101 protein-coding genes and 4 tRNA genes (2 of these 105 cut by a window edge) are annotated in these 115,343 nt (G+C 70.2%); 41 read left to right on the top strand and 64 right to left on the bottom strand.

What is annotated here, in order from left to right:
- From P0Y48_13530 to P0Y48_13515, 4 genes are all read right to left on the bottom strand, one after another.
- Positions 1-260, bottom strand: partial view of an SDR family NAD(P)-dependent oxidoreductase gene (locus tag P0Y48_13530; protein WEK13462.1) — the 5' end (the start) only. 484 nt of this gene lie to the left of the window's left edge; only the first 260 of its 744 coding nucleotides appear in the window; it begins with the start codon at positions 258-260; its stop codon lies beyond the left edge, outside the window.
- Positions 257-1,039 (bottom strand): amino acid ABC transporter ATP-binding protein, encoded by a 783-nt coding sequence (locus P0Y48_13525; GenBank protein ID WEK13461.1) that lies wholly within the window; start codon positions 1,037-1,039, stop codon positions 257-259. The genes P0Y48_13530 and P0Y48_13525 overlap by 4 nt, the downstream gene beginning before the upstream one ends.
- Positions 1,040-1,044: 5 nt before the next feature.
- Complete coding sequence (locus tag P0Y48_13520; GenBank protein WEK13460.1) at positions 1,045-1,971, bottom strand: amino acid ABC transporter permease; 927 nt, start codon at positions 1,969-1,971, stop codon at positions 1,045-1,047.
- A gap of 81 nt (positions 1,972-2,052) precedes the next feature.
- On the bottom strand, positions 2,053-2,955 hold the full coding sequence (locus P0Y48_13515) for an ABC transporter substrate-binding protein (protein ID WEK13459.1): 903 nt from the start codon (positions 2,953-2,955) through the stop codon (positions 2,053-2,055).
- Between the two features lie 290 nt (positions 2,956-3,245).
- Between P0Y48_13515 and P0Y48_13510 the strand changes: the two genes are divergently transcribed.
- A complete protein-coding gene (locus tag P0Y48_13510; GenBank protein ID WEK13458.1) occupies positions 3,246-4,013 on the top strand; it encodes an IclR family transcriptional regulator in 768 nt (255 codons plus the stop codon).
- A 6-nt stretch (positions 4,014-4,019) separates the two neighbouring features.
- Here the strand turns inward: P0Y48_13510 and P0Y48_13505 are convergent, their stop codons facing one another.
- From P0Y48_13505 to P0Y48_13460, 10 genes are read right to left on the bottom strand one after another with little or no spacing between them, the layout of a single operon-like run.
- Entirely contained in the window at positions 4,020-5,381 is a 1,362-nt protein-coding gene (locus tag P0Y48_13505) for an MFS transporter (GenBank protein ID WEK13457.1), read from the bottom strand.
- The gene (pdxA, locus tag P0Y48_13500) at positions 5,374-6,426 is read right to left on the bottom strand and encodes a 4-hydroxythreonine-4-phosphate dehydrogenase PdxA (GenBank protein WEK13456.1); all 1,053 of its coding nucleotides are present in this window, start codon (positions 6,424-6,426) and stop codon (positions 5,374-5,376) included. The genes P0Y48_13505 and pdxA overlap by 8 nt, the downstream gene beginning before the upstream one ends.
- Positions 6,423-7,574, bottom strand: coding sequence for a four-carbon acid sugar kinase family protein (locus tag P0Y48_13495; protein ID WEK13455.1), 1,152 nt, complete (start codon positions 7,572-7,574; stop codon positions 6,423-6,425). Before P0Y48_13495 ends, pdxA begins: the two co-directional genes overlap by 4 nt.
- Entirely contained in the window at positions 7,561-8,787 is a 1,227-nt protein-coding gene (locus P0Y48_13490) for an exo-alpha-sialidase (GenBank protein WEK13454.1), read from the bottom strand. The genes P0Y48_13495 and P0Y48_13490 overlap by 14 nt, the downstream gene beginning before the upstream one ends.
- Complete coding sequence (locus P0Y48_13485; GenBank protein ID WEK13453.1) at positions 8,784-9,557, bottom strand: aldolase/citrate lyase family protein; 774 nt, start codon at positions 9,555-9,557, stop codon at positions 8,784-8,786. The genes P0Y48_13490 and P0Y48_13485 overlap by 4 nt, the downstream gene beginning before the upstream one ends.
- 11 nt (positions 9,558-9,568) lie before the next feature.
- Positions 9,569-10,525, bottom strand: coding sequence for an aldo/keto reductase (locus P0Y48_13480; GenBank protein ID WEK13452.1), 957 nt, complete (start codon positions 10,523-10,525; stop codon positions 9,569-9,571).
- Positions 10,522-11,307, bottom strand: a complete 786-nt coding sequence (locus P0Y48_13475) for an alpha/beta hydrolase (protein ID WEK13451.1) — start codon at positions 11,305-11,307, stop codon at positions 10,522-10,524. Before P0Y48_13475 ends, P0Y48_13480 begins: the two co-directional genes overlap by 4 nt.
- Positions 11,307-14,036 (bottom strand): dipeptide ABC transporter ATP-binding protein, encoded by a 2,730-nt coding sequence (locus P0Y48_13470; GenBank protein ID WEK13450.1) that lies wholly within the window; start codon positions 14,034-14,036, stop codon positions 11,307-11,309. Before P0Y48_13470 ends, P0Y48_13475 begins: the two co-directional genes overlap by 1 nt.
- Complete coding sequence (locus P0Y48_13465) at positions 14,033-14,980, bottom strand: ABC transporter permease (GenBank protein ID WEK13449.1); 948 nt, start codon at positions 14,978-14,980, stop codon at positions 14,033-14,035. The genes P0Y48_13470 and P0Y48_13465 overlap by 4 nt, the downstream gene beginning before the upstream one ends.
- A 14-nt stretch (positions 14,981-14,994) precedes the next feature.
- Entirely contained in the window at positions 14,995-16,515 is a 1,521-nt protein-coding gene (locus P0Y48_13460; protein ID WEK13448.1) for an ABC transporter substrate-binding protein, read from the bottom strand.
- A 198-nt stretch (positions 16,516-16,713) separates the two neighbouring features.
- On the opposite strand from P0Y48_13460, the gene P0Y48_13455 reads away from it, so the two are divergent.
- Positions 16,714-17,481, top strand: coding sequence for a DeoR/GlpR family DNA-binding transcription regulator (locus tag P0Y48_13455; protein ID WEK13447.1), 768 nt, complete (start codon positions 16,714-16,716; stop codon positions 17,479-17,481).
- A 123-nt stretch (positions 17,482-17,604) separates the two neighbouring features.
- On the opposite strand, the gene P0Y48_13450 is transcribed toward P0Y48_13455, so the two are convergent.
- Together P0Y48_13450 and P0Y48_13445 are read right to left on the bottom strand one after the other, a co-directional pair.
- On the bottom strand, positions 17,605-18,240 hold the full coding sequence (locus P0Y48_13450) for a response regulator transcription factor (GenBank protein WEK13446.1): 636 nt from the start codon (positions 18,238-18,240) through the stop codon (positions 17,605-17,607).
- 182 nt (positions 18,241-18,422) lie between these two features.
- Positions 18,423-19,853, bottom strand: coding sequence for a hypothetical protein (locus tag P0Y48_13445; protein WEK13445.1), 1,431 nt, complete (start codon positions 19,851-19,853; stop codon positions 18,423-18,425).
- Between the two features lie 431 nt (positions 19,854-20,284).
- On the opposite strand from P0Y48_13445, the gene P0Y48_13440 reads away from it, so the two are divergent.
- The 4 genes from P0Y48_13440 (at position 20,285) to P0Y48_13425 (ending at position 23,457) form a co-directional block, all read left to right on the top strand.
- Positions 20,285-20,722, top strand: a complete 438-nt coding sequence (locus tag P0Y48_13440; GenBank protein ID WEK13444.1) for a DUF6325 family protein — start codon at positions 20,285-20,287, stop codon at positions 20,720-20,722.
- On the top strand, positions 20,719-20,994 hold the full coding sequence (locus P0Y48_13435) for an SHOCT domain-containing protein (protein WEK13443.1): 276 nt from the start codon (positions 20,719-20,721) through the stop codon (positions 20,992-20,994). Before P0Y48_13440 ends, P0Y48_13435 begins: the two co-directional genes overlap by 4 nt.
- A gap of 157 nt (positions 20,995-21,151) precedes the next feature.
- Positions 21,152-22,426 (top strand): ATP-binding protein, encoded by a 1,275-nt coding sequence (locus tag P0Y48_13430; protein ID WEK13442.1) that lies wholly within the window; start codon positions 21,152-21,154, stop codon positions 22,424-22,426.
- Positions 22,423-23,457: a hypothetical protein gene (locus tag P0Y48_13425; GenBank protein WEK13441.1), complete on the top strand. Its 1,035-nt coding sequence runs from the start codon at positions 22,423-22,425 to the stop codon at positions 23,455-23,457. Before P0Y48_13430 ends, P0Y48_13425 begins: the two co-directional genes overlap by 4 nt.
- Positions 23,458-23,479: 22 nt before the next feature.
- Here the strand turns inward: P0Y48_13425 and P0Y48_13420 are convergent, their stop codons facing one another.
- The 3 genes from P0Y48_13420 to P0Y48_13410 all read right to left on the bottom strand — a co-directional run bounded on the left by P0Y48_13420 (position 23,480) and on the right by P0Y48_13410 (position 28,763).
- Positions 23,480-24,433 (bottom strand): class C sortase, encoded by a 954-nt coding sequence (locus tag P0Y48_13420; protein ID WEK13440.1) that lies wholly within the window; start codon positions 24,431-24,433, stop codon positions 23,480-23,482.
- Positions 24,434-24,535: 102 nt separating this feature from the next.
- Positions 24,536-26,023, bottom strand: a complete 1,488-nt coding sequence (locus P0Y48_13415; protein WEK13439.1) for a SpaH/EbpB family LPXTG-anchored major pilin — start codon at positions 26,021-26,023, stop codon at positions 24,536-24,538.
- A gap of 103 nt (positions 26,024-26,126) precedes the next feature.
- Positions 26,127-28,763, bottom strand: a complete 2,637-nt coding sequence (locus tag P0Y48_13410; protein WEK13438.1) for an LPXTG cell wall anchor domain-containing protein — start codon at positions 28,761-28,763, stop codon at positions 26,127-26,129.
- Between the two features lie 343 nt (positions 28,764-29,106).
- Between P0Y48_13410 and P0Y48_13405 the strand changes: the two genes are divergently transcribed.
- The gene (locus P0Y48_13405) at positions 29,107-29,478 is read left to right on the top strand and encodes a hypothetical protein (GenBank protein ID WEK13437.1); all 372 of its coding nucleotides are present in this window, start codon (positions 29,107-29,109) and stop codon (positions 29,476-29,478) included.
- 41 nt (positions 29,479-29,519) lie between these two features.
- On the opposite strand, the gene P0Y48_13400 is transcribed toward P0Y48_13405, so the two are convergent.
- A complete protein-coding gene (locus tag P0Y48_13400; GenBank protein WEK13436.1) occupies positions 29,520-29,885 on the bottom strand; it encodes a bleomycin resistance protein in 366 nt (121 codons plus the stop codon).
- 128 nt (positions 29,886-30,013) lie between these two features.
- Positions 30,014-30,104 (bottom strand) — tRNA-Ser (locus P0Y48_13395).
- Between the two features lie 74 nt (positions 30,105-30,178).
- Between P0Y48_13395 and P0Y48_13390 the strand changes: the two genes are divergently transcribed.
- The 4 genes from P0Y48_13390 (at position 30,179) to radA (ending at position 34,679) form a co-directional block, all read left to right on the top strand.
- Entirely contained in the window at positions 30,179-31,573 is a 1,395-nt protein-coding gene (locus P0Y48_13390; GenBank protein ID WEK13435.1) for an MFS transporter, read from the top strand.
- A gap of 53 nt (positions 31,574-31,626) precedes the next feature.
- Positions 31,627-32,247 (top strand): DUF4352 domain-containing protein, encoded by a 621-nt coding sequence (locus P0Y48_13385; GenBank protein WEK13434.1) that lies wholly within the window; start codon positions 31,627-31,629, stop codon positions 32,245-32,247.
- 58 nt (positions 32,248-32,305) lie between these two features.
- Entirely contained in the window at positions 32,306-33,259 is a 954-nt protein-coding gene (locus tag P0Y48_13380) for an L-lactate dehydrogenase (protein ID WEK13433.1), read from the top strand.
- Between the two features lie 61 nt (positions 33,260-33,320).
- Complete coding sequence (gene radA, locus P0Y48_13375) at positions 33,321-34,679, top strand: DNA repair protein RadA (GenBank protein WEK13432.1); 1,359 nt, start codon at positions 33,321-33,323, stop codon at positions 34,677-34,679.
- 45 nt (positions 34,680-34,724) lie between these two features.
- Here radA and P0Y48_13370 read toward each other — a convergent pair whose 3' ends face one another.
- From P0Y48_13370 to P0Y48_13355, 4 genes are all read right to left on the bottom strand, one after another.
- Complete coding sequence (locus P0Y48_13370) at positions 34,725-35,027, bottom strand: hypothetical protein (GenBank protein WEK13431.1); 303 nt, start codon at positions 35,025-35,027, stop codon at positions 34,725-34,727.
- A gap of 106 nt (positions 35,028-35,133) precedes the next feature.
- Entirely contained in the window at positions 35,134-35,541 is a 408-nt protein-coding gene (locus P0Y48_13365; GenBank protein ID WEK13430.1) for a dehydrogenase, read from the bottom strand.
- A 346-nt stretch (positions 35,542-35,887) separates the two neighbouring features.
- Complete coding sequence (locus tag P0Y48_13360; GenBank protein ID WEK13429.1) at positions 35,888-36,553, bottom strand: hypothetical protein; 666 nt, start codon at positions 36,551-36,553, stop codon at positions 35,888-35,890.
- Between the two features lie 59 nt (positions 36,554-36,612).
- Complete coding sequence (locus tag P0Y48_13355) at positions 36,613-37,152, bottom strand: amino-acid N-acetyltransferase (protein WEK13428.1); 540 nt, start codon at positions 37,150-37,152, stop codon at positions 36,613-36,615.
- A gap of 118 nt (positions 37,153-37,270) precedes the next feature.
- Here P0Y48_13355 and P0Y48_13350 point away from each other — a divergent pair, with 118 nt between their 5' ends.
- Both P0Y48_13350 and P0Y48_13345 read left to right on the top strand, forming a co-directional pair.
- Positions 37,271-39,880 (top strand): circularly permuted type 2 ATP-grasp protein, encoded by a 2,610-nt coding sequence (locus tag P0Y48_13350; GenBank protein ID WEK13427.1) that lies wholly within the window; start codon positions 37,271-37,273, stop codon positions 39,878-39,880.
- On the top strand, positions 39,877-40,761 hold the full coding sequence (locus P0Y48_13345) for a transglutaminase family protein (GenBank protein WEK13426.1): 885 nt from the start codon (positions 39,877-39,879) through the stop codon (positions 40,759-40,761). The genes P0Y48_13350 and P0Y48_13345 overlap by 4 nt, the downstream gene beginning before the upstream one ends.
- Here P0Y48_13345 and yicI read toward each other — a convergent pair.
- The 6 genes from yicI to P0Y48_13315 all read right to left on the bottom strand — a co-directional run bounded on the left by yicI (position 40,751) and on the right by P0Y48_13315 (position 50,133).
- The gene (gene yicI / locus P0Y48_13340) at positions 40,751-42,988 is read right to left on the bottom strand and encodes an alpha-xylosidase (protein ID WEK13425.1); all 2,238 of its coding nucleotides are present in this window, start codon (positions 42,986-42,988) and stop codon (positions 40,751-40,753) included. The two genes, P0Y48_13345 and yicI, sit on opposite strands and share 11 nt — an antisense overlap.
- On the bottom strand, positions 42,988-43,893 hold the full coding sequence (locus tag P0Y48_13335; GenBank protein WEK13424.1) for a carbohydrate ABC transporter permease: 906 nt from the start codon (positions 43,891-43,893) through the stop codon (positions 42,988-42,990). The genes yicI and P0Y48_13335 overlap by 1 nt, the downstream gene beginning before the upstream one ends.
- Positions 43,893-44,855, bottom strand: coding sequence for a sugar ABC transporter permease (locus P0Y48_13330; GenBank protein ID WEK13423.1), 963 nt, complete (start codon positions 44,853-44,855; stop codon positions 43,893-43,895). The genes P0Y48_13335 and P0Y48_13330 overlap by 1 nt, the downstream gene beginning before the upstream one ends.
- Positions 44,856-44,936: 81 nt before the next feature.
- Complete coding sequence (locus P0Y48_13325) at positions 44,937-46,280, bottom strand: extracellular solute-binding protein (GenBank protein ID WEK13422.1); 1,344 nt, start codon at positions 46,278-46,280, stop codon at positions 44,937-44,939.
- A gap of 127 nt (positions 46,281-46,407) precedes the next feature.
- Positions 46,408-47,421, bottom strand: coding sequence for a LacI family DNA-binding transcriptional regulator (locus tag P0Y48_13320; GenBank protein ID WEK13421.1), 1,014 nt, complete (start codon positions 47,419-47,421; stop codon positions 46,408-46,410).
- 186 nt (positions 47,422-47,607) lie between these two features.
- Positions 47,608-50,133, bottom strand: a complete 2,526-nt coding sequence (locus tag P0Y48_13315; protein WEK13420.1) for an ATP-dependent Clp protease ATP-binding subunit — start codon at positions 50,131-50,133, stop codon at positions 47,608-47,610.
- Positions 50,134-50,340: 207 nt separating this feature from the next.
- On the opposite strand from P0Y48_13315, the gene P0Y48_13310 reads away from it, so the two are divergent.
- Together P0Y48_13310 and P0Y48_13305 are read left to right on the top strand one after the other, a co-directional pair.
- A complete protein-coding gene (locus P0Y48_13310) occupies positions 50,341-51,102 on the top strand; it encodes a hypothetical protein (protein ID WEK13419.1) in 762 nt (253 codons plus the stop codon).
- Positions 51,099-51,329, top strand: a complete 231-nt coding sequence (locus tag P0Y48_13305; protein ID WEK13418.1) for a helix-turn-helix domain-containing protein — start codon at positions 51,099-51,101, stop codon at positions 51,327-51,329. Before P0Y48_13310 ends, P0Y48_13305 begins: the two co-directional genes overlap by 4 nt.
- 163 nt (positions 51,330-51,492) lie before the next feature.
- Here P0Y48_13305 and P0Y48_13300 read toward each other — a convergent pair whose 3' ends face one another.
- The 4 genes from P0Y48_13300 to P0Y48_13285 form a co-directional block, all read right to left on the bottom strand.
- Positions 51,493-52,434 carry a hypothetical protein gene (locus P0Y48_13300; protein ID WEK13417.1) on the bottom strand — a complete coding sequence of 314 codons (942 nt, stop codon included), beginning with the start codon at positions 52,432-52,434 and terminating at the stop codon, positions 51,493-51,495.
- 318 nt (positions 52,435-52,752) lie between these two features.
- Positions 52,753-53,454, bottom strand: a complete 702-nt coding sequence (locus P0Y48_13295; GenBank protein WEK13416.1) for a hypothetical protein — start codon at positions 53,452-53,454, stop codon at positions 52,753-52,755.
- Positions 53,455-53,521: 67 nt separating this feature from the next.
- Positions 53,522-54,991 carry a cardiolipin synthase gene (cls, locus tag P0Y48_13290; protein WEK13415.1) on the bottom strand — a complete coding sequence of 490 codons (1,470 nt, stop codon included), beginning with the start codon at positions 54,989-54,991 and terminating at the stop codon, positions 53,522-53,524.
- A gap of 48 nt (positions 54,992-55,039) precedes the next feature.
- On the bottom strand, positions 55,040-55,234 hold the full coding sequence (locus tag P0Y48_13285) for a hypothetical protein (GenBank protein ID WEK13414.1): 195 nt from the start codon (positions 55,232-55,234) through the stop codon (positions 55,040-55,042).
- 108 nt (positions 55,235-55,342) lie between these two features.
- Between P0Y48_13285 and P0Y48_13280 the strand changes: the two genes are divergently transcribed.
- Positions 55,343-56,458 (top strand): DUF4192 family protein, encoded by a 1,116-nt coding sequence (locus tag P0Y48_13280; GenBank protein ID WEK13413.1) that lies wholly within the window; start codon positions 55,343-55,345, stop codon positions 56,456-56,458.
- Between the two features lie 22 nt (positions 56,459-56,480).
- On the opposite strand, the gene lysS is transcribed toward P0Y48_13280, so the two are convergent.
- From lysS to tilS, 13 genes are all read right to left on the bottom strand, one after another.
- Complete coding sequence (lysS, locus tag P0Y48_13275) at positions 56,481-58,001, bottom strand: lysine--tRNA ligase (protein ID WEK13412.1); 1,521 nt, start codon at positions 57,999-58,001, stop codon at positions 56,481-56,483.
- Positions 58,002-58,062: 61 nt separating this feature from the next.
- The gene (locus tag P0Y48_13270) at positions 58,063-58,743 is read right to left on the bottom strand and encodes a DUF2520 domain-containing protein (protein WEK13411.1); all 681 of its coding nucleotides are present in this window, start codon (positions 58,741-58,743) and stop codon (positions 58,063-58,065) included.
- Positions 58,740-60,401 carry a PH domain-containing protein gene (locus P0Y48_13265; protein ID WEK15083.1) on the bottom strand — a complete coding sequence of 554 codons (1,662 nt, stop codon included), beginning with the start codon at positions 60,399-60,401 and terminating at the stop codon, positions 58,740-58,742. The genes P0Y48_13270 and P0Y48_13265 overlap by 4 nt, the downstream gene beginning before the upstream one ends.
- Positions 60,402-60,502: 101 nt before the next feature.
- The gene (locus P0Y48_13260) at positions 60,503-61,129 is read right to left on the bottom strand and encodes a PH domain-containing protein (protein WEK13410.1); all 627 of its coding nucleotides are present in this window, start codon (positions 61,127-61,129) and stop codon (positions 60,503-60,505) included.
- Positions 61,074-61,568, bottom strand: a complete 495-nt coding sequence (locus P0Y48_13255) for a DUF3180 family protein (GenBank protein WEK13409.1) — start codon at positions 61,566-61,568, stop codon at positions 61,074-61,076. The genes P0Y48_13260 and P0Y48_13255 overlap by 56 nt, the downstream gene beginning before the upstream one ends.
- Positions 61,565-62,116, bottom strand: coding sequence for a 2-amino-4-hydroxy-6-hydroxymethyldihydropteridine diphosphokinase (gene folK, locus P0Y48_13250; GenBank protein WEK13408.1), 552 nt, complete (start codon positions 62,114-62,116; stop codon positions 61,565-61,567). Before folK ends, P0Y48_13255 begins: the two co-directional genes overlap by 4 nt.
- A complete protein-coding gene (gene folB / locus P0Y48_13245) occupies positions 62,113-62,484 on the bottom strand; it encodes a dihydroneopterin aldolase (protein ID WEK13407.1) in 372 nt (123 codons plus the stop codon). Before folB ends, folK begins: the two co-directional genes overlap by 4 nt.
- A complete protein-coding gene (folP, locus tag P0Y48_13240; GenBank protein ID WEK13406.1) occupies positions 62,481-63,293 on the bottom strand; it encodes a dihydropteroate synthase in 813 nt (270 codons plus the stop codon). The genes folB and folP overlap by 4 nt, the downstream gene beginning before the upstream one ends.
- Before the next feature lie 10 nt (positions 63,294-63,303).
- Positions 63,304-63,894 carry a GTP cyclohydrolase I gene (locus tag P0Y48_13235; GenBank protein ID WEK13405.1) on the bottom strand — a complete coding sequence of 197 codons (591 nt, stop codon included), beginning with the start codon at positions 63,892-63,894 and terminating at the stop codon, positions 63,304-63,306.
- A 9-nt stretch (positions 63,895-63,903) separates the two neighbouring features.
- Positions 63,904-65,913, bottom strand: coding sequence for an ATP-dependent zinc metalloprotease FtsH (ftsH, locus tag P0Y48_13230; GenBank protein ID WEK13404.1), 2,010 nt, complete (start codon positions 65,911-65,913; stop codon positions 63,904-63,906).
- Positions 65,914-66,024: 111 nt separating this feature from the next.
- On the bottom strand, positions 66,025-66,576 hold the full coding sequence (hpt, locus tag P0Y48_13225; protein WEK13403.1) for a hypoxanthine phosphoribosyltransferase: 552 nt from the start codon (positions 66,574-66,576) through the stop codon (positions 66,025-66,027).
- Between the two features lie 30 nt (positions 66,577-66,606).
- Positions 66,607-67,890: a hypothetical protein gene (locus tag P0Y48_13220; GenBank protein WEK13402.1), complete on the bottom strand. Its 1,284-nt coding sequence runs from the start codon at positions 67,888-67,890 to the stop codon at positions 66,607-66,609.
- Positions 67,891-67,959: 69 nt separating this feature from the next.
- Entirely contained in the window at positions 67,960-68,955 is a 996-nt protein-coding gene (gene tilS, locus P0Y48_13215) for a tRNA lysidine(34) synthetase TilS (protein WEK13401.1), read from the bottom strand.
- A 203-nt stretch (positions 68,956-69,158) separates the two neighbouring features.
- Here tilS and ppa point away from each other — a divergent pair, with 203 nt between their 5' ends.
- Positions 69,159-69,692: an inorganic diphosphatase gene (gene ppa, locus P0Y48_13210; GenBank protein WEK13400.1), complete on the top strand. Its 534-nt coding sequence runs from the start codon at positions 69,159-69,161 to the stop codon at positions 69,690-69,692.
- Between the two features lie 94 nt (positions 69,693-69,786).
- Here ppa and P0Y48_13205 read toward each other — a convergent pair whose 3' ends face one another.
- On the bottom strand, positions 69,787-71,172 hold the full coding sequence (locus tag P0Y48_13205; GenBank protein WEK13399.1) for a M23 family metallopeptidase: 1,386 nt from the start codon (positions 71,170-71,172) through the stop codon (positions 69,787-69,789).
- A 218-nt stretch (positions 71,173-71,390) separates the two neighbouring features.
- Here P0Y48_13205 and P0Y48_13200 point away from each other — a divergent pair.
- The 3 genes from P0Y48_13200 to P0Y48_13190 all read left to right on the top strand — a co-directional run bounded on the left by P0Y48_13200 (position 71,391) and on the right by P0Y48_13190 (position 71,707).
- A tRNA-Glu gene (locus P0Y48_13200) sits at positions 71,391-71,463 on the top strand.
- Positions 71,464-71,492: 29 nt separating this feature from the next.
- Positions 71,493-71,566, top strand: a tRNA-Asp gene (locus P0Y48_13195).
- Positions 71,567-71,634: 68 nt separating this feature from the next.
- Positions 71,635-71,707: transfer RNA gene (locus P0Y48_13190), tRNA-Phe, on the top strand.
- A gap of 381 nt (positions 71,708-72,088) precedes the next feature.
- Here the strand turns inward: P0Y48_13190 and P0Y48_13185 are convergent.
- On the bottom strand, positions 72,089-72,862 hold the full coding sequence (locus tag P0Y48_13185; GenBank protein WEK13398.1) for a hypothetical protein: 774 nt from the start codon (positions 72,860-72,862) through the stop codon (positions 72,089-72,091).
- Complete coding sequence (locus P0Y48_13180; GenBank protein WEK13397.1) at positions 72,859-73,365, bottom strand: RNA polymerase sigma factor; 507 nt, start codon at positions 73,363-73,365, stop codon at positions 72,859-72,861. The genes P0Y48_13185 and P0Y48_13180 overlap by 4 nt, the downstream gene beginning before the upstream one ends.
- A gap of 105 nt (positions 73,366-73,470) precedes the next feature.
- Here P0Y48_13180 and P0Y48_13175 point away from each other — a divergent pair, with 105 nt between their 5' ends.
- The gene (locus tag P0Y48_13175) at positions 73,471-73,944 is read left to right on the top strand and encodes a hypothetical protein (GenBank protein WEK13396.1); all 474 of its coding nucleotides are present in this window, start codon (positions 73,471-73,473) and stop codon (positions 73,942-73,944) included.
- Between the two features lie 13 nt (positions 73,945-73,957).
- Here the strand turns inward: P0Y48_13175 and P0Y48_13170 are convergent, their stop codons facing one another.
- The 4 genes from P0Y48_13170 to P0Y48_13155 form a co-directional block, all read right to left on the bottom strand.
- Positions 73,958-74,578, bottom strand: coding sequence for a helix-turn-helix domain containing protein (locus P0Y48_13170; protein WEK13395.1), 621 nt, complete (start codon positions 74,576-74,578; stop codon positions 73,958-73,960).
- A 19-nt stretch (positions 74,579-74,597) separates the two neighbouring features.
- Entirely contained in the window at positions 74,598-75,899 is a 1,302-nt protein-coding gene (locus tag P0Y48_13165) for an ABC transporter permease (GenBank protein ID WEK13394.1), read from the bottom strand.
- Positions 75,896-76,615 carry an ABC transporter ATP-binding protein gene (locus P0Y48_13160; GenBank protein ID WEK13393.1) on the bottom strand — a complete coding sequence of 240 codons (720 nt, stop codon included), beginning with the start codon at positions 76,613-76,615 and terminating at the stop codon, positions 75,896-75,898. The genes P0Y48_13165 and P0Y48_13160 overlap by 4 nt, the downstream gene beginning before the upstream one ends.
- 166 nt (positions 76,616-76,781) lie before the next feature.
- Positions 76,782-79,718: a glycosyl hydrolase 53 family protein gene (locus tag P0Y48_13155; GenBank protein WEK13392.1), complete on the bottom strand. Its 2,937-nt coding sequence runs from the start codon at positions 79,716-79,718 to the stop codon at positions 76,782-76,784.
- A gap of 396 nt (positions 79,719-80,114) precedes the next feature.
- Between P0Y48_13155 and P0Y48_13150 the strand changes: the two genes are divergently transcribed.
- Positions 80,115-83,870, top strand: a complete 3,756-nt coding sequence (locus P0Y48_13150) for a DNRLRE domain-containing protein (GenBank protein WEK13391.1) — start codon at positions 80,115-80,117, stop codon at positions 83,868-83,870.
- A 154-nt stretch (positions 83,871-84,024) separates the two neighbouring features.
- Here P0Y48_13150 and P0Y48_13145 read toward each other — a convergent pair whose 3' ends face one another.
- Both P0Y48_13145 and P0Y48_13140 read right to left on the bottom strand, forming a co-directional pair.
- Complete coding sequence (locus P0Y48_13145; protein ID WEK13390.1) at positions 84,025-85,152, bottom strand: Gfo/Idh/MocA family oxidoreductase; 1,128 nt, start codon at positions 85,150-85,152, stop codon at positions 84,025-84,027.
- Positions 85,149-85,973, bottom strand: coding sequence for a sugar phosphate isomerase/epimerase (locus P0Y48_13140; GenBank protein ID WEK13389.1), 825 nt, complete (start codon positions 85,971-85,973; stop codon positions 85,149-85,151). The genes P0Y48_13145 and P0Y48_13140 overlap by 4 nt, the downstream gene beginning before the upstream one ends.
- A gap of 109 nt (positions 85,974-86,082) precedes the next feature.
- Here P0Y48_13140 and P0Y48_13135 point away from each other — a divergent pair, with 109 nt between their 5' ends.
- The gene (locus tag P0Y48_13135) at positions 86,083-86,727 is read left to right on the top strand and encodes a helix-turn-helix domain containing protein (protein ID WEK13388.1); all 645 of its coding nucleotides are present in this window, start codon (positions 86,083-86,085) and stop codon (positions 86,725-86,727) included.
- A gap of 57 nt (positions 86,728-86,784) precedes the next feature.
- Positions 86,785-87,222, top strand: coding sequence for a DUF1801 domain-containing protein (locus P0Y48_13130; protein ID WEK13387.1), 438 nt, complete (start codon positions 86,785-86,787; stop codon positions 87,220-87,222).
- A 43-nt stretch (positions 87,223-87,265) separates the two neighbouring features.
- On the opposite strand, the gene P0Y48_13125 is transcribed toward P0Y48_13130, so the two are convergent.
- Together P0Y48_13125 and P0Y48_13120 are read right to left on the bottom strand one after the other, a co-directional pair.
- On the bottom strand, positions 87,266-88,339 hold the full coding sequence (locus P0Y48_13125) for a YbdK family carboxylate-amine ligase (protein ID WEK13386.1): 1,074 nt from the start codon (positions 88,337-88,339) through the stop codon (positions 87,266-87,268).
- Positions 88,340-88,368: 29 nt separating this feature from the next.
- Positions 88,369-88,659, bottom strand: coding sequence for a hypothetical protein (locus P0Y48_13120; GenBank protein ID WEK13385.1), 291 nt, complete (start codon positions 88,657-88,659; stop codon positions 88,369-88,371).
- A 243-nt stretch (positions 88,660-88,902) separates the two neighbouring features.
- Here P0Y48_13120 and P0Y48_13115 point away from each other — a divergent pair, with 243 nt between their 5' ends.
- Entirely contained in the window at positions 88,903-89,151 is a 249-nt protein-coding gene (locus tag P0Y48_13115) for a hypothetical protein (protein WEK13384.1), read from the top strand.
- 3 nt (positions 89,152-89,154) lie between these two features.
- On the opposite strand, the gene P0Y48_13110 is transcribed toward P0Y48_13115, so the two are convergent.
- Positions 89,155-89,454 carry a hypothetical protein gene (locus tag P0Y48_13110; protein WEK13383.1) on the bottom strand — a complete coding sequence of 100 codons (300 nt, stop codon included), beginning with the start codon at positions 89,452-89,454 and terminating at the stop codon, positions 89,155-89,157.
- Positions 89,455-89,823: 369 nt separating this feature from the next.
- Here P0Y48_13110 and P0Y48_13105 point away from each other — a divergent pair, with 369 nt between their 5' ends.
- Genes P0Y48_13105 through P0Y48_13095 form a run of 3 tightly spaced genes read left to right on the top strand, consistent with a single transcriptional unit; the run spans position 89,824 to position 93,558 of the window.
- Positions 89,824-91,353, top strand: coding sequence for a sugar transferase (locus tag P0Y48_13105; GenBank protein WEK13382.1), 1,530 nt, complete (start codon positions 89,824-89,826; stop codon positions 91,351-91,353).
- Between the two features lie 4 nt (positions 91,354-91,357).
- Positions 91,358-92,620, top strand: coding sequence for a glycosyltransferase family 4 protein (locus P0Y48_13100; protein ID WEK13381.1), 1,263 nt, complete (start codon positions 91,358-91,360; stop codon positions 92,618-92,620).
- Between the two features lie 35 nt (positions 92,621-92,655).
- Positions 92,656-93,558, top strand: a complete 903-nt coding sequence (locus P0Y48_13095; GenBank protein ID WEK13380.1) for a PhzF family phenazine biosynthesis protein — start codon at positions 92,656-92,658, stop codon at positions 93,556-93,558.
- A gap of 165 nt (positions 93,559-93,723) precedes the next feature.
- Here the strand turns inward: P0Y48_13095 and P0Y48_13090 are convergent, their stop codons facing one another.
- The gene (locus P0Y48_13090; GenBank protein WEK13379.1) at positions 93,724-99,333 is read right to left on the bottom strand and encodes a DNRLRE domain-containing protein; all 5,610 of its coding nucleotides are present in this window, start codon (positions 99,331-99,333) and stop codon (positions 93,724-93,726) included.
- Between the two features lie 376 nt (positions 99,334-99,709).
- Between P0Y48_13090 and P0Y48_13085 the strand changes: the two genes are divergently transcribed.
- A complete protein-coding gene (locus tag P0Y48_13085) occupies positions 99,710-101,929 on the top strand; it encodes an endo-1,3-alpha-glucanase family glycosylhydrolase (GenBank protein WEK13378.1) in 2,220 nt (739 codons plus the stop codon).
- A 13-nt stretch (positions 101,930-101,942) separates the two neighbouring features.
- Here the strand turns inward: P0Y48_13085 and P0Y48_13080 are convergent, their stop codons facing one another.
- The gene (locus P0Y48_13080; protein ID WEK13377.1) at positions 101,943-102,497 is read right to left on the bottom strand and encodes a low molecular weight phosphatase family protein; all 555 of its coding nucleotides are present in this window, start codon (positions 102,495-102,497) and stop codon (positions 101,943-101,945) included.
- Positions 102,498-102,503: 6 nt separating this feature from the next.
- Positions 102,504-103,844, bottom strand: a complete 1,341-nt coding sequence (locus P0Y48_13075) for a polysaccharide biosynthesis tyrosine autokinase (GenBank protein WEK13376.1) — start codon at positions 103,842-103,844, stop codon at positions 102,504-102,506.
- 111 nt (positions 103,845-103,955) lie between these two features.
- On the opposite strand from P0Y48_13075, the gene P0Y48_13070 reads away from it, so the two are divergent.
- The 10 genes from P0Y48_13070 (at position 103,956) to P0Y48_13025 (ending at position 113,016) form a co-directional block, all read left to right on the top strand.
- Positions 103,956-104,678: a hypothetical protein gene (locus P0Y48_13070; protein ID WEK13375.1), complete on the top strand. Its 723-nt coding sequence runs from the start codon at positions 103,956-103,958 to the stop codon at positions 104,676-104,678.
- Positions 104,679-104,762: 84 nt separating this feature from the next.
- Positions 104,763-105,329, top strand: a complete 567-nt coding sequence (locus P0Y48_13065) for an acetyltransferase (GenBank protein ID WEK13374.1) — start codon at positions 104,763-104,765, stop codon at positions 105,327-105,329.
- The gene (locus P0Y48_13060; GenBank protein ID WEK13373.1) at positions 105,326-106,486 is read left to right on the top strand and encodes a glycosyltransferase; all 1,161 of its coding nucleotides are present in this window, start codon (positions 105,326-105,328) and stop codon (positions 106,484-106,486) included. Before P0Y48_13065 ends, P0Y48_13060 begins: the two co-directional genes overlap by 4 nt.
- 30 nt (positions 106,487-106,516) lie before the next feature.
- The gene (locus P0Y48_13055) at positions 106,517-107,260 is read left to right on the top strand and encodes a CDP-alcohol phosphatidyltransferase family protein (GenBank protein ID WEK13372.1); all 744 of its coding nucleotides are present in this window, start codon (positions 106,517-106,519) and stop codon (positions 107,258-107,260) included.
- 13 nt (positions 107,261-107,273) lie between these two features.
- Positions 107,274-108,527: a hypothetical protein gene (locus P0Y48_13050; GenBank protein ID WEK13371.1), complete on the top strand. Its 1,254-nt coding sequence runs from the start codon at positions 107,274-107,276 to the stop codon at positions 108,525-108,527.
- The gene (locus tag P0Y48_13045; protein WEK13370.1) at positions 108,524-109,942 is read left to right on the top strand and encodes a hypothetical protein; all 1,419 of its coding nucleotides are present in this window, start codon (positions 108,524-108,526) and stop codon (positions 109,940-109,942) included. Before P0Y48_13050 ends, P0Y48_13045 begins: the two co-directional genes overlap by 4 nt.
- 93 nt (positions 109,943-110,035) lie before the next feature.
- Entirely contained in the window at positions 110,036-111,067 is a 1,032-nt protein-coding gene (gene gmd / locus P0Y48_13040) for a GDP-mannose 4,6-dehydratase (protein WEK13369.1), read from the top strand.
- Positions 111,064-112,062: a GDP-L-fucose synthase gene (locus P0Y48_13035; GenBank protein ID WEK13368.1), complete on the top strand. Its 999-nt coding sequence runs from the start codon at positions 111,064-111,066 to the stop codon at positions 112,060-112,062. The genes gmd and P0Y48_13035 overlap by 4 nt, the downstream gene beginning before the upstream one ends.
- A gap of 112 nt (positions 112,063-112,174) precedes the next feature.
- A complete protein-coding gene (locus P0Y48_13030; protein WEK13367.1) occupies positions 112,175-112,636 on the top strand; it encodes an adenylyltransferase/cytidyltransferase family protein in 462 nt (153 codons plus the stop codon).
- 26 nt (positions 112,637-112,662) lie between these two features.
- Entirely contained in the window at positions 112,663-113,016 is a 354-nt protein-coding gene (locus P0Y48_13025; GenBank protein ID WEK13366.1) for a hypothetical protein, read from the top strand.
- Here P0Y48_13025 and P0Y48_13020 read toward each other — a convergent pair whose 3' ends face one another.
- Positions 113,017-114,156, bottom strand: coding sequence for a polyprenol monophosphomannose synthase (locus tag P0Y48_13020; GenBank protein ID WEK15082.1), 1,140 nt, complete (start codon positions 114,154-114,156; stop codon positions 113,017-113,019).
- A gap of 143 nt (positions 114,157-114,299) precedes the next feature.
- Between P0Y48_13020 and P0Y48_13015 the strand changes: the two genes are divergently transcribed.
- On the top strand, positions 114,300-114,560 hold the full coding sequence (locus P0Y48_13015) for a glutaredoxin domain-containing protein (protein WEK13365.1): 261 nt from the start codon (positions 114,300-114,302) through the stop codon (positions 114,558-114,560).
- A 70-nt stretch (positions 114,561-114,630) separates the two neighbouring features.
- Positions 114,631-115,343: the 5' portion of an aminotransferase class V-fold PLP-dependent enzyme gene (locus P0Y48_13010; protein WEK13364.1), read on the top strand. Its footprint extends 574 nt past the window's final position; 713 of the gene's 1,287 nt are visible here — the first part of the coding sequence; it begins with the start codon at positions 114,631-114,633; its stop codon lies beyond the right edge, outside the window.

Below are 115,343 nucleotides of genomic sequence, written 5' to 3'. Positions count from 1 at the left end.
GCGGCGTTGACGACGTGGTCGAGGTCGCCCCACGCCCGGGTGACCGCGCCGATCGCGGCATCCGCCTGACCCGCGTCGGCCAGATCGGCCTGCACGACGAGGTGTCCCGCGCCGGCCAACTCGTTCGCGAGGGCGCGGGCGGCCTCGGCACGACGATGCGCGTGCACGGCCACGCGGTAGCCGGCGCCGGCGAGATCGTGGGCGATCGCGTGACCGAGCGCGCCCGTCGCCCCGGCCAGCAGCACCCCGCGCCCGGTCAATGCAGCCCCCGGGCGAGGAATCCGCGGATGCGCGGGGAGCGCTCCGGGTCGAGCACCTCGGACGGCGTGCCCGCCGCCTCCACGACACCGTCGGCCATGAACACGACCTGATCGGAGACCTCTCGGGCGAACCCGATCTCGTGGGTGACGACGATCATGGTGGTCTCGGCGCCGTCGGCGAGGCGCCGCATGACATCGAGCACCTCGCCCACGAGTTCGGGGTCGAGCGCGCTCGTCGGCTCGTCGAAGAGGATGAGCTCGGGCTTCATGGCGAGCGCCCGGGCGATCGCGACGCGCTGCTGCTGACCGCCCGAGAGCTGGCCCGGGTACTGGTTCGCCTTCTCGGCGAGACCGACGGATGCCAGCAGCTCCCGCGCTTCGGCCTCCGTCTCGCGCTTGGGCCGGCGCAGCACCACCTGCGGCCCTTCGACGAGGTTGGCGAGCACCGTCTTGTGCGGGAAGAGGTTGAAGTTCTGGAAGACCATGCCGATCCGCTGCCGCTGCCGGCACATGTCGCGGTCGGACAGGGCGTGGTACGAGCCGCCCCGCTCCTCGTAGCCGATGACCTGGTTGCCGACGCGGATGATGCCGGAATCGATCGGGATGAGGCGGTTGATCGAGCGCAGGAGCGTCGACTTGCCGGAGCCGCTCGGCCCCAGGATCGAGGTCACCGTGTTGGCGGGGGCGTGCAGGGAGACGCCCTTCAGGACCTCGTGGTGGTGGTAGCTCTTGTGCACGTCGATGACGTCGACGTTCGTGCTGCGAAGAGTCCCGGTCATGACGGTCACGCTCCCTTTCCGGTGCGGCGGAACAAGGGGAAGAGTTCATTGCGGGCGGCGATGTTGCCGACCTCCGATGCGGTCGCGCCCCGGCCGTAGTGCGCCTCGATCTTGCTCTGACCGAAGCTCAGCACCGACGTGAGCACGAGGTACCAGATGGAGACGGTCAGCAGCAACGGGATGACCTCGAAGGTGCGCGAGTAGATGCTCTGCGCGCTGTACATGAGGTCGGACAGGGCGATGACCGAGACGAGCGAAGTGGACTTCAGCATCCCGATGGTCTCGTTGCCCGTCGGCGGGATGATCACCCGCATCGCCTGCGGCAGGATGATCCGGCGGAACGACTGCGCCCGCGTCATCCCGATCGAGGTGGCCGCTTCGCGCTGACCCACGGAGACCGACAGGATGCCGGCGCGGATGATCTCGGCGAGGTAGGCGCCCTCGTTGAGGCCGAGCCCCAGGATCGCGGCCAGCAGCGGCGTGACGACGTCGTTGGTCGTCACCGACACCCACGGCTCGAGGAACGGGATGCCGAGGCTGAGCTCCGGGAACAGGTAGCCGAGGTTGTACCAGAACACGAGCTGGACGAGCACGGGAGTGCCGCGGAAGAACCAGACGTACAGCCCGCTCGACCAGCGGAGGGTGCGGCTCTCCGACACCCGCATCACGGCGATCACGACGCCCAGCAGGAGGCCGATCACCATCGCGATGAACGTGAGGAAGATCGTCATCCACAGACCCGAGAGGACCTTCGGGTCGAACAAATACGACACGACAGTCGGCCAGGCGAACCGCTCGTTGGTGATGACCGTCACCGCGGCGAACAGGGCGACGAGGAGGACGGCAACGATGCCCGCGATCCGCCAGGGGTGGCGTCGTGGCACGAAGTGCGGTGCCGTCGTGGGCGCGCCTTCTGCAGTCGTGAGGGTCATGGTGTCCTCCATCGGGTGGGATCGGGAAAGGGAGGGAAGGGGGTGGCGGACGGCGGACCGGCCGCCACCCCCGGCGCCGACTCAGTCGAGCGGACGCGTGGTGGCGAGGTTGATGCCGGGCTCCTCGAGGGCGAGCGACTCCATGCCCCACTTCTCGAGGATGTCCATGTAGGTGCCGTCGGCGATCACGGCCTCCAGGCCGGCGAGGAGTGCGTCCTGCAGCTCGGTGTTGTCCTTGGCGATGACCATGCCGAGGTACTTCTGCGGGAACGACTCGATCGACGCGTAGTTGATCGGGGTCGGCGCCGTCTGGTTCAGGTACGCGGCGGCAGACGTGCCGAGGATCATGAAGTCGACGCGACCGGAGTTGAGCGCGTTGTAGGTGTCGGCGGCGTTCGGGTACTCCTGGATGACCACCGGGTCGAGCCCCGCCTCGGCGCAGGCCGGGTTGAGGATGTCGTTGACCTTGTCGATCGTGTCGAAGCCGGTCTGGGCGCCCATCGTCTCGCCGCAGAGGCTGAGGTCGTCCCCCTCGGTGATCGGACCGTCGTACGACTCGATCGTGACGACATCGGTCTTGTCGAAGATGTAGTTCACGAACGACACCTCCTGCTCGCGCTCGGCGTTGTCGCTGATGCACTCCATGGCGATGTCGTACCGGCCGGACTGGACGCCCGGGATGAGGCTCGCGAACTGGGTGTTCTCGACCTCGAGGGTGACGCCGAGCTTGGCGGCGATGGCATCCCACAGGTCGACCTCGTAGCCGACCATGACGTCGGACCCCTTTTCGAAGAACTGGCACGGCGGGTAGTTGGCGTCGGTCGCCAGGGTGAGGGTCTCACCGGCGAACGGGGTGGACACCTCGGCGGCGGTCGTGGTGGTCTCGTCCGGCGACGGCGTCGCGGCGCTGCAGGCAGCGAGGGCGAGTGCCGCCGTCAGGACGATGCCTGCGGCGGCAGCGGTGCGAAGACGTGCAGTGTGCATGGTCTTACCTCTCTGTGGTGCGTCTTTGTCGGGTGATGCAGGATGCGCCGCGGCCGTTCGGCATGGGTTTCGGGACCCCCGTTCCCCGGGCTGAGCCGAGGAGTTGAGAGCCATGCTAGGAAGCCGAAATCGCGATCCGAAGGGGTGGAGCAGGTGCCCGAGTCCGGGATTTCAGACCTGCCCGGCGGTCGTTTCGACGGTGTTTCCCGGCGATTCCGCCCGCGTACCGGGTTTCTCTGAGGGCTCTCGGGAAACAGTCCGAGATCCCGGACTCGGCGTACCGTGTGGCCATGAGTGACATCCCCGCCGCCCGTCACGCGCTGCGCGTGCTCCGGTTCGTCGCGAGTCAGAGCGGTCCGGTCCGCGCCTCCACCGTGATGCGCGAAGTGGGGCTCCCGCGCTCGACGACCTTCCAGCTCATCAAGGTCATGCAGGAGGAGGGCTACCTCGTGCACTTCCCGGAGGATCGCGCCTACGGCCTCTCCCCCCTCATGGCGGAGCTCGGCAACGGCTACCTGCGCGCCGGAAAGGTGAGCCGACTCGCCGAGCCGCTTCTGGAGAAGCTCGTGCGGCGCACCGGGCTTCCCGTGGTCGGTCACCTGGGGGTGCTGCACAACGACGACGTCGAGTACGTCGTCAAGCACGCGGCACCGCGCGCACCCTCACTCGTCACCGACATCGGCGTGCACCTGCCCGCGCACCTCACCGCGACGGGGAGGGCGATCCTCGCGGTGCTCCCCCGCGAACAGGTGCGCGCGCTGTACCCGCATCCCGCGAGCCTCACGACGCGCAACGGCCGGGGCCCCGCGACTCTCCGCGAGTTCGAGGACATCCTCGCCGAGACGCGTGCGCGCGGCTACGCCGTCGAGACCGGGGAGGTCACGCCGGACTGCGCCTCCGTCGCCGTCGCAGCCCTCGACCACAACGGCTATCCGGCGGCAGCGATCGGCATCACGTTCCGCAAGATCGCCGTCGACGCCGGCATCTGGCCGCAACTGGGCGCCGCCGCGCAGATCTCGGCGGGCGCACTGTCCATGCGGCTGCGCGGGAAGATCTAGCGGGCGCTACGGGCGCACGGCGCGGGCCAGCAGCAGCGCGACCGGCACGGCGGCGAGCCCGACGAGGGCGAGGATGCCGAACACCGCGGTGTAGCCGGCGGCACCCGTGACGACCAGCGCCACCCCCGCCGTCACCTGCGCCCCGATGCTCCCGCCGATGTTGCGGATGTTCGTGTTGGTGCCGCTGGCGGATCCGCTCTCGTTCTCGGGCACGATGCGCACGACGAGCACCGCGAGGTGCGTATAGACGAGCCCGACTCCGGCACCGGAGACCATGCTGCCCACGATCACCTGCCACGGCTCGGCGTGCAGGAGCAGCAGCAGCGACTGGCCGATCGTCCCCAGCACGGCGCCGGCGACGAGGCATACCCGCTCCCCCGGCCACTGATGCATGCGGGAGGCGAGCAGGCTGATCACGAGGAACATGGCCGTCTGCGGCAACAGGTACAGGCCCGACTCCTGGATCGTCGCGGAGAAGCCGTACCCTCCCTCGGCGGGCGCCTGAACGAAGGTCGGCAGGGTGATCATCCCGCCGAAGAGGATGAAGCCGAAGAGCAGCGCCAGGAGGTTCGCGTACATCACGGGTCGGGTGGTCATGAGCTGCAGGTTCACGATCGGCACGACGGCGCGGCGCTCGACGGCGACCCAGACCGCGAATGCCGTGGCCGCGACGAGCGCCGCGGCGATCTCGCCCACGCCCCACCCTGCCCTCGGCACCTCGGAGATCACGACGAGCACCAAGGTGGTCCAGAGGGCCAGCAGCACCGCTCCCCCCACGTCGATCGGCAGGCGGCGTGCGGCGGCGTCGCCGGGGACGACGGCCCACACCGCGACGGTAGCCGCGCCGACGACGACCGCGCCGACGGCGAAGACGCCCTGGGTGCCGACGACGTCGTGGATGGGGCCCACGGCGACCTGCCCGACCCCGCTCCCCACCGCGATCATCGAGGAGATGATGCCGATCGCACCCGAGAGCCGCGCGGTCGACAAGCGCTGCCGGGCGAGCCCGAAGGCGAGCGGAAAGACCGCACCGCCGATGCCCTGCACGACGCGGGCGGCCAGGAGGTGCGGATAGGCCGGCGCGAAGGCCGCGCCGATCGAGGCGACGCTGAAACAGAGGAGCACGATCCGGAGCACCCGCGCACGACCGAACATGTCGCCGAGTCGGCCCGCGATCGGCGTCGCGACGCACGCGGCGACAAGGAAGCCGCTCACGAGCCACGCGGCCTGCGAGGCGTCGATGTCCCACTCTTCGCGCAGCACCGGAAGGAGCGGCGTCACGAGCGACTGCATGAGCCCGTAGCCGAACGCCGCCACGGCGAGGACGGCGACGAGGCCGCGGGGCGGCCGAGCCGCCGCGTCAGGCAACGCCGAGCGACTCCTGTGCGGCCTCCCACACGGTCTGCCAGCCGGGGGCGAGTTCCGCGGCGCGGCGGCAGGACAGCACGAGGCTGGCTTCGCGGGCGATGCCGCGCCCGGCGATGTCGAACGCCGTGCCATGGTCCACCGAGACGCGCACGACCGGCAGGCCGACCGTGATGTTGACGCCGTCATCGCCGTAGACCGCCTTGAAGGGGGCGTGTCCCTGGTCGTGGTAGCACGCGATCACCACGTCCCACTTGCCGCGGACGGCGGCGGGGATCACGGCGTCGGCGGGCAGCGGGCCGTGCGCGTCGAGCCCGCGTTCGCGAGCGCGTCCGACGGCAGGGGCGAGGATGTCGGCATCCTCGTCTCCGAAGATGCGGTTCTCGCCCGCGTGCGGGTTCAGGCCGCACAGGCCGATCGGTGTCTGGGGCTTTCCGAGGGCGCTGACGAGTGCGCCCGCCAAGGTCAGGACGTCATCCGCACGCTCGGGCGTGCAGTCGGCGATCGCCTGCTGCAACGACACGTGAGCCGTGAGATGGAAGAGGTAGAGGTCGCCGGCCGACAGGACGAGGCTGTAGTTCTTGACGTCGAACTCGTGTGCCAGGAGCTCGGTGTGCCCCGGCCACTTGTGTCCGCCGGCGTGCATGGCAGCCTTGTTGAGCGGTGCGGTGACGATGCCGTCGACGTCTCCGTCGCGGGCGAGTCGGCAGGCCGCCACCACGAAGCGATAGGCGCCGTCGCCGGCCGCCGCGCTCAACTCGCCCACCGGCACGTCGGCGAGGGAGCCGCCCACCTGGATCAACTCGATGAGATCGGGGTCGTTGCGCGCATCGCGCGGAGAGTCGATGACCCGCACGGCGGTCTCGTCGAGCCCGGCCTGACGGATGCCGAGGCGCATCGCGTCGAGGTCGCCCACCACGACGGGCACGCATATCTCCCGCAGTTCCGGGTGGGCGAGGAGCGTCTTCGCCGTGATCTCGGGGCCCACCCCGGCGACGTCGCCGAGAGTGACCGCGAGAACGGGAAGCGGAGCGGAGGGCGAAGTCATGACTGTTCCTTCTGAGGGGTGGCGAGACGGGTCGTGTACGGGGTGGCGAGGTCGGGGTGGCGCAACGCGGCGACGAGCTCGATGAGGGTGTGGGGGTCGCCGAAGCCGCCGGACTTCGTGGCGACGCGGATGCCGTCGGCCGCGCCGCCGACGATGATCCCGGTGGGAATGCCCTCCCGGAGGCTGCCGTCGAGGACGATCCGACGGGCACCCAGGTGCCGGAGGGCGGCGAGCGCGCCGTCGCCTCCGACGAGGACGAGCGCGGCGACCGGATGGGCCGTGTGCGCGGCGACGACCGCCGCCGCGACGCGTTCACCGAACTGGCGGGCGGCCGCATCGGGCGCGAGGGGCTCGGTGGGAGCGGGCACCACGATCAGGGCGGCTCGGTCGGCGGCGTTCAGCTCGTCGAGCTGACGCAGGGCCATCGGGTGCAGGGAGCTCGAGGCGACCACGATCGCCCCCGACACGTCGGGGCTGCCGGTGGCGGCGGCACGCGCGTCGCGGTCGGTCGGAGCCCCCACGTCCACGAGGCGGGCGAGGAGACCGGCGGACCCCACCGCGAGCAGCTCGGGGGTGTCGAGCACGCGCCGGGCGAGGCCGGCCAGCTGGGCGTCGTCGGCGGCGTCGGCCACTTCCACGTCGGCGCTCGGCCAGGCGACGCGCAGGTCGGCGGTCACCGGCGGCGCGACCGGGTCGTCGGCGGCGGGCGAGGCCGTCGACGCGACACCGTCGACGAGGACGACACCGCCCTCGACGGTGCGGCCCAGAGCGGGATAGGCGGTGCAGACGAGCGCGCGGGCGTCGGGCCGCCGTGCGCGGAGGGCGCGAAGCGCGCCGTTCACCTGCGGGCCGATCGAGCCGCGACCGGCGGAGTCGACCTTGAGGTACACGCGGTCGACGCCGGCGAGCAGGAGGGCCTCGACGGCATCCGCGGTCACGGCATCCGCCGCCGCGACATCGAGGTGCCGCGCCTCCGTCACCAGGACATCGACGCCGTGCGGCGAGCGATCGTCGAGTACCCCGCCCCCGGCGGAAACGTGGACGCGCACGGCGAGGCCCGCGCGGGTGAGCTGCACGCCGGCGTCCGCCGCGCCCGTCAGGTCGTCGGCGACGACACCCCACGACGCTCCCGCGTCAGCGGCCGACATGGCGCCACCCCGCGTCGAGGTGCACGTGCTTGATCGTCTGACGGAAGAACGTGTACGCCAGGTCGAGCGACCCGTCGGGCCGAGGGAGGACCACCGGGTAGGAGAACTCCCGGTTGAGGCGGTCGCGCGAATTGTTGGTCAGGCAGTAGCCATCGCCCTGCTCGAGGTCGGTGAGGACGTCCCAGGCCTCGCCGTCGGAGGACGTCGCGAGGGTGAGCGGTGCACGCGGCGCACCCCAGAAGGCGCGGCGGGCGTCATCCGCGAGGGCGACGACGGATGCGGGCGCCGCTTCGAGCCCGCCGTCGTCGTCGATCTCGTCGTACAGCGACGCGCGGCGGGCGTCAGCGTCGTCGCGGCTGCTGTGGTTGTAGATCAGGACGAGATCGCCGTCTGCGAGCCCGGCGTGCTGCAGCGAGGAATTGTTGTTCGGAAGGGCGGTCTGCTCGGGAGAACTCCACGTGTCGCCGTCGTCGAAAGACACGGAACGGTAGACGCGATCGGCCCAGCGGCTCCGGAAGGTGGCGTGCAGCACGCCCTCCGCGCGGTCGACGATGCTCATGTGGACGGCGCCGAGACTGCCCGGCACCTCCACCGCCCGCCAGGTGCGGCCGCGATCGTCGGAGAGCATGACCGCGCTCGTGTCGTGGTCGCCGGTCCACCGCTCGCCTTCCTCGCGCGCACAGCGGAAGATCGGCAGCAGCCAGCGACCGGTGGTCGTGACCACGAGAGGCTGTCGGATGAAGACGCCGCCTTCCGCCGTCGCGTCGAAGAGGATCTCGCTGTCGCTCCAGGTGGCCCCGTCGTCGGTGGAGACACGTCGCCGCACCTGGGCGGTGTCCTGGTGACCGCCCGACTGCGACGTGTAGAGCAACCACACGTCACCGTTCGGTGTCGTGAACAGCACGGGGTTCTGCTCGGAGCGCTCCGGGTCGTCGGTCAGTCGCACCGGAGCCGACCACCGCTCCGCGCCGGGGCCGAGGCGCGAGAACCAGATGCAGATGTCGCCCACGCCCTCCTGCGTGCCCCCGAACCACACGAGCCCGAGGTCGCCCCCGGGAAGGCGGTGCAACATGGCGGCGTGCGCCTGCACGGTGGGCACCGCGAGATAGGCGTCGGTGCGGCCCGGACGGTCGCCCGGACGCAGGACACCGTCGAACAGGGCGCGATCGGCACGCGTGACGACATCGCGCTGGGCCGCGTATCTGCTGGTCATGCGCCACCCCGTGCCACCGACAGGTGCGAACGCGCCGCCGCCTCCAGGTGGGTGAGGTCGGACGCGATCGATACGAACCGGAAGCCCGCATCGAGGCGTTCGCGAGCGATGTCGCCGGAGGCGGAGTGGATGCCGGGAATGATCCCGTTCGTCGCGCAGGCGTCGAGCACGCGGGCGAGCGCGTCGTCGAAAGCGGATGCCACCGAGGTGTCGGTCGACGTCGTGCCGCCGAGCGCGAGCGTGAGGTCGGACGGTCCGACGTAGAGTCCGTCCAGACCCGGAACGGCGGCGATCGCCTCGACGTTGGCAAGACCCTGCGGCGTCTCGATCATGGCGAACACGAGCACGCTGCGATCGGCCTCGGCGGGGGTGGGCCCGATGCGCAGCCCCGACCGCATCGGACCGTAGGAGCGGATTCCGGCGGGCGGATACCGGGTCGCAGCGACAGCCGCCGCGGCATCCTCCGGGGTGTTCACGAGCGGCACGATGACCGCCGCCGCGCCCGCGTCGAGTGCGCGCCCGATGGGCGTGGCGTTGTTGGCCTCGACCCGCACCACGCCCGCCGGCCCGTGCGCCGCCTCGATCGCGATCAGCCCCGCGAGCAGCCCCGAATAGCCCAGGAGCCCGTGCTGCCCGTCGAGAGCGACGTAGTCGTAGCCGGTGAGGGCGAGCCGCTCCGTGGACACGGGGCTGTCGATCACGACCCAGTAGCCGAGGGCGCTGCCGCCGCTGCGGAGCCGCTCGGCGAAGGAGGAAGAGGAGGAGGTCATCGTCGTCTCCGTCATCGGTTGTAGGCGGGCATGGGTCCGCGGAGCGCGTCGCCGACGGCGTCGCACGCGGCCGCGACCTCGGTGTCGAGCGGCCCGCGGGACAGGGCGGCGAGGTTGGCGTCGAGGTGCGCCCGGCGCGACGCGCCCAGCAGGATCGTGTCGACCCCGGGGCGGCCGAGCAGCCAGCGCAGCGCGAGCTCCGGCAGCCCCACGCCCGCTTCGTCGGCGATGCGGGAGAGGGCGCCGATCGCCTCGAACATCTCGGCGTTCCAGTAGCGCTGCGTGTACATGCCCGCCAGCCGTGAGGTGCCGAAACGGCCCTCCGTCGGCTGCTCGCCCCACGAGTGGCGCCCGCTGAGCAGTCCCCCGCTCAGGGGGTTGTAGACCATGGTGCTGAGCCCGGTCGTCAGCGCGAACTCGCGGTACTCGTCCTCGATCCGTCGGGCGACCACGCTGTACACCTGCTGCGCGACGCGCGGACGAGGGATGCCGAGGTCATCGGCGATGGCCTGGATCTGCGCGATCTGCCACGCCGCGTAGTTGGAGACGCCGTAGTCGACGATCTTCCCGTCGCGCAGGAGACCCGCGATCGTCGCGAGGGTCTCCGCGAGGGGAGTGTCGCGGTCGGGCTGGTGCAGGTAGAACAGGTCGATCCGGTCGGTGCGCAGCCGCTGCAGGCTCCCCTCCACGCTCGCCGTGAGCGCCGCGGGCGACAGGGGCGGCGCGCCCGCGGCATCCGGGTGCGGGATACCGGCCTTCGTCGCCAGCACGACCCGATCGCGGCGGCCCTCGAGGAGTTCGCCCAGGATCGCCTCCGTCGCTCCGCCTGCGTACCCGTTGGCGGTGTCGACCATCGAGACACCGGCGTCGAGCGCGGTGTCGAGAAGGGTGCGTGCGTCGGCGGCGTCGACCGTGTCGCCGAAGGTCATCGTGCCCACCGCGAGACGCCCGTACGGACGGGCGGTCATGAGTCGCGCTCCGCCGCACGAGCGACCTCGACGGTCTCATCGATCAGGTCGATGAAGCGGCCCAGGCACTGCAGGTACGCATTGTGGTGCGCGTCCTCGGCGACCTCCAGCCGCGCGTGCGAGATGACGGTCGCAAGATTGCGCACCGGGTCCGCCATGAAGTCGTCGGCCCCCACGAAGAGCGCGACAGGGCTCTCGATGGCGGCGAGCCGGCTGCCGAAATCGGCGGCGAGCCACTCGTTCTCCGCCCACGGTCGCGGACGGAGGGAGTTCTCGATGGCGGTCGCCGTCGAGCGGATGCGTGAGTACTGCGCGATGATCCGCGGATTCTCGGCCGCCCAGTCGGCGTTGAAGTTGCGGGACTCCAGCCACAGGCCGTCGGTCAGCGGCGCCGGCGAGATCGTTCCGATCGGCGGGATCGGCCAGCCCATCCCGGTGGCGATGATCGCGCGCGCCCGGCGGGGATTGCGCGCGGCCCAGCGAAGGGTGGTCATCGCGCCCATCGACTGACCGACGATGATCGGCCGATCGATGCCGAGCGCGTCGAGCACGGCATCCAGCTCGTCCACCCGGTCGGGTTCGATCTCGTCCCGCGGCGAGTTGCTCGAGAAACCGTGGTTGACGCTGTCGAAGGCGATGACGCGGTACCGGTCACGGAGGCGCTGGATGTGCCAGTCCCAGCACGAGCCGGATGCCGAGCGTCCGTGCAGCATGACGAGGGGGTCCCCCGCACCACTGTCGGTGTAGAAGATGTCGGACTGGTTGATGTCGAGGAATGGCATCAGGCTCCCTTGAAGCTCGGCATGTTGGTGGTCACGGCGTCCAGTCGCTCGAGGCGACGCTCCCGCTGGCGGTCGGGGTCGATGACCGGGGCTGCGAGGACGAGTCGCTTCGTGTACGCGGTCTGCGGATCGGTGAGGACGCGCTCGGTCGGCCCCTCCTCCACGATCTGGCCGTTCCTGAGCACCACGACCCGCTGGCACAGGTGCTTCACGACGGAGAGGTCGTGCGTGATGAAGAGGTACGACAGACCGTTCTGACGCTGCAGGTCGACCAACAGGTTGATCACCTGCGCCTGCACCGACAGGTCCAGCGCCGAGACGACCTCGTCGCAGACGATGAGCTCCGGCGCGGGCAGCATGGCCCGGGCGATGGAGATGCGCTGACGCTGGCCGCCGGAGAACTGTCCGGGATAGCGGTCGTAGGCGGCGGCATCCAACCCGACGCTCGCGAGCATGTCGATCGCGCGGTCGCGACGTGTCGCGCGGTCGTCGGCGGGGTCGGCCTCGAGGGTCTCGGTGATGCTCTGACCGACGGTGCGATGCGGGTTCAGCGAACTGTAGGGGTCCTGGAAGATCGCCTGCAGCCGCCGGCTCAAGTCGCGGCGCCCCGTGGCGGGGAGGCCCGTGATGTCCTCGCCGTCGAAGAGGATCCGGCCCGACGAGATCGGCGTGAGTCCCAGCACGGAGTTGCCGGTCGTCGACTTGCCCGAGCCCGATTCGCCCACGACGCCGACCGTCTCGCCGCGCCCTACATCGATCGAGACGCCGTCGAGAGCGGGGTGCGCTCGACGTCGCCCCCGACCGGGGTAGACGACCGAGAGGTCTTCGATGCGCAGCAGCGGCTCGCCGGACGACGCCACAGGGGCCGCCTCGGTCGACGCGACCGGAGCGGCGTCTGCCGCCGGAGCGGTGGGTCGCGCCGTCGTCACGACGGCGGCGCCGGCCTCGGGGAAGATGTCGGCCACGGTGGGCAGTCGGGATCCCGCCGCCACCTCCGAAGGGTTGGCCGCCAGGAGGGCCGCGGAGTAGGGATGCTGCGGCGTGCGCACGAGGTCGACCACCGGCGCCTGCTCGACCATCTCGCCGCGATACATGACGAGCGCGCGGTCGCACGAGTCGGCGAGCACACCCCAGTCGTGGGTCACGATGAGCAGCGCCATACCGGTCTTCTCGCGCAGGTCGCGCAGCAGGTCGAGGATCTCGGCCTGCACCGTCACGTCGAGGGCCGTCGTCGGCTCGTCCGCGACGAGGAGTCGTGGCTCCCCCGCCAGGGCGCGGGCGATGCAGACGCGCTGCGCCATCCCTCCCGACAGCTCGTGCGGATAGCGCGCCGCGACAGCGCGGGGGTCGGGCAGGCGGACCATCGCGAACAGTTCGAGGGTGATGCGCTTCGCCTCGCGCCGGCTTACGCGGCGATGCTGACGCACCGCTTCGGCGACCTGCTGACCGGCGGTGAAGACGGGGTCGAGGCTCGAGATCGACTCCTGGGTGATGTACGCGATCCCCGTGCCGCGGATCGCGTTCATGCCCTTCTCGTCGAGGGCGAGGAGGTCGCGTCCGTCGAACCGGCAGGCATCGGCAGAGATGGTCGAGCCGGGAGGCGTCATGCGCAGCAGCGCGGTGACGAACATCGTCTTTCCGCTGCCCGATTCCCCGACGATTCCGACGGACTCTCCGGGCGCGACGTCGAGATCGACGCCCGAGACGAGCTTCGTGGTCCCGTCGCCCAGCGTCACATCCAGCCCGCGGACGCTGAGCAGAGCCGTCTCGGCTTCGGCGCCCGCGACCGGGTTCTGACCGCGGACGACCTTCGCGGCCATCGACCGCCAGCTCTGCTCGCCGTCGTCGGAGCGTGCACCGCGACCCATGTACGCGTCGCGGATCGCGTTGCCGAGCATGCCCAAAGCGAGCGAGACGAGCACGAGCACTCCGCCGGTGGGCACCAGCATCCACGGCGAGGTCATCATCGCCTGCTGCGCATCGTTGATGAGGTTTCCCCAGTTGGGCTGGGGCGGCTGCACGCCGAGACCGAGGTAGCCCAGGCCCGCTTCCGTGAGGATCGCGGCGGCGGCGAACAGCGTGACCTGGGTGATGGCCGGTCCGCTGATCGCCGGGAGGATGTGACGCCACTGCACCTGAGCGGGGGTGAGGCCCGCCACACGGGCAGCCGTGACGTACAGCTCCGTCTTGGCGCTGAGTGTCGAGCCCCGCACGACGCGGATGAGGCTCGGTGCCGACAGGATGCCGAGGGTGATCATGGCGGCCATCTCGTTCGATCCGAAGATCGCGAGAACCACCAGCAGCACGATGAGCCCCGGGATCGAGAGCATGAGGTCGACGAACCGCATGATGACGGCGTCGACGCGACCCCGGGCGGTGCCGGCGATGATGCCGACGATCACACCCAGCAGACCGTAGACGATGACCGCGACGATCGCACCGGAGAGCGTGACCTGGCCGCCGTGCAGCAGACGCGACAGGAGGTCGCGGCCGAGGGAGTCGGTGCCCAGCGGGTGGGCGGCGCTCGGACCCTGGTAGACCGCCGCGAGGTTCTGCTCGAACGGGCTGTAGGGGCTCAGGACGCCGGCGAACACGCACGCGAGAACGACGAGCAGGAGGAACAGCAGCGAGACGGACGCGCTCGGTCGGCGCAGCATCGATCGCAGGAAGTGGGGGCGCCGAGCGGGGCGCGCCGTCTCTTCGGCCAGCAGGAGCTTGGTGTCGGTCACGAGGTCACGACCTTCGGGTTGAGCGCGGCGTAGGCGACGTCGGTGATGAGGTTGACCACGATGACGACGAGCGTGAAGTAGACGACGACCCCCTGGATCACCGGCAGGTCGTGGCGGGCGGTCGCGTTGACCGCGAGGGTGCCGAGCCCCGCCATTCCGAAGACCTTCTCCATGAAGACGGTCCCGCCCAGCAGGGTCACCACGAGCAGACCCGTCAGCGTCACGACCGGCCCGGCCGCGTTCTTCAGCACGTGCCGGTAGAGGATCGAGCGGGGCGAGATGCCGTTGGCGCGCAGCGCCTTCACGAAGTCGCTCCGGAACGTGGCGACCATCTGGCCCCGCATCTGCAGGGCGAGTCCCGCGACACTGCTGGTCGCGAGGCAGAACACGGGGAGCACCAGCGAGGCGAACCACAGCTGCGGCGAGTCGGCGAACGGTACGTAGCCCGACACCGGGAAGAGCGGGATCGCGACGGCGAACACGATGATCATCACCGCCGCGAACCAGAAGCTCGGGATGCTCATGGCGATGAGCGACGTGGCATCCAGGATCCGCGCGAGCGCTCCGCCACGGATCGCGGAGAGCGCGCCGAGGAGCACGCCCAGCAGTACGCACGCGATGAGGGTGAGGAAGGCGAGCGAGAGGGTGACGGGGAGCCGGGAAGACAGCATCCCCGCCACGCTCTCGTTACTGAAGACAGAAGATCCGAGATCGCCCTGCAGAGCGCCGCCCAGCCACGAGGTGTACTGCACCCACAGCGGCTGGTCGAGGCCCAGCTGCTCCGTGATCAGCGCACGCTGCTCGGGAGTGGCACCGGTCCCGAGGATCACGCTGGCCACGTCGCCCGGCATGAGCGAGGCGAGCGCGAACGTGATGATGGACACGACGAACAGCAGGGGAATCGACCACAGCAGTCGGCGTCCGAGGACGATCAGGATCTTCATCGTGGGGGTCTCCGTCAGGAGGCGGGAGCCCAGGACAGGATGTCGAGCGCGCCGTTGGCGGCGAGCTCACCCAGTCCGGAGACACCCTTGGCGAACAGGAAGCTGTCGACGCTGACGACCGGCACGAACCAGGCGTCGTCGGACAGCGCCGTGTTGACCGCCTCGGCGGCACTCGCGACGTCGTCCCCCGCAGCGAGCGAGAGCGTGTCATAGGCCGCGGTGACGTCGTCGTTGGTGAGACCGAACGGGTTGAACACGGATGCCGAGGTGAGCAGCGCCTGCTGCGTCGTCACGTCGGCGTTGAGCGCGAACGTGATGGCGGCGACCTTGCCGTCGGCGATCGCTCCGAACATCTCGCCGGGCTGGTTGTTGTACGTCGTCAGTTCGGCCGTGACACCGATCGCCGCCCACTGCTCGACGAGGATCTGCGAGACCTCGGCGTCGCGGTTGTCGGTGTTCGTGGCGAAGGCGAGGGTGAATCCGTCGCCGACTCCCGCCTCGGCAAGGAGTTCCTTGGCCTTGGCCGGATCGTAGGCGTACGCACCCTCCAGGGCGGTCGAGTGACCGATGCCGCCCGGCGCGACGTACTGCGTCAGCGGCGAGTACGCGTCGCCGAGCGCGCTGGCGATCGCTTCGCGGTCGACGGCGTAGTTGAGCGCCTGTCGCACGCGCGGGTCGGCCATCGCGGCGTCGACGCGCCCGTCGCGGTCCATCAGCCACACCACGATCGAGAGCGGCTTGCCGGTGAGCACGTCGATGTCGCTCGACTCCGCCTCACTCACCTGCGCCTGCGAGGTGACGGTGCTGACGTTGATCTGACCCGTCTTGATGGCGCTGAGCGCGGTCTGGGCGTCGGGGATGACGCGAACGACGACCTTGTCGTAGTTCTGCGCGTCGGGGTTCCAGTAGTTCTCGTTCGGCGTGAACACGTAGCGGTCGCCGCTGACGGTGGCTCCCGCGTCGAGGACGTAGGCCCCGGCTCCGAAGGTGGCGGTGCCGAGCTTCTCGGCATCCTTGAGTCCCGCCGGGCTAATGACGTTCCCGTAGTTGGTCATCTGGCTGAAGACGTAGGGAAGGATCGGGTTGGGCGTGCTGTAGGTGATGCGCACGGTGTCGTCGTCGACGGCCTCGACGCTCTCGAGCGCGTCGATCGTGGAGTGCAGGGTTCCGGGTGTCGCGACGTAGTACTCGATCGTGTCGACGACGGACTCTGCGGTGACCGGTTCGCCGTCGGCGAAGGTCGCGTCTGCGCGGAGGGTGAGCTCGAAAGTCGTGTTGTCGTCGCCGACGTACTCCCACGATTCGGCCAGGCCCGGGCTGAACGAGCCGTCGGCCTGCTGTCGGATGAGCGGCTCGTACGAGAGCCACTGCACGATCTGCTGGAAGTCGCCGCCGTTCTTGGCGGGGTCCAGGCTCTGCGGCTCGCCGTTGATGGCGATCGTGAGGGTGTCGCTCCCCCCGCCGGTTCCTCCGCCGCCGGCACACCCGGACAAGACCAGCGCGACCGAGGCGGCGACGACGGTCACAAGACCCACGCTCCTCGGAATCCTTCTCTGCGCGGACATCGCGCCTCCTATCACCATCGATCGGGTTGTTCGCTGCAGCACCGCAGCCTGTACATCATCACCCTTCTGCTCGTTTTGCGCAAGATGGCCCCGCAAAGTTGCGTATCGCACGCGACAATGGCGCGTTGCGCATCTTCTCTCGCGGATCTCGGGCATACACTGATCGCCATGAACGGTGTGCAACGTCGCGCGAAGATGCTCGACCTCCTGGCCGCACGCGGCCCCCTGACCGTCGAAGAGTTCGCCGTCCTGCTCGAAGTGACCGAGTCGACCGTGCGGCGCGACCTGCAGCGACTGGCGGTCTCGGGCGCCGTCACCCGCACCCTCGGCGGGGCGATGCTGCCCGGAGCCGGTGTGGGTGAGCAGACTCTCGCGCAGCGCGCTCAGGAATACCGAGCCGAGAAGGATGCCATCGGCCGCTGGTGCGCCGACCTCGTCGCCGACGGGGAGACCATCATGCTCGACGCGGGCACCACGACCGGACGCGTCGCGGCTGCCCTCAGGAACCGTTCATCCCTCACCGTCATCACGAGCGGGGTGACGTCATTGCTGGAACTGGCATCCGCCACCGACGTCGAGGTGATCCTCCTCGGCGGCCGCCTGCGCCACATCAGCCAAGGACTCGTCGGAGCCATGACCGACCTGACGCTCTCCCGCGTCACCGCCGACCGCGTGTTCCTCGGCGCCGACGCGATCCACGCACAGCTCGGCATCTGCGAAGCCGACCTCGAGCAGACACGGACCAAGGAGCTCATGGCGCAGCGCGGACGCGACGTCTACGTGCTCGCCGACTCCTCCAAGCTCGGCCGCGCCCCCTTCGACGCCTGGGCGCAAGTGGGCACGTACACGCTCGTGACCGACGGGAACGCGACCCCGGAGCAGCTGGAGCCCTTCCGCGATGCCGGCATCCGCGTGGAGATCGCCACGGGAGCCTGAAGCGAGGCCCGGGCGCCCGGATACAGGCAGATTCGAGCGCCGCATGCAGCGGCGATGCCGACACGGCCGGTTCCGCCTGTACCCGGTCCGCCGGCGTGACGCGGCGTCGCCGCAGGCTGGGGCTCAGGCGTCGGGAGAGACCAGCCCGTCCTCGACGGCGCGGCGATGCAGATCGACCTTCGTCGGTGCGTCCCGACCGACCAACGAGTATCGCCGCCGGATGCGGCGGAGGTGGTCGAGGACGGTGTCGCGTGACACGAAGAGAGCAGCGGCCACCTGATCCGCGGTCTGACCCGAGGCGTATCGGCCGAGCACTTCCGCCTCACGCGAAGTGAGCTGCGCGTCGACGAAGCTCCGATCACCGCTGAGCGCAGCGGCCCAGTCGGGAGTGGCGACGGTCTCGCCCGCCAGCGCCACCTCGATCGCTCGCACGATCCGCGCCGGCGGCTCCGACTTCCGCAGCATTCCGGCCACCCCCGCCCGCGCGGCTTCGCGCACGAGGGCGGCGTTCTCACCACTCGTGAACGCGAGCACGACGGCCCCCGATGCGGCGAGGGCCAGGACGTTGTCGCGCGGAGACGAGTCGTCAGCGAGTTGGAGGTCGAGCAGCACGACATCGAAGCGGCTCCCGAACTGCAAGAGCGCCGTCACGCTGCCGGCGGCGCCTGTGACTCGCATCGAGGGCTGCGCGTTGATGATCGCGGTCACGCCCAGCACGATCCACGGGTGGTCGTCGACGAGTCCGATGCGTGCACTCATGCGATCCTCCCGGCTCTCCTGCCGTGACGGTATCGCGCCGACCCGCAGATGCGACAGTCACCCGGGCCGCTCGGCCACTGGAAGCAGTGGCTGCCGCGTCAAGAAGGGGGTGGGATGCCGGGGCGACGACGAAGGGCGCCCCCGGGAGGAGTCTCCGGGGGGCGCCTTCGTCACTTCGACGGTCAGACCTTCTCGACCTCGCGGCGGCGGGCCAGCAGGACGATCACGCCGAGCGCGACCGCCGCAGCGCCGACGAACGCGGTGCCCCAGCCGATGACCCCACCGGTCACCGCGAGGGCGCCGTCGGGACCGTCCGACTCACCCCCGACGCTACCGGGCGTCGTGGGCGTCGGCTCCGGCGTCGGCGCGACCGTCTCCGAGGGCGTCGGCGTCGGAGTTTCGCTCGGCTCCGGCGTCGCGGTCGGGGTCGGGGTGGGCGTCGGCTCCGGCGTCGCGGTCGGAGTCGGAGTCGGCGTCGGGGTGGGGGTCGGCTCGGTGGTGCCGGTCACCGGCACGTCGAGCGCGGCCGAAACACCCGCCGGGGCGGTCGACGAGAAGGCCGAGTACACCTGGCACGGCACGCCGCCGACGATGCCCGGCGACTGCACCCAGTGGAGCTGATCGGCCGTCGCACCCACGCTCTCGGCGCCCACGGTGACCGTGTGGTCTCCGGCCGCGCTCCACGTGAGGCACAGGTCGACACTCACCGTCGCCCCCGCAGCCGCGTCGATGAGGAGTTCTCCGCCGCTGTAGGTCGCGGCATCCGCCGACGTGGCGCACACGGCCACGGTCGCACCGGGGGCGTCGATCGTGATCGGCAGGCCGGTGACGTTCGTCTCCAGCGTGATGCGCACCTCCTCACCGACCGCGACCGCCGTCTCGCCGCCGGCAAGCTCCAGCGTCGGGTTCAGCACCGGGTCGGCGGGGATCGAGTCGAGCATCGCCTGCTGCTGAGCATCGGTCAGGTTGGTCAGGCAGAACCGCTGGACGTACACGGGCAGATCGGACATCTCGTCGGAGACGCACCAGATGGCGCGCTGGCGCGTCTGACGCTCCCGGAGTGTTCCGTTCGCCGTGAGATGCGCGCCGTCGCTGTCGATCATGCGGATCTCGGTCGTGAGGAGGTAGCGGATCAGCCGCTCCTGATCGGCCGACAGTCGCGGGTTGGTGTCGAGGTCCTCCATCCCGGGCACGACGACACCTTCCTCCGTCAGTCGTCCCGACGCGTCGGTGGTGGAACAGGTGTGTGAGGTGAAGTCCGTGCAGTACATCCACTCCGAGACCGCGCCCACGCCCTCGACGTAGCGGGTGCCGCAGATCGGGGGTGCTGTTCCGTTCTCGCCCATGACGTCGTAGAGCACGACCATCCGACCGGCGTTGTAGTCGGTGAGACGCTGACCGAACACGCGCGAGAGGTCACTCACAGGCCCGCTCGCCGCGCGCGGATTGGAGGTGGTCGACCCTTCGCACAGCGGTGCGGAGAACGGTGCGGACACGGCGGGCTCAGGAACGGCGGCGGTCGCGGTCGTCGCGAACGCGAATGCGCTGGTGACGATGGCCGCGACGGCGGCCAGCGCCGCGAACCGGCGCAGGGGATTTCGATGGGACTTCACGGGTGGCTCAGACTTCCTCGCGGGACAGATGCGGATGCCGGGCGAGGTGACTCCGCCGCCCGGGCACGGGAGATGCCGCGCCTCCGCTCGAAAGCGGGCAGGCAGAACGTTCCCCCGCGGCGACACTAAGCAGGCGGCGGCGCGGAGGCCCCCTCCGCGGCGGAGAAACCACTGGTTCCCGTGGGTGAACGCGTGCGAGCGCCGCGAAACGGGGCGGACTGGGCATTGGGGGCACCAGACCGCCCCGCGCCGGCGATGGGGGTCGCCGGAGTGATCCGGGGTGGTTCAGGGCGAGTGAATCTCGGTATGACGCGAGTCACAAGATCTGCCCGACGAAACCCCTCGAACCGGGGGATTCCGGCCTCGGGCCTGAGGCGTCGATCCATCCGTTCCTAGGATCGAGCCACGCCCTCACTCCTGAAGGAGGCCTCATGGCCACCAGCACATTCGCGGGCCCCGTCGACTACGCCGTCTTCGCCTTCCCGCTCGGCGCACCGCTCAGCACCGGCCTGTCCGCGGTCGCCGCGGCAGTCGCCGCCGGCACGATCGAACTCCTCGACATCACCGCCGTCGCTCTCGACCCGGCGGGACGCCCGACCACCGTGCATCTCCACGACCTCCAGGAACCGGGGGGCATCGACATGCAGCTCTTCGAGGCTGCGCAATCCGACCTGCTGGATGCCGAAGACCTCCACGACATCGCCGTCGAAATCGCGCGCGATCAGTTCGCCCTGGTGATCGTCTACGAGGATCGAAGCCTCGCCGTCGCCGCGCACGCGTTCGCCCGCATCGGGGGCGTCGAGATCTTCTCGGGCGGCGTTGACATCGCCGACCTCCACCGTGCCGTCGGCGGGGAGGAGGCCCCGTGAGCCTGCTCCGCACCGCCGCCCGCGCGAGCGTGGCCACACGGGTGATCGGCAGCACCCACCGCCGGCAGCAGCAGCGGTGGGCGGCGCTCGACGCAGCTTCGGCATCCCCCGTCTCCGCCGTCTCACCTGTGACGACAGCCGACCCTGGCGCTCCGCCGTCGACAGCGGAGGTCATCCAGCAACTCACCCAGCTCACGCACCTCCGTGAGGCCGGGGCCCTCACCGACGAAGAGTTCGCATCCCAGAAGAAGCGGCTGCTCGGCGCACCCTGAGGCCGTAACCGGGGGCTCGCGCTGCGCGTGCCCCTTTCCGGAGCCACCGCATCGAGTGGTCACACGGCCGCAGCCGTCGTCGCGCGGGGGCCGCAGGTCCCATACTGGGGAGCGATACAGAGGCGAAGATGCTGGGGGCGCGCCGATGGACAGCAGGATGCCGGTCTCCACCGAGAGACTCGCCAGATTCGACCGCACCCTAAGCAGACTTCTGGGCCTCGCCGGTGTGCTGATGGTGGGCTATTGGTGGCTCGTCGAGTACTTCGAGCGCCCCGGTGAGCGTGTGGACGCCTGGCTCTGGGGACACGCGCTCCTCGCGCTGCTGTTCGTCGCCCTCGCCGCCGCACCCGCTCGGTTCCTCACGTGGCGCGTGCTCGACGCGCTGTGGCTGTTGATCCCCGCCCTCGGGGTCGCGCTGCAACTCACCGCCTTCATCGCATCCTCGGACATCGGCCATTCACCTGATGCCGAGATCTGGGAGACGACCTGGATGCTGACGGCGGTCTACCTCTGCCTGCTCGCTTTGCGCTGCCCCGGACCAGGCACAGCATCCATGGAACGACAGCTGGTTCGCGTCAACGCCTTCGCCGCCGTGCTGGCGCTGACCCCCGCCCTCGGCTTCTGGCTGGGTCATCACCACGTGCCGCCCATCATGCTGGTGCTCACGGTGGTGCAGTTCATGAACGTGACCTATGTCATGGTCTTCGTCCTCTATCGCTCGCGCATGGTCGCTCACTTCGCGCTCCAGGAGAGGTGGGAACGGCGTGCTCGAGACGCGACCGCCGCAGAGGCCCGCATCCGAGGGGAGCGCGCGCAGGCACGACACGCGCACGATCACGTGCTCGGCGCTCTCAACGGAATCGCACTGTTCGGACGGCAGGATGCCGTCGCGCTCCCGCCGGACGTCGTCTCGATGGCCGAGCGGGCACTGCACCTGCTCGACGCGCAGACGTCCGACAGCGGTGACGATCTCGTCGCCGTCGAGGCGCGACGTGCGATCGTCGACCAGGCCCGCTCGCTCGGCGTGACGGATGTCACGGTCAACGTCGCAACCGCAACACCGGCGGGCGCACCGGTCGTGAACCTCGCCGCAGACGCCGTACACGCCATGCGCGAAGCGATGGCGGAGGCGATCCGCAACAGCAATCGTCACGCGCCCGGCCATCATGTCTGCGTCACGGGACGCATCGGTGCGGGAACGATCGAGGTCAGTATCACCGACGACGGCCCCGGCTTCGAGCCCGAGAGCGTCCCTGCGGACCGATTGGGCGTCAAGGAGTCCGTCCTGAGGCGCATGCGCGACGTCCCCGGCGGCGACGCCCGCATCGACAGCGCACCCGGCCGGGGAACGAGTGTGCTCCTGCACTGGGAGGTCCCGCCACATCGGGCCGACGGCCGGTCGGCGGGCCCGAGCGTGGGAGAGATCGCATGATGACGATCGCCCTCATCGGGCGCCGAGCACGCCTCCCTTTCCTCTGGGTGACAGCAGGACTCGTCGCCGCGCCTCTTACGGGCGCCCTGCTCAAGGGCACGCTGCAGCAAAGCGAGAATTGGCCGCTCTGGCTCGCGTTCACGGGGTCGATCATCGGTGCGGTGGGACTGCTGCTCCCCTGGGAGCTGCGCCTGCACCGTCAGCCACGACTGCGCGAGCTCCTCATGCTCGCCGGCGCGGCGATGGCCTCCTCCGTCCTGCTCCTCTTCGATACCCCTGCGTACGAGCCGGCACTGTTCACCGCTGCGGTCTTCCTCTGCACGATGGTCATCCTGTTCGGGCATGGGGTGCTGGGCGCCTCTATCGCCGCGATCCTCCTCGCGCTTCGCAGCGTGGCGGCGGCGGTGCGCGTTCCCGATGCGCCACCCACCCTCTTCGTCGATCTCTATCCGATCTTCATCATCGCCCTCGCGCTGACCTGGCTGGCCTACGCCCGACATCTCGCACGCCGGGAGGCCGGTTTCCGCGCGAACGCGCGCACCGAACTGCGGGCACTGCAAGAGCAGGAGCGCCTGCTCGCCGACCTCCGGATGAGGAACTCGATCGTGGCATCCGGCGCCCATCATGTGCTCGAGCGCCTCGTGCAGACGCGGACCCTCACCCCCGAACTCGAGCGGGAGGTGCGAATGGCGGAGGCTGCGCTCCGCGACCACCTCCGCTGCCCGCGCCTCAGCGAACCCGGACTCACCGCCGAGATCCGCGCCGCACGTCGCCGCGGCGTGGAGGTGCTGCTGCTCGGAGAAGGCGACACCGACCGTGAGACCATCGGACGCCCTCTCGCCAGTGCGCTCGAACAACGACTGCGCACGACCGACGCCGGAGAACGCGTGACGATCCGTCTCCTTCCCGAGCACGACGACGCGGAGGTATCCGTCGTGATCGACTCCGCCCACGAAGGCGCCTCCCCCTCCACAGCCGAACCGCTCCGGCTCGACCCCCACGGACGGGCGCTGACGACTCCGCAGGGCTGACCTGCGTCGGCCCTTCGCGGCCTCACTCGCCGGGGCGATCCCCGTGGGCTGGCGCGAGCGCGTCTGCACGCGTACGCCGCGGCCACGCGACAGCGGTTCCCACCGAGAGCGCGGCCGCCGCACCCAGCGCCCACCAGGGCAAACCGGGATCTGCGGCCTGCGGCGCGAGGGCGCGCGCGGCCGTGTCGCCCCTGGCATCCGCGACCCGCTCGCCGCGGACGAGGAGCCGGTGGGTGTTGACGCCGATCGGTGTGCAGGTCAGGAGCGTGACGTAGTCGCGCCCCGGCACTCGGCGGAGGGCATCACCGTCACGAGGGTCGACCGTGAGGATCTGATCGATCCGATAGGTGAGGGTCCGGCCTGCGACGTCGATCGCGAAGGTGTCGCCCGCCTCGAGCTCGTTCAGGTGTGTGAAGAGGGTGGCTTCGGGGAGTCCGGAGTGGCCCGACAGCACGGCATGACTGCCGCGGCCGCCGACCGGCAGCGAAGAACCATAGAGGTGGCCCACGCCGCGCGCGAGGGTGTCGGCATCCGTCCCGTGCGCGATCGGGAGGTCGACACCGATCTCGGGGATGCGCAGCCGCGCCATCGTCGGGGAATCGCCGAACCGCAGGAGCGACAGGTACTCGTCGCGACCTTCTTCGACGGACGCGGCCGTCCCGTCGGAGGTGAGGAGGAACGGGTCGCGCAACGGACCTTCCGGGAGACGGGCGTTGTAGTCCTGAGCGGCGTCGACGGCGCGCGTCAGGGCGCTGTCGCCCGCGGCATCCACGTCGCTCACGTAGCCGGACACCTCGGTCGCATGCGCGCGGTCGCTGAACCAGGCGGCGGCAGACGGGTACAGCATCGTGCCGGCGCCGAGCACCAGCACGACGGCCGCCACGCCATGGGCCACGGAGAAGCGGCGACGAACCCGCGCGGCGCGCGCGGCGGCGCGGGTTCGCGCGGGTGGAGGCGGCTGAGCGGTGAGAGTCATCCTGGGGTCTTCCGCGTCGGAGGCGTGGGAGGAGGGGGTGGCCGGAGCCACCCCCTCCGGGCGATCGTTCTCAGACGATCGCCCTCGATCGCGGATCGCGGGTCAGGGCCGCGTGCGCGAAGCGAACGAGCGTCGGCGCAGCACCAGGAGGAGCACGCCGCCCGCGATCAGCGCGAAGCCGAACACATACAGCAGGCCCGTGCCCGTGCCACCGGTCTGCGGCAGCTCGAATCCGGCATTGTGCGCGACGTTGACGACCTCGAGGTCGACACCCACCGCCGAGGTCGCAGCCGTGACGGTGAACGGGATCGGCTCAGCCAGCAGCTCGAAGCCCGAGGGAGCCACCGTCTCGACGAGGTAGTAGCTGAGGTAGCCGGGGTCGCCCGGGGCGACGGTGGCGTCGCCCGCGAAGTCGCTGTAGCGCAGCCCCGAGAGGGTCAGCGTGCCGTCGGCGGCGGTCACGGTGAACGTGGTCTGTCCGCCCAGACTCACGGGGTTGGTCTGCGCGGCCGCGTCGGCGGCCGAGGTGAACACCTGGAAGCTCGCTCCCGTGAGAGCGTTCGTGCCGTCGGTCTTCTCCAGCGTGATGCCACCCCAGCGGGTCTCCGGCACGTTGGTCTCGACGGGGCCGCCCGGCTCGCCCGGCTCGATGTCGAAGCTGGCGGCGTTCGGGTACACGAGGGCCTGGTTCTGGATCTCGCCGACGGTGTTCACCGTCGTGACGACGTCGACCACGACATCGGCGGTGTTGTTCGCAGCGAGCACGGCGCGTCCGGCGGCCGTGAACTCGACGGTGACAGCATTCGACGCGTCATGGGTGACGGTGTAGTGCGTACCTTCCGTGATCGTCGCGCCGTTGCTCAGCGTCACGAGCGTGTCGACGTAGTCGAGGCTCGCATCGAGCGGGTCGACGATCTTGTAGCCGTCGATGACGGACTCGTTCGGGATGCCGGCCGTGATCGTCCACACGACCTCGTCGCCCAACTGGATGGCATCCAGGTCGTCGACCGTCTTCGCGGCTTCGGTCAGCGAGTTCTTCGGGTAGACGTGGACGTCGTAGATCCAGGTGTCGGAGTCGGTGGGGTCGGTCAGCGGCACGGTGATCAGGAACGGTGCCGCGGGCGTCACTCCCGACGGGTGGGCCGTCTCCTGCACGAGGTACAGGCCGACCGGGAGGCTGCCGAACACGGCGGTGCCGTCGGTGGCGGTGACCTGCGTGGTCGCCGCGCCCAGCGTGAAGCCGGCGTCCGTCACCGAGCCCTCCGCGTCGGAGGCGTCGAATTCGCCCGCCAGATCGGCGGCGTCGGCCCACCCGGCATTCGTGGAGAGGTCGATGGGGTTCACGGGACGGATCTCGAAGGTGACCCCGGCGAGCGGTGTCAGCCCGCTGGTGTCGACGACGGTTCCGTTGTTCGGGAGCCCCGTGGCCGCGGCCGGCTTCTCGAACTTGTGCACCGTGATCGACCCGGTCTGATCCGGGTCGACGAGCGGGGCGGCGTGGGCGGGGGCGGTGAGGCCGATCATCGCGACGGCCGCCAGGGCCGTGGCGGTGATCGTGGCGCGGACGGCGCGCCGGGTGAGGCTGTGCACGGACGTCTCCTTCTCAGGGGGTTCGGGTACTGCTGGTTCGGGTACTGCGGGTTCGGTTACTGCGGGTTCGGGTACTGCGGGTTCGGGTACTGCCGGTGTCGGGTCAGGAGGAGCGTCGGATGCCGCGGGTTGCGGACCGTCGGCGAGCGCTGGCGATCAGCAGCACGCACAGCGCTGCGAGGAGGAGGCCGCCGCCCACGAGGTACAGCGGTGCGGTGCCGGTGCCGCCGGTCTCCGGAAGGTCGAGAGCAGGCACGTCTTCGACGCGGATGATGGGAGCGTCAGCGGAGCCGACGAGGGTGACGTTCGAGGAGGCGCCGGCGCCGAGCGTCACGGTGCCGTCCGTCGCGAGCGTGAATGCGACCCGCTCGGCGAGCAGCGAGAAACCGTCGAGCGCGCGCGTCTCCTCGAGCCAGTAGGCGCCCGGAGCGAGCGAAGCGACGAACTCCCCCACGGAACCCGGGCCGCTCGTCGGCAGGTCGGCGATCACGGGCGTGCCGCCGACGGGCGCGGAGAAGATCGCCCAGCGAGAGCCGTCCATCAGCACGATCTCGCCGGAGTCGTCCAGCCCGACCTTCTGCACACCGATGTCGAACACGCGAGTCTTCACGACGTGCGTCGTCGTGCAGCGCAGCTTCTGCACGCAACCGTCGCTCATGACGATGTTCATCAGCTCCGCGTCGCCGTCGTCGGTGGCCGTCACGGAGTACGTCACCGTCGCCGTCTGCCCGACGGCGAGGTCGCCTGTCCACGACAGCGTCGATGTCGACGCGTCGAAGGATGCCGTGCCCGACGAGGCGGTCACCGTGCCGTCCCACGTGGCCGCGTCGAGCACGCCGATCAGCTCGTCATCGAACGACGCGCCGGTCACGGCCCCCGTGCCCACCTGGGTGACGGTCACCGTGTAGGTGACGGTGTCCCCGACGAAAACGTCGGTGGCGTGAGGCGGATCCGCCGTCTTCACCACCGTGTAGGTGCCCACGGGGTGGGTCGTCGTGCACTGCGGCGCGGCGCGGCATCCCTCGCTCGTGACGACGTTGTCGAGACGGTAGTCGCCGCCTGCCGCGAGGGCGGTGCGGTTCTTGACGGTCGCGGTGTAGGTGATCGTCGCCGTTCCGCCGACCGGCAGGGTGCCGCTCCAGGCGAGCGTCGAACCCGAAAGGGTCGCCGTGCCGGACGACGCGGCGATGGCACTGACCGTCGCGTCGTCGAGTACGTCGGAGAGGTCGTCGGTCAACGACGCGTTCGCCGGAGCGTTGCCGGTCTGCTGCACGGTCAGCGTGTAGGCGATGGTGTCGCCCGGCTTCACTGCCGCGCCGGATGCCGGGGCGGAGGTCTTCTGGATCTTGTAGTTGGCGACGGCGGCGACCACGGCGGTGGAGCTGATGTCGACGGGCTGGTAGGTCCAGTCGTCGATGCGCCGGTTGTTGCCCCACGGGTTCGTGGCGCTCTCGGCACAGGGCCACCCGTGTACGCCAGACCCGCCGGCAGGGTTGCTGTTGTACCCCGCGGTGCCGTCCATGACGGGCGGGAGGCACGAAGAGGCGCGCCCCGACGTGCTCAGCGCGGAGTCGTCCCAGTAGAGAGTCGACGTGTTCGCTGCGGGTCCGTTCTTGATGTCCACACGCAGGCCGGCACGGGCCTCGACGTCACCGGAGACGAAGTGGATCTCACCGACGCGCGTGAGCGCGACCTTCGCGGTGAACCGTCGATCGTGCGGGATCGGGTTTCCCGCGCCGTCAAGCCCGTCGAAGGGAACCGTGTGGGTGCCGTCGGCGCTGATCGCGACGGGAATGCGACGATCGAGCGGGCCGCCGTAGGTGCCGTCGGCATCCGCGTCGACGAGGATGTCCACGTTGCCGACATGGTTGACGGAGTCGAAGCTGAACTCACCTTCTCGCGTGAGCGGTCCGTCGGGTGTGAGCACCAGATCGGTGAGCTCCACGGGACGGATCACGGGAGAGACGAAGTGGGTGGTGCCCTGCCCGTCGACGGCGGTCTCGGGCAGGTCGGTAGCCGGGAGTTCGAAGAACAGGTGGTAGGGCGTGCCGCACTCGGCGCCCGACACGACCCGCGTCGGATCGGTCTGGTCGATGCTGCGGTAGGCCGGGGTGCAGGTGCCCGTCTCCACGATGCCGAACTGGTTGGCTCGGAAGCCGCTGTCGATGCCCCGGTAGCCGTAGTGTCGCGCGAAGTACAGGAACCCGGTCGACGACAGGTACCAGAGGTTCACGTCGGCCAGCGTGCGGTTGTACATCGTGTACCTGTCCGACCAGACCCGACCCGGGATGGTCGTGCTGCCGGCTTGCACGTTGATCGTCCAGCGGCTCTGATCCGCGGAACCGGCGATGGCGGGCTGCGTGTAGGTGACGGTCCAGATACCCGCCACCGTCGACGTGAGGTTCGTGCGAGCACACGTCGACCCCACGGCGTTGGCCGACAGGGTGCACGTGGTGACCGTGCCGTCGGGCGCGAGGATGCGGATCGGCTGATTCGACGTGACGCCGAGCGCCTCCTTGACGAAGGTGACATCGACGTTCTCGCTCGCGTTCGCGTAGGCGTAGAACGTGTTGGTGGCGCGGATCGTCGTGTTAGGAGGGTTCACCGAAGCCGTCGCCGGCTCCGAGGGCACCGCCACGACTCCGGCCACGAGCCCCGCGACGGCGAGCGCGACGAGCAGGATGCCACGTCCGCGTCGCCACGGTGTGCGCCGGGAGTGTGGAACGGAGGTCGTCATCATGTCCCCTTCGATGACCAGTGCGTGGATGCCCCAGGAGCGACGGCGACGGCGTCGCGCTCCCCCAGAACAATGCGGGAACCGCACGTCGAAGGCCCCGTTCCGCGACGAACTGGCACGCAAAGCCACTGGTTCTTGCGGTCGCTGCGGTAGTGATGGGGCGCCGGAGGCGCCGGCGATCGCGCGAGTGCGAACCGGAAGACTGCTCCGGCAACCGGAGGTCCGCGGATGGCATGCCATCCGCGGATGTTCGTGGCCGCGAGGCTGCGTTCACCTCATGGCGCCACCGTCACCACCTGGCGTCTGACAAGCTGACGTCGCCGAGATGGTAGAAGGAGCGGATGACATGACAGACCTTCCGGAGCTGGCGGTGTACGTGCTGACGTCTCTCGTCGGCGTCGCTGCGGGAATCGCGTTCGCCGGCCCAGCCGGGGCATACCGCGTCTTCGGCTATGTGTCGGGCCTTCTGACGACGGTTGCCGTCGTGGCGGTCGCCTTCTCCGTGGCGGATCAGGCGCCGTGGATCGGCCCCGTGTACGCGCTCGTGTCAGTACTCACGACGCTGCTGGTCTCGGCTTCCGTGCAGGGTGGTGAGCCCGGACTGCTCGGCGAGCCGTACGGGCGTCGCATCGTGCTCTTGGCATTCCACCGCCGTCGGTTGGCTTCGTTGCGAGCCTCCGCCTCGGACCCGGTCGACGAACCCGTGACAGCCCGCTGACCCGCGCGATGAGGTACCCGGCGGGCGCTCTTCGCCCCCGGTCAGGAGGCGTTCTCGATCAGGGTGAGCTGCGTGCCATCGGGGTCGATGAGGAACCCCGCTCGCTGACCCCAGGGCTGCAGCGCGACCGGCTGCAACCGTGGGCGACCGACGGCCCCTTCGGGCACTCCTGCGTCCGCGATCTGCCGGTAGAGGCTGTCCACGTCATCGACGCGGACGCTGCACATGAAGGAGCTCGCCTCGGGCGCCAGGTCGGGGAACGGGAAGAACTCCAGACGAACGCTTCCGCGCTCGAGGATGAGCCAGGCGTCGTCGCGAAACGTCGTGCTGAAGCCGAACGCACCGTAGAAGGCCGCCGTGACCTCAAAGTCGCGCGAGGGAAGATTCGGCACCGCGTGATCCGTCATCGTCCGTCCTCGGTTGCGCGAAGGAGAGCGGCTCAATAGTAGGGGCCGAGGCAGTCCGCCGCCACGAGCCCGGAGCTACGGCCGCCACCTACACAAAGCGAAAACCCCCGCTTTCGCAGGGGTTCTCATGGCGGTGACGGTGGGATTTGAACCCACGGTAGGGGGTTACCCTACACAACTTTTCGAGAGTTGCACCTTCGGCCGCTCGGACACGTCACCGCCGAAGAGTTTACGTCATCGGAACGGATGCCGCGAATCGCCGCCGTGTCCCCCACCGGGCGTACGGTGATCCCATGGCGGAGCGGATGACGACGTCCCAGCGGATGGTGCTGACGGTGGCGGTGCTCGGGTCGTTCGTCGCGTTCCTCGACGGCACGGTGGTGAACGTCGCGCTGCCGGCGATCTCGCGGGAGCTCGGCGGGGGACTGTCGACGCAGCAGTGGGCCGTCGACGCCTACCTCGTCACGCTCGGCGCGCTCATCCTCGTGGCGGGTGCGGTGAGCGACGCCTACGGGCGGGTGCTCGTGCTCCGCATCGGACTGATCGGCTTCGGGATCGCGTCGGTCGCGGTGGCGCTCGCTCCCGACACGACGCTCCTCATCGTCTTCCGTGCGCTCCAGGGCGCCGCGGGCGCGTTCCTCGTGCCCAGCTCCCTCGCCCTCATCACCGGCACGATGGACGATCCGCTGCGCTCGCGCGCGATCGGCATCTGGACGGCCCTCACGACGAGCGCGATGGTCGTCGGCCCGCTCGTCGGCGGCGTCATCGTCGACAACTTCTCGTGGCGGTGGGTGTTCCTCATCAACGTCCTGCCGATCGGCGTGTGCCTCTGGTTGGTGGGCCGCATGGGCGTCGCCGACGTGCGGGCCCCGGGCGCGCGCGTCGACTGGCTCGGCGCGGCCCTCTGCACCCTCGGTCTCGGCGCGACGGTGTTCGCGCTCATCGAGCAGCCGCACGCGGGATGGGGGGCGCCGTGGATCTGGATGCCGATGGGCCTCGGCATCCTGCTGCTCGTCGCGTTCGTCTGGCGCCAGCGCAGCACGCCGTCGCCGATCCTGCCGCTCGACCTCTTCCGCAGCCGCAACTTCTCCGCCGGCAACATCGCCACGCTCTTCGTCTACGCGGGCCTCTCGCTCAACGGCTTCGTCGTGGCGGTGTACCTGCAGCAGGGCGCCGGCCTCAGCGCCACGCTCGCGGGTCTCGCGAGCCTGCCGACGACGATCGTCGTCATCGCCCTCAGCTCACGGATCGGTGCGCTCGCGGGCCGGCTCGGGCCGCGGCTGTTCATGACGGTCGGGCCGCTGATCATGGCGATCGGCGCGCTCCTGCTGCTCACCGTCTCCGACGACTTCGACTACTGGTTGCAGGTGCTCCCCGGCATGGTGCTGCTGGGCCTCGGCCTCGCCGTCACGGTGGCGCCTCTCACCTCCGCCATCCTCGGGTCGGCCGACCACGGCCGCTCCGGCATCGCATCGGCGGTCAACAACGCGGTCGCCCGCGTCGCCGGACTTCTCGTGATCGCGGCGCTCGCGGCGATCACCGGAGGCGCGCTCGACCTCGGCGGCTTCCACCGCGCCGCGATCGTCACGACGGTGCTGCTCGTGATCGGAGCGGCGGTGTCGTTCGTCGGCATCCGCAATGCGCTGCACCGCGGCGGTGCGGAACCAGCGATCCCGGCCGCGCCGTAGCCGTCGCACGCACGAACCTCGACGTCTGTCGCCGGGGGTGCGAGGATGAGGAGATGAAGAGCCAGCCGCTGCGGCGGTCGGCGCTGGCGGTGCTCGTGGGGATGGCACTGCTCACGACGGGATGCGCGGCCGAGACTGCGACGCAGCCGACGGAGTCGTCCTCACCACCGTCGGCGACGGCCCCGGCCACCCCCGCCCCCACGACAACTGCGAGCACCGACCCGCAGCCCGACGGCGACTGCGCCGCGGCCCCCGCCGACGCGCCCGCGGGAACCTCGGCCGACCCGTACGCGGTGGGTGACGAGATCGTCACCGGCTGCTTCTCGATCGTCGTCACCGAACTGGATGCCGACGCGACTCACGACGTGCAGTCCACCGACACCGACGCCATCCCCGCCGAGGGGAACGTCTTCGCCGTCGTCAAGGTGATGATCGCCCGTACCGGCGGCGAGCCCGCCGACGTCGCGTCGATCGGCATCCGCTACGCGCCGAACGCCTCGACCTTCGTTTCCGCCGACCCCGACCTGCGCCTGGAGGAGCAGTCCCCTCCGATGGGCACGCTGAGCGCGGGCCAGGCATCCGGGGGAACCCTCGTGTTCGACGCTCCGGCGAGCTCGTCGCCCGCGGTGGTGCTCACGGTCGACGGCGGCGCCGAGATCTGGGTCACTCCGTAAGTCGGGATGCCGTGGCGGAGGCTGGCCGCGGCATCCGCTCCCCTGCCAGACTGGGCGCATGAGCGTGATCGAGAACTCGAAACTGACCGTCGTCGGCGCGGGTGCGGTGGGCTCCAGCGTCGCCTACGCCGCCCTCATCCGAGGCTCCGCGCGCCACGTCGCGCTGTACGACATCGCCGCCGAGAAGACCGAGGCCGAGGTGCTCGACCTCGCGCACGGCGCCCAGTTCACGGGCTCGAGCGACATCATCGGCGGCGCCGACATCTCGGTCGCGAAGGGTTCGCACGTCGTCGTGATCACGGCGGGCGCGAAGCAGCGACCCGGTCAGACGCGGATCGAGCTGGCTGGGGTGAACGCCGGCATCCTCAAGACGATGATGCCCCAGCTTCTGGACGTCGCTCCGGATGCCGTCTTCGTCATCGTCACGAACCCGTGCGACGTGCTGACCGTGCTGGCGCAGGAGTCCACGGGTCTCCCGCCCGAGCGCATCTTCGCGTCGGGCACCGTGCTCGACACGTCGCGTCTGCGGTGGAAGATCGCGCAGCGCGCGGGCGTCTCGATCGCGAGCGTGCACGCGTACATCGTCGGCGAGCACGGCGACACGGAGTTCCCGCTGTGGTCGCACACGACGATCGGCACCGTGCCGATCCTCGACTGGGTGCCGCTCGACGGCCAGCCGAAGTTCACGGTCGAAGAGCTCGACCAGATCGCCGTCGACGTGCGCGACGCCGCCTACAAGGTCATCCAGGGGAAAGGCGCCACGAACTACGCGATCGGCCTGTCGAGCGCGCGCATCGTCGAGGCGATCCTGCAGGACGAGCACGCGGTCATGCCGGTCTCGACCGTGCTCGACGACTTCCACGGCGTGTCCGGCGTCGCCCTGTCTGTTCCGTCGGTCGTGAGCAGCCGGGGCGCGGCGCCGATCCGCGAGACCTCGTTCGCCGCGAACGAGCTGGAGCTGCTGCAGCACTCGGCCGGGGCATTGCGCGAGGTCGCCGACTCGCTGCGCTGACGCGCCGACGGGCCGCTCCCCGCGTCGGAGGAGTGTCGGCCGCCCGACGTACGCTGAGGGAATGGCATCCCGACGACCCGCGACGACGACCGCGTTCCGGTGCACCGAGTGCGGCTGGACGGCATCGAAGTGGGTCGGTCGCTGCGGCGAATGCCAGCAGTGGGGCACCGTCGTCGAGGCCGCGACCCAGACGGGCATCGTGCACAGCGTCACCGCCACCACGCCCGTCCGCGCGGCGCTGCCCATCACGGCGATCGACACGAGCGAGACCCCGCGCCGCACGAGCGGCGTCGGCGAGTTCGACCGTGTGCTCGGCGGCGGCGTCGTGCCGGGAGCGGCCATCCTTCTCTCGGGAGAGCCGGGCGTCGGCAAGTCGACGCTGCTACTCGAAGTCGCCGCGCAGAGTGCACGCGCGGGGCGCCGCGTGCTGTACGCGAGCGCGGAGGAGTCGCTCGGGCAGGTGCGGCTGCGCGCGGAACGCACGGGAGCCCTCCACGACGAGTTGTTCCTCGCGAGCGAGACCGACCTGGCGACGATCCTCGGTCACATCGACGACGTGCGCCCCGAACTGCTCATCGTGGACTCCGTGCAGACCGTGTCGTCGGCGCTGAGCGACGGCGTCGCGGGGCACCCGAGCCAGGTGCGGGAAGTCGCGTCGACCCTCATCCGCATCGCGAAGGAACGCGACCTTCCGGTGATCATCGTGGGCCACGTCACGAAAGACGGCTCGATCGCCGGTCCCCGCATCCTCGAACACCTCGTCGACGTCGTGTGCCACTTCGAGGGCGACCGGCAGACGTCACTGCGGTTCGTCCGCGCACTCAAGAACCGCTTCGGGGCCACCGACGAGGTGGGCTGCTTCGACATGGCGGGCGACGGCATCGCCGAAGTCCCCGATCCGAGCAGCCTCTTCCTCGGCCACGGTTCGCGGCAGCCGGGATCGTGCGTCACGATCGCGCTCGAGGGACGCCGCGCCATTCCCGTCGAGGTCCAGGCACTCACGATCCAGACGCAGGCGCCGAACCCGCGGCGCATCGTGAGCGGCGTCGATTCTGCCCGCGTCGCCATGATCCTCGCCGTCCTCGAAAAGCGCGCGGGCATAGCCGTCTCGACGCACGACGTGTACGTGTCCACCGTCGGCGGCGTGCGCCTCACCGAGCCGGCCGCCGACCTGGCGATCGCGTTGGCCGTGGCATCCGCGGTCCGCGACCGCCCAAACCCGGAGCGACTCGTCGCCGTGGGGGAGCTGAGCCTGTCCGGCGAAGTGCGCGCCGTCACGCAGCATGCGCAGCGCCGCGGCGAGGCCGAACGACTGGGCTACCGGTCGATCGTCGACACGTCGTCCCGCGATCTCGCCGGCGCGCTTCGCGACCTCGCAGGCCTCCACCGCCCTGACGCCGGCGACGTTCCGGGCTTCTAGCGACGCGCATCAGAACCGCGGAGCAGGTAGTGTCTTGGCGTCCGGTCAGGCCGCCGCAGCACGCGGCGTCATGCCGATCTGCGTGACGGCACGAGCCGCGACGAACTCGTCGACCGCGTGCTGCCACGCTCCGAGCACTCCCTCACGGTCGGGATACAGCCACGCGGGCACCACCTCATCCCAGCGCAGCAGCCATCCGAAGCCGAACTCCGGTACGGCCTCGAGCGCCTCGGCGCGTCGCGCGAGAAGGTGCTCCCACGCGGCGTCGAGGTGTGCGCCGAACCGGGTATCCGCGCCGTCGGCCACCGCGGGACCGAGGCCCCCTTCTTCGTCCTTCGCCACGCTCACGTCTCGTCCCTTCCGCATCGCCGCCAGGCCTTCACGCTAACTCATATATGAGACATCGACCGAGATCGTGCACAACCGCCTGCTCGACGCGAAGCGCGGGAAGCGGTCAGGCGTCGAGGGCGGCGATGATGTCGGCCGGGGAGGCCTGCATGGGGTGAGGGCCGGCGAGGTCGAACATCACCGTGGTGATCTCGTCGCCGTGCACGCCCAGGAAGGCACGCAACCACCCCGGCGACTGCAGCGCCACCGCGGGCGGGAGCGCAGCAGGCTTGTGGGCGGCATCACTGAACAGCAGCAGGGCGACGTCGCCGGTCTTCGGATCGCGGTACGTCCACACCTCGCCCGCATCGAGCGGATTGTCGCGCTGGCCCGGCCGCAGGAGCGGAACCACCGTGGGCCCGTGCCGAAGCGCGAACGCGACCGCTGCCATGTCCTGCGTCTGCAGCGCGTCGACGAGCTGCGGATTCCGGAACTCCAGCGGCGGCTTGCCCTTCGCGCTCTTCTTGCCGGCCATGCCACCAGCCTAAGCGCCCGGCCCCGGAGGGCGTCGCCGGCGGGCGGTCTGGAGCGTCCGCCGACGGGCAAAGAGATGGGCCCTCTCGATCCCCCCATTGGGGACTGGGAAACTCGAGAGGGCCCTAGGCTCACCATGGTCAAGATCCGAGTTCGAGATCTCTGGGGTTGATCTCGATGACCGTCGCTGGGGACAACGGGGGCTGACCGAATGGGAGCTAGTACAAGAGTACGCACACCTCTGGGGCCTGGTGTCCACCTTTCGGGGGACAAATGATGAGAATGTCCTCAGAAGCTGTGACCGGTCCCAGCCGCACGGCGACAGCGAAAGGCGCGGCTCGGAGGCGTCAGCGCAGGCGGAACTGACGTTCCTCGGAGTCGATCCCGCCGACGGTCACCAGCAGGTTGTAGTACCCCGCGAGCGCCGCCGGACGATCGTCGTCGCACGACGTGACCGACGAGCGCGTGCGGTCCCACACGAGCGGCTCGGCGCTCGTGACCTTCTTGCCCGGCTCCAGCTGGACGATCAGATCGCTCGGCTCCGTCTGGCAGTCGGTCGACCGCCACCACACATCCGTTCCGCTGGAGATCGTGAACGACTGCGCGGCCGTGCCGACGTTCATCGCGCACGCGAGGTCACCGACGTTCTCGAGCTCGATCGACAGCCGGGGCTTCTCCCCCGCGCCGTACGACGCCTGGTCGGTGACGGCGGTCACCACCACATCGCCCGACGTGCACACCGGGATGGAGGTCGCGGACGGGCTGGGTGACGCCTCCGGTGTGACCTCGGGCGTGGGCTCCGGTGTGGCGTCGGCCGTGGTGGTGGGCGTCGGGCCGGAGGTCGCGGCATCCGGGGTGGAGGGTCGCGGCGAAGGAGCAGCGGTCGCCTCCGGCGTCTCCCACGGTCGCCACAGAGCGAGCGTCACGGCACCGCCGATCACCAGCAGGAGGACGAGGAGCACCGCGAGTCGCCGACGCCGGTACACGGCGGGGGTGGGTCGGCGAGTGCTCACCCGTCCAGGCTAAGCGGCGGCGTCGCGCGCGTCGGGGGGACGCGCCTAGCCGGGCGCACCTACGCGCGGTCGAGGACCTTCAGCATGCGCGTGTTCCCCAGCGTGTTGGGTTTCACGTGTGCGAGGTCGAGGAACTCCGCGACACCCTCGTCGGGACTGCGCAGGAGCTGCGAATACACGTCGGGGTCGACGACCTGCTCGCCGATGGGCTCGAACCCGCGCCGGGAGAAGAACTCGACCTCGAAGGTCAGGCAGAACAGGCGGGACAGCCCGAGGACGCGCGCCTGGTGTTCGAGCTGGGACACGATCGCGCCGCCGACGCCGTGGTGCAGCCAGTCCTCGGCGACGATCAGGGTGCGGATCTCGCCGAGGTCCTCCCACATGACGTGCAGCGCGCCGCAGCCGATCAGGCGCCCGTCGACCTCGGCGACGACGAACTCCTGCACCGACTCGAAGAGGGTCACGAGTTCCTTGCCCAGCAGGATCCGGCGCTGCACCCACGGATCGAGCAGCGTGAGGATGCCACGCACATCGCCCGTGCGCGCGGGACGCACGACGTACGGACGGGCAGCCGGAGCGGCATCCTGCGAGGAAGTCACCGGACCACTGTATTGCCCGCCACGGCTCCCCCGGTGCGATGGGACGGAGCAGGAGGATGCCGCGTGCGCGCTCCCCCTGCCCCGCCCCCTACGCTGGGAGTCTGGAGGAGGGGCCGGCGTGAGTGTGCTGCGTGACTACGCCACGGCAGTGTCGCAGCCGACACTGCCGTTCGACGCGCCCGCCGCGGGATTCGGCGACGCGGGCTTCGGTGCGGCCGGCCTCGGTGGCTCCGGCTTCGATGCGGCCCGTTACGACGAGGTCGTCGACGGCGACGGGGGACTCCGGGCGGGGTGGAAGAGCCTCGCGACGCACGCCCTCGCGCTGACCGGCGACGACCTGCGGCGTGTGGAGGGCGAGATCACCCGCTTCCTCGCCGACGACGGCGTCTCCTACATCCGGGCGGATTCGGGAGCCCAGCCGTGGCAGCTCGACCCGCTGCCGCACGTGATCGATGCCGCCGGATGGGCCCCGCTCGACGTGGGGCTCGCGCAGCGCGCCGAGCTCCTCAACGCCGTGCTCGTCGACCTGTACGGCCCGCAGACGCTGTTGCGCGAGCGCATCGTGCCGGCATCCGTCGTGGTCGGTCACGCCGGGTTCATCCGTCCGATGGGTCGCGCGAGCGCGTTCGACCCGCATCCGCTGCTCCTGTCGGCGACCGACCTCGGTCGCTCGGCCGACGGCGACTGGCACGTGCTCGCCGACCGGGTGCAGGCGCCGTCGGGACTCGGGTACGCGGCAGAGAACCGTCGCGTGCTCTCGCAGGTGCTCCCCGACCTGCATCAGGAGGGCGACCTGCACCGGCTCGAGCCCTACTTCGCCGCCCTCCGGGCCGCGCTGCTCTCCCACACCGACGGCGCGGGCGACGTCACCGATCCGCGCATCGTGATCATGACTCCGGGAAGCCTCTCCGAGACGGCGTTCGATCAGGCGTTCCTGGCCGGCGCGCTGGGCTTCCCGCTCGTGCAGGGCAGCGACCTCGTCGTGCAGGGCGGCTGGGTGTGGATGAAGCCCGCCGGCTGGCCCGCCACGAAACCCACCGAGCGCATCGACGTGATCATTCGGCGAGTGGATGCCGCGTGGTGCGACCCCTTGGAGCTCCGCGCCGATTCCCGCCTGGGCGTCGCGGGCCTCGCCGAGGCGGTGCGTCGCGGCCGGGTGCGCCTGGTCAACGGCCTCGGCGCGGGGGTGCTGGAGAATCCGGGTCTCATGCCCTTCCTTCCCGCGGCGTGCGAGCACCTGCTCGGCGAGCAGCTGCGGCTGCCGTCGGTGCCGACGTGGTGGTGCGGCGATCCCGACGATCGCGCCTTCGTCCGCGCACGGCTCGTCGCGGGAGACCCGACCCTCATCGTGCGCGCGATCGACGAGCCCCGCAAGGCGCTCGCGGGCCGCTCGACCGCGGAGGTCCTCGCGCTTCTCGACGCGACGCCGCACCGCTTCGTCGGTCAGGAGCTGCAGCCGCTCTCGCAGGCACCCGTCTGGTCGTCGCGCACGGCATCCTCCCGCGGAGGCGAGGGTGGCACCGAGACCGGTTCGGCGACGGCGCGCGCGATGAGCCTGCGCGCCTTCACCCTCCGCTACGGCTCGGCCTACCGCCCGCTCGTGGGCGGCCTCGCGACGGTGCGGGAGAGTCCCACGTCGGCTCCCGTGACGAAGGACGTCTGGGTGCTCAAGGCCACCGAGTCGGATGTCGATCAGGGCCTCACCGAGATCACCCCGCTGCCGACGGCGCGCACGGTGCCCGCCCTCGCACCGCGGGCGCTCTCCGACATGTATTGGATCGGACGCTACGCCGAGCGCACCGAAGACCTCCTGCGCCTGCTGCTGGCGACGCAGGCGGAGTTCGACCAGCCGGGAGCGCCCGCCGGTGACGAACGCAGCGCGCGTGTGCTCCTGGCGGCGCTGAACCGCCTGGCCGGCACGCGGTGGGCCGAACCGGAGGCCGAGTTCCGTTCGCTGCTGCTCGACGTGCACCGCCCGGGTTCCGCCGCGCACTCGATCGCCCGCCTCCGCGAGGCGATGGAGAGCGTCCGCGATCAGCTGTCCGGCGACACGTGGCGCGTGTTCTCCAACATCGACCGCGCGACGCGCGCGCTGCACGGCTCGGTCCACGCGCACCGCACGGCGGAGTCGGGTGGGCGCATGCTCGCGGCGATGCTGTCGCTGTACGGCGTCACGGCGAACATGATCCGCGACAGCGGGTGGCACATGATCGAGGCCGGTCGCCACCTCGAGCGCGGACTCCAGCTATGTCAGCTGCTGAGCGTCGGCGCGACGCAGCGCCGCGATCTGCGCGGCGACCGCGAGGTGCTGGAGGCGTTGCTGCTGGCATCCGAGAGCGTCGTCACGTATCGGCGCCGCTACCGTGGCTCCACGCGCACCGCCGACGTGCTCGACCTGCTGCTGCTCGATGGCGACAACCCGCGGTCGCTGCTGTTCTCGCTCGACGAGCTCGGCAGGCACCTCGCGGCCATGCCCGCCTCGACGGGTTCGACCCGCGCCGAGCGCCTCCTGGAACACCTCGTGTCGCAGTTGCGCCAGCTCGACGTCGCGGAGCTGTCCGCGGTCACGGCGGGACGCCGCCCGCACCTCGCCGCGTACCTCGACGATGTCGTCGCCCAGTTGGAACGGCTGTCGGATGCCATCAGCCGGCTGCATTTCGAGAGCGGTCCGCCGGCGGTGTCTCTGTCGGAGCTCGCGCTCGTCGAGCTCATGGAGACGCGGGCATGAGGCGCTATCGCGTGTGGCATCGCACGGCGTACACGTACGCCAAGCCCGTGCAGGACAGCGTCGGTCAGTTCCATCTCGTACCGCGCGACCTTCCGTGGCAGCGCGTCTCGGACGCCGACGTCACCGTCGACCCGCTGCCGGGCGACCTCGCCCCCGACGTCGACTACTTCGGCAACGCGTCGACCTACTTCCATGTCACCGAGCCGCACGCGGCGCTGACCATCGTGGCCTCGAGCGTCGTCGAGGTCGACAAGCCCGAATACGACACCGCAGCGCTCGCGCTGCCGTGGGAGCGGGCACGGCCGCTCGAGCACCCCGAGACGCCGGAGGCGTGGCGCGCGGCGGAGTACGCGCTCGAGTCGCCTCGCGCCCGCCACGATGCGGACGCCGCCGCTTACGGAGCGGTCTCGCTTACTCCCGGGCGCCCGCTGGGCGAGGCGGTCACCGACCTCATGCAGCGGATCTTCCGCGACTTCGACTACGACGCGACCGCCACGACGGTCACGAGCACGGTCGCCGACGCGATGCGCGCCCGCGCCGGGGTGTGTCAGGACTTCGCGCACGTCGCCCTGGCCTGCCTTCGCTCGCACGGCGTCGCCGCGCGATACGTGTCGGGCTACCTCGCGACGCAGCCCCCGCCGGGCAAGGAGCGCGTCTTCGGCGCCGACGCGTCGCACGCGTGGCTCGCGGTCTGGCTCCCGGGCCGAGACGAGTGGCTCGCGATCGACCCCACGAACGACCAGTGGGCCGACGACCGCTACGTCACGGTCGCGTGGGGCCGCGACTACGGCGACGTGTCGCCTGTGAAGGGCATCATCTACACGAAGGCCAAGACCTCGACCCTCCGCGTCTCGGTCGACGTCGCCCCGCTCACCGCGTGACGTCGGCCCGGTCGACCTCGTAGGTGCGGCTCGCGCCGTCGGGCGTGGTGACGACGACGGATGCCATGCCCTCCCCGCCCGGGAACACCCGCAGCTGCAGGCCGTCGGTGTAGTCGTAGTCGGGCCGGTCCACGCGCGCGCCCCAGGGGAGGACGGCGCCGGGCCGGACGTACAGCGGCAGGGAGTCGTATCCGTGGCGCTCGCGCAGCCAGCGGCCGCCCTCGACCGTCTCCCCCGTCAGCAGGCTCGTCCACTCTCCCGCCGGGAGATAGAACTCGACGTCGCCCTCCGCGGAGAACACGGGAGCCACGAGCAGGCTCGGGCCGAGCATGTACTGCCGGTCGAGGTAGGCGACCGCCGGGTCGTCCGGGAACTCGAGCACCAGGGGTCGCATGAGAGGGATGCCGGTCTCGGCGGCATCCAGACCCAGCTGGTACAGGTACGGCATGAGCCGCATCTTCAGGTGCGAGAACCGCCGCGTCACCTCCACCGCCTCCTCGTCGAACGCCCACGGCACGCGGTACGAGTCGGACCCGTGGAAGCGGCTGTGGCTCGACAGGAGACCGAAGGCGGTCCACCGCTTGAAGACCGCCGGGTCGGGTGTGCCCTCGAAGCCGCCGATGTCGTGGCTCCAGTGCGCGAAGCCGCTCATCGCGAGCGACAGACCGCCACGCAGGCTCTCGGCCATGGAGACGAAGGTCGACGTGTTGTCGCCGCCCCAGTGCACGGGCATCGTCTGCCCGCCCGCGGTGGCCGACCGCGCGAACAGCACCGCCTCGCCCGCCCCGCGCTCCTGGACGAGCACGTCGTGGACGGCGCGGTTGTAGAGCTGGGTGTAGAGGTTGTGCATCCGGCCGGGGTCGGCGCCGTCGTGCCAGACCACTTCGGTCGGGATGCGCTCGCCGAAGTCGGTCTTGAAGCAGTCCACGCCCTGCGCGAGGAGCCGCCGGAGGTGACCCTGGTACCAGGCGGTGGCGTCGGGGTTGGTGAAGTCGACGAGCCCCATGCCCGCCTGCCACAGGTCCCACTGCCAGACCGAACCGTCGGCACGGCGCACGAGGAAGCCTCGGCTCGACGCCTCCTCGAACAGCGGCGAGCGCTGCCCGATGTAGGGGTTGATCCACGCCGACACACGCAGTCCTCGCTCGTGCAAGCGCGCGAGCATGCCCTCCGGATCGGGGAAGACCCGCGGATCCCACTCGAAGTCGCACCAGTTGAACTCGCGCATCCAGAAGCAGTCGAAGTGGAACACCGACAGCGGGAGCTCGCGCTCGGCCATGCCCTCGATGAACGACGTGACCGTCGCCTCGTCGTAGTCGGTCGTGAAGGAGGTCGACAGCCAGGGTCCGTACGACCACGCCGGCACGACGGGGGCGCGACCGGTCAGGGCCGTGTAGCGGTGGAGCAGGTCGGCGGCGGTGGGACCGGCGAAGACGAAGTACTCGAGCACCTCGCCCGGCACGGCGAACTGCACCCGTTCGACCGCCTCCGACCCGACCTCGAACGAGACGTGACCGGGGTCGTTGACGAGGAGGCCGTATCCGGCCGACGAGACGTAGAACGGCACGTTCTTGTACGCCTGCTCGCTGGACGTTCCGCCGTCGGCATTCCAGATGTCGACCGACTGACCGTTCTTCACGAGCGGACCGAACCGCTCCCCCAGGCCGTAGATCGTCTCTCCCACGCCGAGGTCGAGCTGCTCGTGGACGAACACCCGCTCATCGGGCACGCCGGTCTCGGCTCGCGCGTTGCCGACGATGCCGTGGTCGACGGCCGCGTCGGCCGCGAGCCGCACATAGCCCTGCGCCTTGTTGCCGCTGCCGGTGACGCGGCGACCGTCGACCTCGAAGGCCAGCGACCAGGGCACCCCGGATGCGATCCGGGCCGCGAGCGTGCCGGTGCGCAGCACGCCGCCGTCGGCACCGATCTCCACGTCGCCGACGCCTCCCGCCACGGCGCCGGGCGTTTCGAAGCCGCCGTGCCGGCGACCGCCCTCGTGGTGGGAGACGCGCACACGGATCACGCCCTCCAGCGGTGAGGACAGCGTGACGGTGAGCACGGGGCGGTTGAGGGTCGCACCGCGGCCGGTGATCACGCCGGTGGGGGCGGTGATCCGGATGCCGGGGCCGTCGGCCGTGGCATCCGTCGGTTCGATGTCGTACGCCTCTTGGGCGTACAGCGCGGTGACTCCGGGGCGCAGCTGCCAGAACCCGTCGGTGAACTTCATTACTTGACTGCTCCTGCCGTGATGCCGCGCGTGAGGGTGCGCTGGAAGATGAGGAAGAAGATGAGCGTGGGGATGATGCCGAGCAGCGCAGAGGCGCTCGTCGTCGTCACGTCCATCAGGCGATCGCCCTGCAGCACGCTGATGGCGACCGGCACCGTCTGGTTGGCGTTGGAGGCGAGGAGGGTCAACGGGATGAGGAACTCGTTCCACGTCCAGATGAAGAAGAAGATGAGCAGCACCGACAGCGTGGGACGGCTGATGGGGAAGACGACCCGCCAGAGGATCTGCCAGCGGGTGGCACCGTCGATCGATGCCGCCTCCAGCACCTCTTTCGGGAACGTGCCGTACACCGCCGAGAGCAGGTAGGTGCCGAACGCCGCCTGCACGACCGTGAAGACGATGATCACCGCCCAGACGCTGTCGTAGAGGCCGACCTCTTTGAACATGTAGTACAGCGGGTAGAGCAGCGCCTCCTGGGGCAGCAGGTTGGCGAGGAGGAACAGCAGCACGATCCACGTGCGTCCGCGCACGCGGCCGATGCCGATCGCGAAGGCGTTGAGCATCGACAGCAGCACCGCGAGCACGGCGACGATCCCCGAGATGAAGATCGAGTTCCAGACCTTCTGGGGGAAGTTGACGCGCTCCCAGAACTTCTGGATGCCGGTGAAGTCCAACGCTTCGGGGAAGGCGAGCGGTCCCGAGTTCGCGTAGTCGACGGGCGACTTGAACGAGTTGACCAGCACGAGGTAGAAGGGCGCCAGCACGAGCAGGGCCCCGAGGGAGACGAGCACCAGCATGAGCCAGTCGATGCCGCGCTTGCGGGTCATGCCGCCGCGGGGGCGGCGCTGCGGCTTCGCGGCGCGGGGGGCCGCGGCATCCGCGATGAGGACGGTGGTGGCAGCCATCACAGACCTGCCCTTTCCTTGCGCTCGAGCGACGACTGCACCCGGATGAAGATGACGGACACGATCACGACGACGATCGTGAGGACGGTGGCGATCGTCGCGCCGTAGCCGACGTTCCGCTTCGTGAAGAACTCCTGGTACGCGTAGTACGCGGGCACGAGGGTCGCGCCGGCGGGGCCGCCGCCGGTGATGACGTAGACCGGGCCGAAGACCTTGAGCGCGGCGATCGTGCAGGTGAGGGTGACGACGAAGATCTCCGGACGGATGATGCTCATCGTGATCGCGGTGAACCGCTGCAGCCAGTTCGCCCCGTCGAGCTCGGCCGCTTCGTACAGCTCGGGGTCGACGCGCTGGAGGGCGGCCATGAACACGACCACCGGGTAGCCGATCTGCACCCACACGAGCACGACCATCAGCACGATGAGCGCAGAGGGCATCTGCCCCAGCCAGTCGACCGGTCCGATGCCGACGAGGGCGAGGATCTGGTTGAGCGCGCCTTCGCCGCCGGGCCGCACGATCCAGCCGATGACGATGCCGGCGACGGCGACGGGGAGGATTTGCGGGAGGTAGTAGGTGGCGCGGAGGAAGCTGCCGAGCTTGCCGCCGAACTTGCGGCCGATCACGTCGAACAGCAGCGCCGCGACGATGAGGCCCACGATCGTCGGGACGACCACCATCGCCAGGACCATCCAGACGGAGTTGCCGAACGAGGTCCAGAAGTCCGCGTCGGTGAGCAGCTTCGTCCAGTTGTCGAGCCCGATGAACTCGGGTTCGCGCACGCCGCGCCACTTCGTGAACGTGAGGTACACGTTCCACACGAGCGGCACGAGCACGATGACGACGAGCAGCACGAGACCGGGCAGGAGGTAGGGCCAGTAGGCGGCGGTCCCTCCCAAACGCTGCGGGATCGACGGCTCCTCGGGCGGCAGCTTCTGCCGCCGCGGGCGCGTGGCGGTGGTCATGGTTCTCCTCGATTGCGGGACGGACGGGCGACGGGTGCGGCGCGGTGAGGGCCGCACCCGTCGCCTCGGTCGGACGTCGACTCAGCGGAAGTCGGCGGTTCCTTCGTCGTACTGGGCACCGAGGTTCGTGTTCGTCGTGGCGACGTCCTGCGAACCGGTGACGAGGCCCTGCAGCTGCTGCACGATCACGTCGTAGAAGCCGGGCGCGGGCCAGTCCGGGTAGAAGGACAGTCCGTCGGCGTCGAGGATGCCGTTGAACACCGTGATGAGCTCCTGGCTCTTCTCGTCGGTGATGTCGGCGGGGTCGGCCGCGACGGGCACACCGCCGTTGTTGCCGATGATCGCCTGGATCTCAGGACGCATGGTGATGTCGATGAACTCGTAAGCGAGTTCCTTGTTGGCGGCGTTCTCGGGCACGACCCACAGGTTGCCCGACGAGCCGAGCGACAGCGTCGCCTCGGGGAAGGCCGTCATCGTCCAGTCGAAGCCGGTCGCCTCGCTCACGAAGCGGCCGTACCACCACGAGCCGGACACGAAGATCGGCGCGGTGCCGTTGATGAAGGACACACCGGCATCCTCTGCCTTCACCGAGGAGACGTCGGAGGCGATGTAGCCCTTCTCGACGTAGTCGGCGAGGGTCTGGCTCGCGTACGTGATCTCCGGCCCCTGCCAGTCGACGGGGTTCTCGTACAGCTGGTAGTCGTTCACGAACTGACGGTCGCCCTGGCTGAGCGCGAGCTGGTACCAGAGCTGCCCGAGCGGGTACTCCGCGCCGGCTTCGGCGAGCGGTGTGATGCCCTTCGCGACGAAGGCGTCGAGCACGGCCACGAACTCGTCGTAGGTCGTGGGAACCTCCAGGCCTGCGTCGGCGAACGCGTCGAGGTTGTAGTACACGCCGACGAACTCGCCGTAGTTGGGGATTCCGTACCAGGTGTCGCCGCCCATGACCCCGTCGTCGGTGTACTTCGCGGTGGTCTGGAGCGACGGGGCGAGCTTGTCGGCCCAGCCGTACTCGTCGACGGCGTCGCTGATGTCGCTGATGAGGCCCGTGCTGGCGAGGAAGCCGGCAGTGGCGTTGCCCTTGTTGAACTCCATGAGGTCGGGCGCAGCGTCGGTGTCGAGCACCTGGCTCGCCGTGGACTGGATCTGCTCGAACGACTTCTCTTCGAACTCGACCGTCGCCCCCGTCTCCTCCTCGAAGACGGAGATGGCCTCGGCCCACGCCTTGCCCATGGCGCTGTCGGCGCCCTCGTAGTGCCAGAGCTTGAGCGTGCCGCCCTCGGTGGTGCCGGGGTCTTCGGTGCTCGTCGTGCAGGCCGAGAGGGCGAGCGCGCCGACGGTGACGACGGCGAGTCCGGCCGCGGCGCGGCGCAGCGCGGGTCCAGGGATTCCGAACCGTGCTGTGTGGTGAGTATTGCGTGCCATCGGTGGCACTCCTTTCTCAGTGACCTTCGTTGGTCGTTCGGTATGCGGATGCTTCGACGAAGGGTGTCGAAGCGCTTCGATGATGCAGATGCAGAAACGCGGTGTTCAGTTGGGCGGACGGTGCGGATCAGCGCCGCGGCGGCGCGATCGACCCGCGATCGAGGTAGGTGGGTGCGATGAGGTGGAGCCCGGCGGAGGGCGGCTCCGCCGTCAGGCTCTGCAGCGCCAGCTCGACCGCGAGGTCGCAGGACGCTTCGGGAATCAGCGGGATGACATCCACCGGCAGGGGAAGCTGCTCGGTGTCGAACGATGCGGCGACGGAGAGAAGCGAAACGTCGGCGGGGACGCTCAGCCCCCGCTCGGCGAGCTCTGCGAGCACGGCGTGGTGCACGTCATCGGCCGCGTGCACGGCGACAGCGGTGACGCCGGCGTCGAGCATCTCACCGACGGCCGCACGTGTGGCGGGGATGTTCGTCGCGCGGTCGCCCGACGTGCGGAACGCGACCCGGGCACCGCGCGCGGTGGCGCGCGCCTCGAACGAGCGGCGGAGGCGCGGTGGGAAGTTGGACTTCTCGTAGGCGACGGCGGGCTGCCCGATGAGACCGAGGTTCGCGTGGCCGGCGTCGACGAGTCGGTCGACCGCGAGGGCCGCTGCGGCCTCGAAGTCGAGGTCGACGCAGACGAGGCCGTCGCGGTCGTCGGGCACACCGATGAAGATCGTGGGCGTGTCGATGGATCGAGCGAGGGGCACGCGCTCGTCGTCCGGGCCGACGTCGAGCACGAGGATGGCGTCGACGAGACCGCTCGAGGCGACCCGCCCCATCCCGGCCGAAGCCTGCTCGTCGGTGAGGAGAAGGATGTCGTAGTCGTGGCGGCGGGCGGCGACGGTCGTCGCGAGCACGAACGACATGTGGGTCGGGGCGTGCGAGTCGGCCCGCAGCGGCTCGGTGAGGGCGAAGATCTGCGTGCGACGGCCCGCGAGCATCCGGGCGCCCGCGTTGGGGCTGTAGCCGAGTTCGCGCACGGCCGCTTCGATCCGACGTCGCGTATCCGGCGCGACGGGCCGCTTGCCGCTGAGCGCGTACGACACGGTGGAGATCGACACACCGGCGGCCTCAGCCACCTGGGTGATGTTCGCCATGTCGACTCCGTCGTCCGTGCTGGTGATGATCGAAGCGCTTCGCGGAAACGCTTCGTCAGCACTCTAGACAGACACCGCCGCCGAGCGCAAGGACTTTGTGGAATCTGGCAACATATCGATATCCGGCGGCAGAAACGACGAAGAGCGGATGCCGCGTGGCATCCGCTCTTCGTGTCGTGCGTCAGATCAGGCGCTGGCCGCGATGTCGGGCGTCGCGGAGATCTCCCCCGCCGCACCGACACCGATCGCGACCTTCTCGCCGCGCGGGCCGTGCTCGAACGTGAACTGTCCGTTCTCCGCGCCCACCTTCACGTGATCGCCGCTGTTGAGCTCGCCGTGGAGGATCTTCTCGCTGAGCTTGTCCTCGACCTCGCGCTGCATGGCACGACGCAGCGGCCGTGCACCCAGCGTCGGGTCGAACCCGATCTCGATGAGACGGTCCTTCGCGGCATCCGACAGCTCCACCGTCATGTCACGGTCGAGCAGGCGCTCGCTCAGCCGCTTCGTGAACAGGCCCACGATCTGGCGGAGCTCGTCCTTGCTCAGCTGCGGGAAGACGATGATGTCGTCGAGACGGTTGAGGAACTCGGGCTTGAAGTGGCGCTTGAGCTCCTCGTCGACCTTGCCCTTCATCCGCTCGTAGCTCGTCTGCGCGTTGCCCTCGACCTGGAACCCGACGGGTCCGCCGGCGATGGCCGAGGAACCGAGGTTGGTCGTCATGATGATGACCGTGTTCTTGAAGTCGACGACGCGCCCCTGACCGTCGGTGAGGCGACCCTCCTCGAGGATCTGGAGGAGCGAGTTGAAGATATCCGGGTGGGCCTTCTCGATCTCATCGAACAAGACGACCGAGAACGGCTTGCGGCGCACCTTCTCGGTGAGCTGGCCGCCCTCTTCGAAGCCGACGAATCCCGGAGGGGCACCGAACAGGCGAGACACGGTGTGCTTCTCGCCGTACTCGCTCATGTCGAGCGAGATCAGCGCACCCTCGTCATCGAACAGGAACTCCGCGAGCGCCTTGGCGAGCTCGGTCTTTCCGACACCCGTGGGGCCGGCGAAGATGAACGAGCCCGACGGACGCTTCGGGTCCTTGAGGCCGGCACGCTGACGACGGATCGTCTTGGACAGCGCCGCGATCGCCTCTTCCTGGCCGATGACGCGCTGGTGCAGCGCCTTCTCCATGAACATGAGACGGCTGGTCTCTTCCTCGGTCAGCTTGAACACCGGGATGCCGGTCGCCTGGGCGAGCACCTCCGCGATCAGACCCTCGTCGACCACCGCGTGCGAGGCGACGTCACCCGAGCGCCACTGCTTCTCGAGACGCAGACGCTCGGCGAGGAGGCTCTTCTCCTCGTCGCGCAGCGATGCGGCCTTCTCGAAGTCCTGGTCTTCGCTCGCGCGCTCCTTGTCCTCGCGGACCTTGGCGATCTTCTCGTCGAACTCGCGCAGCTCCGGCGGGCTGGACAGGATCGACAGACGCAGGCGTGCGCCCGCCTCGTCGATCAGGTCGATCGCCTTGTCGGGCAGGAAGCGGTCGGAGATGTACCGATCCGCGAGGTTGGCCGCGGCGACGATGGCGCCGTCGGTGATCTGCACCTTGTGGTGCGCCTCGTAGCGGTCGCGCAGTCCCTTGAGGATGTTGATCGCGTGCGGGAGCGACGGCTCGGCCACCTGGATGGGCTGGAAGCGGCGCTCGAGCGCGGCATCCTTCTCGAAGTGCTTGCGGTACTCGTCGAGGGTCGTGGCGCCGATCGTCTGGAGTTCACCACGAGCCAGCAGCGGCTTGAGGATCGACGCGGCGTCGATCGCACCCTCCGCGGCGCCGGCACCCACGAGCGTGTGGATCTCGTCGATGAAGACGATGATGTCGCCGCGGGTGCGGATCTCCTTCGTGACCTTCTTCAGACGCTCCTCGAAGTCGCCGCGGTAGCGGGAACCGGCGATGAGCGATCCGAGGTCGAGCGAGTAGACCTGCTTGTCCTTGAGCGTCTCGGGTACATCGCCCTTGACGATCGCCTGCGCGAGACCCTCCACGACGGCGGTCTTGCCGACGCCGGGTTCGCCGATGAGGACGGGGTTGTTCTTCGAGCGGCGCGACAGGATCTGCATCACGCGCTCGATCTCCTTCTCGCGCCCGATGACGGGGTCGAGCTTGTTGTCGCGCGCGGCCTGCGTGAGGTTGCGGCCGAACTGGTCGAGGACAGCCGAACCGCCCTGAGCGGCCGGCTGGTTCTGCTCGCCGGCACCGGCGGACACCCCGGCGGGCTCCTTGCCCTGGTAGCCGCTGAGCAGCTGGATGACCTGCTGCCGCACCTTGTTGAGGTCGGCGCCGAGCTTCACGAGCACCTGGGCGGCGACGCCCTCGCCCTCGCGGATCAGGCCCAGCAGGATGTGCTCCGTGCCGATGTAGTTGTGGCCGAGCTGCAGCGCTTCGCGCAGGGACAGCTCGAGCACCTTCTTGGCGCGCGGGGTGAAGGGGATGTGGCCGGTCGGCTGCTGCTGACCCTGGCCGATGATGTCCTGCACCTGCTCGCGCACGGCATCCAGCGAGATCCCGAGACTCTCGAGCGCCTTCGCTGCGACGCCCTCGCCCTCATGGATCAGGCCCAGCAGGATGTGCTCGGTTCCGATGTAGTTGTGGTTGAGCATCTTCGCCTCTTCCTGGGCGAGCACAACCACACGACGGGCACGGTCCGTGAATCTCTCGAACATCGTCCACTCCTTCACGCGCCGAGTCTTCTGGCGCTTACGAATGACGATAACCACCGCGGGATGCCGGTATGCCCGTGTTCGCTGGGGGCGCACCGCCGATTGACAGCACGACGCAGACACCCATATCGTTTGTCGATAACAACGTTTTTCGATATGCTCGTCGCGGTGATGGCGAAGCGCCCCGCGACACGGAAGGACTGAGCTGAGATGGCGAACATGTGGGTCGTGGGACCGATCGTCTGGATCGGGCTGGCAGTGATCCTGGGGCTCACGATCACCTTCGTGATCGCTTCCCGGCGAGCACGGCGCACCGGCGACCCCTCGCCGCTCGTCAGCGTCACGCTGTCGGTGTCGGCACTGTGGGCGGCGATCTGCGTCATCGCGGCGGCCGTCGTGGTGCTCACCACGCTGCTGCAGGGCGACATCCGGATCGCGGTCCCCGTGCGCGAGTTCTGGCCCGAGCTTCCGTCCGGCACCGTCGTCGAGGGGCCGACCGCCATGCGGGTCGGCGGCGGCTTCGTCACCGCCGAGATCGTCGCGACCGGCCTCAGCACCGGGGTGCGGGTGTGCTGGGCGATCGGGCAGGGCCTCGGCATCCTCGTCCCGGGTGTGATCGCGACTCTCCTCGCCGTCGCCTGCTTCCAGCTGATCGCCGGGCGTGCGTTCGCCCCCGTCATCGCGCGCATGGCGACGGTGACGGCCGTGGTGGTCGCCGCAGGCGGGATCGCGGCGCAGATGCTCAGCGACATCGCCGGCAGCATCGCGGCGGGCGAGCTGCTGATGTGGGAGTCGGGCCAATACGAGGAGGTCGCCGGCATCGAAGACGTCTTCCGGGCGTGGCTGCCGCAGCCCGGCTTCGAGCTGACGTTCCCGTTCTGGCCCCTGGCAGCGGGACTCGCGTTCGCCGCCCTGGCCGTCATCTTCCGGCAGGGTGCACGTCTGCAGCGAGACTCCGAGGGGCTCGTGTGAGCCCGGCCGACGACGACGAGCTCACCGGCATCCACTGTCGCCTCGACGAGCTGCTCACCGCGCGCGGGATGACCCTCACACGGCTGTCGGAGATGGTGGGCGTGTCGGTGGTGAACCTCTCGATCCTCAAGAACGATCGCGCCCGCGCCATCCGCTACTCGACCCTCTCGGCGATCTGCCGCGCCCTCGACTGCGAGGTCGGCGACCTCCTGGTGCGCGCCGACTGACGTCGCCCCGTCCGGGGTGGTGCGCCGTCTCGCGGGTTCGTGGCGCAGCTTCGCTTTGCGCCGATTCGCTCGCGCCGCTTCGTGGGTGCGGCACCGTTCGCTCGCGCCGAATCGTGGGTGCGGCACCGCGCGACCCACAGGATGCCGCGGGCGAACGGCCCCGTCATCGAGTGGCCTGCACGAGGGCGCGACGCACGCGCTCGACCAGGTCGTCGCTTCGCCCGAAGACCCCCGCCTTGGTGACTCGGATGACTCTCCACCCCGCTTCGGCGAGTCGGTCGTAGCGGGCGATGTCGGCGGCCCACTGCCGCGGGTCGGTGAGGTGGTGCTCCCCCTCGTACTCCAGGGCGACGCGCAGCGCGGGGTAAGCGAGATCCACCTGGCCGAGCCAGACGCCGGCCTCGACCACATCGACGTTGGCCTCGGGCTCCGGGAGCCCCGCGCCGACGAGGATGAGCCGCAGCCACGTCTCCGCACGCGACCGCGATCGCGAGATGGCCCGAGGCAGCACTGCCCGCAGGCGAGCCGCACCCACCCGCCGCCCGGCGGCGACGGCCGCCTCCAACTGGACGCGGGTCGCGAGCGGCGCAGGGTCGGTCCGATGCATCGGCGCGCGGATGACGGCATCCGCCACGGCCACCAGGTCGCGATCGTCTCGCAAGACGACCGCGAGCATCGCCCACGTGGATGCCGGTGTCGACAGCGCGACGCCGTGCACCGGATGCCGGACGACATGGGCGAGCGCGGGAACCACGGCGTGCCCGACCACGCCACGCCCGGCCGGTGCCCGTCGCGGCGCGTGCACGCACACGTCGAGTGCGCGCCCGGCGACGACCTCGAGCGGCAGAGGGAGACCCCAGAGGACCGCGGCGGCGACGTGGCTGAAGAAGTGACCCACCGGCATCCGCTGGGCGTAGGCGTGTGCCGCGTCCACGAGCGCGTCCTCGGCGCTCGATGCGGCGCGCGCGTCGGCACGCACCCGCACGCCGTGGAACGGCGCGCGGAGGTCGGCGGACCGCAGGCGGGACGCCGTGACTCCTGCCGCGCGGGCGGCCGCCACCGAGAACGACGTCGCAAGGTGGGCGGGGAGGGGCTGACGGCGCATGAACCCATCGTCGGCCGCGCGAGGCGTGGCGCTTCGCCGTCCACAGCGATCGGTGTTCTCGCCGCGCACCACCCCGCCTGGGGAGGAGCCCTCGCCCGCGCCGAATCGCGGGTGGGTCGTGGGTGCCGTGGGTGCCGCGCCGTTCGCCCGCGCCGAATCGCGGGTGCCGCACCGTTCGCCAGTGCCGAATCGCGGGTGCGCCGCCTCACGACCCGCAGGATGCCGCGGGTAAACCCCGCGCCGCCGCACGACCCGCAGGATGCCGCGGGCGAACCACCGCGCGCCGCGGGCGAACCTCCCGCACCCCCGCCGCGAGGGTCAGTCGATCGGGATGCTGCCACCGGGGAGCGCGCCACCGCCGGCGACGCTGATCGTCGCGTCGGGGCTCACATCTCCCTCGACGGTGACCACCGCGACCTGCGGTGCCATGTCCATCGTGCACACCTGGTCGGCCGGCGGCTGCACGAAGGTCACCTCGACCGAGTCGGGCGCCGTCGCGGTCGCCGACTCGACCTGCGGCGCGCACGACGACGATCCCCAGGTCAGAAGCGCGAACGTGTCGGCGTCGACCCATCCCGCCGAGGGGGTGTACTCATCGACGGCCCGGCCCGTGTAGTCCGGCAGCGAGGTCTCGCCGAAGCTCGTCTCGCCGGCGGCCCCGTCGAGCGTCACCTGGATGTCGATGCCCGTGCCCGGCGTGATCCCGTCGGGAACGCCGACGACCGTGCCGCGCTGCACGAGATCGTCGGTGCAGGCCCGCTCTTCCCCGGTCGACTCCTTCAGCGTCACGACGAGGATACCGCCGTCCACGACCACGCCGTCGACGAAGGGGCGGCAGCTCGAGCTCCCGTCGGTCACGAGCGCGATGAGCGTGCCGGCGGCGAGCCAGGCCGCACCCACGTCGAGCCCATCGTCGGCGCTTCCACCCGGCGCATCCGGCCCGTCGTTGGTGGAGCACGCCGTCAGCGCGAGGGCGGCGAGCGCGAGAGCCGTGAAGGCGGCTACGGATCGGCGACGCATCAGAGTCCTTTCGAGGGCCGGATGCCGTGGCATCCACTCTTCGAGTGTCGAGACGCCGGGATCCGTCTCACTGCAGCGCGGACGTCAGCCGCGCGAGGTTGTCGAGCACCGTGGAACGGAGCGGCTGCTCGCGCCACTCCGCCAGAGTGAGCTCACGCGAGTCGTCGCGGTACTGGTCTTCGACGGCGCGCAGCTGCTGCACGAACTCCTCTCCCCGCACGAGGAGGGACATCTCGAGGTTCAGGCCGAACGAACGCATGTCCATGTTGCTGGAGCCGACGACGGCCACCTCGTCGTCGATCGACATCGACTTGGAGTGGAGGATGTACGGGCGCTTGTACATCCAGATCTTGACCCCGGCTCGCAGGAGCGCCTCGTAGTAGCTGCGTTGCGCGTGGTACACCATCGCCTGATCGCCCTCTTCGGACACGAACAGCTCGACGTGGATGCCGCGCTGGCACGCCGTCTGGATGGCCAGCAGGAGGCCTTCGTCGGGCACGAAGTAGGGGCTCACGATGATGATCTTCCGCTGCGCCGCGAACAGCAGCCCCATGAACAGCTTGAGGTTGTTCTGGAACTCGAAGCCGGGGCCGGACGGGATGACCTGGCAGTCGAGGTCGCCGGTGCCGCGGCGCACATCGAACAGTTCGATCCCCTCGACGATCTCGTCGGTCTCGCTGTACCAGTCACTCAGGAACACCGCGTTGACGGATGCCACGACCGGCCCGTCGATGCGCGCCATCATGTCGACCCAGTGCAGTCCGCGCTTGATGTTCTTACGCAGGTTGTACGTCGAGTCGGTCACGTTCTGGGAGCCCATGAACGCGACGGCGCCGTCGACGACGAGGAGCTTGCGGTGATTGCGGAGGTCGGGCCGCTGGTACTTGCCGCGCAGCGGCTGGACGGGAAGCATGAGCCGCCAGTGCGCGCCCATCGCGTCGAGGCGGCGCAGGGTCTCCTTGTAGAAGGGCTTGCTGCGATTGGCCCAGTGGTCCATGAGCACGCGCACGACGACGCCGCGGCCGGCCGCTTCCTCCATCGCCCGGAAGATGCCGTCGGTCGCGGCGTCGGCCTGCAGGATGTAGAACTCGACGTGCACGTAGTGCTGGGCTTCGCCGATCGCGGCGGCCATAGCGTCGAGGCTCTCCTGATAGCCGGCGATCAGAGTCGCCCCGTTGTCACCCGCGATCGGCAGGGCGCCGAGGTTGCGGTTGAGGGTGACGAGGGAGCGGAACCACTCGGGCGCGTTGGGCCGGAGCGTGCCGAAGTCGAGCCCCTTGCTCGTCTCACGGATGTAGTCGTTGATCTGCCGCTGCTTCTTGCGCCGCACGCGGGGCAGACGCGGGTTGCCGATGAGGAGGAAGAGCAGGATGCCGATGATCGGGATGAAGTAGATCGCCAGCAGCCAGGCCATCGCGGCCGTCGGGCGCCGGTTGCGAGGAATCACGATGATCGCCAGGACGCGCACGGTGATGTCGAAGGCGAGCACGACGAAGACCCACCAGGTCCAGTTCCAGTCGAATGTGATGCTCAGCAACGGCGCGCTCCTGCGGTACGGATGCGCCCAGCGTATCGGGCGCCTCCGTCAGCGGGCGGGACGATCGTCGGCGACCGGCGGGAGACCGCGCTTGGCGCGCTCCTCCGCCTCGATGCGGGTGTACATCCGACGCTCGTTCCGGTCCATGCGGAGGATGGAGCGCAGCACGAAGATGAACAGCCCGAGCACGACCACGGTGGGCGCGAGCGACCAGACGACGGCTGCCCAGTAGTCGGTGTCCATGGCATCCATCGTACCGTCGGCTTCTCCACAAGCTTCCCGTCTCGGGCGTCCGCGATCGCGGCTGTGGAAGGCGGTCTTCCCCGCGTCCGCACGGGGGACCCTCGGGACATGACCACCATCGTGAAAGCCGCCGACGCGGCCCAGTTCCTCGCACTCGTCCCCCGCATGCTCGGCTACACGCCCACGCGCAGCGTCGTCGTCGTGCCGATGGCCCGCGGACGAAGTCTCGGGGCGATGCGGCTCGACCTCCCGCCCGACGACGCGCTCGTCGACGACGGCTTCGCCGCGACGGTCGTCGGCATGGTGTGCCGGGTCGAGGTCGCCGACGCGCTCGTCGTGGTCGTCTACTCCGACCGCGGCACCGCCGACGGCCTCCCCCACGCGCGACTGGTCGACGGACTCGCTCGCACCGCGGATGCCAGTGGCCTCCACCTCGTCGACGCCCTCGTGGTCGCCGCCGACGGGTGGGGAGCGCCGCGGGCGCAGCCCGCGCGGGTACGCCCGCTGTCGGAGCTCGTGACCGCTCCGACGCCAGGGGCGCCGGAGCCGGCGGGCGATCAGCGGTCCGGCAGCACGCTGCCCCGACGCACGTCGGCCGAACGCCGTCAGGTCGGCGCGGCTCACCGCTCCCTCAGCGCCGCGCTGTCGATCGTGTGCGGCCTTCCTCCCGAGCCCGACCGTGTCGCGCGCATCGACCCGGCTGCCCTCGAGGCCGCGTGCGAGCTGGACGATCTGCCCGCGCTGTTCGAGAAGGCGCTCGACGACGACGCCGAGGCCCTTCCGCCGATGAGAGCCGCGCTCCTGGGATGGTGTCTCTCGCGGCCCGCCCTGCGCGACGTCGCGCTCGTGCAGTGGGCCAGCGACGCCGCGGGCGGGGAGGCGGCGATGACGGCTCAACGGCGGTGGGAGGACGGCGAGGAGTACCCGGCCGACCTCGCGGCCGTCATGTGGGGCGAGGGCGCACGGCCGGATCTCGATCGCATCGAGCGCGCGCTGACGCTCACGCGTCACGTGGCGGCGCTGACCGCCACCCGTCGACGCGCCGGGGCTCTCGCCGTGTGCGCGTGGCTGTCGTGGGCGCTCGGGCGGTCGACGCACGCGGGGGCGTACGCCGAGGCCGCTCTCGCCAGCGACCCGGATCACGGCCTCGCCGACATCGTGCGGTCGTTCGTCGCCGCTGCGCACCTGCCGGACTGGGCGTTCACCCGTGACGACGACCGCTGACGGCAGCGAGCCGCCTGTCGGGCTATTTGACGAGGGGGAAGAGGATCGTCTCGCGGATACCGAGGCCCGTGATCGCCATCATGAGGCGGTCGATACCCATTCCCATCCCGCCCGTCGGCGGCATCCCGTGTTCGAGCGCGCGCAAGAACTCCTCGTCCACGCGCATCGCCTCGTCGTCGCCGCGTGCCGCCAGCTTGGCCTGCTCCACGAAGCGCTCGCGCTGGATGACGGGGTCGACGAGCTCGGAGTAGCCGGTGGCCAGCTCGAAGCCCCGAACGTAGAGGTCCCACTTCTCCACCACTCCGGCGATCGAGCGGTGCTCGCGCACGAGCGGACTGGTGTCGAGGGGGAAGTCCATGACGAACGTGGGGCGCTCGAGGCCGCCCTTCACGAAGTGCTCCCACAGCTCCTCGACGAGCTTGCCGTGCGTCGCGATCTTCTCGGGAACCTCGACCCCCACCTCGGCGGCGAGCGCCTGGAGCTCGGCGAGAGGCGTAGCGGGGGTGATGTCGCGTCCGGCGGCTGCCGAGAGCGAGTCGTACATGGAGATGCGATCCCACTGACCGCCGAGGTCGAACTCGGTGCCGTCGGCCCACGTGACGGTGGTCGAACCGGCCACGGCGATCGCGGCGTTCTGCACGAGCTCCTGCGTGAGGTCGGCGATGCCGTTGTAATCGCTGTAGGCCTCGTACGCCTCGAGCATCGCGAACTCGGGGCTGTGGGTGGAGTCAGCGCCCTCGTTGCGGAAGTTGCGGTTGATCTCGAACACCCGGTCGATGCCACCCACCACGGCGCGCTTGAGGAACAGTTCCGGGGCGATGCGCAGGAACAGGTCGGCGTCGAACGCATTGGACCGCGTGACGAAGGGCCGGGCGGCCGCGCCGCCGTGCTGCACCTGCAGCATCGGCGTCTCCACCTCGATGTAGCCGTGCGACGCGAAGGTCTGGCGCAGGCTCGCGTTCACGGTCGCGCGTGCCACGACGGTCTCGCGTGCGAGATCGCGCACGATGAGGTCGAGGAAGCGCGAGCGCACACGGCTCTCCTCGCTGAGCTCGGTGTACAGGTTCGGCAGCGGCAGCAGCGCCTTGGCCGCGACGGCCCACTCGGTGACCATGATCGACAGCTCGCCGCGGCGGCTGGAGATCACCTGACCGGTGACCGAGACGTGGTCGCCGAGGTCGACGAGTTCCTTCCACGCCTGGAGCGACTCCTCGCCCACCTCCGCGAGCGAGACCATCGCCTGGATGCGGCTGCCGTCCCCCGACTGCAACGAGGCGAAGCAGAGCTTGCCGGTGTTGCGGCTGAACACGACACGGCCGGCGACGGATGCCACGACCCCGGTCTCGGCGCCCGCCTCGAGGTCGGCGTAGCGCTCGCGGAGCGCGGGAATGGTGTCGGTGACGGCGACGGCGACCGGGTAGGCGCCGCCCGCGGCATCCTTTCGCTCGGCGATCAGCCGCTCGCGCTTGGCAAGCCGGACGGCCTTCTGCTCGAAGACGTCGTCGTCGGTGATGGCCTCGGCGGATGCGGGCGCGTCGGTCATTTCAGGCTCCTCAGAAGTCGACCCTCGATTCTCTCACGGGCGCCGGCGACCGCCTTCGCCCTCACGCCGTCTCGAGCCCCTGCAGCGCGCGGTCGACCGTGGAGTGGACGAGAGCGGACAGGAAGCGGCCCGGCTCGTCTACACCGGCCGCGACCAGCAGCTCCGACGATTGGCGCAGCAGCGCGGCGGAGAACTCGGTCGCCGTTGCGACGGCCTCGCCGTAGGCCGCGCGGGCCTCCTCCGAGATCACGATCGGCTCGCACCCGAGCTCGACGGCGAGCGCCTGAGCGATCGGGAGCACGGCGGCGGGTGCCGTCACGGCGGCGTACGACTCGCGCAGCTGACGGAGATCGATCGAGGTGCCGGTGAAGGCGACCGCGGGGTGCACGGCGAGAGGGATGGCCCCCCGCGCGGCGGCGGGTGAGAGCACGTCGATGCCGTACGCCGGGTCGGTGTGGAGGACCAGCTGGCCCACCTGCCACGCCCCGATCTCGGACAGTCCGGCCACGAGAGAGGGAAGCTCCGCGTGCGGCACGGCGACGACGACGAGTTCGCTGCGGCGCACGACCTCATCGGCCGCGAGCACGGGCACCCCCGGCAGGACGGCGTCGACGCGATCGGGGTCGGAGCCCGCCGTGATACCCGTCACGGCATGGCCTGCTCCGGCCAAAGCCGCACCGATGACCGGGCCGACGCGTCCCGCACCGATGATGCCGACGCCCAGGCGTCCACTGCGGGTCATGCGCCCGGCACCGTACGGTCGGCGTCGACGGGCCGGTCCGTCGTCGCGGTCGAGGGCTCGCGGGAATCAGCGGAATCGGGCTCGACGGGGGGTGCGGCGACCGCATCAAGGTCGGGCGCGGCGGCGTCCTCGACAGCGGCGTCCACGGCGGGCTCGACAGCCGCATCGACGGCGGGCTCGACGGCGGGGTCCACCCCCTCGTCGGCTCCCCAGCGGTGGGAGCGATCGCGCGACAGCGCGGAGACCACGGCGGCCGCGGCATCCGTCCACAGCGCGACGGCGGCGGCACGGTCGAGGATGCCGAGGCTTCCCGAGACCTGGCCCAGCACGGTGTGGCCGGTGATGTTGGCGACATCCATCGCCCGATCGATCGGGCCCTGCGCCACACGCAGTGACTGGAGCCGCGCGAGCGGCAGCACGACCAGCGCCCGACGGAGCGCGCCGCTGCGCAGCAGCAGGGCGTCGGGGAGGAGGAGGAAGCCGTTGCGCCGCCACGACAGCGGGCGCAGCCAGCGCGCACGTCGAGGCGTGTTCGTGTACGGGTCGCCGGTTATCGGTCCGCGCACGCCGCGCTCCAGCATGAGCGGCCACGACTCGTCGGGAAGACCCGGGAGGATGAGCCGCAGCACGCGCTCCACGTCGTCTCTCGTGCCCACCGGCAGCACGTCGCTGAACTGCTGCGACGACGTGTCCGACGCCGACCGTCCCGAGAGCCGGTTCACGCGGACGCGGTACCAGCCGAGGCGCCGCCACAGCAGTGGCTGAGCGATCTCCACCGCGTGGATACGACCGGGCGGCAGCGTCTCGGTGACGGTCGTGAAGAGCCCGAAGGTGATGCGCACGCCCGCCGGCGTGGGCGCGATCGAGTACCGGAGCGAACGGGTGATCTGACGGAACCAGTACGCGCCGAAACCGATGAGCGCCGGAACGATCGAGAAGAGCAGCCACGGTGTGCCGACGATCGACCCCACCACGACACCGGCGACCAGCACGATCAGCCAGATCGTCGACCCCGACATGATGTGGGCGCCGATCAGCCGGCCGGGCGGGATGTGCACGACGGATGCCGGCTGGTCCACCGGTCCCTCGGCACCCTCGATGAGGCCCGTGATGCCGGCGCTGACGGCCGCCGCCGCGCGTCCCCGCACCGACGCCTCGCCCGCCGCGGCGCCGCGCTCGGCGAGTTGGCGCCCCGATGCCAGCCGCAGGATGTCGCCACGCACCGCCTCGGCGTTCGCCGTGGACAGGTACTCCAGCTTGACGTTCGCATCGAGTCCGGCGCCGACGACCTCGAGCTTCGCCATGCCGAGGATGCGGGCGATCATCGGACGCGTGAGGTTCACGCCCTGCACCCTGTCGAGCGGCGCACGCCGATGTGTCCGGAAGAGCACGCCGCTGCGCACCTCGACGTCGTCGCCGGTGATCCGGAAGGTATGGAAGCGCCACGACAACCAGAACAGCCCCAGCAGCACCACGAGCACACCGAGCACCACCAGCGCCGCGATGACGATCAGGTCGTTCGCGACGATGTAGTCGATCGGGTCGCCCGCGTACTCGTACTCCTCCGACATCCCCGGGAGGAAGATCGCGATCAGCCGGTCACGGAGGTTCGTGACGACGATGCCGATCACGACGACGAGGAACAGGCCGCCCTTCATGAGCGGGGTCAGCGGGTGCAGTCGATGCCACTCGCCGTCGCTCAGCGGGGAGCGCGCCTCCGCGAAGGCCCCCGCGGGGGCGACGGGCGAGCCGGGCACCGTCACAGTCCGGTCCGGCGGGTCTCGGCGACATCGATGAGCGTGTCGCGCAACTGCTCCGCCGCCGTCTGCGCCAGCCCCGGGATCGTGACGCCCGTGGCGGCCGCGGCCGTCACGAGCTTGAGCTGCGCGATGCCGAAGCCGCGGTCGAGCGGCCCGTGCGTGATGTCGACGAGCTGCATGCGCCCGTACGGCACGGCCACCATGCGCTGCCACAGGATGCCGCGGCGGAAGACGAGATCGTCGGCGCGGAGCTGGTACCCGATCGACCGCGCCTGACGGGGCAGCACGATCAGCGTCACCGCGGTGATCACGGCGACGATGCCGGCGGGAATCCACACCCACCCCTGCTCGAGCACGAGGCCCAGCACCGCCGCGGCGGCCACGATCAACGCGAGGAAGGCGACGTGCGAGATCACCTGGACGGCGATGTACTTCCGGGAGACCTGATGCCACCGGCCGTCGCCCAGCGGCAGGCGGTGCACACTGCGGGGTTCGACGATCGCGGAGAACGTCCCGGCATCCAGGGTCCCGTCCGTGGGCGCAACGCCGACGGGGGCCGGGGGGAGCGGCTCAGTCGTGGTGGGAGAGTCCGAAGCCGGGATCGGCTGGTCCGGGCTGTTCGTCATCATCGTCCTTCCGAATGGTGCACAGGTACTCGGCGACCAGCCCCGCGATCACGAGAACCAGCCCCGCGACCGCGGCGGCGACCACGGTACCCGTCGAGCCTAACGAGGGAGTCACCGGGCGGGTGAGGAGGAAGACCAGCAACCCTGCCCCGACGCCGACGACGGCGGCCCCCACGATGCTCGACGCGCGAGCGAGCATCGCGATGCGCACGGCGTGGAACGGGTCGACGCGCTGTCCACTGGCACCGGTCGTCGCGCGCCGGATCGGCACGGCCAGCGCCACCGTCACGGCGGCGACAAGCACGAGGAGCACCGGCAGCATGAGCGACGGGGTGAACGTCGGCTGCCCGGCGGCGGTGAGCGCCTGGTCGATGAGGTACCCGACGACGAGCCCGATCACGGCCGAGACGATGAGCGGCGCGGCTCCCGTGCGCTTCATGACGCGTCCTCCTCGTCGAGGGCGCGCAGCAGGTCGGCGACGCGTCCGCGGCCGGGCAGCTCGGCGTCGGGATCGACACTGGCCCAGGGACGCAGCACGAAGTCGCGCTCGGCGGCGCGCGGATGCGGGAGGGTGAGCGCGGGGTCGTCGGAACGCACGTCACCGTACGCGATCAGATCGAGGTCGAGCGTCCGGTCCTGCCAGCGCGGCTGATCGGCCGTGCGACGGGGGCGACCGTGCCGCTCCTCGACGGCGTGCAGGAAGGCCAGCAGCACGCTCGGCGCGAGGCGCGTCGACAGGAGGGCGACCGTGTTGAGGTACCCGGGGGCGGAGACATCGGGACCCGACGGCGTGAGCGCGATCGACTCGATGGGCGCCGCGGCAGCCGTCACCGACGTCAGCGGCAGCCGTGCGAGGTCATCGAGCGCCGCGGAGATCGTCTCGGCGCGGTCGCCGAGGTTCGCGCCGAGGGCGACGACCGCCGGCACGGCCGGTCGCGCCGCGCGGGGAGCCTCGTCATCGAGACCCTGGGCGAGTCGGCGGCTCATCCGGCATCCTCTCGTCGGCGTCGCACCGTTACGGCGACATCAGTGAACGGCACCGGGATCGGCGCCTGCGGCTTGTGCACGGTGACGGTCACGGCATCCACGAGCGCGAACGTCAGTGCCGCGTCGGCGATCCGCCGCGCGAGCGTCTCCAGCAGGTTGACGGGTTCGCCGGCGAGGATCGCCGCGACCTGCTCGGCCAGCTCGCCGTAGTGCACGGTGTCCGCCACGTCGTCGCTGCGCGAGGCAGCGTCGAGCGACAGGCTCAGCACCACGTCGGCGACGAACTCCTGACCGTCGCGACGTTCGTGGTCGTAGACGCCGTGATATCCCACGGCACGGATGCCGGAGATCGAGATCTCATCGGTCATGATCGGCCTTTCCCCGTCATCGCGCGCTCCCACACCGCGAGGGCGTCGCGGGTCGCGGCGACGTCGTGCACGCGCACGGCCCACGCGCCAGCGACCGCCGCGCGCACGCTCGTGACCGCCGTCGCGAGGTCTCGGCGCTCCTGCGTGGGCTCACCGTGCTCCTCGAGCGTGGCGGCGAGGAAGCCCTTGCGGCTCGTCCCGACGAGCACGCGCGACTCCATCGCAACCACACGCTCGAGCCCGCGCAGCAGCTCCCAGTTCTGGTCGCCGCGCTTACCGAACCCGAACCCCGGATCGAGGATGAGACGGGCCGGAGGGATGCCGGCGGCGAGCGCCTCGTGGCGACGCTCCTCGAGCTCGGCGATCACCTCGTCCACGACGTCGTCGTAGTGCGCGCGGGCGTACATCCGGTCGGAGGGTCCGCGCCAGTGCCCGATCGCGAAGTGCACCTCGGAGTCGGCGACCACCTCGATGATCTCGGGGTCGGACTGTCCCCCGGAGACGTCGTTCACGATGAGCGCACCGGCGCCGATCGCGGCCGCCGCGGTGGCGGCGTTCATGGTGTCGATGCTGATCATCGTGCCGTCGGCGGCGAGCGCCTCGATCACCGGGAGGACGCGGGCCAGCTCCACCTCGGGCGGCACGCGCTCGGCCCCCGGGCGGGTCGACTCGCCCCCGATGTCGAGGATGTCGGCTCCGGCGGCAGCGAGGGCACGACCGTGGGCGATCGCGTCATCCACGCCGACGTACCGGCCACCGTCGCTGAACGAGTCGGGCGTCACGTTGACGATGCCCATGAGGAGGGTCATCGCGGCATCCTCATGTCGCCCGTCCCGTGAGGAGCAGCATGATCTCGGCGCGCGCCGCCGGCTCGGAGAGCTCCCCGCGCGCCGCTACCGTGACGGTCGACGCGTCGGGCTGACGGCCGCCGCGCATCGTGACGCATTCGTGGGTGGCGTCGAGCACGACGAGCACCCCGCGCGTGTCCAGGGAGTCGGCGATGACATCGGCGATCTGCTCGCCGAGGCGCTCCTGCACCTGCGGCCGCGCCGCGAGCACGTCGACGACGCGCGGCAGCGCCCCGAGACCCACGACCTGCTCGCCCGGCAGATACGCGATGTGGGCGTGGCCGGCGAACGGCAGGAGGTGATGCTCGCACACGGAGCGGAACCGGATGTCGCGCAGCATGACGGCGCCTGACGGCAGCGTGTCGGGGGCCGGGCCACGCGTCACGGAGATCGTGTGCGCGAGCGGCGCCGCGGCATCCTCTCCCACACCCGAGAAGAACTCGGCGTACGCATCGGCGACCCGGTGCGGCGTAGCCCGCAGGCCGGGACGATCGGGGTCTTCACCGATCGCCTCGAGGAGGTCGCGCACCAGAGCGGCGACGCGGTCACGGTCGACGGCCACGACCCGAGCCTATGCGGTCGCGGGACGCGCCTGCCCGCTCGCACGACGCGCGGGGGCCTTCTGCGCGACCGTCTCGCCCTCTGCGGCCACCTGAGCGGCGAGGCCCGCCTCGTCTTGGGTGCGCGGCACCTCCACGGGGGGAAGCGTCGACACGGGGCGCTCCGTGCTCGACAGCCACTGCGGGCGCGGCGGGAGCTTGCGGATGTCGGTGAAGATCTCGGCGATCTCGAGGTGGTCGAGCGTCTCCTTCTCGAGGAGCGCCGTGGCCAGCCGGTCGAGGATGTCGCGGTTCGCGTTGAGCACCTCGTAGGCCTCGTTGTGGGCCTGCTCGATGAGGTCTCGCACCTGCTGATCGACGCGCTCGGCGATCCGCTCGCTGAAGTCGCGGCCGTGGCCCATGTCGCGGCCCATGAAGACCTCGCCCGAGGACTGGCCGAGCTTGACGGGTCCGACCTCGGTCGTCATGCCGTACTCCGTGACCATCTTCCGGGCGATGTTGGTCGCCTTCTCGATGTCGTTGCTCGCACCGGTGGTGGGGTCGTGGAAGACGACCTCCTCGGCGACACGACCGCCCATGGCCCACGCCAGCTGGTCCTGCAGCTCGTTGCGGGTGATGGAGTACTTGTCTTCCAGGGGCATGACCATCGTGTAGCCGAGGGCCTTGCCTCGCGGGAGGATCGTGATCTTGGTGACCGGGTCGGAGTGGTTCATCGCCGCCGCCACGAGCGCGTGACCGCCCTCGTGGTAGGCCGTGATGAGCTTCTCCTTGTCCCGCATGACGCGCGTGCGTCGCTGCGGCCCGGCGATCACGCGATCGATGGCCTCGTCGAGGGCCCGCATGTCGATCAGCTGCGCGTTGGAGCGAGCCGTGAGCAGCGCGGCCTCGTTGAGGACGTTGGCGAGGTCGGCACCGGTGAACCCGGGGGTCTTCCGCGCGATGACCGAGAGGTCGACCGAGGGCGACAGGGGCTTGCCCCGCCCGTGCACCTCGAGGATCTTCTGACGGCCCTTCAGGTCGGGCGCGTCGACGCCGATCTGCCGGTCGAAACGGCCGGGGCGCAGCAGCGCGGGGTCGAGGATGTCGGGACGGTTGGTGGCCGCGATGACGAGCACGGACACCTTGGGGTCGAAGCCGTCCATCTCCACGAGCATCTGGTTGAGCGTCTGCTCGCGCTCGTCGTGACCGCCGCCCATGCCGGCGCCGCGGTGGCGACCGACGGCGTCGATCTCGTCGATGAAGATGATGGCCGGAGCGTTCTCCTTGGCCTGGTTGAAGAGGTCGCGAACGCGACTCGCACCGACGCCGACGAACATCTCCACGAAGTCAGAACCCGAGATGGAGTAGAACGGCACCCCGGCTTCGCCGGCGACCGCGCGCGCGAGCAGCGTCTTTCCGGTGCCGGGAGGGCCGTAGAGGAGCACGCCCTTCGGGATGCGGGCGCCGACGGCCTGGAACTTCGCGGGGTCTTTCAGGAAGTCTTTGATCTCCTGCATCTCCTCGATGGCCTCTTCGGCACCGGCGACGTCGCCGAAGGTGACCGTGGGGGTCTCCTTCGTCACGAGCTTCGCGCGGGACTTGCCGAACTGCATCACCTTGCTGCCGCCGCCCTGGGCGCTGGACAGCAGGAACCAGAAGAGAAGACCCAGCAGCAGGAGCGGGATCACGAGGGACAGGATGCCGCCCCAGAAGCTCGGCTGCGGGACGACGTCGTCGAAGCCGTCCTTCGGCGATGCGGAGTCGATGGCCGTGACGACCTCGTCGGCGCGCGCCGTCGTGTAGTAGAACTGCACGTTCGTCGAGTCCTTGAAGGCCTTCGACAGCGTCAGGTCGACGCGCTGGTCACCGTCGGTCATGACGACCTTGCTGACCGTGTCGCCGCCGAGCAGCTGCAACCCTTCCTGCGTCGTGATGCGCTTGGCCCCCGTGAGGCCGGAGATGAGCGACATCCCGATGAGCAGGAGCACACCGATGAGCAACACGTACATGAACGGGTTGCGGGTCAGCTTCTTGAAATCCATGGTCCGCTCAGGCTACAACGCAGCGACTATGCGGGGACTGTGCATTCGCCCACGGCGTACCCCGAGACGGATGCCGTCAGGCTGGCGGCGCCGTGGCGCCTCCGCGGCCCGTCAGCTGTAGACGTGGGGCGCGAGGACGGCGACGTCGCGAAGGTTGCGATAGCCCTCCGCGTAGTCGAGGCCGTACCCGACGACGAAGTCGTTCGGGATGTCGAACCCGACGTAGCGGCAGTCGATCTCGACCTTCGCGGCGGCGGGCTTGCGGAGGAGCGCGAGCACCTCGATGGAGGCGGCACCGCGGGAGGCGAAGTTCTCAAGCAGCCAGCTGAGCGTCAGACCCGAGTCGATGATGTCCTCGACGATCAGCACGTGCTTGCCGGTGAGATCGGTGTCGAGGTCTTTGCGGATCTGGACGACGCCGCTGGACTTCGTGCCGGCTCCGTACGAGGACACGGCCATCCAGTCCATCGCGATCGCGCGAGGGAGGGCCCTGGCGAGGTCGGCCATGACCATGACCGCGCCCTTGAGCACGCCGACCAGCAGCAGCTCTTTGCCCTCGTAGTCGGCGACGACCTGCGCCGCGAGCTCCTCGAGCTTCGCCTGGATCTCCTCCTCGGTCACGAGGACGGTGGTCAGCTGGTCTGCGATGTCGGCCGCGCGCATGATTCGAGTGTAGGCAATCCGCGGGCAGCCTCAGTCACGGGTGGCCCGCCGCTGCCGCGCCACGAGGCCCAGTCCGATCGCGATCGCGACGGCACCGGCCCACAGCAGCCCGAACGGCGGCTCGCCGCCGGTGACCGCCAGCTCGCCCGTCGGGGCGGAAGGCGTCGGCGTCTGGGTGAACTCGGAGTCCACACCCTTCGTCGGCGTGGGCGTGGCGGTCGGCGTCGGAGTGGCCGTAGCCGTCGGTGTCGGCGTGGGGGTCGGGGTGGGCGTCGGAGTCGGAGTCGGGGTGGGAGTCGGCGTCGGGGTGGGCGTGGCCGTCGGCGTCGGGGTGCCGCTGCCGGTGCCGGAGCCGCCCTGACGTCGCACGGTCGCCGTCACCGTGGTCGTCGCTTCGGAGGCGATCGTGATGTCGGCGTCGTTCGTGTACGTCGCGAGCGTGCGGTCGACGACGCGTGAGTCGGCCACGACGGCGTAGAACCACCCCTCCTCAGCCGTGAACGCCACTGTCACGCCTGCCGCCGTCTCGGTCAGCGTGGTGCCCACGCGCGCGTCGACGTTGCGCCATCCCGTCGGCGACCCGTCGGGCTTGCGATCGACCGCCCCGAGCACCCGGATCGCCGGGAGGCCACCGGTGCCCCGCACCCATTCCTGCCCCGCACCGAGACGCTCGAGCACCGTCACGTCCTGACCGGCGGTCATGCCGGCTGCCGGCGCCTTGATCGCGATCGTCCACTGGATCGTGTCGTTCTCGCGGTCGTAGACACCATGCTTGTTGTTCGGCCGGCCCGTGAAGGTGCAGTCCGGAGGGCAGGCGCCGTCGGGGGGCGTCACGGTGATCGAGTCTTCGACATCCCCGAAGTCATACGTGGTCGTCGTGGCCTGCGTGACCGTCGTCGTCACCGTGGCCCAGAAGTCGAACGTGCCTCGCAGCGAGCGCGGATGCGCGGCGATGTAGTCGGCGTCGATGTCGCAGACGATCTGCGTGGCGGTGACCACGCAGCTGCCCATCGGCGCGCCGTCGGGATCGAGCAGGTCGAACGCGTCGCTCAGGCCCCGGAGGCCGTCCGGGAGGTCGACCGTGAATCCCGCCGGAGTCGCGGGGTCGTCGGGGAGCGCCCACTCGCCGGACAGCTGGGTGGAGCGTCCGCTCTCGACGACGTCATCGACGAACGTGAGCGAGGTGATCGCCGCCTCTGTCGAGTATGGTGGCGCCGCCGTCGCGGCGACGGCCACCCCCGCGGACAGAGCCGCCCCCACGATGATCGCCACGATGACGCCGGCCCCGTGCCGGACGCGTGCGAAGAAACCCATGTCCCGTACCTCCCCCAAGGTGCGACGGGCGCTGGCACCCGTCAGGGAGAAGACGCGCGAGAGGGTCTTTTATGACGCGGATGCGGCAAATTCGATCAACTGACCGGCGCGGAGGGCACGGCATCCGGGCAGATCCACAGGCCCCTGACCCCTCCAGTGCGTCACCAACCGGGCGACTTCGAGCGTCTGCGCGCGGGTGAGCGACACCCCGAACTCGCTCGCGACGACGTGGCGGATGATGCGGTGGCGCAGCGCTGGCGGATTGGCCGCGAGCGCGGGAACCGAGACCGCGATGCCCGCCTCGGCATGCTCGACGATGTCTTCGATGGTCTCGTCGATCATCTCGGCGAAGGCGTCGGCATCCTCCCGCAGCTGATCGGCGGTGCGGGCGAGAGCCTCCGCCACGCCCGGACCGATCGAGGTTTCCAGGAGCGGCAGCACGTCTTGACGCACCCGCACGCGCAGGAAGCGACGGTCGAGGTTGTGCGGGTCGTCCCACGGCGGCAGATCCTGAGCCACGCACGCGGCGCGCGTCGTCGTCCGCCGCACTCCCAGCAGCGGACGCACCCAGCGGATGCCGTCGTCCTCGCGATCGGGCGACATGCCGCCGAGGCTCGTCGAGCCCGAGCCCCGCGCGAGACCGATGAGCACGGTCTCCGCCTGATCGTCGAGCGTGTGCGCCAACAGGATCGCGGAGGCGCCGGCATCCCGAGCGGCCGCGCGCAGCGCTGCCCGACGCGCGTCGCGGGCAGCGGCCTCGAGACCGCCCTCGCGACCCACCTCCACGCGCACGGTGCGGGCGGGGAGGCCGAGCTCCTCCGCGACGCGCGCGGCGCGCGCGGCGACGACGTCGGACCCCTCCTGGAGCCCGTGGTCGATGACGACCGCCGACGCCGCCACGCCCGCCTTCGGCGCCTCGAACGCGACCGCTGCGGCGAGCGCGAGAGAGTCGGCACCACCGGACAGGCCCACCACGACGGGGCCATCCAGGTCGGCGAGGGCTGCGCGCACGGCGCGGCGCACATCGGCCACGGCGGGGTCCAGGCCCGGTCGACGCTCGTCCATACCGTCACGGTATCCGGTCTGGTCCACCACAACTCCGGAATGTCGGTGCTCAACGGAGCCCGAGAGCGGGCTCCCCGGCGAGCTTTCGGTCGCCCCGCCGCACGCGGGCAGCACCCTTCCGGAGTTGTGACACCGACTCGCGGACGGCGGCCTCCCGGCTAGGCTTGACGCGGCATCCACAGCACTTCCGAAGGAGCACCAGCATGGGCGCGTACGACGCCGTCATCGAGATCCCGCGTAACAGCAAGATCAAGTACGAGGTAGACCACGGCACGGGCCGCGTCTTCCTCGACCGCATCCTGTTCACGCCCATGGGCTACCCCGCCAACTACGGCTTCTTCGAGAACACCCTCGGCGAAGACGGCGACCCGCTCGACGTGCTCGTCCTGCTCGACCACGACCTCGCGCCCGGCATCCTCGCCAAGGTGCGCCCCGTCGGCGTGCTGAAGATGACCGACGAGGCCGGCGGCGACGACAAGGTCGTCGCGGTGCTCGCGAAAGACCCGCGCTGGGCGCACATCCAGGACGTCACCGACGTCGACGAGTGGACCAAGAACGAGATCAACCACTTCTTCGAGCACTACAAGGACCTCGAGCCCGGCAAGTGGGTCAAGGTCGACGAGTGGGCCAACGCCGCCGAGGCGGAGCGGCTCGTGACCGAGGCGTTCGAGCGCTTCGAGGAGCACGAGGGCCAGACGAAGACGCAGGGTGAGGGCGAAGCGCCCAACACGCTCTGACCGAGAGGTCACCGACGGGTCGGATGCCACGGCATCCGGCCCGTCGTCGTTTCCGGGTGCGGGGTCTGTGCGGGCGGGATCGGCGCGGGCGGGGTCAGACCGAGACGCCGCGGGCGCGCAGGAACGGCGCCGGGTTGATGCGGACGCCGCCGCTGTAGACCTCGAAGTGGAGGTGGCATCCGGTGGAGACGCCCGTGTTGCCGACGTAGGCGATGGTCTGCCCGGCGCGCACCGAGTCGCCCCAGCTCACGTTGTAGCCGCCCGGCTTGATGTGGGCGTAGCCGGTGACGATGCCGCCGCCGTGGTCGACCTTGATGTAGTTGCCCCAGGCGCCGCTGTATCCGGCGAAGATGACGCGACCGGATGCCGCGGCGAAGATCGGCGAGCTGCAGCCGCCCGCGAAGTCGATGCCGCGGTGGCCCGACGTGCAGTAGCCGTTGGAGCAGATGGTGCCGCGGTTGCCGAACCACGCGCTGATGTAGCCGTAGCCGGGGCGCACCCAGCCCGACGGCTGCACCTCGCCGGCGCTCCCGCCGCCGCCACCGGAGCCGCCGCCGTTGTTCGCCGCCGCTTCGGCTTCTTCGCGGGCACGGCGCTCGGCCTCCTCGCGTTCGCGGCGGAGTCGGGCCTCGCGGGCCTTGCGACGCGCGATGACGCCGTCGCGATAGCCCGACACGGTCTTGGAGGTCGTGTCCTTGAGTGCGGCTAGCTGCGCCTCGAGCACGTCGAGGTGTTCGGCCTGGGCGTCGAGGGCCGCCTGGGCGGCGGTCGCGGCATCCTGGGCCTCGATCATCTTGGCTTCGGCCGCCTGCTGGAGGCGGTCACGCTCTTTGCGGGCGACGTCGGCCTGGTTCGACAGGTTCTGCGCGTTGTCGCGGGCGCTGACGGCATCCGCGTAGATGGCGCGGTTGGCTTCGAGCAGCTTGTCCATCGTGCCGAGGCGTGCGAGGAGGTCGTCGGCGCTGGCGGCCGAGCCCGAGAAGAACAGTTCGAGCGACGTGTCGTCGCCGCCCATGCGGTACTGCTGGGATGCCAGGCGCCCCAGCTTGTCGGCGGCTTCGGCGGCGCGGGCCCGTTCGGCATCCGCCTGTTCCTGAAGGGAGGTGGCGCGGTCGGCGGCCTCTTCGAACGCCTCCTGTGCCGCGATGTACTCGGCGCCGAGACGCTCGGCTTCGGCCTGCTTCGCGGCGACGTCATTCTGCAGCGACGAGATGAGACCCTCGATGCGGGTGACCTCGCGCGCCTTCGCGGACTGGTTGGCCTTGGCCTTCTCGACGTCGTCCCACGAGGGGTAGGAGGCGGCAAAGGCGGGCGCGCTCGCGAGGAAGCCTGCGGCGGCGATACCGGCGACGCCGAGCCCAAGCGCGGTGCGGCGAGTGAGGATGCGGCCGTGCTCGACGGTGCGGCCGAGAGCGCTGAGCTCCTGCGCGGTGGGCGCGCAGCCGCAGTCGTCGGGTGCTGCGGACAGCTCAGAAGGCACGTCTCACTCCTCAGTCACATCAGTAACAAGTGCCACAATAACAACACTGGTCACATCTGCCGATGATGGGATGCGTCGTTGGGGGGCGCGACGCACGCGCTCACGCCATCATCACCCCCCGGAACGCCGGTTCGCCAGAGGCCACGCCCTCGATTTCCGATTCCGTGGGGAATTGCGTATGCTTGAGCGTCGGTAAGCGTGAGCCTCCGGGTTCGCTCGGCCCCATCGTTTAGCGGCCTAGGACGCCGCCCTTTCACGGCGGTAGCACGGGTTCGAATCCCGTTGGGGTCACACTCCGCACCACACAATTGAACAAGCATGGCCCTGTAGCGCAGTTGGTTAGCGTGCCGCCCTGTCACGGCGGAGGTCGCGGGTTCAAGTCCCGTCAGGGTCGCTCCAAGCGACGGGCCCTTTGATTTCAGAGGGCCTTTCGTCTAGGACATGGCTCCTCGGATGCCATGCGGCTCTGTAGCTCAGTTGGTAGAGCGCACGACTGAAAATCGTGAGGTCACGGGATCGACGCCCGTCGGAGCCACAAGGACCGTCGTTACAACGGTCCCAGAAACCCTCGCCTAGCTTCTACATGGCGGGGGTTTTGCCTTTCCGCCGCACGTCCGCACCGGCGTAAAGAAGAAGCCCCGACTGTTACCACACAGCCGGGGCGAGACGAATGAGAAGTTCGCCTATCACGTTCAGCGTACCGCGCCTACCTGGGAGGCGGCTCCGCACGCGCTAGCTGAGCGCCGCGACCCTCTCGGTTCGATCGACGAGGCGGATGACGATCAGGAGATCGCCGGCCGAGACGACGGACGACGCCCCCGCCGCGTGCTATTCCCATGACGACGCGGTCGAACTGCGTGACGTCGAGTTGCTCGAGCGCGACCTTCTGCGTGGATTCGGCAAGGAGTCACGACCTCTACCCACCGGGTGTCGCGACGCACTGCGCCGCGTCAGGGTCATCCATCATGCGGCGGACGAAGTCGGGATCGGCGTCGTCGGCCGCATACTGCGTGCCCGAGTACGGCGCCTCGACGAAACCAACGGCGACCAGGCAGCGCGCGACCAGATCGACCCAGTCCGCCTTGTCGGGATTCTGAACGAGCCGCGCGTACAGATCCTCGATGATGCTGATCGTTCCGGTGCTGCAGTCGCCGGCGACCCGGTTCACGAGGTCGGTGTCCCACGATCCGCCGATCGCGTACGACCGGATGCCGGCGCGGTCCGCGCTCACCGTCACGGCCAGTCCGGCGCCGCGCACGCACTCGACGTAGAGCGCGACGGCCTCCTCGTACTCGTCGGCGGTGATCACGTTGTCACCGAGCACGCGGTCCTCGAACGCAGAGGTGGCGCGGTCCCGCGCAACCTCGAAGTCGGACCCGTATAGCGGATTCGCGATCTCTGGCGTCGGATCGCTGGCGATGGGAGCCCTCCTGGCATCCAGCACCGCTGCTCCGACCGCGAACGCGACCGCGACGACCGCAGCCGTGGCCGCCAGAGCTGTGAGCGGCGTCGCCCAGCGGAGCGCCGGCCGCCACCGTCGCACGCGCGGCACACGGGTGCGTTCGCTCTCCGCCACGATCCGGTCGCGGAGCGCGAGGTGAGTCGAGGTGAGCTCGTCGCCTTCCGCGGGATACGGGTCAGCCGTGCGCAATAACACCGCGACGTGGTCCGTACGATCTGTCGTGGTCATCGACCGCCTCCTGTCAGTTCGGGTTCCGTCATGGCATGGAGCAGCTTCGACCGCGCTCTCGACATCAACGCCCACACTGCCGACGTTCTGCACCCCAGCACTTCGCTGATCTCGGCGGCGGACAGCCCTTCCCAGTAGGTGAGCCGGAGAGCCTCCTGCTCCCTCGGGGAGAGCGCTCGCACCGCGTCGATCAGCGCGAGTCGGTCCTCCACGGGCAGCGCGGGTGAAGCCTCCTCGATCCGGCGCGCCAAGGCGACCTCGAGGTCGGCGCGGCGGCCCTGCCGTCGATAGAGATCGGTCAACAGATCCGCAGCCACCTTGAACAGCCACGCACGTGTGAGCGGTTCACGCGGGTCCTGCTTCTCCCAGGCGATACGGAACACGTCTCCGGCGAGGTCCTCCGCATCGGATGCCGAGGAGAGCCGACGCCTGAGGAATCGCAGCACGCCGAGAAAGTGGGCGTGGAACAACGCGTCGAACGCCGCCCGCCGCTGATCCCTCACGTGTGCTCCTCCGCGCGTCGATACCTCTGCCATGTCTACCGACGTTCGCGGGAAATCCTGACAACCGATTCGAACGTCGAAGGCGCGTGCCACCCTTGCAGTGACATGAGCACCTCGATCAGCCGCGACAGCCTGATGGCTGCCTTCGGCGAGAACCCGATGGTGCTCCCGGATGGCATCGTGCACGGAACGCGCGCAGCGGACTGGCCCGTGGTGCTCGACGCCCTCTCACGTGCTGGCTGGCCCGCGAGGTGGAACTCCCCCGGTCCCGGCCCCGGCACTCCCGTCGATCCCCGCGACTTCGACGACCCGTCCCGACACTACGACTCGTTCGCCGTCCACCCCGCCCCGGGGGTGCGGGTGAACTTCTTCTGGTACCCGGGCGAGGTCGTCTTCGACATCGACCTCCGTGAGCTCCGGGACCAAGCGTCGGTCGACGGGGTCTGCGCCCTGATGATCGTGCTCGGCGAGGCGACCGGCCGGACGGTGACGCTGTCACAGGAGGGCGACGAGGATGCCGTCGTGGTCAGCTACGACCCAGGCGACTCGTCCTTCCGCCTGACCTCGTCCGAGGGCTGACGCCCCCGCCCGCTCAGCCGAGCTTGCGGAGCACGCGTTCGAGCTTCGCCTCGATCGCCGCGGGGTCGATGACGGGCGGCTCACCGGCCTCCACCTGACGGGACCACGTGCGGCCGATGTGCCGCATGAGCCCGGCGAGCAGGTGCGTGATCAGCTCCGCCTGCTCCTGGCGCTCGTCGGCATCCTCGTCCGGCCACTGCGTGCGCAGCCGCAGCAGCACGATGTCGCGGAGTTCCGCCTCGATCGCCGAGAGCCGTTCCATCTGGCGCGACATCAGCACGGGGGTGGTGCCCACCGCCTGGATGCGACGCGCGAGGAGGGCGGGATCATCCCCCATGACCCCCGGGTCGATGCGGATCACGCGGGCAAGGCCGCTCAGCAGCGGACCGGTCGACACGACGAACTCCCGCGCCGCCTGCGCGTCGATCACGGGCGGCTCGGGGCCGAGGAGGGCGGCATCCTTCGTCTTGAAGTGATTGAAGAAGGTGCGGGGGCTGACTCCCGCGAGTTCGCAGATCATGTCCACCGTCACCGCGTCGTACCCGTGCTGGAGCACGAGGTCGGTGGCGGCGCGCTCGATGGCGTGGCGCTTCTGGACCGCGTCTCGGCGGCGGGCGGGGGGTGGGGTGGACATGATCTGCGAACTCCTTGCGTCACTCGTACCGTAGCGACTCGATCGGGTGCTGACGTGCGGCCCGACGCGCCGGGAGCACCCCGGAGAGGAACGCGATCGCCATGATGACGACGATCACGGTGATGACCGACGCCGGTTCGAACAGGAGGATCTGCAGGCCCGGCAGGTCGGCGAGCAGGGTCTGGCTCGCCCCGGCCGCGATCGCGCTGCCGACTCCGATCGCGGCGAGGGCGCCCAGCGCCGCCCCGAGCAGGCCGATGACCACCGCCTCGAGGCTGAACAGCGAGAACACCTTCCCGTTCGACATGCCCATCGCCTTCATCAGCCCGATCTCGCGGGTGCGCTCCTGCACGCTCATCAGCAGGGTGTTGACGATGCCGAAGGATGCCGCGAGCAGCGCGATCGCCGCGAACGCGCTCAGCACCCCGATGATGCCGTTGATGACCGTCTGCACGACGCCGAGTTGATCCTCGACGGTCTGCCCGGCGAGATCGTCGGCGGCGAGTGCGGCCTTGACGCCATCGATGTCGGCGGCGGTGACGGCGCCGTCGTCGCCCGACCCCGCGAGGGTGGCGACGGCGAGCGCCCACGAGCGCGGCTGGCCGGGCACGGCCTGCGCCTCGGACACCTCGTCGACGAGAGCGGCGTTGGCACCGGCGCCCGCAGCGAGGAGGCCTCCCCGCGCGACCCCGACGACGGTGGCTTCGACCTGCCGGTCGCCGCGTTCGGCGTCGGTGTAGCCGAGAGTGACGGTGCGGCCGACGGCATCCTGTGGTTCGTCGAACCCGAGCGTCGTCACGTAGTCGTCGGGCAGCACGATCTCGAACTCCGCGGTGTCCTGATCGAGCTGGTCCCCGGCGACGAGGTCGCTGCGGCCGATGGACGCGGTCGGGTTGACGGTGAGCTCGTACCGGGTGTCGGCGGCCTCTCCCGAGGCGGCGATCCAGTCGATGCTGATCTGACTGACCGCTTCCACGCGGGTCACGCCGTCGATCGCGGCGATGGCGTCGAGGTCGTCCTGATTGAGGAGCGCGCCGGAGCCGAGCGGTCCGGCGGCGCTCCCCTGCTGGCGACCGTCGGGGTCGTACTCGGCCGGCCCCTCCCCGGTGTCGACGGATGCCGCGGGGCTCACGAGCAGGATGTCGCCCGTGCTGACGGTGGCCACCTGCCGCTCGACGTAGTCGTTCACGCCGGCGCCGAGCGCCGTGGTCAGGGTGAGGGTGAACGCCCCGACGAACAGGCTCAGGACGGTGAGAGTCGTACGGAGCTTGCTGCGAAAGGCGTTGCGCGTCGCCGAGCGGACGACGTCGACGGCCCTCATGCCGCCACCGCCGCACGGCTGTCGGCGACGACGAGGCCGTCGGCGATCGTGACGGACCGATCGCAGCGCGCGGCCAGGTCATGATCGTGGGTGACCACGACGAGGGTGATGCCGCGCTCCCGGCGGAGTCGGAAGAGGATGTCTTCGACCTGTCCGCCGGTGGCGGTGTCGAGGTTGCCGGTGGGCTCGTCGGCGAAGATCACCGACGGTTCGCCGACGAGCGCCCGGGCCACGACGACCCGCTGCTTCTGACCGCCCGACAGATCCGTCGCTCGGTTGGTGGCCTTGTCGGCCAGTCCGAGCGCGTCGAGCGCCTCCATCGTCCGCCGTCGCCGCTCCTTCGGGGCGACGCCGGCGATGACCAGCGGCAGGCTCACGTTCTCGAAGACGGACTGCCCCGCCGTGAGGAAGAACTGCTGGAACACGAAACCGAACTCCGCGTTGCGGAGTCGGTTGAGGTCGCGCTGCGAGAGCCCCGAGGCATCCTGCCCGTGCACCGCGACGCGACCGGAGGTGGGCCGGTCGAGCAACGCGAGCAGATGCATGAGCGTCGACTTGCCCGACCCCGACTTGCCGACGATCGCGAGCGATTCGCCGCGGTCGATCGCGAGGTCGACACCCTTGAGCGCGGAGAACGCGGTGTCGCCCTTCCCATACGTTCGGATGAGGGCCTCGGCCCGTAGGACGGGCGGGGGCGCGGTAGCTGTGTCAGACATCGTTGGTCCTATCTTGCAGTCGGTGATGTTGTACTTGCAGTGACTGCAACTTTAGGAGATGCGCTGCCGCTTCGCGGCGACGCTGCCTGAGACTTCCCTATGCAAAAGGAAGGAGTGGCTGCCTGTTCGGGTCGGGCAGCCACTCCAGGGGGGAACCTCGCCGGCGCTACTTGGCGATCTTCTTCGGAGCGGAGACCTTGCTGACGCTCTGGTAGCCGCTCTTGCTGACGGTGACCTTGACGGTCACCTTCTTGCCGGCATCCGCCTTGCGCACCGTGTAGCTGGCACTCTTCGCACCCGACACGGCCTTGCCGTTGACGTACCACTGGTACGTCTTGGCGGCGGCGGGGCTGACGGAGATCGACGCGGTGAGCTTCTTGCCCACCTTCGCCGTGCCGCTGATCTTCGGCGTCGACACCTTCGCGAACAGCTTCGCGACGGTGACGGAGGCCGACGTCTTCGCGACGGTCTCGTACCCGCTGCGCGTCAGCGTGATCCGCACGGTGAGCTTCTTGCCCGCGTCGGCGCGCTTCACGGTGTAGGTCGCGCTCTTCGCACCCGAGACGGCCTTGCCGTCGGCGTACCACTGGTAGGCCTTCGTGGCGGTGGGACTGACCGACACGGATGCCGTCAGCTTTCCGCCGACGACGGCGCTTCCGCTGATCTTCGGGGTGCCGACCGTGAGGGCACGGGGCACCGCGACAGCGGTCGAGATGGCCGTGGCCGACGTGAAGCCGGCGCGGGATGCCGTGACGGCGACCGTCAGAGACGCACCGCGGTCGGCGGCGACGACCGTATAGGTCGAGGCCGTAGCACCGTCGATCGCGACCCCGTCGCGGAGCCACTGGTAGTCGACGTGATCGACGGCGGGGGTGAACTCACCGGCGGATGCCGTCAGCGTCTGGCCGACGCGTGCGGTGCCGCTGATGACCGGGGCTGCGACGACCTCCAGCGCGGGGACCACGATCTCCTCGAGCCCCTCCAGCGCGTCGCCGACGAGGCCCGCCGCGATGTCGCGCTGCTCCTCGGTGGGCGCCGAGGCGGCCAGCACGATGCGGGCCTTCTCGAGCGCGGCGTCGAGCGTCGCCAGCGTCGCGTCGGTGTAGAGCGACCGGTCGAGGCCGTCGGCCTCGGCGACGAGCGCCGCCAGGTCGGTGGTGTCGACCGTCGACGGGTCGAAGGCGACCAGGGAGAAGTCGTCGAACGTTCCCCAGGTGCCGCCCGCCGCGTCGACAAGGGATGCCGAGACGACCGCCTCGCCGTTCTCACCGACCTGCACGACCACGCTGGAGCTGTTGTGCTCACCCCACGCGGTGATCGACAGCGGGGTCTCGAAGGAGCCCTCCGACGTCACGGCGCGGAGCGTCGCGCTCCCCGACGTGAACGCGCCGCCGTGGGCGACGGCCGACAGCTGGTACGTGCCCGGCTCGAGCCCGGTGACGGTCTGCGAGACCGCCGTAGAGTACGTGCCGCCCGAGTAGAACTTGAACGCGCGGGTGCCGGAACTGGCATCCGTCGTGGCGGTGATCGCACCGCCCGTGCCGGTGACCGTCCAGGGCGCGGTCGCCGTCTCGAAGCCGGGGTTGGCGACGTGGTTGGTGGTGGATGCCGTCACGGTGACGCTCGCGCTCACGGGCAGGCCCGCGGCGGTGACGCCGGAGACGGTGTAGCTGCCGGGACTCGTGATCCACGACACGGCATCCGACCACTCGACCGCGGCCGTGCCCGTCGAGCCGTCGTTGTAGACGACGGTGACGGTGGCCGGGAGGGCGACCGCCGACGCGTTCGCGAAGGTCAGCGACACCGGCTCGTACGAGACGACCTCGAGGGGCGCGGTCGTGCCCGTGTAGACCCATTCGAACGTGGACAGCGACGACAGCGGCGTGCCGTCGGCGGCGAAGAGCGCCTGGTTGTCCCAGGCCGAGCCGCCGAAGTACACGCCGGCGTCGGCGGGGTCGTACTCGCTCGCTGCGGAGCTCGCCCAGCCGGAGCCGTCGCGCTCCCACAGCACCTTGTTGGCCTCGAGGGCGCTGGGCGGTCCGACCGGCAGCCACGCGGGCTCCCAGTAATAGACGCCGAGACCGGCGCCCTGGTCGACCTCGCTCACCGTGGCGATGACGTCGCGGAGGGCGCGGGACTGTCCCTGCACGGAGACGGGGTACTGGGTGGCGGCAGCCGCCGTGCGGATGACGTTGGGGTGGCCGTCGGCGTCGTCGAGGGTGTACGCCCACGACGTCTCGGCGACGATGACCTTCTTGCCGTACTGGTTGACGATCTTGTTGAGCTCGCTCTTGAGGTTGGCGAGCGTGCCGTGCCAGAACGCGTAGTACGACGACGCGAAGACGTCGTAGTCGACGCCGTAGGTCTGCAGGTAGCCGGCGAAGGTCGTGTAGTTGGCGCGGTTCGGGTTGGTGAAGTGCACGGCGACGAGCGCGTCGGGGAACACCTGGCGCACGCCCTCCGAGCCGGCCTGGAAGATCTGGGCGATGTTCGCCCACGAGGTCTCCCCCGCGACGCCGTTCGTGGTCTCGTTGCCGACCTGCACCATCGTGACGTCGACGCCCTCGGTCTTCATGAGCTCGAGCGACTCGATCGTGTACGCCTTGGTGGCCGCGGCCTTCTGCGCGATCGTGTAGCCGGCCCACGCTTTCGGGGCCTTCTGCTTGCCGGGGTCGGCCCAGAAGTCGGAGTAGTGGAAGTCGACGAGCACACCGAGCCCGGCGTCGGTGGCGAGCTTGCCCATCTCGGCAGCGCGCTCGGCGTCGACGGTACCGCCGCCGTATCCGGCCCCGGTGGTCGAGTTGTACGGGTCGTTCCACACGCGCAGGCGTACGTCGGTGACGCCGTGATCGGCGAGCACCTCGAAGAAGTTCGCGGGCTGACCCGCGGAGTCGCGGAAGACGACGCCCGAGTCGATGAGCGAAAGGTAGGACGAGATGTCCACACCCATCGTGAAGTCGGGGTCGAGGCCGTCGACCTTCTGGACGAAGATGTCGGCGTCGACCGGGCCTTCATCGGCGGCGAGGGCGGGGGTGGCGGTCACCCCCAGGGTCAATGTGGCGGCTGCGGCGACCGCGGCCAGGCGCACCAGATGCTGTCTCATCCTGCTGTCTTCCCATCTTCTTTGAGGGGTCGGTGCACCTGCGTGCGACGTCGCTGAAACGCCCGGGGGAGCACTGTGACCGGTCACAGTCTGTGACCGGTAACAGACTACGGGCGGTGCGCTTTCCCGTGAAGGCTCAGCGGATCGCCGTGATCCAACCGTTACCACCGGGTGGGCGCCCGGCCGGCGCCGAGCAGCCGCTCTTCGGTACATGCGGCGACATGGACGCTTCCCCTGGGGCCCACCGCGGTACTACACTCCGTCCAGATCAAGTTCGACGTGGTTACTGGGGGGTAGACCACGCGCCGCGCTCCGACGCACGAGGATGGGGATCCTCGTCGGAGCATCACGACGCGGGGTACGTCCGCTCTGTAGCGCAACGGAGCGGGGGACATCATGCGTTCACGTCTTGTCATCGGTGCGGCGATCGTCGCCGTCATCGCGGGAGGGCTCAGCGCCGTCGGCGCGCCCGATAATGCGTCGGCACTCACGGCAGGACTGCCGGTCAGCGCCGACGACCTGCCCACGTGGCAGACCAACGCGCAGGTCTTCGGCCTCGCCTCCTCGAACGGCCGCGTGGTCGCCGGTGGCGCGTTCACCGAACTGCGGCCCGGCGCGGGCCAGAGCGGCGCGGTGCAGAGTCTCACGGGCGTTGCGATCCTGGATGCCGCGACCGGCCAGCCCGACGCCTGCCAACTCCCCGCGACGCTCGCGAGCGGCACGGCCACCGTCTACGCGGTCGCTGCCGCGCCCGACGGCAACACGGTATTCGTGGGCGGCAATTTCTCGAAGATCGGCGGCGTCTCGCGGTCGCGTCTCGCCGAGATCGACCTGCGCACCTGCCGGGTGACGTCGTTCAACCCGGCCGCGATCTCCAGCACCGTGCTGTCACTGGCCGTCACGAACGACAACGTGTACATCGGCGGCGCGTTCCAGACGGTGGGCGGTCAGCCCCACCGGAGCTTCGCCAAGCTCACGCGCACCGGTGCCGTCGACAACACCTGGACGGCCAACGCGTACGGGGCGACCTCGACGTCGTACAGCCAGACCGTCGAGCCCAACAAGAACGCGCGCGGCACCGCGATCGCCCTCTCGCCCACCGGCGACCGGGTGGTGATCGGCGGCGACTTCTTCACCGTCAACGGACAGACGAGCCATAGCTTCGCCGTCGTCTCGGCATCCACCGGCGCCGTCGTGCGCGCTTGGCCGGCATCGACCGTCGGCAACACGTCGCGCACGAAGGCACTCGTCTCCGACGGCACCCGCTTCTACGTCGGCAACGAAGGCTTCAACGGATTCGACGGCAGCCTCGCCTACAACTGGAGCGACTACTCGCAGTACTGGCGCGACAGCTGCGCGGGCGCGACGCAGGCGATGCTCCTCCACGAGGGCCTCCTCTACGAAGCCCACCACCACCACGACTGCAGCGGCCAGGGCATGTTCCCCGACGGACGCCGCACCTACCTGAGCGTCTCGCGCGCCGACGACACGATGCAGCAGCACCTCGGATGGCTGCCCGAGCTCAACGACGGCACCGGCGAGGCGCTGGGGCCGCGGGCGTTCGCCATGGCCCCGAGCGCCAGCGGCGACAAGTACCTGTGGGTGGGCGGCGAGTTCACCCGCGTGAACGGCGAGGCTCAGCAGGGGCTCACCCGGTTCGGCAGCACCGACACGGGCAACCCGCCGACCCCGACGATCGCGGTGCGGGCGCTGACGCCGGGCACCGTGCAGGTGAACATCCGCGGCGTCGTCGACCCCGACGACTCCGACCTGACCTACGCCGTCTACAAGGGCACGAACACCACGACGCCGATCTGGACGGGAGTCGCGAAGTCGCAGCACTGGTACCGCAACCAGGTGACCTTCGTCGACACCGACGTCACGCCCGGCCAGACGTACTCGTACCGCGCACGCGTCATCGACGCCGCCGGCAACCGCAGCGGCATCACCGCGAGTGCGAGCGTGACGGCATCCGGTGCGGGTTCCGCGTACGCCTCGACCGTGCTCGCCGACGCGCCCCGCCTGTACTGGCGCTACGACGACACCGCCAACGCGCAGTGGGTCGTGGATTCCGCCGGGCAGACGGTGCAGGGCCTCAACGGCCTCGCGCAGAACGGCGTACTCCGCGAGGCGGCGGGCGCCCTCGCCGGCGACTCCAGCCTGAGCGCCACCTTCAACGAGAGCAGCCCCGCGCCGCAGTACATCTGGAACGACGTCATCGCGACCGGCCCGACCACGTACTCGATCGAGACGTGGCTGCGGACGACCTCGACCACGGGCGGCGCCCTCGTGAACTACGGCTCCACCAACGGCCGCCCGCGCAGCGACGACGGCACCGACCGCGTGAGCTCGACGGTCGACCGCGTGCTCTACATGGAGAGCGGCTCCGGCTTCGTGCGCTTCGGCATCCGCAACCCCAACAACAGCACGACGACACTGCGCTCGTCTCGTCAGCTCAACGACGGACAGTGGCACCACGTGGTGGCGACGCAGTCGTCCGCCGGCATGCGGCTCTACATCGACGGCGTGCTGCAGGCGCAGAACTCGACCACCGCCAACGGCACCTACTACGGCACGTGGCACGCGGGCGGCGACAACCTCATCGGCTACCAGAACACGTCGAGCACGCAGGCCGGTCGCTACTTCAACGGCCAGCTCGACGAGACGGCCGTGTACTACTCGGCTCTCGCGGCCGGTCGCGTCACCGCGCACTACGCCGCCGGCACCGGCACGGGCGGCGACACGACACCGCCGTCGGTTCCGGGTTCCGTGACGGCCACCGTCACCGGCAGCACGGTCGACGTCGCGTGGGCGGCCGCGGTCGACAACGTCGCCGTCTCCGGCTACGAGGTGCACCGCGGTACGACGGCGACCTTCACGCCGTCGGCGGCCACGCTCCGCGGCCCCGCCACGGGAACGACGTTCGCCGACACCTCGGTGCCGGTCGGCACGTGGTTCTACCGGGTCGTGGCTCGCGACGCAGCCGGCAACACGTCGACCCCGTCGACGGCGGCCACCGCCACCGTGGTGCCTCCGGACACGACCGCCCCGACCGCTCCGACCGACGTCACGGCGACCGTGGAGAACGGCGACGACGTCGCAGTGTCGTGGACAGCCGCGACGGATGCCATCGGCGTCACCGCGTATGCCGTGCACCGCGGCACGACGGCGGACTTCGCGCCGTCCGCGTCGACCCTGCTCGCCGACGACGTGACCGGCACGCAGTACACGCAGTCCGACGCGGGAGTGGGCACGTGGTTCTACCGCGTGCTGGCCCGTGACGCCGCCGGCAACTGGTCCGCCGCGTCCGACGCCGCCTCCGCGACGATCGACCCCGACACCACGGCACCGACCGTGCCGACCGGCCTCGCGGCGGTCGTGCAGGGCGGGAACGACGTGGCGCTCTCGTGGGACGCGTCGACCGACGCGGGGGGCGTCGCGGGCTATGACGTGCACCGGGGCTCGACGCCGGACTTCAGCGTCGACGCGTCGTCGCTCATCGCGACGGTCACGGCCCGGAGCTACACCGACACGGCGCGTCCGGTGGGCACGTGGTACTACCGGGTGACGGCGACCGACACGGTCGGCAACACGAGCGCCCCGTCCGGCGCCGCGAACGCGACGATCGCCCCGGCGGTCACGACCCAGACGGTGGTCGCGGATGCCGACACGATGGTGGCGGCCGTGAACCCCGGGGGCCTGTACGGCACCTCCACGCAGATCTCGTCGCGGTTCGACACGGCGATCGAGTCGTACCTCCGGTTCCCGCTCCCCGCGGCGCCGGCGGGCACGGTGCTGACGGGCGTCACGCTGTCGGTGCGCACCTCGAGCGACCCGACGGCCGGTTCGGCGGCGGCCCACGAGCTGCGTCTGCTCGACGCGACGTGGGATGAGGCCACTGTCACGTGGAACACCCGCCCGACCACCGGCATCGGCTCCGCTGTCCTGGGCCAGCTGACGGGCGCGACCGCCGTCAACACCGCCTACACGGTCACCCTCGACCCGGCGGAACTGGCATCCCGTGCCGGCAGCGCGGTCACACTCCGCCTCTCGGGCGTGACCGGTACCGACAACGTCCGACTGTGGTCGCGGGAGGCGACCACCGCGTCCTACCGACCGAGCCTCACCCTGACGTACACGGCCGTCCCCTAGATCAACGCCCGGCCGTGGCGGCGTGACCACCATGGGCCGGAACGATCCAGCCGGCGCGGGGGGCGCCGTGCGGACGGTCCGGCCGGCCACGCAGAAAGACCGTGGGCCCCGCTTCTCCAGCGGGGCCCACGGTGCGTCCGGGTGCGGATCGGGCTCAGGCGAGCTCGGCCGCGAACGGGTCGAAGCCGGCCGGCAGCAGCGGCACCGGCGCGACGGTGCTCTCGATCTCGAGGTACTGACCGGTCGATGCCGACTCCTCCGCCGACAGCATGACGTCGAGCACGTGATAGCCGAGTTCGCCCGTCGCGACGTGCGGGCGACCGGCGGCCAGGGCGCGGGCCATGTCGAGCACGCCGAGGCCGCGTCCGACGACGGTGCCCTCCTGCTCGATCTCGATCCACTCCTGCTCGGTCTTCATGCCGTCGCGGAACACGCCCAACGGCTTCACGTAGGCGATGCGCCCCTCGAACCGGTTCGGATCGGGGAGCACCATGGTGCCCTCGCTGCCGTGGATCTCGATGATGCCGTGACGCTCCAGCGCGGAGTCGAAGCTCAGCAGGTGGGTGCCGTGCTGGCCGCCCTCGAAGGTCGAGAGCACCTGCACGGTCGACGGCACCTCGACGGGGAAGGTCTCCCCCGCGCGCGGACCGGTGTGGATTCGACGCTCGGTGCGCGGCCGGGAGCCGCGGGCGGCGACCCCGGCGATCGGGCCGAGCAGGCTCACGAGCGCCGAGAAGTAGTAGGGGCCCATGTCCAGCAGCGGGCCCGCCCCCTGCGCGAACAGGAAGGCCGGCTCGGGATGCCACAGGTCGGGACCCTGCGTCTGGAACGCGGTCTGCACGAACAGCGGGGTGCCGATGACGCCCTCGGCGATGGCGCGCTTGGCGGTCTGGAAGCCCGGCCCGAGGATTGTGTCGGGCGCCGAGCCGATGCGCACGCCCGCGGCATCCGCGGCAGCGAGAAGCGCACGCGTGCTCTCGCGGTCGAGGCCGAGCGGCTTCTCGGTCCAGACGTGCTTGCCGGCGGCGACGGCCGCCTGAGACACCTCGACGTGCACCTGCGGGATCGTGAGATTCACGACGAGGTCGACGTTCGGGTCGTCGAGCACGGCATCCGCCGTTCCCCACGATCCGACGCCGTGCTCCTCGGCTTTGGCCCGCGCGCGCTCGGGAATGATGTCGCCGACGGCGACGACCTCGACGTCCGGGAACGACGTCAGGTTCTCGAGATAGGTCTGGCTGATGACTCCGGCGCCGATGACGCCGACTCCGAGGCGGCTCATGCGACGAAGCCTCCCTCGCGGAGGAAGCCGAGGCTGGCCTCGATGTCGGCGAAGACGTCGCCGGGTGCGCGGTCGTACTCGATGACGGCGTACTGGATCGCCGAGCCGGCGCGCAGTGCCGCGGCGAGTGGAACCTCGCCGGTGCCCGCGTGACGCTGGTCGAGGCTGTCGGAGCCGAAGGCTTCGGCGCCGGGCGCCCACGGGTTGGACGCGGGCACGATGCCGTCCTTCACGTGTACGGCGGTGAGCCGGTCGCCCAGTCGCGACACGAGCGCGGGCACGTCCTGACCGCCGGTGAGCGCCCAGAAGAGGTCGAGCTCGAGCTGCACTCGCTCGTCGGTGAGCGACACGAACCGCTCGTAGGCGGTCTGGTCGCCGAAGGATGCCACGAACTCCTGCGCGTGATTGTGGTACCCGACGTTCAGGCCGAAGGTCGCGGCCTTCTCGGCGGCGCTGTTGAGGCGCTCGGCGATGTCGGCGACGCCCTCTTCCGTGAGCCAGCGCTCGGGGGCGACGAACGGGTCGATGACCGTCTGGATGCCGATGGCCGCGGCGGCTTCGAAGACCACCTCGGGTGCCGGCGTCGGGATCGAGCCGTCGGGCGTCCACAGCTTGTCGGTCAGCAGCGGCGCGTGGCCGGTGGGCGAGACGAGTCCGCTCGCGTCGAGGGCGGCGCGGATCTCGGCGGGACGGCGGACGAAGTCGAACGCCTCGACGTTCTTCAGTCCGATCGCCGCGAGACGGTCGAGCGACCCCTGCGGGTCGGCGGTGAACTCCTTCGCGAGCGAATAGAGCTGCACGGATGCGGCGGGCAGTGCCATGGGTCTTCCTTCGTACGTCGTTGTCGGTGCGCCGCGAGGGCGTTGCGCCGACGATAGCACAAAACCTCCATGTGGAGGTTTTTCTCCTCGGGTGGGTTACATTGAGTCCATGACTGCGTCGCCGGAGCCGGCATCCCCCGCCGAGACCGGCGCGCCCGTCGACGTCGACCGCCTTCTCGGGCGCCAGGGGCTGCAGCCGAAGGGGATCGCCCGGCGCCGCGAGATCCTCGACCGCGCGATCGACGTGTTCCGCGAGCGCGGAGCCGACGGCACGTCGCTGCGCCGCATCGCGGAGGCGCTCGGCGTCTCCCACGCGGCGCTGCTCCACTACTTCGACTCCCGCGAGCAGCTGCTCGTCGCCGTGTACGCGCACGCCGAGGAGCAGCGCTCCGCCGCCGACCCCACCCCTCGCACCGGCGTGGACGGCATGGTCCACGCCGCGATGGCGAACGTCGAGGTCCCCGGGCTCGTCAAGCTCTACTCGACGCTGGTCGCGGCCTCGCTCGAAAGCGACAGCGAAGTGGGCACGGCCTTCTTCTCGGAGCGGTTCGACCGCATCCGCACGCGCCTGACGGCCGAGTTCGCCGCCGACCAGGAGGCCGGCCTCATCCGCGACGACGTGCCCGCCGCCCACCTCGCGGCGCTCCTGATCGCGGCCTCCGACGGCCTGCAGATCCAGTGGCTCCTGGAACCGTCGCTCGAGCTTCAACAGACGCTGCGCACCTTCGCCGCGCTGCTGCAGCCGCCGCACTGAGCCGACGGCACGAGCGAGCGGCTGCGCGCGACCCGTCCGCGGGAGGAGGATGGCGGCATGAGCGAAGCGAAGACCCAGCCGACGGATGCCGACGTGACCGCGTTCCTGGAGGCCGCCACCCCGGCGCGCCGACGGGCCGACGGCATCGCCCTGGCCGAGCTCTTCACGGAGGTCACCGGAGCGCACCCCGTGATGTGGGGACCGAGCATGGTGGGGTACGGCTCTTACCGCTTCATCTCCCCGTCCGACCCCCGACGTCGCGGGAACTGGCCGAAGGTCGCGTTCTCACCGCGCAAGGCGCAGCTCTCGCTCTACGGCCTGAAGGACCTCGCGGACGGAGCGGCCCTGCTTCCACAGCTCGGCACGTTCACGGAAGGCGCGGGCTGCGTCTACGTGAAGAGGCTCGACGACGTCGACCTCGACGTGCTCCGCCGCCTCGTCGCGATCGCGTGGAGCCGGGAAGACGACCCGGAACCCCCGACCTCCGGTCGCTGACGCGCGAGACCGGCGCCGTGCGAGCCGTCTGTGCAGACAGCCCTCAGCGCGCGACGAGACGGTCTCGATAAAGGGCCACGACGCGTCCCTTGCGGTGCGCCCGCCGCTGGCGAGCCGCACCTCCCCCGCCCTGCGCGATGTCGGCGAGGAAACCGGCGATCACCCGGTCGTCGTCGCCGCCCAGACGAGGGCGGATGAGGTCGTGCAGCGCGTCGATCGCCAGAGCCGCGGCGACCAGCTGTCCCGTGCGGGGGTCGACGAGGGTCGACGCGGTCGCGTGCCGCGCCGCGTGCCACAACGCGGCATCCCACCCCTCGTAGCGCGTCGGCCTCGGCACGTCGCTGTCGAACCCGACCACCACGAGCGCCCGGATGAGGGCGGCGAGCGCGACGGAGGAATGCGGGTCGAGTTGCGCGTCGCACACACGCACTTCGAGCGTCGGATGCGCGGCGGACAGCCGGGTGTGCCAGTTGATGGTGCCGGCATCCGACGTGGCACCCACCCCCACGAGCCGCGCGCGCACCTCGTCGTGCTCGGCGGCGTCGGCGAAGTAGGGCGGGATGCCGTGCGTCGTCCAGCGGCGGCTGTGGATCGCCCGCCAGCTGGCGAATCCCGTGTCCTGACCGTGCCAGAACGGCGAGTTGGCGGCGAGTGCGAGCAGCACCGGCAGCCACGGGCGCAGGAAGTTCGAGGCGCGAATGCCTGCGTCGCGGTCGGGGATGCCGACGTGCACGTGGAGGCCGTTGAGCTGGTGCTCCGTCGTGAGACCCGCGATGTCGTGGGCGATCGTCGCGTAGCGGCCATGGAGTTCGGGAGCCCTCTCGCTGGCGGCGAAGGGCGAGCCCGTCGAGGCGACGACGACCCCTGCGGCATCCGCCCATTCGGCGAGCCGCCGACGGAACGCGGCCACATCCTTGAGCGCTTCGCCGATCGTGCGGCACACCGGTGTGGCGTACTCGATCTGCGAGGGGAAGAACTCCCGCACCACGAGGCCGGGTCCGACGCCGCGGAGTTGCTCGACGGCCTCGAGGCCCACGTCGCGCGTCGTGAGGGTACGCGGGTCGAGCAGGACGAACTCCTCCTCGATCCCGAAGGTGACGCCGCTCGCGTGATCCATGCCGCCTCCCCGCAGATCGATCCGTGCCGCTATACGGCGCTGAGCGGTGGTCGGTGGGCGATGGGGATCGGCTTGCGGGCGGGCTCGCGGGCGGGCGTATGCAGGACCGCCGACGCGCTGTCGAGCACATCGCTCAGCGAGCCGAACGTGGCGACGCCGATGCCGCGCGCGATCCAGGTGACCTCGTAGCGATCGTCCGGGCGCAGCTCGATGTAGGCGACGATGCTGTCGGCGTCGCAGGCGGCGAAGGAACTGTCGCAGAGCCGCCAGGTGGTGTCGGACAGCGGGTCCAGAGTCAGTCGATGCGGGGAGGGGGTCATGTCGGTGCTTCCCGGACGTTCTCGAAACCGTCCTCAGTGCACGATGCGCCCCGGCGCCGGGATCACCGAGGGGATTGACAGGCCCCCCACCGCCGGATACGCGGAGGCCTCCGATGCCGTGCACTCTCGCGCGGGGTATCACCGCGCAGGGAGCCTCGCAAGGGTGGTGCTTCGTCGGATGCGGCCCCGTAGCGTCGGTAGCTGCACGGGCGAGCCCAGTCGCCCAGGAGAGGGGCCGGACCTGTGAGCAACGCGTACCACGTCATCATCGGCACCGAGGAGATCCGAGTGCCTCCCGCCGAGATCGAGCGGTTCCGCGGCGACCTGCTGCACGCCGCACGAGACGGCGCGAGGTGGGTGCCGCTGCGGATGTCGGAGAACCGGACCCTCGAGTTCCTCATCACGCCGTTCTCCACCGTCCGCATCGAAGCGGTCGCGATCGACGACGAAGACGAGGAAGTCGGCGACGACGACGCCCCGCACGAAGGCTGACGCTCAGCGTCGAGGCCGGCGCGAGGAGTCGACGGTACGGACGAGGGATGCCACGGCCGCCTCGAACACGAGCGACTGTGCGACCTCGACTGCGCGGTCGTAGCGCGCTCCCCCGAGGGCGACGAACACGCGGCCGACGACGTCGATGAATCCGACGGTGGCGCCGTCGACGGACACCGCATACGCATCGGTGTCGATGCGCTCCCAGACGATCCGCGGCAGCGGTTCGGTGGTGGCGGGCGGGTGTGCAAGCACCCGACGCTCGCGCGCGGACGGCATCCGCACCGGCAGTATGTCGGTCATCTCTCCCCGCCCTCCGTGTGCTGTTGTCCGCTACATAGACGGTAAGCGGGTCGCACGACCGTGAAGAGGGGGTTGACCGACACGAGCGAGGCGGCTACTCGCGCGCTCGTCTGCCGGCGAAACCGTGCGGGATGACGCGCGGCTGAACGCTGGTTTACACGGAGTTTACGTTCGGGCCTCGCGCCGACCCCCTGCGTAGGGCTAGAGTGAGGGAGAACGCAGCGCGAAACGAGTGGGGTCGTCGCGCGTATCCGGGGGGATTTGAGCGTTCTGGGGGAATGGACCTTCGCCGATTCGGGTCGGTGGCGGTCGACGCATGTTGCTGGGGGGCACAATGCGCAAGTTCGGTAACGGCATGGGAGTCGCGCGATGAGCGCGATCGACGACGTCGCACCTTTCTTTCAGCTGCCGACTATCGGTTCGCTGTCGGTGCGACGGGAAGCCTCGGTGGCGCCACGCGCGTCCGCCGCGGTGGTCAGCCGGTTGCAATGGGAGCGCCGCTATCGCTGGCGCCTCCGCGTGATCGACGCCATCGTCATCTCCGTGGCATGCATCGTCGCGACGGTGGTTCCGCTGCTGCTCGCGACGCCGGACGTCCTGGCCGGAGATTCGTGGCACATCGCCCAGATCTCGGCCGGCACCGCGGTGTTCTGGATGCTGACGCTCAGCCTCTTCAACACCCGCGCATCTGCGATCCTGGGCAGTGGCGCGACGGAGTACGCTCGCGTCGCCCACGCCACAGGACTCGCATTCGGCACGCTGGCGATCGTCTTCGTGCTGTTCGAATGGGACGGTCTGCGCGAACAGCTCTACTTCGCGCTGCCCGTCGGGCTCGTCGCCCTGATCCTGTGCCGCTGGCGCACGCGCCGCTGGCTCATGCGCCAGCGCGCACAGGGTCACTACGCGTCGCGCACGCTGATCGTCGGCGCGCGTGATGACGTCGAGTACACGATCCGGGCGCTGGGCCCGGACGGAAAGCTCGGGTACCGCGTCGTGGGGACGGCCGTACTCGACGACGAGATCGACCACCTGACGGTGGGCGACACGTCGTATTCCGTCACGCGTGGGCCCGACGCCGTCACGCGCGCCGCATCGGCGCTCTACGCGGACACGATCGTCGTCGCCAGCCAGCCGGTCGGCGACCCGACGTACGTGAAGCGGCTCGCCTGGGAGCTGGAGGGCACGGCCGCTGAGCTCGTCCTGGCCAGCCAGATCGCCGATGTCGCGGGACCGCGCATGTCGCTGAGCCCCGTCGAGGGTCTGCCCATGCTCCACGTGACGATCCCGACCTTCCAGGGCGGCGCGTACGTGATCAAGCGCGCGCTCGACATGGTCACCTCTTTCATCGCGCTCGCGATGTTCGCTCCGTTCGCGGCGATCATCGCCGTCGCGATCAAGCTCGACTCTCCCGGGCCGGTGTTCTTCCGCCAGGCGCGCGTCGGGCGCGACGGCCGCGAGTTCAAGATGGTCAAGTTCCGCTCGATGCGCACGACGGCCGAGGCGGAACTCGCCGCTCTCGTCGCCGACAACGAGGGTGCCGGTCCGCTCTTCAAGCTCCGCGCCGACCCCCGCGTCACGCGCGTCGGTGCCATCCTGCGCAAGTACTCGCTCGACGAGGTTCCGCAGTTCCTCAACGTGCTCCTGGGCGACATGAGCGTCGTCGGGCCCCGCCCGCCGCTGCCGTCCGAGGTCACCGCCTACGACGGCACCGTGTTCCGCCGCCTGTACATCAAGCCGGGCATCACCGGCCCCTGGCAGGTGGGCGGTCGCAGCGACCTGTCCTGGGAGCAGAGCGTGCGCCTCGACCTGCGCTACGTCGAGAACTGGTCGGTCATGACCGACCTGGTGATCATGTGGCGCACGGTCAAGGTCATGATCCGCCCCGATGGCGCATACTGAGGCGATGCCTGCCGATACGACGCGACGCTCCGTCCTGTTCGTCGGGGTGAACTACGCCCCCGAACCGACCGGGATCGGTCCGTACACGACCGGCATGGCGACCGGACTCGGAGCCCATGACTGGAAAGTCTCGGTGATCACGGGGCACCCGCACTACCCGTGGTGGCGCATCCCCGAAGAGCACCGTGGCCTGCCGGCCCGCGACACCGTCGACGGCGTCGACGTGCGCCGCGTGCGCCACTTCGTCCCGAAGCGACACAACGCGATCACCCGCGCGCTCCACGAGGTGACGTTCGGTCTTCGTGCCGCCTTCAGCTCGTGGCGGCACGCAGACGGCAGCCGTCCCGACGTCGTCGTTCTCGTCAGCCCCGCCCTGCTGTCGTCGCGCATCGTGGCGGTCCGCGCCCGGGCGCGCCGGATACCGGTCGTCACGTGGGTGCAGGACATCTACACCCTCGGCGTCAAAGAGGCCGGCGGCGGGCTCGGCTCGGGCGTCATCGAACGTTTCGAGCGGGGTCTCGCGAACCTGTCGTCGCGCGTCGTCGTCATCCACGACCGCTTCCGTCGCATGTTCGCCGAAGACCTCGGCACCACGCGGCCGATCGACGTCGTGCGCAACTGGTCGCACGTGCCGGATCTCCACGACCGCCGCGACGCCGAGGTGCGACGCCGCCACGGCTGGGAGGACGACGACATCGTCGTCCTCCACGCCGGCAACATGGGCGCGAAGCAGGGTCTCGAATCGGTCGTCGCCGCGGGCCGCGTGGCGGCCGAGCGCGACTCCGCCGTGCGGTTCGTCCTCCTGGGCGACGGCAACCAGCGCGCGACGCTCGAGGAACTCGCCAAGACGCAGGAGCAGGATGCCGGTCGGCCGCTGCGCCTGCAGTTCATCGACCCCCTCGACGACGAGGCGTTCTTCGCGCTCCTGGGCTCGGCCGACGCCCTGCTGGTGAACGAGCGTCCGGGCCTCACCGAGATGTCGGTCCCGAGCAAGATGACGACCTACTTCTCCACCGGCCTTCCCGTCGTGGCGGCCGTCGACACGTCGAGCACGACGCACGACGAGATGCAGGCGGCCCAGGCGGGGCCGTGCGTCGCCGCCGCCGACCCGGAGGCGCTGGTGACCGCCGCGGAGGCCGTGGCATCCGATCCCGCCGCCGCGCGCACGTACGGTGAGAACGGACGCGCCTACCGGCAGCGCCTGCTCACCGAGCACGCGGCGATCGCGCGGTTCGCCGACGTGCTCGACCTGGCGATCTCCGGCTGACACCCGAACGGCGGTGGGTGCGGCATCCTGAACGGATGACGTCCGACGACACGCAGATCCTCCGCCTCGCCGCCTTCGCCGCCCAGCCCGGCGGCGGCAACCCCGCCGGGGTCGTCCTCGAGGCAGGCCGGCTCGACGACGCGCAGATGCAGCGGATCGCCGCCGAGGTCGACTACGCAGAGACCGCCTTCGTGACGGGGCGGGATGCCGAGGGCATCGACATCCGCTACTTCTCCCCCGTCGCCGAAGTGCCCTTCTGCGGCCACGCCACCGTCGCCACGGCCGTCGCCCTCGCGCAGACCGGCGAGACCGCCCTCGCGAGGGGAGAGACGGCGGAGCTGTCGTTCCGCACGCCGGTCGGACCGGTCGTCATCCGCGCGACCCGCGACGCCGACGGCGTGACGGCCGCGTTCACGAGCGTCGACCCGTCGGTGTCGGAGCTCTCCGCTCCGGTGCTGCAGCGCCTGCTGGCCGAGCTCGGCCTCACCCGCGACGACCTCGACCCGCGGATGCCGCCGGCCGTCTCGTTCGCCGGCAACCGGCATCCGATCATCGCGCTGCGCGACCGTGACGTGTTCGACGCCTTCCGCTTCGACCCCGCCCGCGTCCGCGCGCTCATGGACGAGCAGGAGTGGCGCGGCACCATCACCGTCGTCCACGTCGCGCCCGGCGACGACCCCGTCCGCGCACTGGAGGCGAGGAACCTCTTCCCCGTCGGTCGGATCACGGAAGATCCCGCCACCGGCTCTGCCGCAGCGTCCGTGGGCGCCTACCTGCGGGCCCGAGGGCTCGTGGTGCCCCCGGCATCCGTCTCCATCCATCAGGGCGCGCACGTGGGCCGTCCGAGCCTGCTGAGCGTGGAGATTCCCGCAACCGGCGGCATCGTCGTGAGCGGCCGTGCCGTCCCGATCACAGACCGCGCCGGCCGCGCATCCTGAAGCTCGGAGATCCGAGGCGGACGCGCGGCCGGCAAGGGAGGCGAGCACCCCCTTCTGCAGCCGGGGGTGCTCGCGCGGACGGCGTGGGGCCGTCCGGATCTCACCGATGAGGGGGGGAGCCCGGGGCGGCTCAGCCTTCATCGGTGAGGGGTCAGGTACTCAACCTCACGGAGCGGCCGTGTAGGTTAGGACGAGAGTCGGTCGGTTGGCGGCCGTACCGGCATCCTTCGACCAGAACCGCAGGTTGTCGGTGCCGTTGTCCGTGACGAGGAAACCGACCGTCGTCCCGCTCAGCGGCGCCAGCGTCGACGCGGTGAGCTCACGCTCGTACGTCGTGCTGAGCGCCGTCAGTCCCGACAGGCTGCCGACGGTCGCCCCGGCGTCGGTCGGACGGTTCGCCCACGTGAGCGTCGACTCCGTCCAGGCCGAACCCACCAGTTTCACGTCGTGCGTGTCGGCCGAACCCGACGTCGAGTCCGACGTCGTGCGCAGCCGCAGCACGGCCGAGGTCAGCACGCGTCCTTCGGGCGCGGCCGGCAGCTCGAACGCGAGGTAGCTCTGCAGCGCCCCCGACGTGCCGCCACGGGTGGAGAGGTAGGTCGCCGCCCCGTAGTTGGTCGACGTCGACGACTGCGCGACGAGCGCGTCCTTGAGTGCCACGACCTCGGTCACGACGGGCTCCAGCGGCTCCTCGGGAGCCTCCGGCACCTCGACGGCCACGGCCGCCGACGCGGCGCTCACGTTGCCGGCCGCATCGACCGCGGCGACACGGTAGTACCAGGTGCCCGCGGCGACGTCGGACTGCGAGAACGACGTGCCCGAGGGCGTGCCGACCTGGCTCGACGAGTTGGCCGTGAAGCCGGCCGTCGTGCCGCGGTACACCCGGTAGCCGGTGACGCCGACGTTGTCGGTGGATGCCGTCCAGTTCAGCGAGACGTTGCCCGCCGCCGTGCCGGTGCCCTGCAGACCCGCCGGCACGCTCGGCGCCGCCGTGTCGGGCTCGGGCTCCGGCGTGGTGCCCGGCGTGAACTCGAGGATCAGGGCCGGGCGGCGTGTGGTGCCGGTGCCCTCCTTCGAGACGAGGCGCACGTTGTCGGTCGACGTCGTCCGCAGCGCGAACGAGACGTCGGAGCCGGCGAGCGAAGCCAGGGCCGAGGCGTCCAGCGTGACCGTGTAGGTCGTGTTGAGCGCCGTCGCGCCGGTGAGCTGACCGATGCTGGAACCGAATCCGGTGGTCGGACGGTTGTTCCACGTCGTCGTCGCCTCGGACCACGATCCGGTGAGGATCGAGACCTGGTGCGTGCCGGTGGAGTTCGCCGTCGAGTCGGTCGACGTCGTCACCCGGAGGGTCGCGCCGGTGAGCGTGGTGCCCGCCGGTGCCGCCGGGATGGCGAAGCGCAGGTACGACTCGATCTGACCCGTGCTGCCGCCGCGAGCGGAGATCTGGTTGCTCGCGCCGTACACCGTGTTCGCGGCACCCTGGGCGACCATCGTGTCGGCCTGGACATCGGCGGTCACCGTGACGGGCTCGACGGGCTCGGACGTGTCGATCGTGACACCCTGCGACCCGGTCGCCGCGCTGCGGTTGCCCGCACCGTCGATGGCGACCACGCGGTAGAAGTACTGGCCGTCGGCCAGGCCCTCGTCCGTGTAGGAGGTGCCGGTCGGCTGAGCGATCGGGGTGAGACCCGCGATCGAGAAGCCGGCCGTGGTGCCGCGGTAGACCGCGTAGCGCTCGACCGAGATGTTGTCGGTGCTGGCCGTCCAGCTGAGCTCGGCGTCCGAACCGGATGCCGTCGCCGTCAGACCCGTCGGGGTCGTCGGGTTCTCGGTGTCGGCCACCGTCGCCGAGGCGGCAGCGCTGGCGGCGCTGATGTTGCCGGCGAGGTCGTACGCGGCGACCTTGTAGTAGCGCGTGCCGATCGTCGTGGCGGGGTCGGTCCACGTCGTGGCCGTGACCCCGTCGGCGACGAGCGAGTCGGCGTCGGCGGTGAAGCCGGCCGTGGTGCCGCGGTACACGCGGTAGCCCACGACGCCCACGTCGTCGGTCGATGCCGACCAGGCGACGTCGACGGTGCCGTCGGCGGACGCCGTGGCCTCGACTCCGGTCGGCACGCTCGGCGCGTCGGTGTCGATGTCGACGACCGCGGTGGCCTGCGCGCTGGCGGTGCCCGCGTTGCCGGCGGCGTCGACGGCGACCACGCGGTAGTACCACGTGCCCTCGCCGACGTTGACGTCGGTGTACGCGGCCGTCGCCGGCTGCGCGATGCGGGTGCCGTCGGCGATGGCGAAGCCGGACGTGACCGAGCGGTACACGTCGTAGTGGTCGACGGCGACGTCGTCGGTGGCGGCGTTCCAGGTGAGTGCCACATCGGTGCCGGCGACGGAGGTCGCCAGACCCGACACGGCGCTCGGAGCCGTCACGTCGGCGAGCACGACCTCGTGGGCGGAGCCCGAGGTGCTCTCGTTGCCGGCGACATCGTACGCCGTCACCTTGTAGTAGCGCGTGCCCGGGGTGGTGTTCGGGTCGGACCACGAGGTGGTCGTGACGTCACCGACGAGGGCGCTCGGCGTGATCTCGAACCCGGCGCTCGTGCCGCGGTAGATCCGGTAGCCGGCGACACCGTTGGCGTCTGCCGAGGCGGACCAGGTGAGGTCGACCGACGTGGTTCCGGTGTGCGCGACGTTGGTCGGCACGGTCGGCGGCGTCGAGTCCTGCAGTCCGATCGCGTAGTGGTTCGTCACGGCCGCACCGGTGAGGGCGGTCGGGTAGATGGCGACCTCGTCGAGCTTGCCGCTGAAGTAGTGGCTGCTCGAGGAGTCGGGCCATCCGCCCAGGTTGCCGCCACCGACGCGCCAGTAGCCGTCTCCGGTCTCGGCGTTGGTGACCGCGTTCGCACCCTGCTGCACGCCGTCGACGTAGATGCGCATACCCGCCGAGCCCTGCGTGGCGACCACGTGGTGCCACTGCCCGTTGTTGAGCGAGCTCGTGGTGGTCACCGACTGCACGGCACCGTTGTAGATGCCGAACCGCAGGCGCCCGTCGTTGAGCATGTACACCTGCTTGTCGTAGTTGTTCCCGCTGTCGGTGGGGCTGTTTTCGAAGCCGATGATCTTGCCGCCGGAGGTCGTGGTGGTGTTCACCCAGAACTCGAGCGAGTACTCGGACGGAGCGGCCACGAGACCGGTGCGGACGATGCCGCTGCCGTTGCTGTTGGTGCCGGGCGTCGTGATCGCACCGCCGGGGATCTTCGTCCCCTCGGTGAAGCGGGTCACGGCCGAACCGATCACACCGTCACGGGCGCCCAGGAACGAGGAGTCCTCGGCCACCGAGCCGCTGGCCTCGTCGAAGCGCCAGTACGACGTCGGGTTGTCGCCGAACACGGCCGCGCCGTAGGCGTCGGCGGGAGCCTCGTTGAGGTCCATCTCCCCGCCACCGGCGAGGAAGTGGTCGATGGCCTTGTTCTGGCTGAGCACCGATCCGTAGACGGCGGTCTCGTCGAGCTGGCCGTCGAAGAAGCGGGAGGCGGTGTTGTTGTTGCCACCGTTCTCGGGCCACGAGTTCAGGTTGTCGCCGCCGACGCGCCACGTGCCGAAGTACTGCTGCGCGTTGGTGACGTTGTTGCGGCCGACCTCGGCGCCGTCGATGTACAGACGCATGCCGTTGCTGCCCTGCGTCGCCACGACGTGGTGCCACTGGTCGTCGTTGTAGGCGAGGTCGGAGCGGAGCGTACGGATCTGGCCGTTGTAGATGCCGAACCGGATGCGACCGGTGGCGTTCTCCATGTACACGATGCGGTCGTAGCTGCCGCTCATGGTGTCGTTGCCGTTGTCGGTGCGCGGACGTCCGTTGCCGTAGCTGACCATCGAGCCACCCGTCGTCGACGAGGTCTTGAACCACGTCTCGATCGTGTAGGTAGAGGGTCCGGACGCGATCTGGTCGTTCCAGACGTACTGGCTCGCTCCGTCGAAGACGGCGCTGCTGCTGCTGTCGCCGGGGATCGCGCCGGCGGCGTAGGTCACGCCGTTCTGCGCGATGCCGTTCTTGGCGGATCCGACCTTGCCGGAGCGGTCGATGACCCAAGCGCCGGCGTCGTCGTACCGCCAGTAGAGGTCGGGCTGATCGGCGACGACGGTGGCCGCGTAGCTGGATGCCGTCGCGGATGCCACGCCGTTCTGCGCCGCCGAGAGCGCGCTCTGGTTGCCCGCGGCATCCACCGCGCGGACGCGGTAGGAGTAGCTGACGCCGGGCGTCGCCGTCGAGTCGACGAACGTCACCTGCGGGCGAGTCCACCAGGTGGTCTCCACGCTGACGGGGTCGCCGAGCTGCACGTTGTTGCGGTACAGGATGTACTGCAGCGGCGAGTCATCGGGGTCGTAGACCGAGCGCGCGACGATCTGCAGAGCGCCCGGAGTGACGGCACGCACGTTGATCGACGGCGTCGGCGGGTTGCCGGTGTCGGTCGTGCTGAAGCGCGTGAGTCCCTGCTGGGCGCCGCCGTTGACGGCGGTGAACTCGCCGCCGACCCAGAAGTACTTCTGGCCGTTCTTGGTCGCCACCGTGAGACCGCGACCGCCGATGCCTTCGCCGGTGCCGTCGTTGAGCGTCGGGAACCAGCCGAGCTGCTTCTGCATCGGGTCCTGCGTGTCGGTGACGCTCAGGTAGATGCGACGTCCGTCCGGGAACTGCCCGGTCGAGGAGCAGTCGTGGTGGTGGTGGGCCTGGTAGAGCTTGCCGTTCTCGATCTGGAGGGCCTGGACGGCGCCGAGGCAGGTGTCGCGCCAGTCCTGGTTGCCGGTCGACCAGTTGAGGCGGGCCGCGCCGTCGAAGACGCCGCCGCCGCTGCCCTCGTTGCCGATGTAGAAGGACGAGCCGTCGCTGACGATGGCCTTCGTGATCGAGCACGGGTGGATGAAGTTGCTGCCGTCGCCCCAGTTGAGCGGGTTGGACGGGTACGCGCGGGTGACGGCGCCGGTGTTGGCGTCGACGAGCGCGATGCTGTGGGTGTTGGTGCCGTTGACGGTGTAGAACGACCCGCCGAGGGCGATCTTCGACCCGTCGGGCGACGCGGCGATGGCGAGGCCGCGCGAGCTGGCGTCGGCCGTCGTGCGGCACTCGATGCCCGGCTCGGGACGCGTCTCCATGTTTCCGACGGCGTCGGCGATCCAGGTCTCGTCGAGCACGCCGGCGCGGTTCACCTTGGCGAAGCTGCGACGCGGCTGTCCGGCGACGGTCTGGAAGAGACCACCGAAGTAGACGGCATCCGCCGTGACCTCGAGGGAGTAGACGAACGACGAGACGCCGGAGACGTTGAAGCTCGTCACGGTGCAGGTCTCGACGTTGATCTCGGCGATGCGGGTGCGCGAGACGCCGCCGATGCTGTTGAAGTTTCCGCCGACGACGACGGTCGAGCCGTCGGGCGAAGCCTCGGCGGTGTACAGGCGGGCGGTGCCGCCCGACAGCGTCGCGGGCAGCTGACACGTCGACGGTGCGCCCGTGTCGGCCTCGAAGATCGCCACGCCCGTCACGTTCCGCGCCGAGCCGCTCATGCCGGCGCCGGGCCGGATCTGCGTGAACTCGCCGACCGCGACGACCTTCCCCTTGGACGCGGCGACGGCGCGCACGACACCGTTGGTCTGCCACGTTCCCAGGTTGTCGGCACTGAAACTGACACCCGCCGAGATGGCTTGTGCCGGTGCGGCCGGTGTGGCGACGACAACGCCGACCACGAGTGCGAAGACAGCGACAGCGCTGGCAAAGATGCGAGTACGCATCGGTTCCCCGATTCCCCAGATTCCCCCCGCTCGTCCCGGTTACCCCTAACCGTGTGCGGACGAACGTGCACCGTATCCGCCGTCCCCATGATCGGCGTAGGTCGAATGACCAAACGGTACGTCGCAGACGGTAGCACATCGAGAGCCGCTGCGCATACCACCGAATCTGATGTTCACGAGACCGAAACGCGTGAGAGGACTCTCATAAAGGAACTTGACCAGTCGAAAAGCGCGGGCCACACTGATCGGAAACCATCGTGAGATGCACTATGCTCCAACCCCCCGGAGCGATGGCAACAGCAACCCGAACCTGCCCACCTCCGACAATGCGTGGCGATGCCGCGCACGGTCGAGACGCTCGAAGCGGACACCCTAAATGGCCCCCAGCCACACCCCCACCACCCCGACCGACCCCACGACAAGACTCCGAGACCGCACCCGCCGCACCGCGGCCCGCGATCGTCGTCGTCGTCGCGCCGCCCGCGCCCTCGCGGTGCTCTCCGCTGCCGCGCTCCTCGCACCCGCGATCGTCAACGGCATCACGTCGCCGGCCCCGGCGGCCGCGGCCACCGAGTCGCGCACGGTCGAGTTCACGGCCACTGCCGGCGGCTGGTCGACCACGCGCGCCCCGCGCACGGCCAAGAGCAACGCCTACTGGCTCAGCACGACCTACGCCGCGGATGCCGGCTACCTGACGTTCCCGACGTCGGCGCTGCCCAACGCCGCGAAGATCACGTCGGTGTCGCTGTCGCTGAACGTGCGCTCGACGAAGTCGACCAAGGGCGGCATCGTCGTCTACCCGACCGCGACCTCCTGGTCGCCCGCGAGCCTCACGAACGTCAACCGCCCCGAACGGCTGGGCGGCGCGGTCAACACCGCGACGGTGAAGGCGGTCGCCGGCAAGACCATCACGATCCCGCTCTCCGCATCCGGGGCCGTCGCGACGACCCGCGCGTCCTCGTTCGAGCTGCGGCACTCGCAGCCGGGCGTCGGGACGCTCATCAACCTCCGTTCGGCGATGCCGACCCTGCGCGTGACCTACTCGACGACCACCACCGGCCAGACCCCCACACCTGCCCCCACTCCGACGCCGACGGCGACGCAGACGGCGACGCCCACCCCGACCGCGAGCCCGCGCCCGACGGCCACGCCGACGCCCACCCCGACCGCGACGCCCACGCCGACCGCGACGCCCACGCCGAAGCCCACGCCGACCCCCACGGAGACCACCCCGCCGACTGTCGGCGACGATGACCTGCCGTTCACGGTCCCGGGCGTGAAGGCGAGCGCGAAGCGGATCTTCGCCCACTACTTCCCGCCGTACCCGGTCTCGTTCGACAACCTCTCGCCGGACAGCGACTACTACGCGCGCAACTACCTCACCGTCGGCGGCGAGAACGGCAAGCACGCCTCCTATAGCGGCCTGCTGCGCGACCGTCCCGAGAAGCGCGCCCCGCTGAGCGGCGACTGGAAGACGAAGGACTTCAACGCCGAGATCGACGACGCGGTGGCTTCCGGCGTCGACGGCTTCATGGTCGACGTCCTGAGCCTCTCCGGCGGCAACTGGGACCGCACCGTCGGTCTCACCAACGCCGCCGCGACCCGGTCCGACGGCTTCAGCGTCATCCCGAACATCGATGCCACCAGCAGCGTCGCGAACGCGTCACCCGCGACGATCGCCGCCGCCATCGCACCGCTCATGAAGTCGAAGGCCGCCTACAAGCTCTCCGACGGGCGCGTGCTGCTGTCCTCGTTCAAGGCCGAGGGCAAGTCGGCATCCTGGTGGAAGGAGCTGATCTCGGCGCTCAAGAACAACCACGGCATCTCCGCCGCGTTCGTCGCCGTCTTCCTCGACTCCTCCGAGGCCAACCTCCGTGCCTTCGCCCCGTTCACCTACGCGGCGAGCAACTGGGGCAAGCGCTCCCCCGACTCGGTGGAGAAGGCGACCGACCGCACGGGTCTGGCTCACGACCTCGGCATGAAGTGGATCGAGCCGATCGCGGTGCAGGACGTGCGCCACAAGTCGGGCGTCTACGCCGAGGCCGCCAACACCGAGACGCTGCGCACCACGTGGCAGCGGGCGATCGACAACGACGCGGACTTCGCGCAGCTGATCACCTGGAACGACTACAGCGAGGCGACAAGCTTCGCGGCATCCGAGATGCACGGCTCGGCGTTCCTCGACCTCAGCGCCTACTACGCCTCGTGGTTCAAGACGGGCAAGGCTCCCGCCATCCGCGGCGACGAGATCATCGTCACCCACCGCACGCAGTCGTACAAGGCCGCCGCCCTCCTGCCGCCGGTGACGCTGTCGGCCACCCTCGGCGGCAACCTCACGGCGCCGCGCGACACCGTCGAGGTCGTGACGATCCTGAAGGCACCGGCGACGGTCACCCTGCGGGTCGGGGCCTCCACCACGACGATCGACGCCCCGGCCGGCGTCAGCGCCCACACGGTACCGCTGAAGACCGGAAAGGTGTCGGCGTCGGCCGCCCGCGGCGGCACGGTGTTCGCGACGGCCTCCACCGACGAGCCGGTCGTCTCGTCGCCGGAGATCGTCAACCTGCTCTACGCCGCGGCGACCAGCCGCGACTGAGCGGCTTCGCCCGTCAGGATCGCCGCAGCGCGCCGGCCACGGCCCGCGTCGCGGCGGCGATCCGGTCGGCGGCGCGCTCGTAGTCGGCCATCGTCCCGCCGGCCGGGTCGTCGATGTCGTCGTCGGCGCTCTGCGGAAGGATGCCGCGGGCCGCTGCGAGCGCTTCGGCGAGCGCCGGCACGGAATCGGCTCCGCGGTCGGGCAGCTCGGCCACCGACAGGAGCCGCGCGGCCTGCGCCAGCGTGAACGTCTTGCGGTGCGCGCGCGGGAGCAGGCGCACGACGTCGCCGCGGTGGGCGCGCTCGGCGCAGAGCACGAGATCGGCCCACGCGACGAGATCGGCGGTGAGCGGCCTCGATCGGAAGGACGCCGCATCGAAGCCGCGGGCCTCCAGCACCTGAAGGGCCTGGCGGGTCACCGGCTCGCCCTCGTGGGCGCGCGTGCCGGCCGAGCGCAGCCGGATGCCGGCGGGTGCGGCGGGAAGCAGCCGCGCGAGCATGAGCTGCGCCATGGGTGAGCGGGCACGGTTGGCCGTGCACACCAGAAGGATGCCGCCCCCGGCCGACACGATCGGCTACTCCACGGTCTCCGCGGCGCGCGGCTCGGGCAGCGTGCCGTAGCCGTAGACGTTGGTCGCCGCGGCGGGTGCGAAGTTCGTCACGACGCCGAGGAGCGGCGTGTGCGCCACCGCGAGCGCCTCTACCGTTCCGGCGAGTTCGCGTTCGCGCACCTTACCCAGGCCCACCACGAGGATGACGCCGCCCACGAGGTTGCCGAGGATCGCGGCATCCGTCACGGGAAGGATCGGCGGCGAGTCGACGATCACGACCTCGAAACGCTCGTGCAGTTCGGCGATGATCTCCATCGCCGCCTCGGAGCTCAGCAGTTCGCTCGGGTTCGGCGGCAGCTCGCCGGAGAGCAGCACCTGCAGTCCCGACGTCCCCCACGGCTGGAGGGCGTCGTCGAGCGTGGCCTCGCCCGAGAGCACCGTCGTGAAGCCGACGCTCCCCTCGAGGTCGAGCACGCCCGCGAGTGACGGCTTGCGGAGGTCTGCCTCGACGAGGCACACCGAGCGCCCCATCGACGCGAGACTGGCGGCGAGGTTCGAGGAGACGGTGCTCTTGCCCTCGCCGGGCACCGACGAGGTCACGACGAACGCCTTGTGCGCGCTGCCCGCCTGCAGGAAGTTGATGTTCGTCCGGATCTGCCGGAACTCCTCGGCGCGCACCGAGCGGCTCGTGGAGTCGGTGATGACGCCGCGGACGCGCGGGTCGTCTTCGCGCACGGTGCCGATCACGGGCGCGTGCGCGAGGCGACGCACCTCGGCGGCCGTGCGGACGCGCGAGGACACGCGGCGGGCGATGATGACGTACGCGACACCGGCGACGAGGCCGAGCAGGGCGCCCGCGCCGAGGGCGATGGTCGCATTGGGCGACGACGGCCGAGAAGGCACCGTCGCGCGGTGCACGATCTCAGTCTTGACGGGTGCCCGGCCGTCGGCGTCGGCGGGCACGAGGCTGCCGACGGCGTTGGCGAGGCTTGTCGTGACGGAGTTCGCGATCGTCGCGGCACGCACGGGGCTCGAGTCGGTGACTTCGATCGAGATGATCGACGTCTGGAGCGGAATGGTGGCCGACACCTTGCGGCCGAGCGCGGCGACCGTCATGTCGAGGTCGAGCGCGTTGACGACGGGCTCCAGCACCAGATCGCTCGTCGCGATGTTGGCGTAGTTGCGCGCCTGCTGCTGGGCGAACGTGCCGCCCTGGGCGAGGTCGGAGCCGTTGCTGCTGGTGGAGGCGCTCACGACGAGGCGGGTGCTCGCGCTGTACTCGCGGGGGCTGAGGTACACGTACGCCGCCGCCGCGATGATCGCGACGAGGACGAAAACGACGATCGTCAGCCAGCGTGAACGCAACAGTGCGAGTGTCTCCGCTCGGATCACCCCGCACCCCCTCCCTCGTGTCCGGCTCGGTCTCATCGATCCCCGTCGAGGAGGCCGCAGGCGGGCTATGTCAGGATAGTGCCCATGGCGGGGTTCTCAACTCGGGGCCGCACCCGGCTCTGGGCATACGGCGGGGTGGCGGTACTGGCGATCGTCGCGCTCGGCGCGGCGTATGTCGCCGTGCAGTCCGTATCGGCTCAAGGCGCCGGGAGCGGGGTCACGCCGCCCAGCGTCGTGAACCCCGATCCGGCGACCACCACGATCGCCTTCCTCGGCGACGACCCGTCGGCGAAGGCTCAGGACGACGCCGAGCAGACCTGGCCCGAGCTCGTCGCCGACGATCTCGACGCGACGCTGCTCGACCTTTCCGCCGAGGGTTCCGGCTTCGCGACCGGGTCGGACACGACGCCGTGCGAGAAGGATTTCTGCCCCGCGATCCTCGACGCCGTGCCGGATGCCGTGGCCGCCGACGCCGACATCGTCATCGTGTCCGCCGATGTCGCCGACGCGTCGGTGTCGCGCAGCGAACTGCGCACGCGCGCCGTCGCGGTCTTCACCGCGCTGAAGGTAGGACTCCCCGGCGCACAGGTCGTCGTGGTGGGCCCGGCCGCCGAGAATCCGGCACCGCCGGAGGTCACGACCATCGAGGGCATCCTGAAGGCGGCCTCGACGCAGTCCGGCGTCCGCTACGTGAGTCTGCTGTCGCCGGCGGCGATCACGGCCGACGATGTCGACGGCGACGGCCTCATCGGCACGGACGGCCAAGAGGCGATCGCCGGACGCGTGCTGCGCAGCATCGGCGGCTGAGCGGCGCCTGCCCGCGCATCGCATCGAGGCTTCCCGGCATCCGCTCGGCTGGCGCCGATGCGAGCCCGTCTGTACAAAGGATGCATGTCTCCTACGCGCGTCATCGACCTCTCGCTGGCGCCGGGTGCGCCCGAACCGCTGCGCAGATCGAAGTGGGTGACCTTCAGCTGGTCGCTCGTGGAGCTTCTGCTGGTGTCCAACCGACTGCAGATCAGCTCGTCGCTGCGCGCCTGGGCGCTGCGCAAGTACGGCGCGAAGATCGGCACGGGCGTCGTCATGCGCCCTCGCCTGCGGGTGAAGTCGCCGTGGAACCTCGAGATCGGCGACCGCTGCTGGATCGGCGACGGCGTGTGGTTCCACAACCGTGACCGGATCACGGTCGGCAACGACGTCTCGATCTCGCAGGAGACCTACCTGACGACCGGAGCGCACGCGTTCCGCACCGACATGGGGCTCATCACCAACCCCATCGTGATCGAGGACGGCGTGTGGCTCACGTCGCGCTGCGTCGTGCTCGGCGGTGCCCACATCGGGCGTTCCGCCGTGATCTCGCCGCTCACCGTCGTGCGGGGCACGATCCCCGAGAACAGCATCGTCTCCGCTCCCGCGCCGGTCATCGTCGGCACGCGCTTCGAGACCGGCGACGAATGAGGATCGCGCACGTCCTCACCTACATCAGCGCCGACGGCGCGTTCGGCGGCCCGCTGGCCGTGTTGAGCGAGCAGACGTCGGAACTCGCGCGCCGCGGACACCGCGTCGAGGTGTTCGCGGGCTGGGACGGCGTCGCCGCCTTCGCACCCGAGGGCGTCGTCGCGCACCTGTTCCCGGCGCGCCAAGCCGTTCCCGGTGCGGGCTTCAGCGGCCTGATCGCCCCGGGCCTGCGGCGCGCGCTGCAGCGGCGACGCGACGACTTCGACGTCATCCACGTCCACCTCGCACGCGACCTGGTGACGCTGCCGGTGGCCCACGCGTTCCGTCGCGGTCGCGGGCCGCGGCTGTTCCTGCAGCCCCACGGCATGGTCAAGCCCGACGCCCGCCTGCGGGCGCGCGTGTTCGACCGGTGGGTACGGCCCGTGCTGCGCGGCGCCACGGGCACGTTCGCGCTGACCGACACGGATGCCGGACGCCTCCGCGCCGTCGAGCCGCAGGTGCGCATCCTCGATCTCCCCAACGGCGTGTCGGTGCCGCCCGCCGTCGAGCGTGCCGTCGACGGGCGCCCCGAGGTGCTGTTCCTCGCGCGCCTGCAGCCACGCAAGCGCGTGCTCCTGTTCGCCGACGCGGCCCACCGGCTGCTGCGGGCGGGCGTCGATGCCGATTTCGTGATCGTCGGCCCCGACGAGGGCGACCTGCCCGCGCTTCAGGAGCGGATCGCGACGGCGGGCTCCGGCGACCGGGTGCGCTACGAGGGATCGGTGCCGCCGGGTGCCGGGCGCGACCGCATGGCGCGTGCCGACGTCTACGTCCTGCCGAGTTTCAGCGAACCGTTCCCGATGTCGGTGCTGGAGGCCCTCTCGGTGGGCACGCCGACGGTGATCTCCGAGACCTGCCACATCGCCGACCGCCTCGGCGACGCCGTGGCCGTGTTCGCCGAGCCGGCCACCGGCGACGACCCCGAACGGGCCGCAGTCGCACTGGCGGATGCCATCGGCCGCCTGCTCGCCGACCCGTCTGCACGCCGCGCTCTCTCTGCGCGCGGACGGCGCGCGATCGAGGAGGGCTTCTCCATCGCGCGCATCGGCGATCTGCTCGACGGCTACTATGCCGGTGGGGCGTCCGCCGGGGAGCGACGTCCCGCCGATTCGGACTGACGGGTCCGAGTGCTGAGGGGAAAGCACGAGATGACCGACACCGCTGCGTCCACGTTCCGCGACAGATTCACCCTGCTGCGGGAGGCTCAGAAGCGCCGCACCGGGGTGCCGCTGTACACGCTGGCGGTCAACCGACCCGTCGGACGGGTCATCGCGGCCGCATCTCCCCGCGGGATCACCCCGAACCACCTCACCGGCATCGGGGCGCTCTTCACGTTCGCCGGGATCCTCTACCTGCTCGTCTGGGCCGACGGCTCACCGTGGAGCGCACTGGTGGGCGTCGCCCTCGTCGTGGGGTTCTTCTTCGACTCCGCCGACGGTCAGCTCGCGCGGTTGCGCGGCGGCGGGTCGGCGTCGGGCGAGTGGCTCGACCACGTGATCGACGGGGTGCGGATCGTGCTGCTGCATATCGCGACGCTCGCCTTCCTGCTGCGCACGGAGGCCGTCCCGACACCGGTGGCCTTCGCGCTGTGCACCGTGTTCGTGGTCGCAGCGTCGGCGACCTTCTTCTCGGGGAGCCTCTTCGAGAAACTCACCACGAGCGCCCCGAGCACGCGCGTGACCTCGGGCTCCCGGCTGCGGTCCGCGCTCATGCTGCCCGTCGATTACGGCGTCACGTGCTGGATCTTCCTCCTCACCGCCTGGGTGCCGGTGTTCGTCGTGGTCTATGCCCTGGCGGCGCTGGCGAAGGTCGGAACGACGACGATGCTGCTCTCGAAGTGGTACCGGACGCTGCGGCGGGAGGACCGGGAACGCCGCGCCGCCGCCGCGTGATGCGGCACCGCTGATGCGACGATTCGCCCACTCGCGCTATGTGACGATCCTCGATCAGATCGTCTCGAGCCTCTCCAACTTCGCGCTGGTCGCCCTCGTGGCCGGCGTCGCGACGACGGCGGAGTTCGGCCGCTTCAGCCTCGGCTACGTGCTGCTGCTCTTCTTCCTCGGCTTCCAGCGCGCCCTCGTGGGTGAGGTCCTGCTCGTCCGCTTCTCGAACGTCGGCGAGCGCCCCCGCGAGGTCGACGGCGCGGCGGCGGGCGTCTCAGCATCCGTCGGGGTCGTCTCGGCGCTCGCGCTCGCGGTGTGCGGGCTGCTGTCCGGCGGCGATCCGCTGCTGTGGGTCGTGCTGGCGGTCGCCGGTCCGCTCGTGTTCGTGCAGGACATCGTGCGCTACATCCTCATCGCGCGCGCCCGTTCGGGGCACGCCCTGGTCTCGGATGCCGTGTGGGCGATCGTCGCCCTGCCGGCGATGGTGTGGCTCGTGGCGGTGTCGGCGCCCGCGTGGGCGGTCGCCGCCGCGTGGACGGGCGGCGGCGTGATCGCCCTCGTCGTCGCCATCGCCTATGCCCGCGTCACGCCGCGCCCGGTCGCCGGCGCACGATGGCTCGTCGAGAACCGCGACATCGCGGTGCGCTTCTCCGGCGAGTACGCGAGCCTCAACCTGTCGAACACGGTGGTGTGGTTCGGGCTGGCGGCACCGCTGGGGTTGGCGGGGGTCGCCGCGCTGCGCGGCGCGTCGCTCCTGTTCTCGCCGCTGAACACGGCCTTCAACGCGGTGCGCATCGCCGTCGTCCCCGATCTCGTGCGCAACCGGGGCACGCGCCGCTACCGGGCCCGACTGCGAGAGACCGCGCTCATCCTCTTCGGAATCTGCGCCGTGTGGAGCGCCGTCGTCCTCCTCCTTCCCGCCGAGGCGGGCCGCCTCGTGCTCGGTGAGACATGGGATGCCGCGGCCGATCTCCGCTGGCCGTACGCGGTGCAGGGGCTCGCGATGGTCGTCTACACGGCGCTCCTCGCCCACTTCCGCGCCGCCGCCCGGCACACGTCCTCGACCGCGATGCGCGGGGTGCTCGCGGCGGCGACCCTCGTCCTCCCGATGGCGCTGGCCGTGGCGGCCGCGGCATCCGGAGCAGCGTGGGGCTTCGCCGCCGCCGTGGCCGTGAGCGTCGTCGTGGGCCTCGTGTGGGAGACTCGGGCGCGACGGCGCGACGCGCGCCGCGACGGCGATTCCCCGCACCAGCCAACGGAGACCGACGACACGTGACGACCACCGAGACGCGCACGGCGGAGCAGCGCGAGGGCACCCTCGTGCTCGCGCTGGGCTTCCTCACGTTCGTCGCGCTGGGGATCGTGGTCCCCGTGCTGGTGCTCTCGAGCCCCGACAGCGGGCGCAGCAGCGCGTGGATCGTCACGTTCGGGGTGCTCGGGGTAGCGGCGATCCGCCTGTCGGTGTTGGTCGCGCGCGGCGAGCGCCGCATGTTCGAGTTCATCTTCTGGCTCTTCGCCTACGTCTTCTTCGGACTCGCCCCCACGGTGCAGCTGCGCGCCGACGCCATGGCGACGACGACAGCCGGGCTCGATCCGCAGCTGGACATGGTCACCGCCGCCACGGGCGTCCTGGGCATCGTGTCGTTCGGCGTGGGCTTCGCGCTGGCCCACCAGCGCCGTGCCGGTCGGGTCGCCGACGACGCGGCCGCGGCGCCACGCGATCGCTTCGGGATCAATCGCGCGCGGCTGAGCATCCTGACCGTCGTCGCCCTGGCATGCTCGGCCTACTACGTGGGGACCTTGGGCGTCAGCGTGCTGTTCTCCAGCCGCGCGGAGTTCTCACTGGTCGAGAACGCACGGTGGGCCGACCCCACCACCAACGCGATGATCTCGGCGGCATCGAGCTTCCCGATCCTCATCGCGGCCCACGGCTGGTGGTACTTCTCCCGCGGCGCCGAGGGGAAGCGCCACCGCTGGATCGCCTGGTCGACGACGCTGGCGGCCATGCTGATCACCAACCCGATCTCGAGCGCCCGGTACCACTTCGGGGTCGTGTGGGGCAGCTTCCTCGGTCCGCTCGGTGCCTACCGCACCCGCGTGCGCACGTCGGTCATGATGCTCGGCATCGTTTTCGGGCTGCTCTTCGTCTTCCCCATCGCCGACCTGTTCCGCCGCATGAACGTCGTCAACACGGAGCGCACGGGGTTCCTCGCGGAGTACGAGGGCAACGGCGACTACGACGCCTTCGGCCAGCTGTCGAACGCGATCCTCTACGACGCGACCATGCCGTTCCGCTTCGCGCGGCAGTTCCTCGGCATCCTGTTCTTCTGGGTGCCGCGGTCGATCTGGCGCGACAAGCCCACCGGCTCGGGGGTGCTGCTGGCGGAGTTCCGCGAGTATGGCTTCACGAACCTCTCCGCTCCCATCTGGGCGGAACTGCTGCTGAGCTTCGGGTTCATCGGGGTGGCAGTGGGCTCGATCGTCCTCGCGTACCTGCTGGGCCGCCTCGACGTCCGGTTCCGCGAGGGGAACCCCTCGCCGATCGTCGAGATCGCCGGCGCGGTGTTCCCGTTCTACCTGCTGATCCTGCTCCGCGGGTCGCTGCTGCAGGCCACCGGCATCCTCGTCATGCTCATCGCCTCCCTGCTGTTCATCGCCTCGCGAGAACGGGCACCCTCACAAAGTCGCTAGTATCGCCTGCAAGGGGGGCTTCGGGGACGGCCCGCGCTAGGGGATGCGCATGCGGCCGACCGTGGCACGATCGAATCCAGGGGAGGGTCACACGTGACCAAACGCGCTTTCATCACGGGCATCACGGGGCAGGACGGGTCGTATCTGGCCGAGTTGCTGCTGGGCAAGGGGTACGAGGTCCACGGCCTCATCCGGCGGGCGTCGACGTTCAACACGTCGCGCATCGACCACCTGTACGTCGACCCGCACGACCCGTCGGCCAAGCTGTTCCTGCACTACGGCGACCTGAGCGACGGTGCGCGACTGACGACGCTGCTGGCCAGCATCAACCCCGACGAGGTCTACAACCTCGCGGCGCAGTCGCACGTGCGCGTCTCGTTCGACGAGCCCGAGCACACTGCCGACACCACCGGCACCGGCTCGATCCGCGTGCTCGAGGCCGTCCGCATGTCGGGCATCGACACGCGGTTCTACCAGGCGTCGTCCTCGGAGCTCTACGGGGCGACCCCGCCACCGCAGAGCGAGACGACGCCGTTCTACCCGCGCTCGCCCTACGCGGCGGCCAAGCTGTACAGCTTCTGGATCACGAAGAACTACCGCGAGGCGTACGGCATGTTCGCCACCAACGGCATCCTCTTCAACCACGAGTCGCCGCGCCGCGGTGAGACGTTCGTGACGCGCAAGATCACCCGCGCCGTCGCCGCGATCAAGGCGGGCCGTCAGGACCACGTCTACATGGGAAACCTCGACGCGATCCGCGACTGGGGCTACGCGGCGGAGTACGTCGAGGGCATGTGGCGCATGCTGCAGGTCGACGAGCCCGACGACTTCGTGCTCGCGACAGGCGTCGGCATCACGGTGCGCGAGTTCCTCGAGACGGCGTTCTCGCACGCCGGCCTCAACTGGGAGGACCACGTCCGCTTCGACGAGCGCTACCTGCGCCCCACCGAGGTCGACGCCCTGATCGGCGACCCGTCGAAGGCGGAGGAGAAGCTCGGCTGGAAGGCGACCGTCGGGCCGCTCGACCTCGCACGTCTCATGGTCGACGCCGACATCAAGGCGCTCGAGCACGCCGGCACGCCGTGGATCGACCGCGTTCCGCTCGCGGGCTGGCCGCTCTCATGAGCGAGGCGGCCGGCGCGGCGACCGGCGACGGCGTGGCGTTCACGCCGGGCCCGCTCGACCGCGACGCCACGTTCTACGTCGCCGGGCACTCCGGCCTCGCCGGGAGCGCCGTGTGGCGCGCGCTCGAGGGCGCGGGCTTCACCGACCTCGTCGGTCGCCGGTCGGCGGAGCTCGACCTCAAGGACCGCGACGCGGTGTTCTCGTTCTTCCGGGAGACCTCGCCGCGGTACGTGGTGCTGGCCGCGGCGAAGGTCGGCGGCATCCTCGCGAACAGCACGTATCCCGTCGACTTCCTGAGCGACAACCTGCGCATCCAGACGAACGTGATGGATGCCGCACGTGAGGCGGGCGTCGAACGGCTGCTCTTCCTCGGGTCGTCGTGCATCTACCCGAAGTTCGCGCCCCAGCCGATCCGCGAGGACGCGCTCCTCACCGGTCACCTGGAGCCCACGAACGACGCGTACGCGATCGCGAAGATCGCCGGCATCCTGCACGTCCAGTCGGTGCGCCGTCAGGACGGCCTGCCGTGGATCTCGGCCATGCCGACCAACCTCTACGGGCCCAACGACAACTTCTCGCCGCTGGGGTCGCACGTGCTGCCGGCTCTCATCCGCCGCTACGACGAGGCCGCCGCGGCCGGAGCGTCGTCGGTGACCAACTGGGGCACCGGCACGCCGCGCCGCGAGTTCCTGCACTCCGACGACCTCGCCTCCGCCCTGCTGCACCTCATGGAGCACTACGACGGTCCCGAGCACGTCAACGTGGGCACCGGCAGCGACGTCACGATCCGCGAGATCGCGGAGACGATCGCCGACGTCGTCGGGTACGAGGGCGAGACGGAGTGGGACACGTCGAAGCCCGACGGCACGCCGCAGAAGCTTCTCGACGTCTCGCGACTGGCGGATGCCGGTTGGCGGCCGCAGATCGACCTCCGCGAGGGGCTCGAGCGCACCGTCGCCTGGTTCCGCGAGCACCACGCGAGCATCCGCGGCTGAGGCCGACGGGAATCCGCTCTCCCACGCGAGCGGGATTGTGGATACACTGAGCGCGGGGTAGTGCAGGCTGGGGGGCTTGCACGTTGATACCGCTGAGGCTTTGGGGGAAGTCATGGCTACACGCATTGGTTATGCCGCTGGGGCGTTCGACCTGTTCCACGTCGGACACCTCAACATCCTTCGCCACGCGAAGGAGCAGTGCGATCTTCTGATCGCGGGGGTCGTCAGCGACGAGATGCTGCGCGAGGTGAAGGGCGTCCAGCCGTTCATCCCGACGGCGGAACGCGCTGAGATCGTCCGCTCGGTCCGCTACGTCGATCACGTGCACGTGGAAACCGTGCCCGACAAGCTCGACGTGTGGCGCCAGGTCGGTTTCACGCACTTCTTCAAGGGTGACGACTGGCGCGGCACCGAGAAGGGCTTGCGGCTGGAACGCGACTTCGCCGAGGTGGGGGTGGAGGTCGTGTACTTCCCGTACACCGCCCACACGTCCAGTTCACAGCTGCGTCGAGCGCTCGAGGTCGTCACGGCCGAGACGCTGCACGGCTACGACGAACGCGCCGCCTCGGCCTGATAGGGCCGAGTGAACGAGCGGCCAGCATGATGGCCACAGACCTGCCCGGTGAAGAACTCTTCATCGGGCAGGTCATCGCCCTCCTTCCGGTGAGTCGGCGCGCCGCCGACGCCGTCGGCGACGACGCGGCACTGCGCGCGGCACTCGCGGGCGCCGGCGATACCGATCCGCGCCGCGGTCGTGCGCGCACGTACTCGGTCGTGACGTTCGAGCCGCACCGCGGGATCTTCCTGCTCGACGGCAAGGAGATCGAGGTCTCGATCCATCCGCTCGACGTCGACACTCCGCTGGAGGCGGCGGTGTTCCGCGTCACGTCGATCTCCGGACGGTCGCTGCGGGTCAAGCGTGCGGTCGCGGCGACCGACGCCACGGCATCCTGATCAGAGCTCTCCGGGCTGCATGGCCTGCTCGTCGAGCTGCTCCAGCGCTGCACGCATCGGCGTGCGCTCGCTCTTGCGGGGCGCGTACACGACGAGCGAGTGGAAGACGAAGCGCACCACGAAGGCGACGACGAGGGTGACCGCTGTGGCGACGACGACGGAGACGTGCCCCGTCTCGACCATCAGCGCGACGATGGGGATGCGGATGACCGCTTCGGCGTTGTTGAACGCGAACGACTTCGCGAACCGCGACCACACCCCGGAGGCCTGCCCGCGCATGTCGGAGAACACGAACCGTTCGATCAGCAGGAAGTTGCCGATGATGGTTGCCTCCGCCGCGATGATCGCGGCGACGATGTAGTCGACGCCGAGCTGCGTGAGCGCCCACACGATGGCGACGTTGGCGACCGCGCCGAGTCCGCCGATTACGGCGAAGAGCGACATCTTGCCGAATCGCAGCGCCGCGAGCTGGGTGAGGAAGTGCACGCCCTGCCGGACGGATGCCTTCGACTCGCCCGCGTGACGGTCGGCGAAATCGAAGGGCACCTCGGCGATGCGGAACGAACGTCGCACGAGGATCTCGAGCAGGATCTTGAAGCCGCGCGGGCGCAGGCCCTCGAGGTCGACGGTGCGGCGATCGACAAGGAAGAAGCCGGTCATCGGGTCGGTGACGTCGCGCAGCCGCACGGGGAACATGGACTTCGTGATCGCCGTGGAGACCTTCGAGACCATCACACGCGTGCGGTCGGCGAGGCCGTGCGACGTGCCACCGCCCGCATAGCGCGAGGCGACGACGACATCGACGTCCCCCTCGGCGTGGCGCGCGAGCATTTCGGGGATCTTCTCGGGCGGGTGCTGCAGATCGCCGTCCATCACGAGGCACAGGTCGGACGCGGCGATGCGCATCCCCTCGATCACGGCGCCCCCGAGGCCGCCCGCGCGCTCCGTGCGATGCAGGAGCCGAACGGGAAGAGCGGATGCCGCGGCCACCTCGCGGATCACGTCGGGCGTGCGGTCGGTGCTGTCGTCGACGAACACGATCTCCGCGTCGACGCCGGAGACCGCGGCGCTGACGCGGCGGACGAGCTCTGCAACGTTCGGTGCTTCGTTGTAGGTCGGCACGATGATCGACAGGTCGATGACGTTCCCCCGTGGTCGTGCTGGTGTGGCGGGCAGGGCGGATGCCACCGGCGAGATGCCGGAGCGGTGCCGTCTATCGTCGCATGTCCGCCTGAACGTTCGCGCACGCGTCCACCGCGTCGGAGAGCGGCGAGAATGGACTCATGACGACGTCCCCCTCGACCATCACGATGTTCGGCGCCGACTGGTGCCGCGATTGCCGTCGCACGAAGGCACAGCTCGACGAGCTCGGTGTTCCGTACACCTACGTCGACCTGGAGGCGGAGCCCGACGCCGCCGACGTGGCGCGGGAGATCTCCGGCCGCACCAACATCCCCGTCGTGGTCTACCCCGACGCGACGCACCACGTCGAGCCGTCCAACGACGACGTCGCCGCCAAACTCCGCGAGCTCGCGCTCATCTGACGGCGAGTGCTGCGGCGCCGGGTGCTGTAGCGCGCGGTACGCGAGGGACTCTTCGCCCTAGGCTGGCGCCGTGACCGCTCCCGCGACCGAATCGACCGCTGACGCCTTCTTCGACGAGGCGGCGCGGCGCGATGCCCGCGACCCGCTGCGGAGGTTCCGCGAGCGGTTCGTGGCATCCGAGTCTTCGCTCGTCTACTTCGACGGCAACTCGCTCGGTCGCCCTCCGCGCGTGACGGTCGACCGGCTGACGTCGTTCGTGACCGACGAGTGGGGCGGGCGCCTCATCCGCGGGTGGGACGAGTCGTGGATGGCGCTGCCGTTCGACGTCGGCGACGAGATCGGCGCGGTCACACTGGGTGCGGCGGCGGGTCAGACGGTCGTGGCCGACTCGACGACCGTGCTGCTCTACAAGCTGGTGCGCGCGGCCTTCGACGCCCAGCGCGCGGCGGACCCGGCCCGGGTCGAGCTCGTCGTCGACCGCGACAACTTCCCCACCGATCGGTACATCGTCGAGGGGATCGCGAAGGAGTGCGGCGGTACCGTGCGGTGGATCGATGTCGACCTCCGCTCCGGCGTGACGGGCGACCTGCTGCGGGATGCCGTCGGCCCGCGCACCGCCGTCGTCGTGCTCTCGCACGTCGCCTACCGGTCGGGCCATCTCGCCGATGCCGCCGCGCTGACCGAGGTCGCCCACGCCGCGGGAGCGCTCGTCGTCTGGGACCTGTGCCATTCGGCCGGGTCGGTGCCGATCGAACTCGACGCCTGGGACGTCGACCTCGCCGT

It is taken from the genome of Candidatus Microbacterium phytovorans, assembly GCA_029202445.1.
Lineage (GTDB): Bacteria > Actinomycetota > Actinomycetes > Actinomycetales > Microbacteriaceae > Microbacterium > Microbacterium phytovorans.
This window is presented reverse-complemented; position numbering and strand designations above follow the sequence as displayed.

Coding starts and splice junctions, on each gene's coding strand:
- P0Y48_13525 (WEK13461.1), bottom strand. CDS start 1,039: ATGACCGGGACTCTTCGCAGCACGAACGTCGACGTCATCGACGTGCAC.
- P0Y48_13520 (WEK13460.1), bottom strand. CDS start 1,971: ATGACCCTCACGACTGCAGAAGGCGCGCCCACGACGGCACCGCACTTC.
- P0Y48_13515 (WEK13459.1), bottom strand. CDS start 2,955: ATGCACACTGCACGTCTTCGCACCGCTGCCGCCGCAGGCATCGTCCTG.
- P0Y48_13510 (WEK13458.1), top strand. CDS start 3,246: ATGAGTGACATCCCCGCCGCCCGTCACGCGCTGCGCGTGCTCCGGTTC.
- pdxA (WEK13456.1), bottom strand. CDS start 6,426: ATGACTTCGCCCTCCGCTCCGCTTCCCGTTCTCGCGGTCACTCTCGGC.
- P0Y48_13495 (WEK13455.1), bottom strand. CDS start 7,574: ATGTCGGCCGCTGACGCGGGAGCGTCGTGGGGTGTCGTCGCCGACGAC.
- P0Y48_13490 (WEK13454.1), bottom strand. CDS start 8,787: ATGACCAGCAGATACGCGGCCCAGCGCGATGTCGTCACGCGTGCCGAT.
- P0Y48_13485 (WEK13453.1), bottom strand. CDS start 9,557: ATGACCTCCTCCTCTTCCTCCTTCGCCGAGCGGCTCCGCAGCGGCGGC.
- P0Y48_13480 (WEK13452.1), bottom strand. CDS start 10,525: ATGACCGCCCGTCCGTACGGGCGTCTCGCGGTGGGCACGATGACCTTC.
- P0Y48_13475 (WEK13451.1), bottom strand. CDS start 11,307: ATGCCATTCCTCGACATCAACCAGTCCGACATCTTCTACACCGACAGT.
- P0Y48_13465 (WEK13449.1), bottom strand. CDS start 14,980: ATGAAGATCCTGATCGTCCTCGGACGCCGACTGCTGTGGTCGATTCCC.
- P0Y48_13455 (WEK13447.1), top strand. CDS start 16,714: ATGAACGGTGTGCAACGTCGCGCGAAGATGCTCGACCTCCTGGCCGCA.
- P0Y48_13450 (WEK13446.1), bottom strand. CDS start 18,240: ATGAGTGCACGCATCGGACTCGTCGACGACCACCCGTGGATCGTGCTG.
- P0Y48_13440 (WEK13444.1), top strand. CDS start 20,285: ATGGCCACCAGCACATTCGCGGGCCCCGTCGACTACGCCGTCTTCGCC.
- P0Y48_13430 (WEK13442.1), top strand. CDS start 21,152: ATGCCGGTCTCCACCGAGAGACTCGCCAGATTCGACCGCACCCTAAGC.
- P0Y48_13425 (WEK13441.1), top strand. CDS start 22,423: ATGATGACGATCGCCCTCATCGGGCGCCGAGCACGCCTCCCTTTCCTC.
- P0Y48_13420 (WEK13440.1), bottom strand. CDS start 24,433: ATGACTCTCACCGCTCAGCCGCCTCCACCCGCGCGAACCCGCGCCGCC.
- P0Y48_13410 (WEK13438.1), bottom strand. CDS start 28,763: ATGATGACGACCTCCGTTCCACACTCCCGGCGCACACCGTGGCGACGC.
- P0Y48_13405 (WEK13437.1), top strand. CDS start 29,107: ATGACAGACCTTCCGGAGCTGGCGGTGTACGTGCTGACGTCTCTCGTC.
- P0Y48_13400 (WEK13436.1), bottom strand. CDS start 29,885: ATGACGGATCACGCGGTGCCGAATCTTCCCTCGCGCGACTTTGAGGTC.
- P0Y48_13390 (WEK13435.1), top strand. CDS start 30,179: ATGGCGGAGCGGATGACGACGTCCCAGCGGATGGTGCTGACGGTGGCG.
- P0Y48_13385 (WEK13434.1), top strand. CDS start 31,627: ATGAAGAGCCAGCCGCTGCGGCGGTCGGCGCTGGCGGTGCTCGTGGGG.
- P0Y48_13380 (WEK13433.1), top strand. CDS start 32,306: ATGAGCGTGATCGAGAACTCGAAACTGACCGTCGTCGGCGCGGGTGCG.
- radA (WEK13432.1), top strand. CDS start 33,321: ATGGCATCCCGACGACCCGCGACGACGACCGCGTTCCGGTGCACCGAG.
- P0Y48_13365 (WEK13430.1), bottom strand. CDS start 35,541: ATGGCCGGCAAGAAGAGCGCGAAGGGCAAGCCGCCGCTGGAGTTCCGG.
- P0Y48_13345 (WEK13426.1), top strand. CDS start 39,877: ATGAGGCGCTATCGCGTGTGGCATCGCACGGCGTACACGTACGCCAAG.
- yicI (WEK13425.1), bottom strand. CDS start 42,988: ATGAAGTTCACCGACGGGTTCTGGCAGCTGCGCCCCGGAGTCACCGCG.
- P0Y48_13335 (WEK13424.1), bottom strand. CDS start 43,893: ATGGCTGCCACCACCGTCCTCATCGCGGATGCCGCGGCCCCCCGCGCC.
- P0Y48_13330 (WEK13423.1), bottom strand. CDS start 44,855: ATGACCACCGCCACGCGCCCGCGGCGGCAGAAGCTGCCGCCCGAGGAG.
- P0Y48_13325 (WEK13422.1), bottom strand. CDS start 46,280: ATGGCACGCAATACTCACCACACAGCACGGTTCGGAATCCCTGGACCC.
- P0Y48_13320 (WEK13421.1), bottom strand. CDS start 47,421: ATGGCGAACATCACCCAGGTGGCTGAGGCCGCCGGTGTGTCGATCTCC.
- P0Y48_13315 (WEK13420.1), bottom strand. CDS start 50,133: ATGTTCGAGAGATTCACGGACCGTGCCCGTCGTGTGGTTGTGCTCGCC.
- P0Y48_13310 (WEK13419.1), top strand. CDS start 50,341: ATGGCGAACATGTGGGTCGTGGGACCGATCGTCTGGATCGGGCTGGCA.
- P0Y48_13300 (WEK13417.1), bottom strand. CDS start 52,434: ATGCGCCGTCAGCCCCTCCCCGCCCACCTTGCGACGTCGTTCTCGGTG.
- P0Y48_13295 (WEK13416.1), bottom strand. CDS start 53,454: ATGCGTCGCCGATCCGTAGCCGCCTTCACGGCTCTCGCGCTCGCCGCC.
- P0Y48_13285 (WEK13414.1), bottom strand. CDS start 55,234: ATGGACACCGACTACTGGGCAGCCGTCGTCTGGTCGCTCGCGCCCACC.
- P0Y48_13280 (WEK13413.1), top strand. CDS start 55,343: ATGACCACCATCGTGAAAGCCGCCGACGCGGCCCAGTTCCTCGCACTC.
- lysS (WEK13412.1), bottom strand. CDS start 58,001: ATGACCGACGCGCCCGCATCCGCCGAGGCCATCACCGACGACGACGTC.
- P0Y48_13270 (WEK13411.1), bottom strand. CDS start 58,743: ATGACCCGCAGTGGACGCCTGGGCGTCGGCATCATCGGTGCGGGACGC.
- P0Y48_13265 (WEK15083.1), bottom strand. CDS start 60,401: ATGAAGGGCGGCCTGTTCCTCGTCGTCGTGATCGGCATCGTCGTCACG.
- P0Y48_13260 (WEK13410.1), bottom strand. CDS start 61,129: ATGACGAACAGCCCGGACCAGCCGATCCCGGCTTCGGACTCTCCCACC.
- P0Y48_13255 (WEK13409.1), bottom strand. CDS start 61,568: ATGAAGCGCACGGGAGCCGCGCCGCTCATCGTCTCGGCCGTGATCGGG.
- folK (WEK13408.1), bottom strand. CDS start 62,116: ATGAGCCGCCGACTCGCCCAGGGTCTCGATGACGAGGCTCCCCGCGCG.
- folB (WEK13407.1), bottom strand. CDS start 62,484: ATGACCGATGAGATCTCGATCTCCGGCATCCGTGCCGTGGGATATCAC.
- folP (WEK13406.1), bottom strand. CDS start 63,293: ATGACCCTCCTCATGGGCATCGTCAACGTGACGCCCGACTCGTTCAGC.
- ftsH (WEK13404.1), bottom strand. CDS start 65,913: ATGGATTTCAAGAAGCTGACCCGCAACCCGTTCATGTACGTGTTGCTC.
- hpt (WEK13403.1), bottom strand. CDS start 66,576: ATGCGCGCGGCCGACATCGCAGACCAGCTGACCACCGTCCTCGTGACC.
- P0Y48_13220 (WEK13402.1), bottom strand. CDS start 67,890: ATGGGTTTCTTCGCACGCGTCCGGCACGGGGCCGGCGTCATCGTGGCG.
- tilS (WEK13401.1), bottom strand. CDS start 68,955: ATGGACGAGCGTCGACCGGGCCTGGACCCCGCCGTGGCCGATGTGCGC.
- ppa (WEK13400.1), top strand. CDS start 69,159: ATGGGCGCGTACGACGCCGTCATCGAGATCCCGCGTAACAGCAAGATC.
- P0Y48_13185 (WEK13398.1), bottom strand. CDS start 72,862: ATGACCACGACAGATCGTACGGACCACGTCGCGGTGTTATTGCGCACG.
- P0Y48_13175 (WEK13396.1), top strand. CDS start 73,471: ATGAGCACCTCGATCAGCCGCGACAGCCTGATGGCTGCCTTCGGCGAG.
- P0Y48_13170 (WEK13395.1), bottom strand. CDS start 74,578: ATGTCCACCCCACCCCCCGCCCGCCGCCGAGACGCGGTCCAGAAGCGC.
- P0Y48_13165 (WEK13394.1), bottom strand. CDS start 75,899: ATGAGGGCCGTCGACGTCGTCCGCTCGGCGACGCGCAACGCCTTTCGC.
- P0Y48_13160 (WEK13393.1), bottom strand. CDS start 76,615: ATGTCTGACACAGCTACCGCGCCCCCGCCCGTCCTACGGGCCGAGGCC.
- P0Y48_13155 (WEK13392.1), bottom strand. CDS start 79,718: ATGAGACAGCATCTGGTGCGCCTGGCCGCGGTCGCCGCAGCCGCCACA.
- P0Y48_13150 (WEK13391.1), top strand. CDS start 80,115: ATGCGTTCACGTCTTGTCATCGGTGCGGCGATCGTCGCCGTCATCGCG.
- P0Y48_13145 (WEK13390.1), bottom strand. CDS start 85,152: ATGAGCCGCCTCGGAGTCGGCGTCATCGGCGCCGGAGTCATCAGCCAG.
- P0Y48_13140 (WEK13389.1), bottom strand. CDS start 85,973: ATGGCACTGCCCGCCGCATCCGTGCAGCTCTATTCGCTCGCGAAGGAG.
- P0Y48_13135 (WEK13388.1), top strand. CDS start 86,083: ATGACTGCGTCGCCGGAGCCGGCATCCCCCGCCGAGACCGGCGCGCCC.
- P0Y48_13130 (WEK13387.1), top strand. CDS start 86,785: ATGAGCGAAGCGAAGACCCAGCCGACGGATGCCGACGTGACCGCGTTC.
- P0Y48_13125 (WEK13386.1), bottom strand. CDS start 88,339: ATGGATCACGCGAGCGGCGTCACCTTCGGGATCGAGGAGGAGTTCGTC.
- P0Y48_13120 (WEK13385.1), bottom strand. CDS start 88,659: ATGACCCCCTCCCCGCATCGACTGACTCTGGACCCGCTGTCCGACACC.
- P0Y48_13110 (WEK13383.1), bottom strand. CDS start 89,454: ATGACCGACATACTGCCGGTGCGGATGCCGTCCGCGCGCGAGCGTCGG.
- P0Y48_13105 (WEK13382.1), top strand. CDS start 89,824: ATGAGCGCGATCGACGACGTCGCACCTTTCTTTCAGCTGCCGACTATC.
- P0Y48_13100 (WEK13381.1), top strand. CDS start 91,358: ATGCCTGCCGATACGACGCGACGCTCCGTCCTGTTCGTCGGGGTGAAC.
- P0Y48_13095 (WEK13380.1), top strand. CDS start 92,656: ATGACGTCCGACGACACGCAGATCCTCCGCCTCGCCGCCTTCGCCGCC.
- P0Y48_13090 (WEK13379.1), bottom strand. CDS start 99,333: ATGCGTACTCGCATCTTTGCCAGCGCTGTCGCTGTCTTCGCACTCGTG.
- P0Y48_13085 (WEK13378.1), top strand. CDS start 99,710: ATGGCCCCCAGCCACACCCCCACCACCCCGACCGACCCCACGACAAGA.
- P0Y48_13070 (WEK13375.1), top strand. CDS start 103,956: ATGGCGGGGTTCTCAACTCGGGGCCGCACCCGGCTCTGGGCATACGGC.
- P0Y48_13065 (WEK13374.1), top strand. CDS start 104,763: ATGTCTCCTACGCGCGTCATCGACCTCTCGCTGGCGCCGGGTGCGCCC.
- P0Y48_13060 (WEK13373.1), top strand. CDS start 105,326: ATGAGGATCGCGCACGTCCTCACCTACATCAGCGCCGACGGCGCGTTC.
- P0Y48_13055 (WEK13372.1), top strand. CDS start 106,517: ATGACCGACACCGCTGCGTCCACGTTCCGCGACAGATTCACCCTGCTG.
- P0Y48_13050 (WEK13371.1), top strand. CDS start 107,274: ATGCGACGATTCGCCCACTCGCGCTATGTGACGATCCTCGATCAGATC.
- P0Y48_13035 (WEK13368.1), top strand. CDS start 111,064: ATGAGCGAGGCGGCCGGCGCGGCGACCGGCGACGGCGTGGCGTTCACG.
- P0Y48_13030 (WEK13367.1), top strand. CDS start 112,175: ATGGCTACACGCATTGGTTATGCCGCTGGGGCGTTCGACCTGTTCCAC.
- P0Y48_13025 (WEK13366.1), top strand. CDS start 112,663: ATGATGGCCACAGACCTGCCCGGTGAAGAACTCTTCATCGGGCAGGTC.
- P0Y48_13015 (WEK13365.1), top strand. CDS start 114,300: ATGACGACGTCCCCCTCGACCATCACGATGTTCGGCGCCGACTGGTGC.